Raw genomic sequence first — 112,934 nt, 5'->3', positions numbered from 1 at the left:
GCAAGTCCGCCACCGCACGCACCGCGTACGAGACGACACGGCGCGGCGGCACGCTCGTCATCGTCGGCGCGGGCGCCATGGACGACAACCTCCAGCTGAACATGTTCGAGCTGTTCTTCGACGAGAAGAAGATCCTGCCGTCCATGTACGGCGGCGGCGACGTCCTCCAGTCGTACGAGCGGGCCATCGCGCTGTGGCGCGCGGGCCGGATCGACCTGGAGAGCCTCATCACCCACCGGGTGCCGCTCTCCGAGATCAACGAAGCGCTTGACCAGATGCGTACGGGCGTCGCGCTGCGTACGTGCATCGAGATCTGAGAGGACTTCGATCCCTGATGGCACAGCCATTGCCACGGCCACTGGACGGGTTGGCCGCGATCGTGACAGGAGCGGGCCGCGGTCTGGGGCGTGCGGAAGCCCTGGAACTCGCCCGGCTCGGCGCGAGCGTCGTCGTCAACGACTTCGGCCGGCCGGGCCGCGACGGCTCGGGCGAGGCGTCGGCGACGCCCGCCGAGGAGGTCGTGGCCGAGATCCGGGCGGCGGGCGGGCAGGCGGTCGCGCACCTGGGTGACGTCGCGGACCACGAACAGGCGCGCGGTCTCGTCCAGTTGGCGATCGACACGTACGGCAAGCTCGACGTCCTGGTGAACAACGCGGGGATCCTGCGCGACCGGATGATCTTCTCGATGAGCGAGAGCGAGTGGGACTCGGTCATCCACGTCCACCTCAAGGGCCACTTCAACACGTCGCACTTCGCGGCCGTGCACTGGCGCGAGCGGTCCAAGGCGGCGGGCGGTCCGGTCTACGGCCGGATCGTCAACACCTCGTCCGAGGCGTTCCTCGCGGGCTCGGCGGGCCAGCCGAACTACGCGGCGGCCAAGGGCGGCATCGTCGGCCTGACGACGTCGAGCGCGCTGGCCCTCGGCAAGTACGGCGTGACGGCCAACGTCATCTGCCCCCGGGCGCGGACCCGGATGACGGAGGACGTCTTCGCGGGCTACCAGGAGCCGGGCGCGGGCGAGCTGGACGCGCTCGCCCCCGAGCATGTGGCGCCGCTGGTCGGCTACCTGGCGTCACCCGCGGCGGCCGGGGTCAACGGCCAGCTCCTCGTGGTCCACGGCGGCATGGTGGCCGTGGTCGAACGTCCCAAGGTGGCGGCGAAGTTCGACACCGCGAAGGACGTCTTCACGTACGAGGAACTGGACGAGGCCCTGACGCCCTATTACGCGGGGCGGCCGGACGGGGAGACGTTCGCCGCGTCCGAGGTGCTCGGCCTGAAGCGGGGCTGAACCACGCCGGAAACGGCACACGCCGGGCGGGCCGGAAACATCCGGCCCGCCCGGCGTGTGCGCGAGATCCCGGTGGAGCCGGGGCCTACTTCTCGCCCTGGCGGCGGTGCCGCCCCCGCGGCGCCGCGCCCCCGTCGTGTTCGGCCACAGGCCCCCGGTGCTTGCCCGCACCGGAAGTGCCCGCCGCCTCCCGCGGCTCGGGATTCCGCTCGGATTCCGTACTGATCTCGGTCCTCATCAACACACTCACCCCGTAAACCGGTAAAGAAGATCGTTCGTACAGCCGGGCGAGTCTAACCAACGCTCGCGCGCCCGCCGAGGGGTGCCTGCTGCAACGGAACGGGCCGTGCGGCGACCGGTGCGGGCGCCGCCGCCGGAGCCAGCGGTTCCACCTCCGCGACCCCGCACGCGACCGCCTCCGTCACATACGGCAGACGCAGCCCGCCCTCCCGCGTCCACCACCCCGCACCGGCCAACCACCCCTCCGGGGCCGCGAGTTGATGCAGCCGGCGCTCGGCGGGCCGCCACAGGCCCAGCCAGGTCCCGGCCGCCCCGTCGATCCGCAGCGCCACCGCGCAGCTCTCCGGCGTCAGCGTCTGGCCGGGCTGGACGGCGAACGGCGTCACCGCGAGGTCGGGCAGCCGCAGGCACTCGGGGAAGCGCACCGGGCGCGTCCCGCCGAGGACCCCCCAGCCGAGCCTGTCGTGGCCCGGCGCGTCCGAGCGGATCAGGAGCAGCCCGCTGTCGGCGTCCGCGAGCAGCAGCCGGTCGTCGCTGTCGTCGGCGATCTGGAGGAGGGGGGACACCTCACCGCCCCGCCCCAGGTCGACCGCCACCGCCTTGACCCTGCCGTCAAGCTCCCGGTCCAGGGCCAGCATCCGGGCCTCGCCGTCCAGCCATACCCCGCCGGAACAGCGGCCGGGGATCTCCGCGACGTGCTCGGGGCCGAAGGCGCCGCCCGCCACCAGCCACAGGGCGGTCGACGCGGCGCCGACCGCGAGGGCGTACGCGTGGTGGCCGACCGGGGACGGCGGCAGCAGCGTCAGCCGGGATCCTGCGCACTCCACGGCGCCGAGCGGCACCTCACCGGTCCCCGGGCCCGTCGGGTACAGGAGCGTGAAGGCGTGCCGGCCGTCGACGACGCGGTGGATCAGGACCCGTCCGTCGGCCATCGGGAGCACTTCGGTGCCGGGCTCCTCGGGCTGGTCGCCGGGCAGCGGCACCGCGTACGGCTCGGGGGAGTCGAGGGTCCAGCGCTCGGGGAACCAGGAGTCGCCCTTGAGGGCGAGACGGGCGGCGTACGCGCCGTCGGCGGTTATCACCGGGGGTGGCGCGGGCGTCGGGGGAGACGTCGGCGCGGTCATGGGCTCGGGCTCAAGCGTGGGCGCTGTCATGGGGGAACCTCCGGGCCCCGAAGCTAGTTTTCGTACGCACTGCCGTGGCACCCGTGGCCACCCGCTTCACACAGAAGGGTGGCGATGTACCGATTCGCCTGAGGGGGCGGGGGTGGGTGTGCTGGGCGGGAAGGGCGCGCTTAGGGTAAGGCGAACCTAAGTGGTTCCCCGGCGGTCCGGACGAGCGGTGCATCGACTCGGGCGGCAGACCGGGCAGCGCACCCCCTGGAGTCCCGATGTCCCCGTCCGTACGGCCCGCACGACCCATGAGCCCCCGCCGCCACCGTGCCACCGCCGCCCTCGCGCTCGCCGTGGCCGGCGCGCTCTCCCTCGCGGCCTGCGGGTCCGGTGACGACGCGGCCAAGGACGACGGCAGCGGCAGCAAGGCCGTGGCCCAGGGCGGCGACGACTTCGCGAAGGCCGCAGAGCAGACCGCGAAGATGGGCACGACGGCGAAGCCGGGCGAGTTCCCGCGCACCCTCACCCACGCCCGCGGCAAGACCGAGCTGAAGGCGCAGCCCAAGCGGGTCGTGGTTCTGGACGTCGGCGAGCTCGACAACGTCGTCTCGCTCGGCGTCAAGCCCGTCGGCTACGCCCCCACCGAGGGCGACGACGGCATCCCCGGCTACCTCAAGAAGGACGCGGGCAACCCCAAGGACGTGGGCACGATCAACGCCCTCAACCTGGAGGCCATCGCGAACCTCAAGCCCGACCTGATCCTCGGCAGCGAGCTGCGCGCCGCCAAGCTCTACCCGCAGCTCTCCAAGATCGCCCCGACGGTCTTCTCCATCCGCCCCGGCTTCACGTGGAAGGAGAACTACCTCCTGAACGCGGCGGCGCTCGACAAGACCGCCCTGGCGAAGGAGGAGCTCGCCGCGTACGAGAAGAAGGCGAAGGCCCTCGGCCGGGAGATCGCTGCATCCGACGGCGGCAAGAAGCCCACGATCACGATGCTCCGCTACATGCCGGACCGCGTACGCCTGTACGCGAAGGCGTCCTTCATCGGCACGATCCTGGACGACACCGGCCTGCCCCGCCCCAAGAACCAGCAGGTCAACGACCTCGCCACGGAGATCAGCACCGAGAAGATCGACGAGGCCGACGCCGACTGGATCTTCACCGGCGTCTACGGCGACGCGAAGAAGACGGGCCGCTCCGAGGCCGAGAAGAACCCCCTGTGGAAGAAGCTCGACGCGGTCAAGGCCGGCCGGGCCGAGGACGTCCCGGACGAGACCTGGTACCTGGGCCTCGGCGTGACGGCGGCCGACGAGGTCCTCGGCGACCTCAAGGGCTTCCTCGTCAAGTAGCACGCGGCGAGTGCCCGGCCGGTGCGGGGCGGGTGCGCGGCCGACGGGCGGCGGGTGTGCGGCCGGTGCGTGATGGGCGTGCGGTCGGGCAGGTGCGGCCCCGCGCACTGCCGGTGGCAGTGCGTAAGCCATGGCCGGCGGGGCACGGAGGGCAGGTAGCCTTTCCTCTGTGCCCCGTCTGTCTGAAGTCATCGCCGCCCTCGACGCCCTGTGGCCCGCCGAACTGGCCGAGAGCTGGGATGCGGTCGGCACCGTCTGCGGCGACCCCGAAGCGGAGATCTCCCGGGTCCTCTTCGCCGTCGACCCCGTCCAGGACATCGTCGACGAAGCCGTGAAACTGGGGGCCCAGCTCCTGGTCACGCACCACCCGCTCTACCTGCGCGGCACGACGACGGTCTCGGCCGGCACCTTCAAGGGCCGCGTCGTCCACGACCTCATCAAGAACGACGTGGCGCTGCACGTAGCGCACACGAACGCGGACCGCGCCGACCCCGGCGTCTCGGACGCCCTCGCGGGCGCCCTCGACCTGCGGGTCGTCCGCCCCCTCGTACCGGACCCCGCCGACAAGGACGGCCACCGCGGCCTCGGCCGGATCTGCGAGCTCGACCACCCCCTGACGCTCGCCGAGCTGGCCGCCCGCGCGGCCGAGCGGCTACCCGCCACCGCGCAGGGCATCCGGGTCGCGGGCGACCCCGAGCAGCTCATCCGCACCCTCGCGGTCAGCGGCGGATCGGGCGACGGCCTCTTCGACGACGTCCGCGCGGCGGGCGTGGACGCCTTCCTCACCGCGGACCTGCGCCACCACCCGGTCTCGGAGGCCCGCGCCCGGACCCCCCTCGCGCTGCTCGACGCCGCGCACTGGGCCACCGAGTGGCCGTGGTGCGAACTGGCCGCCGCACAGCTCGATCAGATCTCCGACCGTCACGGATGGGGACTGCGCGTCCACGTCTCCAAGACGGTCACCGACCCCTGGACCGCCCACGCGGCCTCGAATACCCACACCACAGGAGCCCCCAACTGAACGCCGCGCCCGCCGACCAGATCCGACTCCTCGACGTCCAGGCACTCGACGTACGCCTCCAGCAGCTGGCGCACCGGAAGAAGTCCCTGCCCGAGCACGCCGAGATCGAGTCGCTGAACAAGGACATCGCGCAGCTGCGCGACCTGCTCGTCGCCTCGACGACCGAGGAGAGCGACTGCGCCCGCGAGCAGACCAAGGCGGAGCAGGACGTCGACCAGGTGCGCCAGCGCGCCAACCGCGACCAGCAGCGCCTCGACTCCGGCGCCGTGACCTCCCCCAAGGACCTGGAGAACCTCCAGCGCGAGATCGCCTCGCTCGCCAAGCGCCAGGGTGACCTGGAGGACGTCGTCCTTGAGGTCATGGAGCGCCGCGAGTCCGCCCAGGAGCGCGTCGCCGAGCTGACGGAACGTGTCTCCTCAGTCCAGGCGAAGATCGACGACGCGACGGCCCGCCGTGACGCGGCCTTCGAGGAGATCGACGGCGAGTCCGCCACGGTCACCAAGGAGCGCGAGGTCGTGGCCGGTTCGGTCCCGGCCGACCTGCTCAAGCTGTACGACAAGCTCCGCGTGCAGCAGGGCGGCGTCGGCGCGGCCAAGCTCTACCAGCGCCGCTGCGAGGGCTGCCGCCTGGAGCTGAACATCACCGAGGTGAACGAAGTGAAGGCCGCGTCCCCGGACACGGTCCTGCGGTGCGAGAACTGCCGCCGGATCCTGGTCCGCACCTCCGAGTCGGGTCTGTAGGGGACTGACTGTGGCGGTGCGGGAGTTCATCGTCGAGGCCGACGGCGGGTCGCGGGGCAACCCGGGACCCGCGGGCTACGGCGCGGTCGTCATCGACGCGGCCACCGGGGAGACCCTGCGGGAAGCCGCGGAGTACATCGGCGTCGCGACGAACAATGTCGCCGAGTACAAGGGTCTCGTGGCCGGCCTGAAGGCTGCGTACGAGCTCGACCCGGCCGCCTCGGTCCATGTCCGGATGGACTCCAAGCTCGTCGTCGAGCAGATGTCGGGCCGCTGGAAGATCAAGCACCCGGACATGAAGCCGCTCGCCGCCGAGGCCGCGCGGGTCTTCCCCGCATCCCAGGTGACGTACGAGTGGATCCCGCGCGAGAAGAACAAGCACGCGGACCGGCTCGCCAACGAGGCGATGGACGCGGGCAAGCAGGGCAAGCGGTGGGAGGCGTCGGACTCGACGGCGGAACTGGACGCGCGAGCCGCACGCTCGGCCGCCGCGGAGCCGTCCGGTCCGCCGGGTGACGCGGCCGCCGGCGCGGCGAGGGCGCGGGCGGCGCTGGCGGGGACGGATGCGGGTGCGGGGCTGACGGGGACGGATGCGCGGGCTGCGGGGAACGTGGCGGCTGCGGCTTCGGCTTCGGCCCCGGCGGTCACTGCGGCTCCCGTGGCCACGGCGGGCACTGTTGCCCCTGCGGCTTCCGCCCTCGTGCAGGGGCAGGCTGTTGTCCCTACGGTCGGCTGGGCGGCGCCCGCTGACCTGGGCGCGCCCGCGACCTTCGTGCTGCTGCGGCACGGGGAGACCCCGCTGACGCCCCAGAAGCGGTTCTCGGGCAGCGGCGGGACCGACCCGTCCCTCTCCGAGGTGGGGCGGGAGCAGGCCGAGCGCGCGGCGGCGGCGTTCGCCGCGCGGGGCACGATCCAGGCGATCGTCTCCTCGCCCCTGAAGCGCTGCCAGGAGACCGCGCAGGCGGTGGCGGCCCGCCTCGGCCTCGACGTCCGCGTCGACGAGGGGCTGCGCGAGACGGACTTCGGGGCATGGGAGGGCCTCACCTTCGGCGAGGTGCGGTCGCGCCGCCCCGAGGAGCTGAACGCATGGCTGGCCTCGCCCGAGGTGGCGTCGCCCGGAGGGGAGTCCTTCGCCTCGGTGGCTCAGCGGGTGTCGGCGGCCCGAGACCGCCTGACAGCGGAGTACGCGGGCCGCACGGTACTCCTGGTCACCCACGTCACCCCGATCAAGACCCTGGTCCGCCTGGCCCTGGGCGCACCTCCGGAGTCCCTGTTCCGCATGGAACTCTCGGCGGCGTCGGTATCGGCGGTGGCGTACTACGCCGACGGCAACGCCTCGGTCCGCCTACTGAACGACACGTCGCACCTGCGGTAGGGCTGGGGGGCCGCCTGGGCGACGTCGTTTTCCCTGCGGGCGAGTGGGGGCCGACCGCGCAGTTCCCCGCGCCCCTGCGGGGCGCGGCGGTGGTGTACGGGGGTCGGGCCCCGTAGGGGCGCGGGGAACGGCGCGCTCAGCGACGACGTACGCGCGGTGGTGTACGGGGGTCGGGCCCCGTAGGGGCGCGGGGAACGGCGCGCTGAGCCACGACGTACGCGCGGTGGTGTACGGGGGTCGGGCCCCGTAGGGGCGCGGGGAACGGCGCGCTGAGCCACGACGTACGCGCGGTGGTGTACGAGGGTCGGCCCCGTAGGGGCGCGAGGAACGGCGCGCTCAGCCATGAGGGACGCGCAGAAGAGTGCCGACCTCAGCCCCCGAAGGGGCGCGGGGAACTGCGCGACCAGCCCCCACACACCCGCACCCGCACCCGCACCCGCACCCGCACCCGCATCCGAAGCCGCACAGCCCCCCAAGGCCAGGGCCCAAGGCCTAGCGAAGAGCCGCCGCCTCGCGGGCCAACGCCTCGACCCGCCCCCAGTCCTTCGCCGCCACGGCCCCCGCAGGCAGCATCCAAGTCCCGCCCACACACCCCACGTTCTTCAGCGCGAGATACGACGGCGCCGAGCCCAGCCCGATCCCGCCCGTGGGGCAGAAACGGGCCTGCGGCAGCGGCCCGCCGAGCGACTTGAGATAGGCGGTGCCACCGGCGGCCTCCGCCGGGAAGAACTTCATCTCGCGCACCCCCCGCTCCAGCAGCGCCACAACCTCGGACGTCGTGGAGACCCCCGGCAGGAACGGCACCCCGGACGCCTTCATGGCGGCCAGCAGCGTGTCGGTCCACCCCGGGCTCACCAGGAAACGGGCCCCCGCGTCCACGGACTCCGCGACGCCCTGGGGCGAGATCACCGTGCCCGCGCCGACCACCGCACCCGGCACCTCCGCCGCGATCGCCCGGATCGCGTCGAGCGCGACCGGCGTCCGCAGCGTCACCTCGATCGCGGGCAGCCCGCCCGCGACCAGCGCCCGCGCCAGCGGTACGGCGTCGGCGAGGTCCTCCACGACGACGACGGGAACGACGGGGGCGAGATCGAGCACGGAGGGGGAAGTCATGGGTGCATCCTGCCTCGCCCCAAGCAGCATGCGCAAAGGGCGTTGCGTATGATGCAACGAACCCTCCCGCACCTCAGTGAATCCCGCGCCGCTCAGTGGATTTCGCGCACCTCAGTGAAACTCCCGCACCTCAGTGGAACTCCCACACCTCAGTGAATCTCGCGCACCACGACATCGAGCGCCCAAGCCTTGCCCGCCTTCGCGGGAGCCTGCGCCTCGACCACGTGGCCGAGGTCCCGCAGGGCCTCCACCAGTTCGGCCGGGTCCTTCGGCTGCGTGCCGGTCTCCAGGAGGGAGCGGACGATGCGGCCCTTGGTGGCCTTGTTGAAGTGCGAGACGACGGAACGCTTCTCGACGCCGTCGACCAGCTGCGCGTGCAGCACCCGCACGGTCGCCGTACGGTCCGCGACCTCACCCTTCGGCTTCCACGCGGCCGTGTACGCGGATGACCGCAGGTCCAGCACGAGACCGTCGCCCGCGGCTTCGGGCATCGCGGCGGCCATCGGCGCACGCCAGTACGCGCCCAGCGCACCGAGCCCCGGCAGCTTCACGCCCATCGAGCAGCGGTACGAGGGGATGCGGTCGGTGACGCGGACGGCGCCCCACAGCCCGGAGAAGACCAGGAGCGAACGGGCCGCGCGGCGCTTGGCGGCGGCGTCCAGCGTGGCGAGGCCGAGGGCGTCGTACAGGACGCCGGTGTAGATCTCGCCTGCGGGGCGCGCACCCGCCGTACGCAGCTCGGCGTTCTTGGCGACCTCGCCGCGCAGGCCCTCGCTCAGGCCGAGCACTTCACGCGCCTTCTCCTCGTCCGCCACGCAGAGCTCGACCAGCTCGTCGAGCACGGCCTGCCGCGCGTCCGCGAGCGCCGGCAGGGAGAGCGACTCCGGCTTCAGGGGGGTGCCACGGCCGGAGGACGCCTTGCCTTCGGAGGGCGGCAACAGGACGAGCATGGATCTCCTTCAGGTTCTACGGGGAGGGGATGCGGCCCCGCGGCCAGCGTAATCGCCCCCAAGCCCCACCCAACGCATGCCGCCCCAAAGCCAAGCTCCCCCCAGGACCCCCTGACCCGCACCCGCACCCGCACCCCCCGCACGACACCCCCCGAACCGACCGTCCCCCACGACCCCACCCGAGCCACGCCCCGCGCCACCCTGCCCCGCGCCACCCGGCCCCGAGCCGTGTCCCGCGCCGCCCCGAGCTGCCCGACCCCTGGACCCAGCCACCGCGCTGCTCCGCGTTCGAGCCCGCCACCGTGCCGCCCTGTCTGCAAGTCGCGCCCCCATGCCGGCCCTGCCCCGAACCACCCGGCCGTCGCGCCCTGCCGCCTCTGACCTGTTGCTCCCACAGCGCCGCCCCGTACTCCAGCCGCAACCGCAGCCGCACCTGTCCCGCCCCGAGCGCACCGCCTCACCTGCCCCCCGGGGATCGCACCGCCGTGCCACCTCGCCACCGAGCCACCCCCAGCCACCCCCCGCGACCCCCGAGGCCTCCCCGCCCCCGAGCCGCACACCTGCGCCGCTCCCGCCCCTCAACCCGGCCACCGTGCCGCCCAGCCCCCCGCCGCCTACGCTCGACCCATGCCCCGTCGCCATCTCCGTGTGACCGGCGCAGCCGAAGCCCCGTTGCGGGGGGCGCTGCGTGAGCTGCGTACGACCTTGGATGTTCCCGAGGGCTTTGCCGGGGACGTGCTCGCCGAGGCGGAACGCGCCGTCGTCGCGCCCCGGCTGCCCGCGTACGACGCGACCGACGTCCCCCTCTTCACCATCGATCCGCCCACCTCCGTCGACCTCGACCAGGCCATGCACCTGTCCCGGCGCGACGCCGGCGGCTACCGGGTGCGGTACGCCATCGCCGACGTCGCCGCGTACGTCACGCCGGGCGGCCCCCTCGACTCCGAGGCGCACCGGCGCGTCACCACCCTCTACTTCCCCGACGAGAAAGTGCCGCTGCACCCCACCGCGCTCAGCGAGGGCGCCGCCAGCCTGCTGCCGGGCCAGGACTGCCCGGCGGTCCTGTGGACCATCGACCTCGACGGTGAGGGCCGCGCCGTCTCCACCGACGTGCGCCGCGCCCTCGTCCGCAGCCGCGCGAAACTCGACTACGACGGCGTACAGCGGTCCATCGACGACGGCACCGCCGAGGAGCCCCTCGCCCTGCTCGCCGACATCGGCCGGCTGCGCGAGCAGCTGGAGATCGAGCGGGGCGGCATCTCCCTCAACGTGCCCGAACAGGAGATCGTCGAGCGCGACGGCACGTACGCACTCGACTTCCGCGCCCCCCTCCCCGCCGACGGCTGGAACGCCCAGATCTCCCTGCTCACCGGCATGGCCGCCGCCGAGCTGATGATCCGGTCGGGCGCGGGCATCCTGCGTACCCTGCCCACCGCTCCCGACGGCGCCGTCGGCAGACTCCGCCGTACCGCGAAGGCCCTGAAGGTCGACTGGCCCCACCACGTTCCGTACGCCGAGCTGGTCCGTTCCCTCGACCCGCGCCAACCGCACCACGCCGCGTTCCTCCAGGAGTGCACGACGCTCCTGCGGGGCGCGGGCTACACCGCCTTCAGCGGCGGCGAGGTCCCCGACCTCACCACGCACGCGGCCGTCGCCGCCCCCTACGCCCACTGCACCGCCCCGCTGCGCCGCCTCGTCGACCGGTACGCCTCCGAGCTGTGCGTGGCCGCGGCCGCCGGGGACGAGCCCCCCGAGTGGGTGCTCGCCGCGCTGCCCGAGCTGCCCAAGGAGATGGCGGAGGGGACGCGGCGCGCCAACACCGTGGAGCGCGAGTGCGTGGACCTCGTGGAGGCCGCGCTGCTCAAGGACCGGGTGGGCGAACTGTTCGACGCGGTGGTGGTGGACGTCCAGGAGCGGGAACCGGCTGTCGGCACCGTCCAGTTGACCGACCCCGCGATCGTCGCCCGCATCGAGGGTGGCACGGGCGCGCTTCCCCTGGGCGAGCGGCTACGGGTCCGCCTCACCCAGGCCGACCCGGGGACGGCGAAGGTGCGGTTCGCGCCTGCGTGAGGGTGCGCGTCAGTGGGAGGGGCCGGGCTAGGTGGTGGGGGGCCGCGCCTACGTGAGGGGCGGCGCGGGCGCCTGCCCCGGGGTAGCGGGCCCTCGGGTGCCGCGCCCCGGGGCGACAGGCCCCAAGGCCCCGACCCCCGGAACCACGGCCCCCGGAGCCACAGCCGTCGGAACCACGGCCCCCGGAGCCACGGCCGTCGGAGCCACGGCCGCCGAGAGCACCTTCCGGACGGCGGCCAAAAGCTTCGCCGGCTCGTCCGAATGCAGCCGTACCGTCGTCACCTCCCGGCGCCCGCCGAGAAAGCCGACCGCCGTGACGGGCTCCGTCAGCTCCAGCGTGAGGGACGTCTGCGAGGCGACCGGGATGTCGAGCACCCCGTCCGCGGCCTCGTGCGTGAACCGCCGCTCACCGCTCGCGGAAGCGATCAGGCCCAGCGGTATCCGCAGGTCGCGGTGGGCGCCGTGGCGCACGCGCAGTGCGTCGGCGGACAGCACGTGCGGCCGGGTCACGGAGGCCGCGTGCACGCCGAGCATCAGGACGACGCCGTAGACGTCGATGAAGAGAGTGATGGCGTGGAGCGTGGGAAAGTTCCGCAGCAGCACGGCGAGCCCGACGGTCTCCACGACGCAGACGAACACGAAGCCGTACAGCATCGCGGCCTGATCGCGGGCGTGCCCGAAGGCTAGATCCCCCTCCCGCACCCCGTGCCGCCGCCGCGTCACCCACAAGGCCAGGCTGGTCAGCGCCCGCACCTCGTGCGCGACGATCCGCCGCACCGGCTCCGGCACGACCTCGGTGACCGCCGCACGCCCACCCCGCCGGTACACGAGCGTGAGCAACACGCCCTCGGTCACGAGCAGCGCCAGAGCGACGGCCTCCACGCCGATCAGTACGTTCACGGGAAGCGGGACCCCGCCCAGCAGGCAGGTCAGAAGGACGGCTTCCAGCGGCAGGAGCACCCAGGCGAGCCCCCGCACCAGCCCAGTCACGCGCCCCGCTCCCCGCCCCGCCCCCAGCCTCCTCACCGCGCACCCCGCTCGATCAGCAGCCGCATCGCACGCTGCACGGCCGCCACCTGCGCGGGCGCGAACTCCGAGAAGAAGGCCTCCAGGAACCGGTCATCGCCCGAGCCGACTCCCTCGGCCACGGCCCGTACGCCCTGCGTGCCCAGCTCCTCCAGGAGGGAATCGGGCAGCGCCCCGGCGAGCGCCCGCGCGGCCTCGTCCACGGCTGCCTCCGTACGGGGGTCGGCGAGGTCGGCGAGATCGGCGTACGCGAGGGCGTCGAGCAGCGCGTACACCTCGTGCGCGCGCTCCACCGCCCCCGGAGTGGTCAGCGCCGGACGCAGCGCGGCGAGCAGCTTGTCCCGGTCCTCCGGGCGCGCGGTGGTGTCGATCAGCGCGAGCAGCTCCCGGTCCTTCACGGCCATCGGCGACTCGGGCCCCTCGCGGCCGGGGGTGGAACGGGCCACTTCGGCGAAGAACTCGCCCAGTTCGGGGGAGACCGGCCCCTCGGCGGACAGGACCCCGCGCCTCGCGTCGTCCAGGAGGACCCGCAGCCGCTCCCGCCGCTCCCGGATCGCGGCCTCCTGCCGGGCGAGATCCGCGTCCAGCTCACCGAGCACCTCGGCGAGCTCGCGCCCCGCGTCGTCCGCGAGGACGTCCCGCACCTCGGCGAGCCCGAGTCCCAGCTCGGTGAGCCGCCGGATCCGCGCGAGCGCGACGGCGTGCCGCAGCCCGTACTCGCGGTACCCGTTGGCCCGCCGCTCCGGCTCGGGCAGCAGCCCGAGGTGGTGATAGTGCCTGATCGCCCGCGTGGTGACCCCGACGACCCCGGCGAGCTCACCGATCCGCATCCCGCCCTGCCCGCTCGTTCCGTTCATGAGGCCAGTAGAAACGTTGACGCTGCGACAAGGTCAAGCCCAACCGCCACGCACCCCACCGACGAGCCGAAGCCCGCCGCACGCGCCCCTTCGGCAAGGCGGTGCCCCTCCCCGGGCCGTTCGGCTTCGAGCTGGAGACGGCCGAGTTCGGCTGACCTCGGAAGGGTCCGTACGCCGCATGCGTTGCACCCCCCGAGAGGCGACGACGGGGGAGCGGCATGAGCGCGGGAACGGTGCACGGCGGCGGCAGCGGGGGCGGCATCCCCGGCAGCGGTGGCAGCGGGGGAAGCACCTGCACTGGCGGTGGCGGTACCGGTGGCAGCGGTGGTAGCGGGGGAAGCACCGGCATCGGCGGTGGCCGCAGCGTTCGTGGGCGCGGGGAGCACGCCATGTGGACCCGCGCCTCCCTGGGCCCGGGCGGCAGCGCACCCCTCGACCTCCTCACCGCCCGTTTCGACCGGCACCGCTACGCCCCGCACTACCACGAGGAATTCACCGTCGGCGTCTGCGTAGGCGGCTCCGAGGTCATCGACTACCGGGGCGGGCGGCTGGACGTGGGCCCGGGGTCCATCGTCGTGCTCGCCGCCGGCGAAGTGCACACCGGCGGCCCGGGCCACCAGGGCGGCTACGCCTACCGGGCGATGTACCCCGCACCGCACCTCCTCGCCGAGGGCACCCTGACCGCACCGAACTTCCGCGACCCGGTCCTGGACGACCCCGAGCTCGCCGCGGCCCTGCGCGCCGCCCACACCGAGCTCAGCGGCCACCCCGACTCACTGGAGACCGACCCGCTGGAGGCCGAGTCACGCCTCCCCTGGCTGCTCACCGCCCTCGCCCGCAGACACGGCTCCGCCCGCCCCCTGTGCGACACGGTCCCCGGCGCCGACCGCATCGCCCGCGCCGTGCGCGACCGGCTCGCCGACGAGCTCCTCGCCCCGCCCTCCCTCGCCGAACTTGCGGCACCCCTAGGCCTCTCCCGCTACCAACTCCTGCGCGCCTTCCGTACGTCGACGGGGATGCCGCCGTACGCCTGGCTCGCCCAGCACCGCGTGACCCGGGCCCGCGCGCTCCTGGACGGAGGGCTGCGGCCCGCGGAGGCGGCGTCCCTAGTGGGCTTCGCCGACCAGGCGCACCTGACCCGGTGGTTCCGCCGCATCCTCGGGGTGACCCCGGCGGCGTACCGGCGAGCCGCGTTCGACCGGCCCTCGTACCGCAACGGCGTTCAAGACGGCGGGCGCTGACCGGCCGGAAACTGCCCGCATGACTGCACGCGGCTGGTTCCTCTTCTCCGTGATGGGCGTCCTCTGGGGCATCCCGTATCTGATGATCAAAGTGGCGGTCGAAGACCTCTCGCCGTCGATGGTGGTCTTCACCCGCTGTGCGCTCGGCGCCGCGCTGCTGCTGCCGTTCGCCCTGCGGCAAGGAGGCCTCACCCGCGTCCTGCGCGAACACTGGAAGGCGATGCTGGCCTTCGCCTGCATCGAGATCCTGGGCCCCTGGTGGACCCTGACGGACGCCGAGCGCCACCTCTCCAGCTCCACGGCGGGCCTGCTGATCGCCGCCGTGCCGATCATCGGCGCCCTGCTGGCGCGCTTCTTCGGCGACACGGAGCGGCTGGGCGCGCGCCGCCTCGCGGGTCTGGGCCTCGGCCTCGGGGGAGTGGCGGTCCTGACAGTCCCGCACCTCACCGGCGGTGACGCCTGGTCCCTCACGGAGGTCCTGCTCACCGCGCTCGGCTACGCGATCGCCCCCCTGATCGTGGCCCGCCACCTGAAGTCGGTGCCCACGCTCCAGCTGATCGCGCCCTGCCTGACGCTGGCGGCCGCGGTGTACGCCGTCCCGGCGGCGATGACCTGGCCCTCCGCCGTCCCGGACGCCCCGACGCTGGCCTCCCTGGCGGGCCTGGGCGTCATCTGCACGGCCCTGGCGTTCGTCGTCTTCCTGGAACTCATCCGCGAGGCGGGCCCGACGCGAGCGGTGGTCTTCACCTACGTGAACCCGGCGGTGGCGGTGGCGGCGGGCGTGGCGTTCCTCTCCGAACCCTTCACGGCGGGCATCGCGGCCTCCTTCGCCCTGATCCTGGCGGGCTCGTTCCTGGCGACGGGGCCGTCCGCGGGCCGGGGAGCGGGGTCGAGGCGGGTAGCATGGTCGGCACGGCAGACGAGCCGGGCGGACGGCCGCGTGAAGCTCCCCTCACCAGGGGCTCTTCCCGAGGAACGTCCGGGCTCCACAGGGCAAGGTGGTGGCTAACGGCCACCCGGGGTGACCCGCGGGACAGTGCCACAGAAAACAGACCGCCGGAGGCTTCGGCCCCCGGTAAGGGTGAAACGGTGGTGTAAGAGACCACCAGCGCCTGAGGTGACTCAGGCGGCTAGGTAAACCCCACCTGGAGCAAGGTCAAAAGGAAGCGCCGCTTTGCGAAAGGCGGCGGTTCTGCGCGGACGTTCGAGGGCTGCCCGCCCGAGTCCGCGGGTAGACCGCACGAGGTCCGCAGCAATGCGGACCCTAGATGGATGGCCGTCTCCCCGGCCGCCGCAAGGCGCCCGGGCGACAGAACCCGGCGTACAGCCCGACTCGTCTGCCGCTTTTCTCTCCGGGGTTCGTGGCCGGGGTTCGTGGCTCCCCCGTGGTGGCTTCCGCCGGGGTGTTCAGAACACCGACAGGCCCGTCAGGGTGGTGAAGCGGTCCAGGGCTGCTACTCCCGATACCGAGTTGCCGCGTTCGTCCAGGCCCGGGCTCCAGACGCAGAGCGTGCAGTGGCCGGGGACCACGGCGATGATGCCGCCGCCCACTCCGCTCTTGCCGGGCAGGCCCACCCGGTAGGCGAATTCGCCCGCCGCGTCGTACGTGCCGCAGGTCAGCATGATCGCGTTGACCTGCTTGGCCTGGCTGCGGCTGAGCAGGCGGGTGCCGTCCGCGCGGATGCCGTGGCGGGCCAGGAAGCCGGTGGCCAGGGCCAGGTCGGCGCAGGACGCCTCTACGGAGCACTGGCGGAAGTACTGGTTCAGGAGCACCGGCACGGGGTTGGCGATGTTTCCGTACGACGCCATGAAGTGGCCGAGCGCCGCGTTGCGGTCCCCGAACGCGGACTCGGAGGCGGCGACGCTCTCGTTGATCTTCAGCCCGTCGTTGCCGCTCTCCGCGCGCAGGAGTTCGAGGAGCGTGGCCGCCGCGTCCCCCGTCTGGGTCTGGAGGCGGTCGGTGACCACGAGCGCGCCCGCGTTGATGAAGGGATTGCGCGGAATCCCGCTCTCGTACTCCAGCTGCACGAGCGAGTTGAAGGGGTTGCCGGAGGGCTCGCGGCCCACGTGGCTCCACAGGGCGTCGCCCTCGCGCGCCAGGTCGAGCGCGAGCGTGAACACCTTGGTGATGGACTGGGCGGAGAACGGCTGCCGCCAGTCGCCCACCCCGTATACCGTGCCGTCCGGCTCCGCCACGGCCATGCCGAAGCGGCGCGGGTCGCAGGCGGCGAGCGCCGGGATGTAGTCGGCGGGCTTGCCGCGCCCCGGCGTCTTCTCGATCTCCGCCGCGATGCGGTCGAGGACCGGCTGATAGGTCTGGGGCGAGGTCATGATCGCCATTTTGCCCTGGTCGGGGCGGTGCGGCCGAAATTGGCCGTAGCATGTCAAGGATTTCCGAGTGTCTCTTGTGACCTCTAGGGGCTCGTGCCTCAATGAGCGCGGTACGAGACGCTGACTGTGCGTCAGGTTGTTGGAGCGTCAGAGCGCTCAGAGCGTTCAGTCGGCCAGTCGGCCAGTTGGTACGTCTCGTCCCTCCCCCTCGGTAATCCCCCCACTTGAAGGCAGGCCCCCCATGAGGCATGGCATTCGTGCAGTCGGTAGGCAAAGCAGATTCGGTGCGGCCAAGTTCGGCGTGGCCAGGTTCGGGGCCGGGTCGGCGCTCGGGGTCGGGCTCGTCGCCGTCGGGGCGATGGTGCTCGCGCCCGCCGCTACCGCCGTCACCCCGGACACCGCGACCATCTCGTTCGACTGCGGGTCGTACGGCTCGGGCTCGGCCACGCTCAAGGCCACCCAGGACGGCACCGCCGCCACCATCAGCGTCTCCACCTCGGCGATCTCCGCCCCCATCGACATCGCCGCCAACTCCGTCGACTCGACCCTCACCCTCACCAAGAACGGCACGGACACCGCCACCTTCACCGGCAGCTCCAACCCCGCCATCCCCGCCGGCGGCGAGGTGTCCACCGGGCCGCTCGACGGGACCGTCGCCACCGGCGACAGCCTGGAGGGCAAGTCCCTGACCGTCGTGGTCCTCGGGATCAGCGTGACCTGCAACGCCACGTCGGCGCAGGCGCCCGGGCCCTTCGTCTTCTGAGGCCGGCTGCCCTCGTTCTGATCTCTTCTGATTTCGGCGGCTCGTGCGGTCTTCTCCGCGGGGCGGCGGCGCTCAAGCCCGGGCGTCGCCGCCCCGCTCGTCCGTCTCCGCCTCCGGCGCCCCCGTCGCCAGCGGGCGCCAGTACTGGTCCTTGCCCTCGTCCCGTACGACAAATCCCAGACCCTGAAGCGTCTCGGCGAGGTCCCTGACGTCCTCCTTGGCCTCGCTCTTCAGCGCCACCTTCCGTGCCGCGAGGACCGCCTGCGGCTCGGCGGGCAGGCCCGGAGCCCCGGGGATCCAGCGCCGGAACAGGGCCGCGTGCGGGTCGGCGTCCCGCCACGGGTAGCCGTGCGAGCGGAACGCCCGCGCCACTGCCGGTGCCCCCGCCTTCCGCTCGCCCCGCGCGAACTGACGTGACGTCTCGTCAAGGACCACCAGATCCTTGCCGTCCAGGAACACCGCGGAGACGCGGGCGCGTTCGATGGTCCGCGTGTGGGCGTGCTGCTCGATCTCCAGCTCCCGGTCGGACAGCCTCAGCTTCGGGGTCTCCTCCATGTCCGTGACCGCGAGCAGGGGCCCGGCCACCAGACCGACGCCCACCGCGACCGCCGTCTGCCACGGCTCGTCCAGCGTGCCGACGAACGTGACGCCGTCCCGCCAGGGCAGCACCGGCAGATCGCTCAGCCACCGGGCCAGGGGCGGCAGGGCGAGCCCGAGCACGAGGCCGAGGACCGGCATGCCGATGAGGATGGTCAGCAGGTCGCCGCGCGGGTAACCGAGGACCGTCGTCCGGTCCTTGCCGAGCGGGACGGGGCCGAAGTGCTCTTCGCTGGTCATGTCCTCGACGCTAGGCGGGCGGGTGCCCGCGGGGGAGCGGCCGAAAGTCGATGAGCCGCAGACTTCGGTCGGTATCGCCGCCCCGTCCGTCCGCCCGTTCCGTCTCGGTGTCGCGGTATCGCCGCCCCGTCCGCCTCGTCCGCCTCGTCCGCCTCGTCCGCCTCGTCCGCCTCGTCCTCCCCGTCCGTCCCGCCCGTCCCGTCCGTCTCGGTGTCGCGAGCGTTGGTGTCGCGAGCGCGAGCGCGTGCGGTACGTGTCGGTCGTGCGGCCGGCTCCTCGCCGTACGCGCCGGATCGCCCGTAAATACGTTGCCGCCGCCCCGACCCCCTCCTACCGTGCCGATCATGCTGCCCCCCGTGGACACCGACGAGCAATGGGATGTCGTCGTCCCCGACGAGGCCGTCATGCGGCCCGGCGTCGAGGAACTCTGCCGCAGGCTCGGCCTCGCCGGAGCGCCGCTCGACCGGTTCACGGAGGGGACACAGCCCGTCTACGCCGTCGGGGACGACCTCGTGCTCAAGCTCTTCCCCGGCGCCGCTGCCGACGACGGCCTCGTCGAGGAGCGGGTGTTGAGCCATCTTCAGGGGCGGCTGCCCGTCCCCACACCGCGGGTGCACGCGTCCGGGGCGTACGAGAACGGCTGGCGGTACGTGCTGATGTCCCGCCTGCCCGGCGACGACCTCGCCGCCGCCTGGCCCCGCATCCCGCACGCCGACCGGGAGCGTCTGGTCACCGAGGCGGGGGAGGCGCTCGCCGCGCTGCACGCCCTGGACCCCGGGCCCCTCACCGATGTGCTCGGGCCCGGCGACTGGGGAGCCTTCCTCGACCGGCAGCGCGCCGTGGCCGTCCGGCGCCAGCGGAAGTGCGGGCTGCCGGAGAGCTGGGTGGAGCAGATCCCCGGTTTCCTGGACGCGGTGCCGCTACGGGCCGACGCGCCTCCCGCCCTCCTGCACACCGAGTTCATGCGGCAGCATCTGCTGGTCAGCCCCATGGGCGGCGACATGAGCCCCGTAGACACCGCAGGCCTCGTAGACCCCGCAGGACACTCAGACCCCACAAGCCCCACAGGGCACTCAGGCCCCGACGCTCCCGCCCGCCCCCTCGGCGGGCGGCCTCACCTCACCGGGCTCTTCGACTTCGAGCCCGCCATGATCGGGGACCCGGCGTACGACTTCGTCGGCGTCGGCCTCTTCGTCACGCGCGCGGAACCAGGGCTCCTGGGCCGCTTCATGCGGGCCTACGGCCGTGTCTTCGAGCCGCGGGAACTCCTCGCCCACACCCTGCTCCACGTCTACAGCAATCTGCCCTGGTACCTGCGGGAGCTGCCCGCCCCGCCGGAACCGACGCTCGACGCGCTGGCCGAGGCGTGGTTCGACGGGTCTCAGGCCACCGGCATCAAGGTCAGATAGGCGATCCCGAGCGCCTGGCGGTAGCCCCGCAGCCAACTGGAGCGCTGGCGGTCGACCTTCTCCCGGGTCTCGGCTGCCAGCGGGTGGCCGGGGTGGGCGGCCAGCCATTCCTCCACGTCCGCGCGGTAGCCGGACTCGAACTCCTCCCACTCCTCCGCGCTCGCCGTCTCCACCCACACCGGACGGAAGCCCGCGGCGATCGCCGCGTCCACGAGGTCGCCCAGGTAGAGGTGCTCGCCGACGTGGGCATCGGGCCACATCCCGGAGAGTTCGTCGGCGGTGGGCGTGCGCTGCCAGAAACCCTCGCCCAGGACGACGCGGCCACCGGGGTTGACCAGGCCGCGCAGTGCGCGCAGGGCCGCCTCGGTGTGGCCGGGCGGCTCGGTGGAGCTGAGCGCGTGGCTCGCGCCCAGACACAGCACGAGGTCGGCGGGCCCGCGGGTGGTGTCCGTCGCCGACTCCTCGACGAAGGAGACCCGCTCGGCCAGGCCGCGCTCCTCGGCGGCGGCCCGGCCCCTGGCCAGGTCATCGGCCGAGAGGTCGACGCCCACGCCGGTGGCGCCCGGAGCGGCTTCGAGGACGCGCAGCAGCAACTCGCCCCAGCCACAGCCGAGATCGAGCACCGAGCCGGCGGCGGCCCCGGGCGCGGTGCGCTCGACGATACGGGCGGCCCTCGCCTCGGAGAGCGGGCCGTGGAAGGTGAGGCGGGTGAGACGGGGCGGCAGGTTCTGGGCGGTGGCGGTCTCCTGGGTGGAGGCCTCGGGCTGGGGTGCGGAGGGGGTGTCGGTCATGGGCGCGGACGCTATCCGCTCAACTCCTCTCCGATCCAACGACTTTCGCCGCGATGCGCCGCGCGACCTCGTCCGGCGGCGTGTCCGTCGTGTCGATCACCTCGCCCGCCCGCCGCAGCCAGGGCAGCGCCTCCTGGTAGGGGACGACGTGGGCCAGGCGCCAGGGGACGAAGGCCGGGGTGTCGGCCTCGATGCGCCGGGTCAGGGTCCCGGAGTCGGTGTGCAGCACGAAATGGTGGACGGGGACGTCCAGTTGGCCCAGCCCTTCGTGCAGCTCCCGCCAGTACTCCTCCACGAGCACCGTCTGCGGCACGACCAGCGTCCCGCCCTTGTACGCGAGCAGCTGCCGCGCCGTCTCGACGACCAGGGCCCGCCACGGCGGCCAGTGCTGGAAGTCGGCCTCCTCCTGGAGCGGGCCGAGGACGTGGTGCAGCATGTACCCGACCTCTTCGGCGTCGAAGAGCCGGGCGTCGGGCAGCAGCCGGACCAGTCCCTCGGCCGTGGTGGTCTTGCCCGCGCCGAAGCTGCCGTTGAGCCACACAATCATGGTGGCCAGGCAACCACGTACGCCGTGAGAGGACCGTCAGGTCCCGTCCCGCCCTGCCCTTTTAAGTGTCCGATTCACGTGCCGATTCACGTGCCGATTCACGTGCCGATTCACGTGCCGATTCACGTGTCCGATTCACGCGTCCGACGTGCTCTCCTGCTCCCGTACGTTCTTCGTCCGCGAGCCCACCGTCACGAGCACGCCCAGTGCCGTGCCCGCGAGGGCGGCGGGCACCATCCAGTTGCGGTTGAAGGTGTGGCCGAGCGAGGAGTCCAGGGAGTAGGCGCCGGGGCCGGTGACGGCGAGGGCGGCGGAGACCAGGCCGAGGAACGCCGGGTACTCGTAGCCGCCGCCCTGGCTGAAGAAGCCGTTGGGGGCGTGGACCGCGGTCGCCCCGGCCATGGCGCCCGCCGCCGCGGAGCCGGCCGCCGGGGTCGCGAGGCCCAGGGCGAGCAGCGTGCCGCCGCCGGCCTCCGCGAGCCCGGCGATGACGGCGTTCGCCTTGCCGGGCTTGTAGCCGATGGACTCCATGAAGGCGCCCGTGCCCTCGATGCCGTGCCCGCCGAACCAGCCGAAGAGCTTCTGGGCGCCGTGCGCGGCGAGGACGCCGCCGGTGCCGACGCGGAGCAGCAGAAGGCCGAGGTCGCGTCGGTCGAAGCAGGAACGGGTCATGGCGCTGTCTCCTGAGGTGGGAGGTGGGAGGTGGGAGGTGCGAGGCTGGAGGTGCGAGGTGGAGGCGACGCTGGTGCGTGCCTGTGCTCGTCCCTCCACCGTCCGTCAGAGCCGGGCCCCGCACCCCGCTCAATCGGCCGTACGGGTGACCGCGTCCGGTGGCGCGGCCGGGCGGCCGGTGTGACCGTGGGCGCATGAGCATTCAGGTAAACCGGCTCTCCGACCCGACGGTCAGGGCCTTCGTCACCGCCGTGAACTCGCACGACCAGAGTGCCTTCGAGGCCCTGCTCGCCCCCGGCGCGACCATGTCCGACGACGGCACCGACCGGGACATCGCCGAGTGGACGGAGCGCGAGGTCTTCTCCTCGAACGGCCACATGGACGTGGAGAACGAGTCGGACGGCGGACGCGCGCTGCTCGTCTCGTACCGCAACGACACGTGGGGCGAGATGCGGACCAAGTGGCGGTTCACCGTCGAAGGCGGGAAGGTCTCCCGCTTCGAGACGGGCCAGGCCTGAATCCCCGCATCGGGCTACCGGCTTACCGACAGGTTCACGTTCACGTTCACGTTCACATCCACGTCCACGTCCATGTCCACGTCCACGTGCACATCCACGTCCGCGCCCTTGCCTTCGTCCGCGCTTCAACTCCTAGCGTGCACAGGCATGGAGACGACACGCAGGACATGGGGACGCGGCGGCATCGAGGTCAGCGCGCTCGGGCTCGGCTGCTGGGCGATCGGTGGCGAGTGGTCGGGGCCGGGCGGTGAGCCGTACGGCTGGGGCGCGGTCGACGACGAGGAGTCGGTGCGGGCGATCCGGCGGGCCGTCGACCTGGGCGTGACCTTCTTCGACACCGCGGACAACTACGGGACCGGGCACAGCGAACGGATCCTCGCGCGCGCCCTCGGCGCGCGGCGGGACGACGTCGTGATCGCCACGAAGTGGGGCAACCTCTTCGACGAGGAGACGCGGACCGCGCTCGGAAGGGCGGACGACTCGGCCGCGTATGCGCGCCGCGCCCTGACCGCTTCCCTGAAGCGGCTCGGTACGGATCACGTCGACCTCTACCAACTGCACATCGGGGACGCGGACTTGGTGCGGGCCGCCGAACTCCGTGACGTGTGCGAGGAGTTCGTACGCGAGGGGCTGATCAGGGCGTACGGCTGGAGCACGGACGACCCGGCCCGTGCTGCGCTGTTCGCCGGGGGTCCGCACTGTGCGGCGATCCAGCACCGCTGCAACGTGCTTCAGGACGCCCCGGAGATGCTGGCGCTGTGCGCGGAGTCGGGGCTCGTGAGCGTGCTGCGGAGTCCGCTGGCGATGGGGTTGCTGACCGGGAAGTTCGGCGGCGGGCGCGTGCCGACGGCCGGAGACATCCGCAGCGCGCCGCCCGCGTGGCTGCCGGGCTTCGGTACGGGCGGGGGAGCGGATCCCGCGTGGCTGGGCCGGGTCGAGGCGGTGCGGTCGGTGCTGACCGGCGGTGGGCGGACCCTGAGCCAGGGGGCTCTCGCATGGCTCTGGGCGCGCAGCCCGCAGGCCGTGCCCGTGCCGGGATTCCGGACGGTCGCGCAGGTCGAGGAGAACGTGGGGGCGCTGCGGTACGGGCCCCTGACCGCAGGGGAGTTGACCGAGGTCGACCGGATCCTGGGCAGGTGAAAGGAGCCCTCAGGTGAAGGGAGCCCTCAGGGGAGCGGAGCCCCCTCACCCCTCGACCAAAGTCTGTGAGTCTTCATCTGTGAGTCTGAGTCTTCATAGGGCCCCCGGGGGCGCAACGCCTTGCAGGGCAACCGCTCCGCGGTCCCGGTTCTGCCCGCCGCTCCCCTGCGCGGGTCCCCACCGGCCGCCACGGAGCAGCTGCCCTGCCCCCTCATCCCCTTCACAGTGGCTTGTGAGCCGTCAGCCGTCAGCCGTCAGCCGCTCACCGTCGGCCGCCGACCGATCAGCCGTCAGTGGCAGCTCTTGTACCCGGGGTTGCTGTTCGTCCAGGAGCAGGAGTCCTTGAGCGAGCCGCTCGGCTTGATGAGGCGGGCCTTGTCGCTGGTGTTGTTCCAGACGTACGAGCCGCGGCCCCAGTAGCGGACGCCGGACGCGTTGGTGCCCTTGCCCGTGCGGACCTTCACGGTCTTGCCGGCGCCGATCTTGTAGCTGCCGAAGGTGTACGTGTAGCCGGTGTTGTCCTTCAGCTGGTAGCCCTTGAGCTGGACCGCCGAGCCGGAGTTGTTGTGGATGTTCACCCACTCCGCGTTCAGCGACGAGTTCGAGCGGGTGTCGCTGCCCGGGCTGTCGAACTGGATGTATCCGAGGTGCAGTCCGCCTTGGTGCGCGGCAGCGGCAGCCGTCGCGGGGGACGCGGCGAGCAGCGGGGCCGCGAGGGCGGCTGCGGCGAGGACGGCCGGGGCGGCGGAACGTATGCGCAAGGTGTGCTCCGAGTGTGCTCTGAATGTGGAGTTCTCGTGGAGGGCTCGCTGAGCATACGGGGTGTGATGCGCGTAATTGAGGCGGGACTTCCTATTCCGTTTGTGAAGATATGGGCCGACCGTGAGGACGGGGTCACGGTCGGCCACGGCACGGCCAGCTCATGGGCATTCGACGGCGCCGCCCGCCTGTGCCCGCGACCAACCCCGCCCGCCCCCGGCTAACCCCGCCCGACGAACGGCATGTTCGTCGCCAGGACCGTCGCGAACTGCACGTTCGCCTCCAGCGGCAGCTCCGCCATGTGGCGCACGGTCCGCGCCACGTCGGACACGTCCATCACCGGCTCCGGGACCAACTCCCCGTTGGCCTGGAGGATTCCGGCCTGCATCTGCTCGGTCATGTCCGTCGCCGCGTTGCCGACGTCGATCTGGCCGCAGGCGATCCGGTAGGGGCGGCCGTCCAGGGAGAGGGACTTCGTCAGGCCGGTCATCGCGTGCTTCGTCGCCGTGTACGCGATGGAGTGCGGGCGCGGCACGTGCGCGGAGATCGAGCCGTTGTTGATGATCCGGCCGCCCTGCGGGTCCTGCTCCTTCATCTGCCGGAAGGCCGCCTGCGCGCACAGGAACGCGCCGTTCAGGTTCGTGTCGACGACGTGCCGCCACGCGTCGTACTCCAGTTCGTCGACCGGCACGCCGCCGGGGCCGAACGTGCCCGCGTTGTTGAAGAGGAGGTCGAGGCGGCCGAAGCGGTCGCGCACCGCGTCGAAGAGCGCGGCCACGTCCTCGGGACGCGTGACGTCGGTGCGCACGCACAGCGCGTCCGTCCGCGCCGGGGCGTTGGGTTCGCCCGCTCCCTCGGCGTGCGGGACGGGCCGTACGGCCGCGCCCTCCGACACGCCCGCGGCGATCGCCGCCGTCTCCTCCAGGGTCTCCTTGCGGCGCCCGGCGAGCGCCACGGACCATCCGGCCCGCAGCAGTTCCACCGCCACGGACCGGCCGATCCCGGAGCCCGCGCCGGTCACCACGGCGGTCCTCGTCCGTCCTGCCGACTGTCCAGTTAGCTCTGCGTTCATGGCCCCGCAGCGTACGGGAGGCCCGTCCACGCGGACATCATCGTCCCGCCATGCGGGTGTTGTGTACGCGACAGTCGCGCGTCGTCCCCCACCACTTGCATGCCCGTGACACCAATCGTCAGGGGAGGGCCACATGACACCCGCAGGCCAGCAGGACACCGCAGAGCTCCGCGCCGCCGCACGCCACCTGGGCCGCCGCCGCTTCCTCACCGTCACCGGCGCCGCCGCCACGCTCGCCTTCGCCACCAACCTGCCCACGGCGGGCGCGGCGAGCGCCGCCGAGCTGGACGCGCGGAAGATCGCCGACGACCCGTTCACGCTCGGCGTGGCCTCCGGCGACCCGCGGCCCGGCTCCGTCCTGCTCTGGACCCGCCTCGCCCCGTCCCCGTACGAGCCGGGCAACGGTCTGCCCGCCGAGCGCGTCACCGTCCAGTGGGAGCTCGCCCACGACGAGCGCTTCCGCCGGGTGGTCAGACGCGGCTCCGTGACCGCCCACCCCGAGTTCAACCACACCGTCCACGTCGAGGTGGGCCAGCTCGGCGTCGGCCGGACCTACTACTTCCGCTTCAAGGCGGGCCGGTGGACGAGCGAGACGGGCCGCACCCGCACCGCCCCCGCCATCGGCAGCAAGGTCAGCTCCCTGACGCTCGCCGCGGTCTCCTGCCAGGCGTACCACGACGGCTACTTCACCGCGTACAAACACCTGGCCCAGGACGACGTCGACGTGGTCTTCCACCTCGGCGACTACCTCTACGAGTACGCCGTGAACGCGGTCGGCGGGGCCCGGAACTACACCGACCGCACGCTGCCCGCCCTCTACAACCGCGAGACGCAGACCCTGGAGGACTACCGCCTGCGGTACGCCCTCTACAAGTCCGACCCGGACCTGCGCGCCGCGCACGCCGCGCACCCCTTCGTCGTCACCTGGGACGACCACGAGGCCGAGAACAACTACGCGGGCGACCTGGACGAGAACGGCAACCCGCCCGCCGAGTTCCTGGTGCGCCGCGCCGCCGCCTACCGCGCGTACTGGGAGAACATGCCGCTGCGCGGCCCGCAGCGGCCCCAGGGCCCCGACCTCCAGCTCTACCGCCGTCTCCAGTGGGGCAGGCTCGCGCAGTTCGACATCCTGGACACCCGGCAGTACCGCTCCGACCAGGCCTACGGCGACGGCTCCCACGTCCCGGGCCCGGAGTCCACCGACCCCAAGCGCACCCTCACCGGGGCCACGCAGGAGCGCTGGCTCATCGACGGCTGGCGGCGGTCGCGGGCCCTGTGGAACGTCGTGCCCCAGCAGGTCACCTTCTCCCAGCGCAAGCTGGACCTGAACGCGGTGGCGAAGGTCAGCATGGACGCCTGGGACGGCTACAGCGCCTCGCGCGACCGTGTCCTGGCGGGCGCGAAGTCGGCCGGGCTCGACAACCTGATGGTGCTCACGGGCGACGTCCACGTCGGGTACGCCTTCGACATCAAGGAGGACTTCGACGACCAGACGTCCAGGACGGTCGGCACGGAGATCGTCGCCACGTCCATAGCGAGCGGCAAGGACGGCGCCGAGAAGCCCGCGAACTGGGAGACCTACACCAAGGCCAACCCGCACCTGAAGTTCTACAACGGGCGGCGCGGATACGTGACCGTGGACCTCGGCCAGGAGTCCGCGCGCGCCGACTTCAAGACCGTCTCGGCGGTGACGAAGCCGGGGGCGCCGATCACCACGGCGGCGTCCTTCGTGACGGAGGCGGGTGACCCGGGCCTGAAGCCCGCGTAGCCCGGCCGGTCCACGGGGGTGCGCTCACTCGCCCGGGTAGCGCACCCCGATCCGCTCGCGCACCGCGTCCAGGGTCCGCATGACCGCGAGGGTGCCGTCGAGCGGGACGAGGGGGGACTCCGTGTCGCCCGCGCGCAGGCGGTGCATGACCTCGGCGGCCTCGTGCTTGAGGCTGTCGCGGGGGCCGTGCTCGGGGACGGCGGCGAACTCCTCGGGGTCGCGGCCGTCGCGGTGCAGCACGAAGCGCTCCGGGAAGAAGAAGCCGTTCGGGAGGTCGATGCGGCCCTCCGAACCGGTGACGGAGGCGGTGACGGGGGTGCCCGCGTTGATGGAGCAGTGCAACACGGCGTGAGCACCGCTCTCGTACGAGAGCAGCATGCCCGTCTGGAGATCGACGCCCTCGTCCGAGAGCGCCGCACTCGCCGTCACCCCCGACGGCTCCCCGAGCAGCAGGTGCGCGAACGACACCGGATACACCCCGAGGTCGAGCAGCGAGCCACCGCCCTGCGCCGGATCCCTGAGGCGGTGCGCGGGCGGGAAGGGACCCGCGAGCCCGAAGTCCGCCTGCACGGTCCGCACCTCACCGATCGCCCCGTCGTCGACCAGCGCCTTCATCCGCCGGATCAGCGGGTTGCAGTACATCCACATGGCCTCCATCAGGAAGAGGCCGCGCCGCCGGGCCAGCGTCACCAGCTCCTGCGCCTCGCGCGCGTTCAGCGTGAACGCCTTCTCGCAGAGCACCGCGCGGCCGGCCTCCAGGCAGAGCCCCGCCGCCGTCCGGTGCGAGGCGTGCGGCGTCGCCACGTACACCACGTCGACGCCCTTGTCCTCGGCGAGCGCGCTCCACTCCCCGTACGCGCGCGGTATCCCGAACCGCTCGGCGAACGCCTGCGCCGACGCGTCGGACCGGGACGCCACCGCGACCACCTCGGCGTCCGGCATGTCGAGGAGGTTCGCCGTGAACGATGCGGCGATCCCGCCCGTGGCGAGGATGCCCCAGCGCACGGGCTCACGGTTGTCTTCCACCACAGGGGCCCCTGTCCGTACCGCGGAGTAGCTCGGAAATGGTCTCAACCAGCACAGCTGAGCTGAGAGCATAGGTAATCGCACGCCTAATCGGGAGGGAATCCGCATGCCGGAGCACGGCAGCCGCACGACGAGTGGGTCAGACCACCCCCTCATACGGCAGTCCCGGACGGGGGAGAAGGGCACGGCGCCGGCGACCCCGGCCGCCGGCACCCTCGCCGCCCGGCGCCGCACCGGCATCCTCGTCACCCTCGTGCTCGGCGGGCTCACCGCGGTGCCGCCGCTCTCCATGGACATGTACCTGCCGGCGCTCCCGGAGGTCACCCGCTCGCTGCACACGTCCGCCGCGACCGCGCAGCTGACCCTCACCGCCTGCCTCACCGGCATGGCGCTCGGCCAGCTCGTCGTCGGGCCGATGAGCGACAAGTGGGGGCGGCGCAGACCGCTGCTCGTGGGCCTCCTGGTCTACATCCTCGCCACCGCGATCTGCGCGTTCGCGCCCACCGCCGAACTCCTCATCGCCTTCCGCCTGTTGCAGGGCCTCGCGGGCGCCGCGGGCATCGTCATCGCCCGCGCCGTCGTCCGCGACCTCTACGACGGCGTGGAGATGGCCCGCTTCTTCTCCACCCTCATGCTGATCTCCGGGGTCGCCCCGGTCGTCGCGCCCCTCATCGGCGGCCAGGTCCTGCGCTTCACCGACTGGCACGGCATCTTCGCCGTGCTCACCGTCGTCGGCATCGCCCTGACCGTCCTCGTGTGGCGGTGCCTGCCCGAGACGCTCGCCCCCGAGAACCGGCACGGCGGCGGCACCGTCGAGGCGCTGCGCACCATGAAGACGCTGCTCGCCGACCGCGTCTTCACCGGGTACATGATCGCGGGCGGCTTCGCGTTCGCCGCCCTCTTCGCCTACATCTCCGCCTCGCCGTTCGTGATCCAGGAGATCTACGGCGCTTCCCCGCAGACCTTCAGCCTGCTCTTCGGCGTGAACTCCGTCGGCCTGATCGTCGTCGGCCAGATCAACGGCAAGATCCTCGTCGGCCGCGTCAGCCTCGACAAGGCGCTCGCCGTCGGCCTTGCGGTCATCGTCCTCGCCGCCACCGCGCTGCTCCTCATGACCTCGGGGGTCTTCGGACACGCCGGGCTGTTCCCCGTCGCCGCCGGGCTCTTCGTCCTGATGTCGGCGATGGGCCTCGCGATGCCCAACACGAACGCCCTCGCCCTGATGCGCACCCCGCACGCCGCCGGTTCCGCGTCGGCGCTGCTCGGCACCTCCTCGTTCCTCGTCGGCGCGATCGCGTCCCCGCTGGTCGGCATCGCGGGCGAGGCGACGGCGGTGCCGATGGCCGTGGTGCAGCTCGTCTGCGCTCTTGCGGCCATAGGCTGCTTCTTGGGACTGTGCCGCCCCTGGCAGCACTCGGCCAGACCGAACCGGGAGGGGACGGACCTCTGACCGCGCCACGCCTGCTGCGCGCCGGGACGCCGGACCGCGCGGGGCTCGACACGGACGAGATGGACCACCTCGTACGCGAGGTGCGCGCACTGACGCGCGGCGAGCGGCCCTGGTGCTCGGGCGCCGTCGTGCTCGCCGGACGCGGACCGGTGATCGCCGTCGAGGAGGCGGTGGGCCGCGCGGTGCGCTACGCGGCGTACGACCCGCAGAAGGACGCCGGGGTCGAACTGCCGCCCGCCGAGCAGGTCCTGACCCGCACGGGCACGCCCTTCGACCTGGCCTCGCTCACCAAGCTGTTCACCACGGTCGCCGCCATGCAGCAGCTGGAGCGCGGCACGCTCGGCATCGACGCGCTGGTCTGCGCGTACGTCCCGGAGTTCACGGCGGCCGCCGAGCACGGCATCACCGTGCGCCAGCTGCTCACGCACACCTCGGGGCTGCGGCCCGAACTCCCCTTGTACGACTGCCCGGACGACGCCGCGCGGCTGGCGGCCCTGCGGGCCGAGGCACCGTCCGCTCCGCCGGGCGACCACCTCTACTCCGACCTGAACATGCTGCTCCTCCAGCACGTCCTGGAGCGCCTCACCGGGCGCCCGCTCGACGTGCTCGTGCGGGAGGGCATCACCCGGCCGCTCGGCATGGCCGCCACCGGCTTCGGACCGCGCCCCGACGCCGCCGCCACCGAGGACCAGCGCAGACCCTGGGCGAAGGCCGACCGGGGCATGCTGCGGGGCGAGGTGCACGACGAGAACGCCTGGGCGCTGGGCGGGGTCGCGGGCCACGCCGGGCTCTTCTCCACCGCGCGCGACCTCGCGGTCTTCTGCCGCGCCCTGCTGTGCGGCGGCTCGTACGGCACGGCGCGGATCCTCGGTCCGGACTTCGTGGAGCTGATGCTGACGCCGCCGGGGTTCGGCTTCGGGCTCGACCAGGAGTGGTTCATGGGGGAGCTCGCGGGGCGGGGGGCGGCGGGCCACACGGGGTTCACCGGGACGTCCCTGGTCATCGACCCCGCCACGGACACGTTCCTGATCCTCCTGGCGAACACGGTCCACCCGAGGCGCGGGGCCGCCGACAGCGGGCCCCGGGCACGGGCGGCGACCCGTCTGGCCCGCGCGGCCCGCTAGCGCGGGGCGGGAGCCCGCGGGACCGGGGCCCACGGGACCGGAGTCCGGCGGGATCTCACCCTCCCCGCGCCCCCGTAGAATCACGGGGTGAACGCCCCGCTCTTTCCGGCAGCCCCGGCCGAGACCCTGCGCAGTGCCCTCGCCGGGCTGCTCGACGGGCTTGAGCCCAAGCAGGCCGCGCAGGCCGTCGACCGGCTGATCGCCACCTACCGGGGGCTCACCCCGACCGACGCGCCGATCCTGCGGGACCGCGCCGACGTCGCCGCGTACGCCGCCTACCGCATGCCCGCGACCTTCGAGGCCGTGCGTTCCGCGCTCGGGGCGCTCGCGGACGCCGCCCCCGCCGGCTGGGTGCCCGGCAGCCACGTCGACGTCGGCGGCGGCACCGGTGCCGCGACCTGGGCGGTGAGCGCGACCTGGGACGGCGAGCGGCCCGTCACGGTGCTCGACTGGGCCGAGCCCGCCCTCGCCCTGGGCCGTGAACTGGCCGCATCGAACCCGTGGTTGAAGACCGTGCGGTGGCAGCGCTCTCGGATCGGAGCGGCGCTCAGCATCGAGAGCACCGATCTCGTGACGGTGTCGTACGTCCTCAAGGAGCTGACGGAGGACGACCGGCGCTCGGTCGTGGACGCCGCGGCCGGGGCCGCGCAGGCGGTCGTCGTCGTCGAGCCCGGCACCCCCGACGGCTACGCCCGCGTCATCGAGGCCCGCGACCGGCTGATCGCCGCCGGCTTCCGCGTCGCCGCGCCCTGCCCGCACAGCGCCGCCTGCCCCATTGCGCCCGGTGAGGACTGGTGCCACTTCTCCGCCCGCGTCAGCCGCTCCTCCCTGCACCGGAAGATCAAGGGCGGCTCCCTGGCGTACGAGGACGAGAAGTTCAGTTACGTCGCGGCGGTCCGCTTCGACGCCGGTCCTGCGCCGCGGCGGGTCGTGCGCAAGCCGCAGATCCGCAAGGGCCAGGTCCTGCTCGACCTGTGCGCGGCGGACGAGGCACTGCACCGCGAGACGGTGACCAAGCGCCACGGGCCGCTGTACCGCGCGGCCCGGGACGCTCAGTGGGGCGACGCCTGGCCGCCCCACGAAGGCGACGCAGAGGCGTAGTCCCACGCGGGCGACGCAGAGGCGCGGCCCCACGACGGCGACGCCCTAGAGGCGCAGCTCCTGCGTGCAGCACTTCACGCTGCCGCCGCCCTTGAGCAGTTCGCTCAAGTCCATCACGACGGGTTCGTAGCCACGCTCCCGCAGGGGTGCGAACAGGCCGACGGCGGCCTGCGGGAGCACCACGTGCAGACCGTCCGAGACCGCGTTGAGCCCGAGGGCCACCGCGTCCGGCTCCTCGGCGATGAGCGCGTCGGGGAAGAGGCGCCGCAGGACCGCCTGGCTGCCCGGCGAGAACGCGGGCGGGTAGTACATGACGTCGTCCGTCGCGTCGTCCAGCACGGCGAGCGCCGTGTCCAGGTGGTAGTAGCGGGGGTCGACGAGATCGAGCCCGAGCACCGGGCGGCCGAAGAACTCCTGCGCCTCCCCGTGCGACAGGGGGCTGGCCCGGAAGCCGCGCCCGGCGAGGACGTAGGAGGAGGTGACGGCGAAGTCGCCCTCGCCCTCGTTGATGTGCGTCGGTTCGTGGAGGTCGGTGAAGCCGTGCTCCCGGAACCACTCCAGGTGGGCGACGGCCTCGGGGCCGCGCTCGGGATGGGCGAACCGCGCGCCCAGCACGCGGCCCCCGATGACGGTCGCGCCGTTCGCGGCGAAGACCATGTCCGGCAGGCCCGGACGCGGGGTGAGCTCCTCGACGGTGTGGCCGAGCGAGCGGTAGCGGTCGCGCAGGTCCTCCCACTGGGCGACGGCCAGCGGGACGTCGACCGGTTTGGAGGGGTCCATCCAGGGGTTGATGGAGTACGTGACCTTGAAGTGTGCGGGTGAGCACATCAGATAGCGCCGGGGTGTGGCGCGACGAGGATTTCGACTCAACGAGGGCTCCTCACGTACCGCGATGGTCGGTTGCTGCCCATAGTGGGGCAGGTGCTGCCCATGGTGCGGTCTGAGGAGCCCTCGCGCTGTGATCTGAACGGGTGGTTCATCGAGTGGTCCACCCGGGGCGGCGGCCGGTCAAGGCACCGGCCACCTCCGCGCCTCACGACGTGCCGTGCGCCGAGCGGCCTTCCCGCAGCTTGCGCAGCAGCTCGCGCTTCTGCGCCTGCGGGCTGAGCCCGCCGCCGATCTGGCCGCCGCGGTCCTGGCCGCGCAGCGCCTTGCGGGAGAGGTGGGTGCGCGTACCGCCCACGCCCAGCATGTTTCCTGCTCCGCCTCGCGTCATCTGCGTACCTCCGGATCGAGAACCTCTGGCGAGACGCCGCGTCTCGCTCTGCTGAATACTCTGAACGAGACGTCTCGTCTTGTCAAGTGCTTCCGAGACGGAACGTCTCGGCTCGTTCGCTGCTACATTCGACGGCATGGCCACCAAATCCGCTCCTGACTCCAAGCGCCGCAGCGAACGCTCGCGCCGCGCGATCTACGACGCCGCCCTCGACCTGGTCTCCGAGGTCGGGTACGGCAAGCTCACGATCGAGGCGATCGCCGCCCGCGCGGGCGTGGGCAAGCAGACGATCTACCGCTGGTGGCCCTCGAAGGGGGCCGTCCTGCTCGACGCCTTCCTGGACCTCGGCGAACAGGCCCACCAGGAGGCGAGCGACAACGCGGGCCACGACCTGACCCCGACCGAGATCCCCGACTCCGGAGACCTGGAGGCGGACCTCAAGCTCGTCATGCGCGCGACCGTCGACGAGTTCAAGAACCCCAAGTACGACGCCCCTTGGCGGGCGCTCGCCGCCGAGGGCATGCTCAACTCGGAGCTCGGCGCCGAGTACGTGGAGAAGCTCCTCGAGCCCGGCCTCCAGATGTACGTGCGGCGCATCGAGATCGCCCAGGAGGCCGGCCAGGTCGCGCCCGACGTCGACCCCCGCATCGCCCTGGAACTGTGGACGGGACCGCTCGCCCAGCGCTGGCTCCAGCGCACCGGCACCCTCTCGCACGAGTACGCCGACAAGCTCGTCGAATACGCCCTCTACGGCATCACGCCCCGCTGATCACGCGGAGTTGACCGGCCACCACCGGCCGGCGGCGCCCACGCTCTTCGCCTCCTTCGTGCCCTCGGCGCCCTTCACCGGGGTCCGCGCCAGCAGCCCCGGCGCATCCGTGATCACGCCGTTGCAGCCGAGGCGCAGGGCCCGGTCGCGCTGGCGCGGTGTGGTCACCGTGTGCGCCCACACCCGGGGGACCCCCGAGTTCACCGCGCGCACGAGATCCACGTCCCGCGCCTTGTGGTCCACGTCCAGGACGTCCACGAACCCGGCCCACAGCTCGGGCCGGTCCGTGCGCATCTGCGCCCTGGAGCGCCACAGCTGCGCCAGCAGGCCCATCGCGTGGGCGCGTGCGGCCACGGCGGGCTCGTTCGAGTTCACGAACACCGAGCGCGTCAGACCGCGGGCGCGGATCAGCGAACCGAGCGTCCGTAGGCCGCGCGGGTCCTTCGCCTCCAGCATCAGGACGATCCGGCCGCCGAAGCGGTCGAGGATCTCGGCGACCGTCGGCGGCCGCTCGGGGCGCCAGCTGCCGGGCAGACCGGCGCCCGGCCGCAGGCGCACCTGCCGCCACTGGCTCAGGGTGAGCGAACTCACCGGGCCCTTGGACGTCGTCGTACGGTCCAGGGTCGCGTCGTGCATCGCCACGAGCGTGCCGTCGCGCAGCATCCGCGTGTCCACGTCGATGACCTGGGCCGTGCCGCGCTTGTACGCCGCCACCAGGCCCGACATGCTGTTCTCCGGGACCTCCAGGGCGCCGCCGCGGTGCGCGGTGTACGTGATGCGGGGGAGTGCCTCCACCGTCAGCGGGCCGCCGCCGCCCCATTCGAGCGGGGTGAGCGGTCCGGTAGGCGCGGTGACGGACAGTGTGGTGAGGCTCATGAGCCCCGAGAGTCCGGTGAGCACAGTCCTGGTGACCATGGCGAACACGGTAGGGGGGTAAATCCCCTGTTAGTACGCAATGACGCGCGATGTCACCCTGCGCCGTGCATCACCCCAGCTACCCCGGATGTGGGCTCTGGCCCCCCGAGGAGCAGGATGGTGCGACCATGGGAGATGCTTCTCGGCACACATGCGAGGTGAGGGGATTGATGGGCGCGGAGTTCGGCCGCCGGTCCGGCGGGCAGAGCAGGATTTCCCAGTGGCTTCGCCGACGTCCCCGACCGGAGGACACGGCAGGTGTGGAGGCGGACCGCGAGGCCCTGCTCGTCGCCGCCGCGGCGGCGGGTCTGCCGCTCTCACCGGCCGCGCACCCCTCCGCGTACCGATGTTCGTGCGACCGCATCGGCTGTCCCACCCCCGCCCGGCACCCCATCTCCTTCGCCTGGCAGACGCAGTCCACCACCGAGCGCGGGCAGATCGAGCGCTGGGCCAGGCACCAGCCGCAGGCCAACTTCATCACCGCGACCGGCATGGTCCACGACGTCCTGGACGTGCCGCTGGCCGCCGGGCGCGAGGCGCTCGCCAGGCTCCTCGCGGACGGCATCGAGGTGGGCCCGGTCGCCGAGTCCGAGGGCGCCATGGACGAGGGGCGGATGCTCTTCTTCACGCTCACCCGCGGCACCCCCGAGGACGAGGACGAGTGGTGGCCCTGCGAGCTGGACTGCCACCCCGAGACCACGAACGAACACCCCGGCTTCCGCTGGCACTGCCGCGGTTCGTACGTCCTCGTGCCGCCCGCCCGGCTCCCCGGTGACCTGGCGGTCCACTGGATCCGCGGCCCCGAGCACGCGCTGCCGGACCCGCTGACCCTCCTGGAGACGCTCACCGACGAGTGCGCCCGCGTCGCGGGCGAGCCCCAGCAGGACGTCGCCGCCTGGCCGCTGCGGGGCTGACCGCCCGGGCTCACTCGCCCTTCGCGCCCGTCAGCCCCTGGATGCGGCTCAGGACCGTCACCTTGCCCGAACCCGTCGGGTCGACGACGACCTGGTTGGAGATGCGCTCCAGCATCACCGACTGCCTGACCTCGCCCTTCAGGAGGGGCTTCACGTCGGGTTCGACGGTGAGGTTCACGCCCTTCGCGGCCGTCTGCTTCTCGTAGTGGTGCGTCGAGAAGAAGACCATCGCGCCGCCGTCCTTCGTGCGCAGGCCCACCGGAGCGAACGTACCGTCGTTGCGCGGCTCGTCGATGTACTGCACGGCGATGCCCCGCCGCTTGGTGTTCCTGTCGCGGAACGCCTTCCACGTCGAGGTGTGGTCGCCCGGCGCGAACGTGTCGCCGCCCGACTTCAGATACGACGTGTACTGCTTGCCGAGGTTCTTCGGCGCCACCGCGAGATCCGGGGCCCCCGCCTCGACCGGCACGGCCCAGCCGTCCTTGTCCTTCTTCAGCTCGGGCACCTTCGAGGGCGCCACCAGATTCAGATAGGACGCCTCCCACAGCTGGTCGGCACTGCCCTTCGTGAAGACCAGGACCCAGCGCAGGTCGCCCCTGCGGTTGGCCTTGGTGTCCGCGACGAACCACCGGGGCCAGCCGGCCTTCTTGGGGATGGAGAACGTGGCGTCCGTCAGCTCAAGAGGCTGGTGCTTGGGGTTGCCGCCGGGATTCTGCGCGCCCCGCGACTTCAGGCCCGCCTGGTTGATGGCGCTCAGCGGGCCCGTGACCCGGGCCGCGTCCAGGGCCGGGTCGTACGCCTTCTCGGCCTTGTTGTACGCGGTGAGGAAATCCTCCAGCGCGCGGCCGGCCTCAGCCTTCGTCGCCGCCGGGACGACTTCCCGCTCCCCGTGCACCGTCACGCACCCGCTCGCCGTCACCGTCAGGACGGTCACCGTCGACGCCACCATCGCGTACCGGACCGGCCGTCGCGACCGTGTGCCCCGTATCGGAGTGCGCTGCCTTGGAAGCCTGCTCATGCGTTGCGTTCACCTTCCCCTTCCCGGGCCCGAACCCTACCGGGGCGAAGAAGAACGCGAGCGTCGGGATCAGGTACAGCAGCCACACCGTGACCTGGACGACCGTCGGGTCCGGCTGGAAGTTGAAGACGCCCTTCAGGAGCGTGCCGTACCAGCTGTCGGGCGGGATCGTCGCGCTGATGTCGAACGCCTTGTTCTGGAGGCCGCCGAGGAACTCCGCCTCCTGCAAGTCGTGCACGCCGTACGCGAGGACGCCCGCCGCCACGACCACCAGCATGGCGCCGGTCCAGGTGAAGAACTTGGCCAGGTTGATGCGGACCGTGCCCTTGTAGAACAGCCAGCCCAGCGCGATCGCGGTGAGCAGCCCCAGGAGCACGCCGATCAGCGGACCCGGCGTCCCGTCGTTCGAGGCCCGCACCGACGCCCACACGAACAGCGCGGTCTCCAGGCCCTCCCGGCCCACGGCGAGGAACGCCGTGGCGACCAGGGCGCCCGTGCCCATCTGGAGCGCCGTGTCCAGCCTGCCGTGCAGCTCCGCCTTGAGGTGGCGGGCCGTACGCCGCATCCAGAAGACCATCCACGTCACCAGCGCGACGGCGACGATCGACAGGGAACCGCCCAGCGCCTCCTGGGCCTTGAACGTCAGCTCCTGCGAACCGAAGGTGAGCGCGCAGCCGAAGCCGAGCGCCAGAGCCACCGCCACGCCGATGCCGATCCAGATGGGCCGCAGGGCGTCGCGCCGCTCCGTCTTCACCAGGTAGGCGATGAGGATGCAGACGACCAGACTGGCCTCAAGACCCTCGCGCAGGCCGATCAGGTAGTTACCGAACATGTCGTCAGATCCCCTCAGCTGAACAGTGCCCGGCCCCACCAGTCGTCCTTGTCGCGGACGCCCGGCGGGATCGCGAAGACCGCGGAGCCCACGTGCTGGATGTACTCGTTGAGTGCGTCGGAACGCGACAGGCTGCGCTGCACCGGAATGAAGCCCGTACGGACGTCGCGCTGGTAGGCGAGGAAGAAGAGCCCCGCGTCCAGGCGGCCCAGACCGTCGGTGCCGTCCGTGAAGGAGTAGCCGCGGCGCAGGATCGTCGCCCCGTCGTTGGTGTCCGGATGCGCGAGCCGGACGTGCGAGTCCGGTTTCATCGCCTTCAGGAACGGCGCGTCGTGCTCCTTGGCCTTGCCGACCGGAGCGCCCTCGCCCTTGTCGCGCCCGAAGATGTCCTCCTGCTCGCCGAGCGGGGTCCGGTCCCAGGTCTCGACGTTCATGCGGATGCGGCGCGCGACGAGATACGAGCCGCCGGCCATCCAGCCCGGCCCGTCCTTCTCGCCCACCCACACGTGCCGTGCGAGCGCGGAGTCGTCGTCGCCCGAGACGTTGCGCGTGCCGTCCTTGAACCCGAAGAGGTTGCGGGGCGTCTGCGCGCCCGGCGTCGTCGACGAGGTCTTGCCGAAGCCGAGCTGCGACCAGCGCACCGCGACCTTGCCGAAGCCGATGCGGGCGAGGTTGCGGATGGCGTGCACGGCGACCTGCGGGTCGTCCGCGCAGGCCTGCACGCACAGGTCGCCGCCGCCGCGGGACGCGTCGAGGTTGTCGCCGGGGAACTTGGGCAGGTCGACGAGGGCCTCGGGACGGCTGTCCGCCAGGCCGAACTTGTCGAAGAGGCTCGGCCCGAAGCCGATCGTGAGCGTCAGCCGGGAGGGCTTGAGGCCCAGCGCCTCGCCGGTGTCGTCCGGCGGGGCCTCGGCGAGCCCGCCGAAGGCGCCCTCGCCGACCTCGTGGCCCGCGGTCATCCGCGCCGCGGCCTGCGTCCAGTCCTTCAGGAGCCGCACGAACTGCTCGCGGTCGTCCGTCTTCACGTCGAACGCGGCGAAGTGCAGCCGGTCCTGTACGGGGGTCGCGATGCCCGCCTGGTGCCTGCCGAGAAAGGCGACCGCGCCGCCCGCCGACGCGGCGGGCACGGCCTCGTCCCCGGACCGGGTCACCGCGACGGCGCCCCCGGTGACGGCGGCGCCGAGCGCGAGCCCCGCGCCGCCCCAGCCGAGCAGGGAACGCCGGGAAGGGGAACCGGCGCCGGCGCCGCGGCCAGGCGTGTCCGCCGCACCCGCAGCCGCCGTTCCGTCCGGCGCGGACGCGCCGCCGGTGTCGTGCGTGGTCTCGGTCATCGTTCCGGTCCCCCCTGCCGCTACTTGGCCGTCACGACGGCGGCGGCCAGCTTCGACAGCGGCTCCGCCAGCGCGTTGACGCCGTCCGACAGTTCCTTGGTGTCGGCCTTGCCGAGCTTGTCGTACGACGTGAAGGTGTACGAGTCCTTGCCGCCGCCCGTGCGGTACTCGCCGAGCAGCTTGTCCAGGGCCGCGAACTGCTGGTCGAGCTCCTTGGTGAGCGCCGGGTCGTTCTCCGACGCGACGGCCTTGAGCAGGCCGTACGCCTTCTCCGCGCCCTCGACGTTGGCCTTGAAGTCGACGAGGTCGGTGTGCGAGTAGCGCTCCTCCTCGCCGGTGACCTTGCCGGTGGCGACCTCGTCCAGGAGCTCCTTGGCGCCGTTGGCCATGGAGGTCGGGGTGATCTCGGCCTTGCCGACGCGGTTCTGCCAGTCCTTGAGGTCCTTGTCGAGCAGCGTGGCGAGCTCCTTCTCGCGCTCGCCGATCTTCTTGTCCTTCCACAGGGCCCGCTCCAGACGGTGCCAGCCCGTCCAGTCCTTCTCCAGGTCCTGGCCCTCCTCCAGACCGTCCTCGCGGACGTCGACCTTCGGGTCGATGTCACCGAAGGACTCGGCCACCGGCTCGGTGCGCTCCCAGCCGATGCGGGAGTTGGCGTACGCCTTCTTGGCGGCGTCGATGTCGCCCTCGCGGACGGCGTCGGTGAAGAGCTTCACCTTGGGCAGCGTCGCGTCGGCCTGCTCCTGGGCGTAGGCGCGGTAGTCGGCGACGGCCTTGTCCAGGCGCGGGTCGCGCTTGACGGCCTTGCCGCCGCTGACGGTGACCTTCTGGCGGATGCCGTCGCCCTTCATGCCGGGCTTGCAGGCGATCTGGTACGAGCCGGCCTTCACCTCGGCGGTGAGCTTCTGCTTCGTGCCGGGGCCGATGTTCTCGCGCTCGCTGACGATGCGGTCGTCGGGGAAGAGGAGGTAGACCTCGGTGACCTTGGAACCCTTGTTTTCGATGGCGAGTTCGACGTGCCCGGCGCTGAGCTTGGTCTCGGAGACGTCGCACTTGTCGTCGGTGGCGGTCACCTCGACGGTGTTGCCGCCGCCCTTGGCGTCGCTCTTCTCGGTGCAGCCCGTGACGGCGGTGAGCGCGGCCGCTGCGGCGATGGCAGTGGCGACGGGGAGGCGGACGGGGCGCATAAGGGCTCCAAGACGGTTCACGGAGGGTTCCGACATGCCGGTGAGGCGGACCTAACTTAACTGAGCCTTACCTGTCCGATACCCACCCGTTCCGTGATTCACCTCTCACCCCGCGGCGCCTGCTCACAGGGTCATCACGGCAGGGTGAAGGGGGTCTCATGGAGCGGTAAAGCGGGGGTCAAGAACCCCGGATCGGCGCCACCACCGGGGCCCCCGTCCGCGGATGCGCGAAGACCTCCACGGGCTGCCGGTACACCTCGCTCAGGAGCTCTCCCGTGAACACGGCCGCCGGAGCCCCCAGCGCGGCGACGGCCCCGGCCCGCAGCACCGCCGCCCGGTCCGCGTAGGCCGCCGCGAGCCCCAGGTCGTGCAGCACCACCACGACCGCGTCACCGGCCGCGGCCCGCTCCCGGCAGATACGGAGGACCAGCTCCTGGTGGCGCAGATCGAGCGCGGCGGTCGGCTCGTCCAGGAGCAGCAGCGCGGTCCGCTGGGCGAGCACCCGGGCCAGCGCGACCCGCGCCCGCTCGCCCCCGCTCAGCGCGGAGAAGGGGCGCGCGGCGAACCCGTCCACCTCGGTCGCGGCCATCGCCTCGCGCACCGCCCGGTCGTCCTCGTCGTCCCGAGCCGTCCCCGCCCAGGGCGCACGCCCCATCCGTACGACGTCCTCGACGGTGAACGGAAAGGAGAGCGCGGCGGCCTGCGGCAGCACGGCCCGCCGCAGGGCCAGTTCCCGCGCGGGCCACTCGGCGACGGGCCGCCCGCAGACGCGCACGGTTCCCCGGTCGGCCGGCAGGTCGGCGGCCAGCGCGGCGAGCAGCGTCGACTTCCCCGCTCCGTTGGGCCCGACCAGGGCGAGCACCTCGCCCGCGCGGGCGGTGAGGGACACCCCGGCGAGCACCTCGCGCCCGCCGAGCCGCACCACGAGGTCCGACGCCTCGGCGAGCGGGTCGCCGGGAGCGGACGCCCCCGGCAGCGCGCGCCCGCGGCCGGACGGGAAAAGCCGCTCGGCGATCCGCGTGATCATGCCCAACCCCCTTGCTTGCGACGGGTCCTGCGCAGCAGCCAGAAGAAGAACGGACTGCCGAAGAGCGCGGTGAGCACGCCCAGCGGAAGCTCCGCGGGGGCCGCCACCGTCCGGGCCGCGAGATCCGCGCCGACCAGGACGACCGCGCCGCCGAGCGCACTGCCCGGCACGAGGAAGCGGTGGCCGGGCCCCGCCGCCATCCGCAGCAGATGCGGCACGAGCAGACCGACGAACGTGATGATCCCGGCGACGGCCACGGCGGCCGCGGTCAGCAGCGCCACCACCAGGACCAGGACGAGCCGCAGCCGTTCGACGTCGACCCCGAGGTGCCGGGCGGACCGCTCGCCGAGCGCGAGCAGGTCCAGCTTGCGCGCGTACAGCGGCGCCACGGCCAGTCCGGCCAGGGCGCACGGCAGGACGGCGAGCACCTTCGGCCAGGTCGCCTGGGCGAGCGAGCCGAGCTGCCAGAACGTGATCTGGGTGACCTGCGCGTTGTCCGCGAAGAAGATGCACAGGCCGATCAGCGCTCCCGCGAACGCGTTCACGGCGATGCCGGTGAGGATCAGCGTGACGACCTCCGTGCGCCCGCCGTTGCGCGAGAGGGCGTACACCAGAAGGACGGTGGCGAGCCCGGCGACGAACGCGCAGACCGTCACGGTCCAGTTGCCGAGGAAGCTGAGGCCGAGCGCGATCGACGCCACCGCGCCGACGGCCGCGCCCGCCGAGATCCCGATGACGCCGGGCTCGGCGAGCGGATTGCCGAACACGCCCTGCATGAGCGCCCCGGCGCAGCCGAGCGAGCCGCCGACGAGCAGCGCGAGCGTCACGCGCGGCAGCCGCACGTTCCACAGGACGCTCTCGCCGACCCGGTCCAGCGCGCTCCCGCCGAGTCCGGTCCGGTGCCCCACGGACCCGAGGACGTCGCCCAGCGGGATGTCGTAGGCGCCGATGCCGGCGGAGAGGAGGCAGAGCAGGACGAGGGCCGCGGTGAGCCCGGCGGTCAGCGAGGCGGTGGCGCCGCGCCGGCGGCGACGCGGGACCCGCGGCTCTCCGGCGGTGGCCGTGGCGTCCGCCGCTTTGGTCAGGACGGTCACTTCGCGCCCCCGTACAACTGCTCCACCAGGGACTTCAGGACCTGGTCCGTGCGCGGCCCGTAGTTGAGGAGCACGCCGTCGTCGATGGAGACGATGCGGCGGTCGAGTCCGGCCGGGGTCTCGGCGACGCCCGGGACCTTGAGCAGTCCGTCCACGCCGTCGACCGACGCGAGCCCCTTGGACATGACGAGGATCGCGTCCGGAGCCGCCTTGGCGAGCGCCTCGCTGGTGATCGCCGTGAAGTCCTTCTCCAGGCCCGACGCCTTGCCCGCGTCGACCGCGCCCGCGGCCTCCAGGAGCGAACTCGCGCCGGACTCGCGGCCGCCGAGCAGATAGACGGACGCGGAGCCGCGCAGATAGAGGAAGGCCACGCGGGGCTTCTCGGTGCGCGCCGACGCCGGAATGCCCTTCCGCACCTTGTCGATCCGCTTCTGCGTACGGGACTTGAGCGCGTCGCCCGACTTCTCCACCCCCAGCGTCCTGGCCACCGCGTCGATCCGGGGGCCCACGTCGTCCAGGCCCTTCGCCGGGTCGAACACGACCAGCGGGATGCCCGCGTCACGGATCTGGCCGATGGCTTCGGCGGGCCCCGTCGTGGTGTCGGCGAGCACGACCGTCGGCTTCAGGGAGAGGACGCTCTCCGCGGAGACGTCGTGCGCACGTGTCACCACCGGCAGTTTCTCCGCCTCTTCGAAGGTGGCGGTGATGTCGCGGGCCACGACGTTCTCGCCGAGGCCCAGCGTGAAGACGATCTCGTTCAGGCTGCCGGTGAGCGGCACGATGCGGCTCGTGTCCTCGACGGTGACCTTCTTGCCGTCGGCGGAGGTCACGGTGGCGGGGAGCACCGGATCGGGACGGGTCTCCAGCGGCTCGACCCGGTCGGGCGCAGAGGCCGCGGCCTTCGCCTTCGGGGACGTCGTGCCACCGCCGTCCGACGACGGGCCGCAGCCCGTGAGGGCCAGGGCGAGAACGGCGGTCCACGCGCCGGCGATACGGAATGAGCGCGGCCTACGCACCGAAGTCCACCGTCCTGTCGTGTGGGTGAGGGTTCCAGTCGGAGTGATCGTAGTTTAGGTTAGCCTTACCTTATTGACCACACCCGGAGGGGTCCCATGTCGTCGTCCAGACAGGCGCGAGCCACCGCCCGTGCCGGAGCCGTGGCGGTGCTCACCGCACTCGTCGGAGCCCTGCTCCCCACGGCCGCCGCGCACGCCGAGGACCGCACGGTCCAGGGCGGACGGCTCGACTGGGGCATCAAATCCTCCTTCCAGAGCTACGTCACCGGGCCCATCGCGCAGGGGAGTTCCACCCTCCAGGGCGGCGCCGCCACGGTCGGCGGCAGCCAGTTCCGCTTCCACTCGGCGAAGGGTTCGTACGACCCGGACAGCGGGGCCTTCAGCGCCGGGTTCTCCGGGGGAGTGCACTTCCTGGGGCACAAGAAGGGCAGCTCGTACGAGCTCGACCTCACCATCAGCCGCCCCACGGTCAAGATCTCCGGCGGCTCGGGCACCCTCTACGCCGACATGCTCAGCAAGGAGAAGGGCACGGGCAAGGTCACGTCCAGCGCCCAGGTGCCGCTGGCGACCCTCGGCATGGCGGGCATCGACATGAAGGGCGGCTCGGGGCCGATCGCCCTCAGCAACCTCCCGGCGACGCTCACTTCGCAGGGCGCGAAGGCCTTCGCCGGGTACTACATGGCGGGCACCGAGCTGGACCGCGTGAGCCTGTCCACCGACCTCACTGCGGGGTCCGGCACCGGCGGCGCGTCGAAGAAGCCCTCGCCCGAGCCCTCGAAGAGCGCGGAGTCCGGCAAGAAGGCCAAGACCGGCCGGATCGAGGACGCCGCCGTCGACTGGGGCGTGCGCCGCACCTTCCGGGAGTACGTGACCGGCTCCATCGCCCGGGGCGAGTGGACACTCCGCGCCGGGGCCCAGGACGGGGGCGCGCTCTTCCGCTTCCCGCGGGGCAAGGGCACGTACGACGAGAAGAAGCAGCGCCTCGACGCGGACTTCGCGGGCACGGTCCGCTTCACCGGCGAGCACGGCCTCGACCTCGCCCTGAGCGAGGTCGCCGTCCGGGTGAAGGACGGCAAGGGCACGCTCTTCGCGGACGTCGACAGCAAGGGCTCGGGCGGCGCGGGATCAGGCGCCAAGGCCTCGGGCAAGAAGGGCGGCGAGGGCGTCACGCTCAAGAAGGCCCCGCTGGTCACCTTCCCGGCCAAGGACCTGAAGCCCGCCGACGGGCTCGTCTCCCTCACCGAAGTGCCCTGCGAGCTCACCGCCGACGGCGCCAAGGCGTTCGGCGGGATGTACAAGGCGGGCTCCGCCATGGACCCGCTCTCCCTCGCCGTCGCCCTCGACGCCGACGCGAAGCTGCCCGCGCTGCCGGACCTCGGCTCCTCCGCGAGCCCGGCACCGCAGGCGAAGAAGGCCGGACCGAAGGCGTCGGACTCGCCGACGACGCAGAACGCCGCCGACGCCTCCGACTCCTCGTCGCCCGCCGTGCCGATCGGCATCGGAGCGGGCGTGGCGGTCCTGCTCGCCGCGGCGGTCACGTTCGGCGTCGTGCGCAAGAAGCGCGCGGCGACGGACGCCACCGGCCCGGACTCCTGACCACCACCGCACCACCCCCCTTTCTCTTCACCTCTCTTCACCGTCACCTCTCTCCAAGGAGAAGACCGCCCATGGCCGCCACCCGCCGTCCCCTGACCCTCGCGGCAGCCGTCGCGACCGCCGTCGCACTCGGCGCGACCGCCCTGACCCTTCCGGCGCTCGCCGCCGACGGAGCCGCCGCGGCGGCTCCGAAGCTGGAGCTCAAGGACGGCACGCTCGACTGGGGCTTCAAGGAGTCCTTCCGCAAGTACGTCACCGGTGCCGCCGTCGGCAAGATCGAGGCCACGGACGGCGCCCAGCAGGCCGCCGGCAACGGGGTGTTCACCTTCACCGGCGGCACGGGGACCTACGACACCGGGACGCACGCCACGGACACCGCCTTCAAGGGCGGCGTCCGCTTCTCCTCCACGGCCCACCGTTTCGACATCAAGCTCTCCGACGTCAGGCTCCGCACCGAGGGCACGGGCGGCGCCATCAAGGCCGACGTCAGCCTCAACGGCGCCGTGCAGAACGACATAGACCTCGCCGAGCTCGACCTGACCGGCATCAGGCCCGGCCAGGGCGAGGGCGGCGCGATGACCTTCAAGGACATCCCGGCGACGCTGACGGCGGACGGCGCCAAGGCCTTCAACGGCATGTACAAGGAGGGCGACCAGCTCGACCCGGCCACGCTCTCGGTGAAGGCGGGCGGCGCCCCGACCGAGAAGCCGACACAGACGCCCGAGCCGACGGACAAGCCCACCGCGACGCCCAAGCCCACCCAGACCCCCAAGCCCACGGCCGAGCCCACCGCGACGCCGACGCCGACCGCCACGTCCGGCACCGAGAAGCCCGCGGGCGAGGTCCACGACGGCTCGCTCACCTGGGGCGTGAAGGAGAGCTTCCGCCGCTACATCGAGTCCGGCGGCGGCGCCACGCTCTCCGGCGGCGCCGAGAAGAACGACAGCGGCTACGACTTCCCGTACGCCGACGGCGACGTGGACAGCGAGGCGAAGAAGCTGAACGCGTCCTTCGGTGGCGCCGTCCGCTTCGCGTACAAGGCGCACGGCATCGACATGAAGTTCAGCGACATCAAGGTGGCGGCGGACGGCGCCAAGGGCACGCTGACCGTGGACGTCACCACGCCCCAGGGCACCAACAACGACGTGAGGTTCGCGACGCTCGACCTCTCCAAGGCGTCGTACGCGGCGAAGGACGACGTCGTCGTGCTCGACAAGGTGCCCGCGGCGTTCACCGCGGCCGGCGCCGAGCAGTTCGAGAGCGAGGACGCGCCGTCCAGCTACAAGGAGGGCGACGCGATCGACCCCGTGACGGTGGCGCTCTCGGTCGCCGAGGGCGCGAAGCTGCCGGACGGCGGCTCGACGGGCGGCTCGACCGGCTCCGGCACCACCGGTGGCGGTTCGGCCGCGCTCGGCGGCGGCACGGTGGGTGGCGGCACGGGGGGCTCGCTGGCCTCCACCGGCTCGTCGGTGCCGACGGGTGCGCTGCTCGGGACCGCGGGGGCGATCGTCGTCGCGGGCGCGGGAGCGGTCTTCGTGGCCCGGCGCCGCACTTCCTGAGGATGCTTCAATGCCCGGGTGACGGAACCACTTGAGGGACTCGACGTCCTGCGGGTCTTCTGCGGGCCCGACGGCCGGCACGGCAACGAACTGGGTGTCGTGCGCGACGGGACCCGCGTCCCCGGGCGGGACGAGCGGCAGGAGATCGCCGCGAAGCTCGGCTTCAGCGAGACGGTGTTCGTCGATGACCCCGAACGCGGGGTCATCGACATCTACACGCCCACCCTGCGGCTGCCCTTCGCGGGACACCCCTGCGTCGGCACGTCCTGGCTGCTCGACGTCCCCGAACTGGTCACGCCCGCAGGGGTGGTGGAGGCCCGCCAGGACGGGGAGTTCAACTGGATCGCGGCACGCCCCGAGTGGGCGCCGGGGCGGACCCTGCGCGCTTACGCGACCCCCGCCGAGGTGGACGCGCTGGACGTGCCGCCGCCGGGGGAGTGGATCTACGCCTGGGCGTGGCAGGACGAGGCCGCGGGGCGGGTACGCGCGCGGGCCTTCCCCGGCCGTGACGACGGCATCCGGGAGGACGAGGCCACCGGGGCGGCGGCGCTGCTCCTGTCCGCCCGGCTGGGCCGGGCGCTCAACATCACGCAGGGGCGCGGCTCGCAGATCCTCACGGCGCCGGGGCCCGGTGGAGTGATCGAGGTGGGCGGACGCGTACGCCAGACGCCGGACGGGCTGCGTTCCTTCGGCTCGTCCGGCGTCTGAGGGCGGGGTCCCCCGCGGGGGCGGCGGCTCTTAGGCGGAGAGGGGGAACTCGTCCCCCAGCTCACGGAAGACGGCCGTGTTCAGGGCGAAGGCGCGCTTGCACTCGTCCACGATCCGCTGCCGCTCCAGCTCGTCCGGGACGACCTCGCCCAGGCCGTCGAGCAGCTCGCGGTAGCCCCGCTTGAACGCGGCGGGGTTCGAGATCCCCTCGAAGACGTAGAACCGGACGCCGTCGCCCTTGCGGGCGAACCCCCAGGTCTGCTCCGCCTTGCCGCGGATGATCTGGCCGCCGGAGAGGTCGCCGAGGTAACGGGTGTAGTGGTGGGCGACATAACCGCCGGGCCATTCGCGGGCGCACTCCGCGACCCGGGCGGCGTACGCCTTGGTCGCCGGCAGGGGGGTCGCCTCGGTCTGCCAGCCCGCGCCCCGCAGGTGCGCGAGGTCCCGCTCCAGCTCGGTGACGCGGAGCAGCTCGGGCCGTATGAACGGTCCGGCGACCGGGTCGTCCTTCAGTGCGGCGGCGCCGTCCTCCAGGGCGCGGTACACGAACCACAGCTGTTCGGTGTAGCGCGCGTACGCGTCGACGCCGAGCCGGCCGCCGAGGAGGTCGCCCATGAACGTCGAGGTCTCCGCCTCCGTGTGCTGTTCGTGCGACGCGGTGCGGATGACCGTGGAGAACGGATCCATGAGGGACCTCCGAAGCCGAGGAAAGCGGATAACGCGAAAAATCCCGACGAAAGGCGGGAACCAGTGCGACCGCTACCGATCATCCAAGTTAGGCTTACCTAAGTCAACTGGTTCCCGACGTCCTGTCGGTAAAAACGCTACCCGCTCCGGGCTCAGGGAAGCGTGAGAATCTCGGTTCCGCTGTCGGTGACCACGAGAGTGTGCTCGAACTGCGCGGTGCGCTTGCGGTCCTTGGTCACCACGGTCCAGCCGTCCTCCCACATGTCGTACTCGTGCGTCCCCAGGGTCAGCATCGGCTCGATCGTGAACGTCATGCCGGGCTTGATCGTGGTCGTGGCGTGCGGGCTGTCGTAGTGCGGGACGATCAGGCCGGAGTGGAAGGACGTGTTGATGCCGTGGCCGGTGAAGTCACGGACGACGCCGTAACCGAAGCGCTTGGCGTACGACTCGATGACGCGGCCGATGATGTTGATCTGGCGGCCGGGCTTGACCGCCTTGATGGCGCGGTCGAGGGACTCCCGGGTGCGCTCGACGAGCAGCCTGGACTCCTCGTCGACGTCCCCGACCAGGTACGTGGCGTTGTTGTCGCCGTGCACCCCGCCGATGTACGCGGTGACGTCGAGATTGACGATGTCGCCGTCGTTCAGGACGGTCGAGTCCGGGATGCCGTGGCAGATGACCTCGTTCACGGAGGTGCACAGCGACTTCTTGAAGCCGCGGTAGCCGAGCGTGGAGGGGTAGGCGCCGTGGTCGCACATGTACGCGTGGGCGACGCGGTCCAGCTCATCGGTGGTCACCCCCGGCGCGATGTGCTTGGCGGCCTCGGCCATCGCGCGCGCGGCGATACGGCCCGCGGTGCGCATCAGCTCGATGGTCTCGGGGGTCTGCACCTCGGGCCCCGTGTACGGGGTGGGCGCGGGTTTCCCCACGTACTCCGGGCGCCTGATGTGGCCCGGAACGGGGCGGATGGGGGAGAGCTCCCCTGGGACGAGCAGTGACTGGCCAGACATGCCAGCGAGTCTAACCAGGGGTGGTGGGGCAGCATGGCGGGAGAGAGAGGAGCAGACCATGCCGCTGTTCAAGAGACGGACCGTCGGAAAACCGGGCGAGTGGTACTACTGCCTGGAGCACAAGAAGGTCGAGGAGGGCCCCGACTGTCCGGGCAAGGACCGCTTCGGGCCCTACGGCTCCCGCGAGGAGGCCCAGCACGCGATGGAGACCGCCGCCGAGCGGAACCTCGAATGGGAGACGGACCCGAAGTGGCACGACAAGGACGACAGGGGCGGCGGGGCCTGAGGGCTTGAGCCGCGGGGGAGCTTGAGCCGGCGAGGAGCGTGCGCCGGCGAGGAGCGTGAGCCGCGGGCCGGCCGGGACTGTCGCCCTGTCCCGCTGTCCTGTCCCGCCGCCGGGTCTGCCGTCCTGTCCCGCCGCCGGGCCCGCCGGGGTCGGCCGGCCCCTCCCGGGGGCGGTTTCACCCGGCGGTGGAGACCTCCCGGCGGCGTGCGGCGTCCTCGTCCGTGCTCGCGTCGTACGACAGGAGCTTCGGCAGGACCGCCGTCAGGGCGGCGACCGAGGCCACGCAGGCCAGGCCGCCGGACCAGACGGCGGTGCGGGTGCCCGTCCAGCCGGCGGCGGCCCCCGCGCGGACCTGGCCCAGCTGCGGGCCCACGCTGTAGGACAGCACCTCGATGCCGGCCAGCCTGCCCCGCAGCTCGTCCGGGATCGTCTGGTTCCAGATGGTGGAGCGGCCGAGCCCGCTGAGCATGTCGCCCGCGCCCGCCAGGGCCAGGCACACCAGGACCAGCCAGACGTTCCCGAACCACCCCGCCGCCGTGATCGCGAGCCCCCACCCGGCCGCGCCGAACACGACAAGCAGCCCGTGCCGCCGCACCCGTGAGGTCCACCCGCTGGTCAGGCTCAGCAGCAGCGAGCCGACCGCCCCCGCCGCGTACATCAGGCCGAGCGACCACTCCGCGTCCAGCTCCTCCGCGAGGAACGGGAAGATCGTGTTCGGCAAGGCGAAGAACATCGCGACCATGTCGATCGCGTACGTGCCGAGCAGCACCGGCCGCGACCACGCGTACCGCGCGCCTTCCGCGAGGCCCCGCAGCGACGGCTTCTCCGCGTCGTGCGCGGGAGGCGCGGGCGCGATGCGGGTGCACAGGGCGACGGAGACGGCGAAGGAGACCACCGTCACCGCGTACGCGGGGGCGTGCCCGGCGTAAGCCACGACCAGGCCCGCCAGCGCGGGGGCCGCGATCGCGCCGACGTTCCAGCGCAGGGAGTTGAGCGCCACGGCGGCGGTGAGGTGGTCGTGCGGGACGATACGGGCCATCAGGGCTTCCAGCGCGGGGCGTTGCAGCCCCGCGAGCGCGGCGACTCCTGCCGCGACCACGTACAGCGGCCACAGCAGGGGCTCGGGCAGCAGCGCGTTCACCAGGAGGACGGCCGCCAGCAGACCGAGGCCCGCCTCGGTCAAAAGGATCACCTTGCGCCGGTCGACGGCGTCGGCGAGCGCTCCGCCGTACAGCCCGAAGACGACCAGCGGGACCAGCTCGACCGCGCCCATCGCGCCGACGGCGAGCGGGGAGTCGGTGAGGTCCTTGATCTGGAGCGGCAGGGCGACCAGGGCCATGAAGCTGCCGAAGGTGGTGACGAGCCCCTGCACCCACAGCAACCGGAAGTCACGGGTGGAACGCCAGGGGGAGAGATCGGGCAGCACGGAGGAGATGGACACGAAAGCCCATGCTCAGCGGGACAAGACCCTCAGGGCAACTGATTTCTCCCGGCGGGACGCCTGCCCCCACCGGGGGCAGGAGGTCACCACCGGGCCGGTGGTGGGGACGTCAGCTGGTCGGCCAGGCGGGAGAGGCGGTCACGGAGACGGCGGCGGCCCCGCGCCGCGGGCAGCGAGTTCTCCCCGGCCGCCGCGCTCACCAGGTGCTGCACCATGTCCAGGTCGAGCTCTGGCGACTCGGGCACGGCCAGCGCCTCGTGCGCCAGGGCCCCGAGATCCCCGTCCCCCGACCCGAGGGCCAGCACCGTGGCCCCCGCCGCACGCGCGTCGTGCACCCGCTCCAGCAGCTGCGCCCCCGGCGCCCCCGCGGGCGAGTCCGGCGCCACCACGAGCAGGGTCTCCCCGCGCCGCGCCGCCTCGATCCGGCCGAGCCCCGTCGACAGATGCGCGGGATCACCCTCCCGCACCCGGTGCCGTACGAGCGTGGGCGTCAGTTCGGGCGTCCCGGACCACGCCGCCTCGTCCACGAGATGCGCGGCCAGGTGCCACGGCTCGTACTCCTCTGTGCCCACGAGCAGCAGCCCGCCCCCGTGCGGCACCACGGAGGACCGCAGCGTCCCCGCGAAGCGGCGCGTCGCGCCCACCCACTCGGTTCCCGCGAGCACTTCGCGCAGCAGCGCGACCCGTACGGCGTCCATGCGGTCGCATCCTGCCTCAACCGGCGAGTCGTCAGGCGGAGTTCACCGGGATTTCGCCCGGGCTGGGGACAGGCCGGAGATGGCTGATGAGACAAGCGTTCCCTTCCGTGCCGGCCGCGAGGGCTACGCGAGCTTCCGGATCCCCGCCGTCGTCCGCTCCGCCGCCGGCACCCTGCTGGCCTTCTGCGAAGGAAGAGTCGGCTCGCAGGCCGACTTCGGCAACATCGACGTCGTACTGAAACGGTCCGCCGACGGCGGCCGCACCTGGGGGCCGCTCCAGGTCGCCGTCCAGAACGGCGCCAACCTCGCGGGCAACCCCGCCCCCGTCGTCCTCGACACCGGCCGCATCCTCCTCGTCCACGTCCGCAACGCCGCCGCAGCGACCGAGGACGCCATCCGGCGCGGCACGGTCTCCGCCGCGAACGGCCGGCGGATCTGGGTGCGGCACAGCGACGACGACGGGCTGACCTGGTCGACGGCCAGAGAGATCACCGGGCAGGTGAAGAAGGCGAACTGGCGGTGGTACGCCACCACGCCCGGCCACGCGATCCAGCTGACCGGCGGTCCCGCGAGCGGCCGGGTCGTCGTGCCCGCCAACCACTCCCTGCCCCCCACCGGCACGGACGACGGCACCGAGGGCAAGTACAACGGCGGCCACTGCCTGCTCAGCGACGACCGCGGCCAGACGTGGCGCATCGGCTACGTCGACGACAACACCGACGGCTACGTGAACGTGAACGAGACCACCGCGGCCGAACTCCCCGACGGGCGGATCTACTTCAACACCCGCAACGACTCGCCGTCCCCCGGCACCCGCGCCGACGCGTACTCCCGCGACGGCGGCCAGAAGCTGCTCAAGCCCTTCCGGCCGCAGGCCGGCCTCGTCGGACCGGTCGTCGAGTGCAGCGTCCTCCAGCTGCGCACGCCGGACGTCCTGCTCTTCTCCGGCCCCGCCGACCCCGGCTTCCGCGCCCTGATGACCGTGCGCCGCAGCCGCGACGGAGGTGTCACCTGGCAGGACGCGTACACCGTGGACGGGCTGCCCGCCGCGTACTCCGATCTCGTCCGCGTCGACGAGGCGACGGTCGGACTCCTCCACGAGACGGGGGACTTCGGCGCGTACGAGACGATCACCTTCCGGCGGATACCCGTGGAGGCCCTGGTCTGACGCGGACGGTGACCGGGCGGTGAGTAAGGTCGGCCGCATGACCTCTAACGACAGTGTGCAGAAGCCTCCGGCCAAGGATCCCTGGGAGCTGCCCGACGTCTCCGGGCTCGTCGTCGGCGTGCTCGGCGGCACCGGCGACCAGGGCCGGGGCCTCGCCTACCGCCTGGCCCGCGCCGGCCAGAAGGTGATCATCGGCTCGCGTGCGGCCGAGCGCGCGCGGGCCGCCGCCGACGAGCTGGGCCTCGGCGTCGAGGGCGCCGAGAACGCCGAGTGCGCGCGGCGCAGCGACATCGTGATCGTCGCCGTGCCGTGGGACGGGCACGGCAAGACCCTGGAGGCGCTGCGCGAGGAGCTGAGCGGCAAGCTCGTCGTCGACTGCGTGAACCCGCTCGGCTTCGACAAGAAGGGCGCCTACGCCCTGAAGCCCGAGGAGGGCAGCGCCGCCGAGCAGGCCGCCGCCCTGCTGCCGGACTCCCGGGTCACGGCGGCTTTCCACCACCTGTCGGCGGTGCTGCTCCAGGACGAGTCCGTCGAGGAGATCGACACCGACGTGATGGTCCTCGGCGAGGCCCGCGCCGACACGGACGTCGTCCAGGCGCTGGCCGCGCGGATCCCCGGGATGCGGGGCGTCTTCGCGGGACGCCTGCGCAACGCGCACCAGGTCGAGTCCCTGGTCGCCAACCTGATCTCCGTGAACCGGCGCTACAAGGCGCACGCGGGGCTTCGCGTGACCGACGTCTAGGACGTAGCGGGCATGGGGGACACTGGTGGCGGACACCGCCGCGCGCGGCGCCCGCCAGCCAGCGGACCTACCCCCGACAGGAGCCGACCCCCATGCCCCGCCTCGCTCTCTACGCCCTCACGGTCTGCGCCCTCGCCGTCGCGGCGGCCGTGGTCTCCTTCGTCCAGGGCTACTGGATCGGCGTCATCTGGGTGCTGCTCGCCGGGCTGTCCTCGAACATGGCGTGGTACTACCTGCGCCGCGCGAAGGCAGAGCGGAACACGGGCGCCCCTACGGGTTGAGCGTGCAGTACTGGCTGGGGTCGCCGTCCCAGAAGCGGTAGAAGTCCTGACCGCAGTAGGTCTCCAGGTCACCCACGCCGAGCCCCCGCAAGAGCGCGTCGACCGCGTCGAAGAAGGCGCCGTTCACCTCCGGGATCCACAGGATGCCGAAGACGGCGATCAGGCCGAAGGGCGCGAACGGCTCCACCTGGCGCCGGATCTTGTACGAGAGCCAGGGCTCAAGGACGCCGTAGCCGTCCAGGCCCGGGATGGGCAGCGAGTTCAGGATCGCGGCCGTCACCTGGAGCAGGGCCAGGAAGGCGAGCGCGAAGCGGAAGACGTCCGGGACGCCGGAGAGCGCGTCGAGCCAGAACGGCGCGGTGCAGACGACCGCGAAGAGCACGTTCGTGAGGGGGCCCGCCGCCGAGATCAGGCTGTGCTTCCACTTGCCGTGGATGCGGCCCCGCTCGATGAAGACCGCGCCACCGGGCAGACCGATCCCGCCCATGATCACGAAGAGCACCGGAAGCACGATGCTGAGCAGCGCGTGCGTGTACTTCAGCGGGTTCAGGGTGAGATAGCCCTTCGCGCCCACGGAGATGTCGCCGCTGTGCAGGGCGGTGCGGGCGTGCGCGTACTCGTGCAGGCAGAGCGAGACGATCCAGGCCGCCGTCACGAAGAGGAAGACCGCGAGCCCGGGATTGTCCGCGAATCCCGTCCATGCGGCCCAGCCGGAGACCGCGGTGACGGCGGCGATCCCGAGGAAGACGGGGCTGATCCGCCGGTCGCTGCTGCGGGTGGGAGCGGTGGTCATGGCGCGGGGCTCCTGGAGGTGGCGGGCCGGTTGTCGTACGGGACCGTACCCCGGCGTACGGCTAAAACGTCTCGCACTCGGCAGGGAGTTCCGGGGAGGGTGGGGGCATGGCGCTGGGGAACGTGACGGACGACGACCGGGAGAGGGAGGACCGGGGGGCATCGTTCTCGACGGGGCAGAAGACGGCGGGGGAGGCGGTGGCGCCGGACGCGGTGCGGTCCGGACACGGCATGCCCGGCGGTCCGCCCCGTCCCCCGGGCGAGGACGGCCGTGGCCCGGTCGGTGCTCCCCCGCGGGATCCGGCCCGGCCCAGCGCCCCGTGCAGCCGTCCGCCTACTCCGGAGACAATGGACCCCGTGCGCTATCGCATTCTCGGCACCACCCAGGCCTTTCACGCCGACGGCATCCCCATAGCCGTCGGCGGTTCACGGCTGCGCGCTCTCCTGACGGTCCTCGCCCTGCGCGTCCCGCGGGCCGTCCCGGCGGCCGTGCTCGTCGACGAGGTGTGGGGCGGGGACCCGCCGGCCGACGCGACCGGCGCGCTACAGGCCCTGGTGGGCCGGCTGCGGCGGGCCGTCGGCGCCGACGCGATCGCCTCGCAGGACGGCGGCTACCGGCTGTGCGCCGCCCCGGACGACGTCGACCTGCACCGCTTCGACCGCCTCGCGGCCGAGGGCGCCGACGCCCTCGGGGACGGCGACGCGGCCAAGGCCGCGGCCGTCCTGGACGACGCGCTGGCCCTCTGGCAGGGCCCCGCGCTCGCCGACCTGCCGGACCGCACGGCCGACGCGGCCCGCTGGGAGTCCCGCCGCCTGGAGGCCCGCCGCGCCCGGCTCGCCGCGGCGCTCGCCCTCGGGCGGGCCGAGCAGATCCTGCCCGAACTCGCCGCCCTGTGCGACGCCCACCCCCTGGACGAGCCGCTCCAGGCCCTGCGGCTGCGGGCCCTGCGCGACGCGGGCCGCCCGGCGCAGGCCCTCGCCGCGTACGACGAGGTGCGCACCCTCATCGCCGAGCGCATCGGAGCCGATCCGGGGCCCGAACTCCGTGCCCTGTACGAGGAGTTGCTGCGGGCGGACACCACGCCACCGGCGGCTCCCGCCCGGACCCGGCCGCCCCGGAGACCGCAGGGCAACCTGCGGGCCAGGCTCACCTCCTTCGTCGGCCGCGAGGACGACATCGAGGCCATCCGCGGCGACCTCGCGCGGGCCCGCCTCGTCACGCTCCTTGGGCCCGGCGGCGCCGGGAAGACACGGCTCTCGCAGGAGGCCGCGGAGGCCCATGCCGAGGGCGTGCCCGACGGCGTGTGGCTGGCCGAACTCGCGCCGGTCGAGGACCCGGACGCGGTGCCGGAAGCGGTCCTGACCGCGCTCGGCGCCCGCGAGACGGTGCTGCGCGGCGCGGGCGCCGAAGAGCTGCGCGCGGTGTCGGAGCGGCACGGCGACGACCCGGTGCTCCGCCTCACCGAGCACTGCGCGCCCCGCCGCATGCTCCTGATCCTCGACAACTGCGAGCACGTCATCGACGCCGCGGCCCACCTCGCCGACCGGCTCCTCGCCCACTGCCCCGGCCTCACCGTCCTGGCCACCAGCCGTGAACCCCTGGGCGTACCGGGCGAGTTGCTGCACCCCGTGGAACCGCTGCCGGAGCCGATCGCGCTGCGCCTGCTCGCGGACCGCGGCGCCGCGGCCCGCCCCGGCTTCCGCGTCGCGGACGACCCGGCGGCGGCAGCCGAGATCTGCCGGCGCCTCGACGGCCTGCCGCTCGCCATCGAACTGGCCGCGGCCCGGCTGCGCATGCTCACCCCCCGGCAGATCGCCGACCGCCTCGACGACCGCTTCCGCCTCCTGACGAACGGCGCCCGCACGGTCCTGCCCCGCCAGCAGACCCTGCGCGCGGTCGTCGACTGGTCCTGGGACCTCCTGGACACCGCCGAGCGCACCGTCCTGCGCCGCCTCGCCGTCTTCGCGGGCGGCTGCGACCTGGCCGCGGCCGAGGAGGTGTGCGGGGCCACGGCCGAGTCCGCCGGGACCGGTGACCCGGCGGGACCGCGGCCCCCTGACGCCGCCGACGTCGCCGGCGTCCTCGGGTCCCTGGTCGACAAGTCCCTCGTCGTCGCCGCCCCTTCGCCGCAGGGCGTCATGCGCTACCGGCTCCTCGAAACCGTGGGCGAGTACGCGGGGGAGCGGCTCGACGACGCGGGGGACCGTGAGGCCGCCGAGCGGGCCCACCTCGGCTACTTCCGCGAGCTGGCCCGGCTGACCGAGCCGCGCCTGCGGGGCGGCGGCCAGCGGGAGGCCGTCGAACGCCTGGAGGTCGAGTACGAGAACCTGCGCACCGCCCTGCGGCACGCCGTCGCCGCCAAGGAGGAGCAGGAGGCGCTCTGCCTGGTCCTCTCCCTGTCCTGGTACTGGACCATCCGCGATCTGCGCGTCGAGATCCGCAACTGGTCCCGTGACGTCGTCGCCCTGGGCCCCGACCCCTTCGCGCGTCCCGTGACCCCGGTGGAACCCCTCTACGAACGCTGCACGGACAACCCGCCGCCCATGCGCCCCGAAGTGCTCCAGGAGGCCCGGCGCGGCGTCCACCTCATCCAGCTCTCCTGCATGGACATGAACCTGGAGGCCTGGCACACACCGGAGTCCGTCGAGAAACTCGCGGGCATCAGGGAGGCGTACCGACCGGGCCTGCCGCAGACCTGCTGGTCGCCGGGGAGCCTGTGGTTCTTCGCGGTGCTGCTCGACGGCGACATCGACCAGCTGCACCACATCATCGACGCGACGATCGCCACCTGCCGCGAGCGGGGGTACGACTGGGAGCTCGCCGCGTCCTTGCAGCAGCGCGCCAACATCCTCGCCAACCGCGCCGACCGGGCGGGCGACGCACGCCGTGACGCCGACGAATCCCTGGAGATCTTCACCCGGCTCGGCGATGTGTGGGGCATGGCCGAGGCGCTCTCCTCGCGCGGCGAGGCCCATGAGCGCCGTGGCCGGTACACCCTGGCCGCTGAGGACTTCGGCGCCGCCATCGAGCACGCGGAGCGGCTCGGCGCCCCCGCGCAGGCGAGCGTGCTCACGGCCCGGCTCGGGGCGGTGCTGGCCGAGGCGGGCGAACTGGCCAGGGGCGAGGAGCTGCTCTGGGCGGTCATGGAGCGGGACGGCGTGACCAGCAGCAACGGCGAGTCCATGCCCGCCGCCCGCTTCTTCCTCGTCGACCTACTCACCCGCACCGGCCGCACGGTCGAGGCGCGTGAACAACTCCGGCTGCTCCAGGAGGAGTTCAAGGCCGTCGATTTCGTCATCTTCGAGGGTTTCATGCTGGGGGCCCAGGCCTGGATCGACACCGTGGAGGGCCGGAACGCCGAGGCGCTCGCCACGGCGCGCGCCGCACTCGACAAGTCCCTGGATCCGCTCAGCAAGATGATGGCGCCGCAGATGACCTCCGTTCATCTCACCACCGCCGCCCGCGCCTTGGCCGCGCTCGACGGCGGCCGGTACGCCGCTGACGCGGCGCGGATGGTCGCGGCCGCCGACCGTGAGCTGCCGACCGGCCACTTCGCGCCCGCCGCGGAGCGCGAGATCCGCACGGCCGCCGTGGAGTCGGCGCGCGGGGCACTGGGTGACACCGCGTACGAGGCCGCGTACGCGGAAGGCGGCGGCCTCTCCGTGGAGGAGGCCGCCGCCCTCTGCGACCGGTACATCGGCTGACCGGCCCGTGCTCAGTTCTTGGTGCGGAACTTGTGGATGGCGATCGGTGCCATCGTCAGGGTGAGCACCGCCGACCAGGCGACCGTGACCCAGACGTCGTGCGCCACCGGGCCGCCCACCATGAGGCCGCGCGCGGAGTCCGCGAGCGCGGACAGCGGGTTGTAGTCGGTGAAGCCCTGGAGCCAGCCCGGCATCGACTGCGTCGGCGCGAAGATCGACGAACCGAACTGCAACGGCATCAGGACCAGGAAGCCCATCGCCTGCACGGACTGGGCGCTCTTCATCGTCACGCCGAGGACCAGGAAGATCCACATGATCGACGTGCCGAACAGCGCGGAGAGACCCACGGCGGCGAACAGGCCGCCCCAGTTCGTGATGTCGAAGCCGACGAGGACTCCGACGATCATCATGATCGTCGTCGCGATGAGCAGCCGCATCAGCTCCACCACGATCTTGGCGAAGAGCACCGAGCCCTGGCCGATCGGCAGGGTGCGGAAACGGTCCATGATGCCGTTCTGGAAGTCCTGGTTGAAGCCGGTGCCGACGGCCATGGCGATGTTCATGCTCATCATCGCCATCATGCCGGGGACCACGTACTGCACGTACTGGTCCTGACCGCCGCCCAGGGCCTGGCCGATGGAGCCGCCGAAGACGTACACGAACAGGAGCGTGAAGACGATCGGCATCAGGACCGCGTCGAACATCGACTCCGGGTCCTGGCGGATCCACAGGAGGTTGCGGCGGACCAGGGCGCCGGTGTGGCGCACGTGGTCGCGCAGACCGATGCGGGCGTCGGCCTCTCCGGTGTGGAGGGGCTGCGTGAGAGTGGCGCTGCTCATACGGCGACCTCCTCGAGTTCGGGGCGGGCGTCCTGCGGGGCGCTGGCCTTGTGACCGGTGATGGAGAGGAACACCTCGTCCAGGCTGGGCAGTTCGGTGCTGATCGAGGCGACCGTGATGCCGCGCGCGGTGACCGCGCCGACCACGGCGGTGAGCTGCTCGTCGCTGAGGATCGGCACCAGGACCGTGCCGGACTCGGCGTCCACCGTGGAGGTGGCGAGGCCGGTCAGGCCCATCTCGTCGAGCGCTGCGGCCAGCGGGCGCAGCTCCAGCGGATCGGCCGGGCGGATGCGCAGGGTGCGGCCGCCGACCTTCGCCTTGAGCTCGTCGATGCCGCCGTTGGCGATGACCTTGCCGCGGTCGATGACGGTCAGCTCGGAGGCCAGCTGCTCGGCCTCCTCCATGTACTGCGTGGTGAGCAGCACGGTGACGCCGTCGGTGACCATGCGCTTGACCTCGGCCCACACCTCGTTGCGGGTGCGGGGGTCGAGGCCGGTGGTCGGCTCGTCCAGGTAGAGCACGGAGGGGCTGCCGATCATCGACGCCGCGAGGTCGAGGCGGCGGCGCATGCCGCCGGAGTACGTCTTGGCGGGGCGGGCCGCCGCCTCGGTGAGCGAGAACCGCTCCAGGAGGGCGTCCGCCTTCGACCTGGCCTCCTTGCGGGAGAGGTCGAGGAGCCGGCCGATCATGTACAGGTTCTCGCGGCCGGAGAGCTTCTCGTCCACGGCCGCGTACTGCCCGGTGAGGCCTATGACCCGGCGGAGCTGGCGGGGCTGCTTCACGACGTCGTACCCGGCCACGAAGGCCGAGCCCGAGTCCGGGACGACGAGCGTGGAGAGGCAGCGGACGAGGGTGGTCTTGCCGGCGCCGTTCGGGCCGAGCACGCCGAGGACGGTGCCTTCGCGTACGTCGAGGTCCACGCCGTCCAGTGCTTTGGTCTCGCCGTAGTGCTTGACCAGTCCCCTCACGGTGACGGCGCTTCCGGCGCCGCCGGGGATGTCGTTGATTCGCGTCATGCCAGAAGAGTGACAGCACCCACCGACAAACCACCGACAGAGCACCGACAGCCGGTCCGCCCCGGGCCTCCCGCCCCCGGCCGCGGTCCGCGGCCGGGAAAGCGGACAGCCCGCCGATGGGGGAAGTCGACGGGCTGCCGGTGGTGCCGTGGTGGAATCGGGGGTCGGGACGGGAGCCGTCCGGCCGGGTCAGACGATCAGTGGACCGAGTGCTCGGCGGCCGGGAACGTCCCGCCCACCACGTCCTGCGCGAACGCCTTGGCCGCGCCGCTCATCACGCCCCGCAGATCCGCGTACTGCTTCACGAAGCGCGGCATCTTGCCGCCGGTGAGGCCCAGCATGTCCGTCCAGACCAGGACCTGCGCGTCGCAGGCCGCGCCCGCGCCGATCCCGACCGTCGGAATGTGCAGGGAGCGGGTGACCTCGGCCGCCAGCTCCGCGGGCACCAGTTCGAGGACCACCGCGAACGCGCCCGCGTCCTGTGCGGCCTTCGCGTCGCTCAGGAGGCGGTGGGCCGCCTCGTCGCCGCGCCCCTGGACGCGGTAGCCCATGGTGTTCACGGACTGCGGCGTGAGCCCGAGGTGGGACATGACGGGGATGCCGGAGGAGACGATCAGCTCGGTCTGGGGGAGCGAGCGCTCGCCGCCCTCCAGCTTCACCGCGCCGACCCCGGCCTCCTTCACCAGGCGCGTCGCCGAGCGAAGGGCCTGGACCGGGCCTTCCTGGTACGACCCGAAGGGCAGGTCACCGACGATCAGGGCACGCGACGTGCCCCGTACGACGGCGGCCGACAGCATGGTCATCTCGTCGAGGGTGACGGGGACGGTCGTCTCGTACCCGAGGTGGCAGTTGCCCGCCGAGTCGCCGACCAGCATCACGGGGATGCCGGCCTCGTCGAACACGGAGGCGGTCATCGCGTCGTACGCGGTGAGCATGGGCCACTTCTCGCCCCGCTCCTTGGCGGCGGTGATGTCCCGGACGGTGATGCGGCGAGTGCTCTTGCCGCCGTACAGCGCCTTGCTGCTGTCGGCGGGCCGGCTCGCGGCGGGACCCGCAGGCTGGTTCTGGGCAGCCGAAAGTTGCGTCATCGCAACGGCTCCTTCTCTCATCTCGAGGCGCCCTGACGGCGTCCCCGGATCACCTCCATGGTGGCATCGCGTGCCGCCCGTCGGCTAGTGGACCCTTCGGTAAAGTCTTTACAATACGAGACGGTCTCGTATCGAAATGGGCCTAGGCTGGGAGCCATGACTACTCCCGCCGTCACCACCCCACGCATACCGGAAGCCGTACACCGGCGCCGGTGGGCGATCCTCGGCGTCCTGATGCTGAGCCTGCTGATCGTGGTGCTCGACAACTCGATCCTGAACGTCGCCATCAAGACGATCTCGACCCCGGAGCCCACGGGCCTGGGCGCCACCCAGGGCGACCTGGAGTGGGCCATCAACTCCTACACCCTGGTCTTCGCCGGACTCCTGTTCACCGCGGGCCTGCTCGGCGACCGGCTCGGCCGCAAGCGGATGCTGCTGGTGGGCCTGGCCGTCTTCGGCGTCGGCTCCGCGCTCGCCGCCGAATCCGGCTCGCCCGTGCAACTCATCCTGTTCCGCGCGGTGATGGGCCTCGGCGCCGCCTTCGTGATGCCCGCCACCCTCGCCGTCCTGATGAACGTCTTCGAGCGCGACGAGCAGCCCAAGGCCATCGGCATCTGGGCCGGCGGCGTCGGCCTCGCCATCGCGATCGGACCCATCACCGGCGGCGTGCTCCTCGACCACTTCTGGTGGGGCTCGGTCTTCCTGGTGAACGTGCCGATCGTGATCGTCGCCATCGGCCTGATGATCTGGCTCGTGCCCGAGTCCCGTGACCCGAAGCCGGGCCGGATCGACCTGGCGGGCGTCGGCCTGTCCGTCGTCGGCCTCGTCCTGCTCGTCTACGGCATCATCAAGGGCGGCCAGCTCGCCGACTTCACCGACCCCGCCGTCCTCGGGACCATCGCCCTGGGCATCGCCGTCCTCGTCGGCTTCGTGTTCCACGAGAAGCGCAGCGACCATCCCTCCATCGACATCGCGTACTTCAAGAATCGCGTCTTCTCGGCGGCGATCAGCTCCCTCGCGCTCGTCTTCTTCGCGCTGATGGGCGTCACGTTCTTCGCGGTCTTCTACACGCAGAGCGTCCGCGGCTACTCGCCGCTCCAGACCGGTCTCCTGATGCTGCCGCTCGCCGCGGCCCAGCTCATCTTCGCGCCGCGCGCCCGCCTGGTCGTCGACCGCTTCGGCGTACGGGCCGTCTGCGGGGGCGGACTGCTGCTCCTGGCCGCGATGCTCGCCGCGTTCACGATCCTGGAGGCCGACACGCCCATCTGGATCCTGGAGGTCATGTTCTTCCTGATGGGCACCGGCATGGCGCACATCATGACTCCGGCCAGCGTCGTCATCATGCAGGCGCTGCCCCGCGAGAAGGCCGGCTCCGCCTCCGCCCTGAGCAACACCTTCCGGCAGGTCGGCGGCGCCCTGGGCATCGCGGTGCTCGGCTCGGTGCTCTCCGCGGCCTACCGCAGCGGCGTCGAGGACAAGCTGACCCTGCTGCCCGCCGACGTGCGGCACACCGCGGGCGAGTCCATCGAGGCCACCCTCGGCGTCGCCGCCAAGCTCGGCCCGCGCGGCGAGCCCCTGGTGACCGCGGCCCACGACTCCTTCCTGCACGCGATGCACGTCACGGCCCTCTGCGGCGCGGGCGTCGCCCTGCTCGGCGTCGTGGTCGTCGCCCTGTTCCTGCCGGGCCGCACACCGCAGGAACCGCGGGCCCAGGAGCCGGAGGCCGACCCGGTGGGCGCCGGGCACTGACCCGCGCCCGGCGGACCCGGACCCGCGCTGTGGGCGGGCGCCGCCGGACGCCCGCGCCGGAGCAGGGAGAATCGCCGGGCAGAGCGTCGGACGACGAGAGACGGAGATGACGTGGGCCACATCGCCAAAGGCGTCCGGGGGCGCCCCCGCAGCGAGGCCGTGGAGCGGTCGATCGTCGAGGGCGTCCTGAAGCTGATCGAGGAGGGCGTGCCCCTGGCCGACCTCTCGATCGAGCGGATCGCCCGTACGGCAGGTGTCGGCAAGGCCACCATCTACCGTCGCTGGAGCGGCAAGGAGGAGCTCTTCGTCGACATCCTGCGCGGCATCGACGACCCGCCGCCCGAGCTCGCCGGGGAGTCGATGCGCGGCGACATCATCGTCCTCCTCGAACATCTGCGCAGACGCGGCGTGAACATGCGCTCCTCCGCGCTCCTGCACAACGTGTTCGCGCAGATGAAAAGCCTCCCCAAGCTGTGGGAGGCGTACCACGCGACCGTCATCGAACCCCAGCGCCACGTCATGCGCGGGGTGCTGCGCCGCGGCATGGAGAACGGCGAACTGCGCGCCGACGTCGACATCGCCCTGGCCAACGACCTCTTCGTCGGCCCGATGCTCGTCCGCACCGTGCTGCGCTCCGACGACCCGCTGGACGAGGGGCTCGCCGAGCACATCGTGGACACCGTGCTGGCGGGTTTGCGGCCCACGGGGTGAATGTGCGCGTTTCGTCACAGCGGCCCGTTGTGCGCACGGATGCGGAACCCGCCGCGCCGCCCCGCTCGTCCTCGTCCCGTACGGCCGTCACGAACGGCGGGGAGGACACCCGATCATCGCCTAGGGTTTCAGGGGCGAGGACGGTTGCACGGCACCAGTGAGGCGACGAGCGTATGGCGCAGGCGTATGTGACGGAGACGGGCAGCGGAGGTTCGGAACCCGGCCGCCAAGGGTCTCGGTTCCGGCGCCTGGCCGACGGATGGCGGGGCGACCGGGGCATCTGGCGGCGCGGGCTCGTCACCGCCGGGATCGCGGTGCTGCTCGCCCTGGTGATGCTCTTCCACGCACAGATCCCGAACGGCGTCGGCAACCTCGGCAGCCTCATCGAGACGTTCCTGCCTTGGCTCGGCCTCCTGATCCCGGTGCTCCTCGTCGTCGGCTTCGTGCGCAAGTCGGCCACCGCGCTGATCGCCGTGCTGCTGCCCTCGGTCATCTGGGTCAGCTCCTTCGGCGGCCTGATCAGCGACAAGTCCGGCACGGGCGGCGACCTGACGGTCGCCACGCACAACGTGAACGCGGACAACGCCGACCCCTCGGGCACCGCACGGGACGTCGCCGCCTCCGGTGCCGACGTCGTGGCCCTGGAGGAGCTCACGGCGGACGCCGTCCCGACGTACGAGAAGGCCCTCGCCGGGACGTACAAGTACCACTCCGTCCAGGGCACGGTCGGCCTGTGGAGCAAGTACCCCCTGAGCGGCACCAAGCCCGTCGACATCAAGCTGGGCTGGACGCGCGCGATGCGCACGACGGTCGCCAGCCCCAAGGGCGAGGTCGCCGTCTACGTCGCCCACCTGCCGTCGGTACGGGTCAAGCTGGACGCGGGCTTCACGGCCAACCAGCGTGACGCGAGCGCGGACGCGCTGGGCGAGGCGATCGCCGACGAGCCGATCTCCAAGGTCGTGCTGCTCGGCGACCTGAACGGCACCATGAACGACCGGGCCCTGAACGCGGTCACCTCGCAGATGCGGTCCACGCAGGGCGCGGCGGGCGACGGCTTCGGCTTCAGCTGGCCCGCGTCGTTCCCGATGGCGCGCATCGACCAGATCATGGTGAAGGGCGTCGAGCCGCTGTCGTCGTGGACCCTCCCGGAGACGGGCAGCGACCACCTGCCGATCGCGGCACGGGTCGAGCTGTAGCGCGTCCGCGCCGGTGGGGCCACCGTGGTCCCACCGGTGCTGGTGCTGGTGCTCGTGCTGGTGCGGGTGCGGGTGCGGGTGCCGGTGTCGACGCCGGCGCGGCCGCCGTTTCTTGGCGCACACCACATCCGTTCTTCACCTCAGGGCACCCTCCGCGGAATACAGAGCCTGAGACACTTTGTTCCGTACGTAAACTTACGGAACACCACCCCCTCATGCGCTCCCCCGGAAGGTTCTTCATGCCCCTGGCCCTGCTCGCCCTAGCCGTGGGCGCCTTCGGCATCGGCACGACCGAGTTCGTGATGATGGGCCTGCTGCCCAACGTCGCGGACGACCTGGACATATCCATCCCCACCGCGGGACACCTGGTCTCGGCGTACGCCCTCGGTGTCGTCATCGGCGCCCCGCTGCTGGCCGCCGTCACCGCGCGCATGCCGCGCCGCCGGGTCCTCATCGGCCTGATGGTGCTCTTCGTCGCGGGCAACGCCCTGTCGGCTGCCGCCCCCGACTACCACTGGCTGCTCGCCGCCCGCTTCCTGAGCGGCCTGCCGCACGGCGCGTTCTTCGGCGTCGGCGCGGTCGTCGCCACCGGCCTGGTGGCCCCCGAGCGCAAGGCGCGCTCCGTCTCGCTCATGTTCCTCGGCCTGACCGTCGCCAACATCGTGGGCGTGCCCGTCGCCACGGCGATGGGCCAGCAGCTCGGCTGGCGCGCGACCTTCCTCGCGGTCAGCGCGATCGGCCTCGCGGCGATCGCCGCGCTGGCGCTCCTCGTCCCCGCCGACCACGGCCACGGCGAGAGCGGCGGCCTGCGCGGGGAGCTGCGGGCGCTCGGCAGCGTTCCGGTGTGGCTCGCGCTCGGCACGACCGTGGCGGGCTTCGGGGCACTGTTCTCCGCGTACAGCTACGTGACGCCGATGCTCACCGACGCGGCGGGCTACTCCGAGTCCAGCGTCACGCTGCTGCTCGCCCTGTTCGGCGTCGGCGCGACCGCGGGCAACCTGCTCGGCGGCCGGCTCGCCGACCACTCCCTGCGGGGCACGCTCTTCGGCGGGCTCACGGCCCTCGTCGTGGTCCTCGCCCTGTTCCCGGTCCTGATGGGGGCGGCGTGGAGCGCGGCCCTCGCGGTGACGCTGCTCGGCATGGCCGCGTTCACGACGGGCTCGCCGCTTCAGCTGATGGTCATGGAGAAGGCGTCGGCGGCCCCGTCCCTGGCCTCCTCCGCCAACCAGGCCGCGTTCAACCTCGCCAACGCGGGCGGCGCGTGGGTCGGCGGCCTCGCGCTCGCCGCGGGCTTCGGCGTGACGTCACCGGCCGTGGTGGGCGCCGGGCTCGCGGTGCTCGGCCTCGGAGTGGCCGGGGTCGCGTACCTGGTGGACCTGCGGTCGCCCTCGGTCGGCAGCGAGCGGCTCGTGGCCTCGGGGGAGCCGGTGCGGGAGTCGTCCCACGCCGGGTGAATCGCGTCGGGCGGGCCGGGACCGAACCGCCGTGTGACCCCGGGCGGGCCGGGACGCTCCCGGCCTGCCCGGGGTCAGTCGGACTCATGGGTCTGATGGACCCAGGGGGTCAGACGGACTCCCGCCAGCGGTTCGTGATCGGCAGCCGCCGGTCCTTGCCGAACCCCTTCGCGGAGATCTTCGTGCCCGGCGGGTACTGCCGCCGCTTGTACTCGGCCGTGTCGACCATCCGCAGCGTCTTCACCACCAGCTCCCGGTCGTATCCGGCGGCCACGATCGTGTCCGCGCCCTGGTCCCGGTCGACGTACATCTCCAGGATCGCGTCGAGCACCGGATAGTCCGGCAGCGAGTCCGTGTCCACCTGGTCGGGGCGCAGCTCCGCGCTCGGCGGCTTGCTGATGGAGTTCTCCGGGATCGGCGGCGTCTGGCCGCGGTCGAGCGCCGCGCGGTTGCGCCACTCGGCGAGCCGGAAGATCACCGACTTGTAGACGTCCTTGATCGGCCCGTACGCCCCCACCGAGTCGCCGTAGAGCGTCGAATACCCCACCGCCAGCTCGGACTTGTTGCCCGGCGCGAGGACGATGTGGCCCTCCTGGTTGGAGATCGCCATCAGCATCGTGCCGCGCAGCCGCGACTGGAGGTTCTCCTCGGCCAGCCCGGTCAGACCGAGCGACCCCATGTACGCGTCGAACATCGGGGCGATCGGCACGGTACGGAAGTTCAGCCCCGTACGCCGGGCCAGCTCCTCGGCGTCGCTGATGGAGTGGTCCGAGGAGTAACGCGAGGGCATCGCCACGCCGTACACGTTCCGCGCGCCGAGCGCGTCGCAGGCGATCGCGGCGGTGAGGGCGGAGTCGATGCCCCCGGAGAGCCCGATCAGGACGCTGCTGAATCCGTTCTTCGCGGCGTACGCGCGCAGCCCGACGACCAGGGCCGAGTACACCTCCTCGTCGTCGTCCAGCCGCTCGGCGTATCCGCCGGTCAGCTCGGGCTCGTACGCGGCCAGGGGCTCGGCGGAGACGGTGACGTGCTCGATGCGCAGCCCGTCGTCCACGACGCCCGAGGGCGGCTCCACGGCGGCGGCCGGCAGATCGAGGTCGAGGACCATGCAGCCCTCGGAGAACTGCGGGGCGCGCGCGATGACGTCGCCGTCCCGGTCCACGACGATCGAGTCACCGTCGAAGACCAGCTCGTCCTGGCCGCCGATCATCGCGAGGTAGGCGGTGGTGCAGCCGGCTTCCTGGGCGCGCTTGCGCACCAGGTCGAGCCGCTGGTCGTCCTTGTTCCGCTCGTACGGCGACGCGTTGACGGAGAGCAGGAGGCCCGCCCCCGCCGTGCGGGTCGCGGGGACGCGGCCGCCGTCCTGCCAGAGGTCCTCGCAGATGGCGAGCGCGACGTCGACACCGCGCACCCGCACGACCGGCAGGGTCTCGCCCGGCACGAAGTACCGGAACTCGTCGAACACGCCGTAGTTCGGCAGGTGGTGCTTGGAGTACTTCAGGACGACCTCGCCGCGGTGCAGCACGGCCCCCGCGTTGCGCGGCGCTCCCGGCGGCTGGCCGAAGATCGGCTTGGCCTCCTCGGAGCGGTCGAGATAGCCGACGACGACCGGCAGTTCGCCCAGGCCCTCGTCGTGCAGCCGCGTGGCCAGCGCGCGCAGCGCCGCCCGTGAGGCGTCGACGAAGGACGAGCGCAGGGCGAGGTCCTCCACGGGGTAGCCGGTCAGCGCCATTTCGGGGAACGCGGCGAGGTGCGCTCCCTGCTCGGCGGAGTGCCGGGTCCAGCGGACGATCGCCTCGGCGTTCCCGGCGAGATCGCCGACCGTCGAGTCGATCTGATTCAGGGCGAGGCGTAGTTGAGGCACGCGGGCAGTCTAATCGTCAGAGCGACGCGATGTCCTGCCGGACAGGTGTGGGGCGCCCCCCAGCGGAAGGCGCCCCACGGGGCGTCGGTCAGCGGCGGTAGCCGAGGACCGTCATCATGCCTGCCTCCGAGTGGTACACGTTGTGGCAGTGGATCATCCACAGGCCCGGGTTGTCGGCGTCGAAGTCCACCGTGAGCGTGCCGTTCGGCAGGATGACCGCGGTGTCCTTGCGGGGGCCGCCCGCCACGTTCGCCAGGGCGAAGGTGTGGCCGTGCAGATGGAGGGGGTGCCACATCGTCGTCGAGTTGGCGAAGACCAGACGGACTCGCTCGCCCGCGCGGACCGGGTGGCGCCGGTCGGGGGAGTAGGGCTTCTTGTCGAACGCCCAGTCGTACTTCGCCATCCCGCCGGTCAGCCGGATCCTGATCGTGCGGTCCGGCGCGCGGGACGGCAGAGCGACCGACGGGGCCGCCCGCAGCTTGTCCGCCGTCAGGAGGCGGCCCTTCAGCTCCTTGGGGCGGGCCGAGGGGGAGGGGGCCGCGCCACCGCCCGTGCGCAGGACCGCGAGCGCCGCCGCCTTCTTGCCCTCGGCCGCCGCGGTCAGCGGAAACGCGCCGTCCTTGGCGGTCACCAGGACGTCATAGCGCTCGCCCATGCCGAGCAGGAGCGCGTCCGTCTTCGCGTGCTCCACCGGGAAGCCGTCCGTGTGCGTCACGGTCATCTCGTGGCCGCCGAGCGCCACCCGGAAGGCCGTGTCGCCGCCCGCGTTGATGATGCGCAGGCGGATGCGGTCGCCGGGGCGGGCCTTGAAGGAGGAGGGGGCGTCCGGCGTACGACCGTTGATCAAGTAATGCGGGTAGGCGACGTCACCCGCGTCGCCGCCCAGCAGGTCGCTCTTGGCACCCATCATCATGCGGGACGGGCCGGAGGGGGACGGGTCGGAGGGGGACGGGTCGGAGGGGGATGGGTCGGAGGGGGACGGGGTGCCGGTGGAGGTGCCGTCGCCGCTCATGTCGTGGGCACCCATGTCATGGCCGCTCATGCCGTGGTCGCTCATGTCGCGGCCGCTCATGCCGTGGTCATTCATGCCGTGGCCGCCCATGCCCTTGCCCAGCTCCGCGAGCACGGCGTCCGGCGTCGAGCCGTCCACTCCGTCGACCCAGTCGTCCAGGACGACGACCCACTCCTTGTCGTACCGCAGAGGCTCCTTGGGGTCCTCGACGATCAGTGGTGCGTACAGACCGCGGTCCTGCTGGGTGCCCGAGTGGGGGTGGAACCAGTACGTCCCCGGGTGCGGCACCGCGAAGCGGTAGGTGAAGTCGGCGCCCGGCTTGATGCTCTGCTGGGTGAGGCCGGGGACGCCGTCCATGTCGTTGCGCAGGGCCAGGCCGTGCCAGTGCAGGGAGGTGGCCTGGGGGAGGTGGTTGGCGAGGGTCAGGGCGAGGGTGTCGCCCGCGGTGACGCGGACCTCCTGGCCGGGGAGCCGGTCGCCGTACGCCCAGGACCTGACCGTGCGGCCGCCGAGGTCGAGCTTGGCGGTCATGGCCATGAGCTTCACCTCACGGACCGAGCCGCCGCCGGCCCGCTTCTTCTCGGCTTCGGCGACTTCCTTGCCGCGCGGGTCGACATAGCCCTCGGGCTCGGAGGATCCGCCGCCGTGGCCGCCATGGCCGCCGGTGTGGCCGGAGCCGGATCCGGAGCCCGATCCGGAGCAGGCCGTCAGGATTCCCGAACCGGCGGCGACGGCCGTCGCGGCGCCGAGCAGGGCGCGGCGCGAGGGAGCGCGACGCGTGGGGGTGCGCAGGGATGGAGTGCGCAGGGGTTGAGCGCGCATGGCTGAGTACACCTCGTCGTGGTGGTGCGTGCAGAGGGACGCATCTGCTGCTTCTGGTACACCGCTCGACGCCCGGAGGTTCCCGCTCGGGACCTGCCGGTACGCGGGCAGCGCGAAGCAGCCGGTGCGTCGGCCTAAAGGCGCAGCACCGAGAGGCGGGTCAGGAGTATGCGGGGCGGCGGTGGATTGGGCCGCAGTCCGTCGAGCAGCCGGGTCAGCGGACGCATGGGGACGGCGGAGCCGCCGGGCCGCAGCAGGCCCGCTTTCAGGAGCAGGACGAGGGTGAGCGCGGAGAGGACCGCCAGACAGACGGACAGGGGGTCCATGCCACCCATGTCGTCCATCCCGGGGGCGGGGGTGGCCACGGTGGCTTCGGCTGCCAGGCGCGCCAGAGGCGCCAGGGGTGCCGACAGGGGCGGGGCGTCCGCGCTCATGGGGTGCGGGGGATTCGACGGGGGGCCCGTCGTGGAGTCGGCCGAGTGGCCTGCCGTGACGCTCGCCCAGTGATCCGCCGTGGAGCCGGTCGGATACCCCGCCGTAGTGCTCGCCGAGTGGGCCGTCGCTGAGCCGACCGAGGACGCTTGGCCCGTCGAACTCGTCGAACTCGTCGAACTCGTCGAAGCCGTCGAACCCGTCTGATGACCCGTCGGATGGCCCAGCGTATGCATCGTCACGATGCCGAAGAGCAGCGCGGCGAGCAGCAGGAGCTGCCTGCCGTTCGCCGATCTCCTCGTGGCCGCCATGGGCGGAACCTTACCCCCGGCGGGTATTCCAGCACATGCGGCCCCCCGGTACTCCGCTGATCATGAGCGCATGATGATTATGGGCAAAAGGGCACAAAGGGCCGCGCATGTCGCCGCCGCCGACTAGCACCGCGGTCCGTCCCGCCGTGCCGATCACACCGACCGAGCGCCACGCCACCCGTGCCGGCGCCGTCTCGGCCCTCCTGACGCTCGGTGCCGTCGCCTACAGCGCCTGGCTTCTCGAAGCCTTCCTCGGCACGGGCCTCTCGCCGCTGAGTTCGTACGTGAGCGAGCTCGCCGCCCGGGATCAGCCGTTCGGCACGCTCTTCCGTACGACCGACCTGATCGCGGGGCTGCTGGTCCTCGCGGGCGCGGTGGGCGCGCTGTTGTGGCTGCCGCGCCGGTGGAGCACGGTCGTGGGCTGGGCGGGGCTCGCCCTGTTCGGGGCGGCCACCGCGGTGGACTCCCGGCTTGCGATGAGCTGCGCGCCGACTGCCGACGCGGCCTGCGCGGCCAGGGAGCGGGCTGAGCTGCTGCCCGCGACGCACGCGGCGCACGTGGTGAGCAGCGGGGTCGCGATGACGGGGGCGCTGGTGGGCCTGGTCGCCCTGACGTTCGCGGCCCGGCGGCACGGGCTCCTGCCCTCCCTCGTGAAACCCACCGGGATCTTCCTCGTGCTCCTCGAACTGGCCGCCACCGTCTGGACCCTGGCGTCCATCGCCGCCTTCGACGCGGGGTACGGCACGTGGGCGCTGGGTCTGGGGCAGCGGCTCCAGGTCCTGCTGATCGCCCTCTGGCTGGGGTACCTGGCGCGGGCGGTGGTGCGGCGCGGGTGAGTTTCGTACGGATCGGGGGAGTGCCGCACCACGTACGGGTGACGGGGGAGGGGCCGGTGTGCGTGCTGAGCGCGGGGCTCGGGCTCGCGTGGTTCGACTGGGACGCGGTGGTGGAGCGCCTCGCCCCGACGCGGACCGTCGTCCGCTTCGACCGGCCGGGGGCGGGGCTGAGCGGGCCCGCGCGCGTGGCGCCCACGCTCGCGGGCGAGGCCGAGCGGATCGCCCTGCTCCTGGACGCGCTGGGCCTCTCCGGTCCCGCCACCGTGGTCGGACACTCCCTCGCGGGCTTCCACTGCGAGGCGTTCGCCCGCCTGTTCCCGGCGCGGACGGCGGGCCTGGTCCTGGTCGACTCCAGCGTCGAGGAGCGGCCGCGGGTGCGGGTTCCTCGCGGGGTGCGGGTGGGGGGTGCGCGGGTGTGCGGGGCGGTGCTCGGTGGGGTGGGGGTGCCGCGGGCGGTGGGGCCCGCGGTGCGGAGGGCGGTGGTGCGGGGTGGCTCGGCTTCGGGGGATGCGGTGCGGAGGGTCTACGGGGTGAGTCGGGTGTGGCGGGGGGCGCTGCTGGAGTACGTGACGTACGGCGACCTGGCGGTCGAACTGGCCGGCCTGCGGCGGGCGTCCCCCCTCCGGGGCGGGCTTCCCGTGACGGTGGTCGGTGCGTACGCGGGGGGTTCGGCGAGCTGGATCACCCGGCAGCGAAACCTCGCGACAGCGCTCGGCGCAACGTTCCTCGCGGCAATCCCCTCCGGCCACCTGACCATGCATGACGCCCCCCACCTACTGGCACAAGCAACCCTCACCCCAGGCCAACGGCCCCCGTAACTCCGCCGCTGCGCGGCGATCTTCCCCACCCACCCACCCGATCACCCCGCGGTATTCCCCCAGGACTCGACGCGGGGCAATCGGGCGGGTGGGCGGGAAGAGCTTGTTCGGCCAGGGCCTGATGCGGGGCAATCGGGCGGGTGGGTGGGAAAGGCTTGTTCGGCCGGGATCCGGTGCGGGGCAATCGGGCGGGTGGGTGGGAAAGGCTTGTTCGGCCAGGATCCGATGCGGGGCAATCGGGCAGCGGGAAGAGCTGGTCCGGCCAGGGCCCGGCGCGGGGCAATCCGAGCCAGAGGCGGGCCCGCCGCGCCACCGCGGCCCCCAGTGGCATAAGGGCCGCCCCTACCCCCGGCTCCCCCGGAGCCCCCGTACGCTCTCCCGGATCACGATGTGCGTGCCCAGGAGGTGCCGCTCCTGGCTTGCCCGAGCCCCCGCCGAGCCTGCCAGGGCGAGCCGTACCGCCGTGCGGCCCATCTCCTCCGCGGGGATGTGCACCGTCGTCAGCCCGGGGGTGACGTCCGCCGCCACGGGGTCGTCGTTGTAGCCGACCACCGAGATGTCCTCGGGGACCCGCAACCCGTACTCCCGCAGCGCGACCATCGTGGCCGCCGCCACCCTGTCGTCGCCCGCGAACACCGCCGTGAAGTCCGGCTTGCCGTCCGCCTTCTTGAGGAGGTCCATGATCGCCTCGTACCCGTGGTTCTGTCCGAACCCGATGCCGTGCAGGATCGCCTCCTCGCGCGGCACCCCGTGGTCGGCCAGCGCGCGCAGATAGCCCGCGACGCGGTCGTCGCCCGTGGTGTGGCCCGGTTGGTAGCCGATCAGGGCGATCTTGCGGTGCCCCGCCCCCAGCAGGTGGCTCGTGATCGCGTACGCGCCCGCCTCGTTGTCGTACTCGACGACCAGCGCGGGCACGTCCGGCGCCGGCGCCGGACGACCGCACAGGACCAGCCGGGAGCCCGCCGCCGCCAGCGCCTCCGCGTACCGCGCCATCCGCTCGCGGTACTCGTCGTCCTCGACGACCCCGCCCACCAGGACCACCGCCTCGGCGGCCTGCTCGCGCATCATCTGCACCAGCGCCAGCTCACGGGCCGGATCGCTGCCCGTCGACGCGACCAGGGTGAGCCGGTCCCGCTGGGCGGCCTCCATCTCCACGCCCTGTGCGACATGGGCGAAGAAGGAGCTCACCACGTCGAAGGTGAGGACCGCGATCGTCTTGCGGCCCGCTCCCGCCAGCGCGCGCGCATGCGCGTTGGCCACGTAGTCGAGATCCTTGACGGCCCGCAGCACCTTTGCCCGCGACGCCGTCGACGTCGGGTAGTTGCCCGCGAGAACGCGCGAGACGGTCGCGACCGAGACGCCCGCCCGCGCCGCCACATCGCGGATGGTGACCCGCTCACCCACTGTGTCTCCCTCAAGTAGCAGCATCCGGGGCGGCGTTGCCCCACGTGGCAGCCCGACCCGCGCTCCACGGCAGCCCGCCCCGGACCATCATCCCGCGCCCCCGCCGGATCAGTGCGCGGCTTCGTACTCCTTCGCGAACTCCTCGCGTGCCTTCTCGCCGCCCTGCGTCTGCCACTTCTTGTACACCGCGTCCCAGTCGGACAGATTCCTGCGGCCGGACACGATCGCCGTGACCCCGTCCTCGATGACCTGCTGCATGGAGGCGCCCTGCCGGTTGTACGTGTCCGACATCAGGCCCCAGTGATCGTCCCGGGCCAGGTTCGGCACGACCGCCTTCTCCCAGGTGTGCAGGCGCTTGGTCAGGTCGGGGTAGCCGGGGAAGTACAGCGGCTGCGGAGCGTCCATCAGGTAGGCGAAGGGGAGGTTCGTGCGGTTCTCCACCAGGCCGAGGGAGTTGGCGATCGGGTCGCCGTTCTTGTCGTACTCGAAGTGCGTGCCCTCGACGCCCGAGTGCATCAGCTCGTACTCCTTGGAGCCGAACGGCGACGCCAGCCAGTCCAGGACCCGCAGCATCAGCTTGACGCGGTCCTTGGAGGCCTTCTTGATGACGGTGTAGCCGAAACAGCCGCGGTTCTGCTGGTAGACGGGCGTCGCCCCGTCCACCACGTACGGCACGGCCGCGTCGAGCGTGAACTCGTCCTTGATGCCCTGCGCGTTGGAGATGACCGCGCCCCAGCCGTCCGTCATGGAGCGGACCGTGCCGTTGTAGAACTGCGTCTTGAGGTCGACCTGCGAGATCGAGGTGGCGTCGGAGTTGTACGAACCCGCCTTGCGCAACGACGCCATGTACTCCAGCGCGGCCTTGAACTCGTCGGTCCCGTACATGTCGGTGACCTTGCCGTTCTTGATCTGCCACTGGTTCGGCGCCCCGTGCCACATCGCGTGGTAGAGGTACCCGAAGTAGCCGACCGACGAGGCGCCGAGCGCGGACTTCTTGTTGCGCGACGCGTCCTGGGTCATCGTCCGGAAGCCGGCCGCGGACATGCCCGGCTTGTAGCCCGCCTTGTCGAAGGCGTCCCGGTTGATGAACATCGCGCCCTGCACCTTGGCGCGCTCGACCGGCAGGCCGTAGATGCGGCCGGCGACGCGGCCCATGCCCTCCCACGCGTACGTGGGGATGTTGGCGAGGTTCGGGTAGTCGTTCACCGCGTCGCCGGACAGGTGCTCGGACAGGTCGGCGCACCGCGACTTCACGAACTGCGCCTCGCGCGGCAGGACGTAACCGCCGCCGAAGTTGATCATGTCGGGCAGGTCGTCGCCCGACATCAGCGTGGACATCTTGGAGCGGAAGTCCGCGTCCGGCACGACCGAGAACTCGACCTCGACACCGAGGGCCTCGTTCATCGCCTGCCAGTACTTGTTCGATCCGACCGGCTTCGGCGGGGTGCCGTAGGTGATGGTCATGACCTTGATCTTCTGCTTGCCGGTGCCCGGCTTCTCGGCCGTCGCGGCGACCAGCTTCTCCGGGTACTTCGTGAAGCCGGGCTGCACGCCTTCGGCGCTGGGCGCGAGGTCGGGCTTCGGGCCCTTGGCGGGCGTGTACGTCGGCCAGGGGGCCGCCTTCTTGTTGGCGTTGCTGACCGAACCGCCGCCGCTCCCGTCCGTGGAGCAGGCGGTGAGCAGGGAGGGAGCCGCGACCGCGGCCCCACCGACGGCTATGGAGCGCAGCAGCGTACGGCGCGACATCGAGGAACCGGACACAGTGTCAACCTTTCGGGCATACAGAAGATAGGGAAGAGATGGGAGATCGGGGCGGAAGGGGGCGGCTCAGCTCTTGATGGCGCCCGTGAGCACGCCCTTGGTGAAGTACTTCTGGAGGAAGGGGTAGACGATCAGGATCGGCACGGTGGCGATCACCAGGACGGCCATCTGCATCGTCTGCGGGGCCGAGACGTTCGCCGCGTCGCTCAGGCCGGTGTCGGCGATCTGCGAGCCGCCCATGACGTACGTACGGAGCACCTGCTGGAGCGGCCAGTGGTCGGACTCCAGGTAGATCGAGGCATGGAACCAGGCGTTCCAGTAGCTCACCGCGTAGAAGAGGCCGACCACCGCGAGGGCCGCCTTCGAGAGCGGCAGCACGACCCGCCACAGGATCTGCCAGTCGTTCGCGCCGTCGAGCCGCGCCGCCTCGTACAACTCCTCGGGCACGCCCTGGAAGAAGCCGCGCAGGACGACCAGATTGAAGACGTTGATGAGGACGGGGACGATCAGGGCGCTGTAGCTCTCCAGCATTCCCATCCCCTTGACGAGGAGGAACGCGGGGATCATGCCGGGCGGGAAGAGGAACGTGAACAGGATGACCAGGAGGATCGGCTTGCCGCCGTAGACCTTGGGGCGGCTCAGCGCGTACGCCAGGAACGTGGTGCACGCCAGCGAGGCCAGCGTGCCGATGATCGTGACGGCGGCGCTCACGCCGAGCGCCTTGGTGACGATGCCGCCCGCGAAGACCTGCTCGTAGGCGCGCAGGGTCGGGTGCGTCGGCCACAGGACCCAGCCGCCGTTGTCGATGACCTCGCGGTTGGAGGCGAACGACGTCGAGACGATGACCAGGAACGGCACGAAGACCATGGCCAGGATGGTGACGATCGCCAGGGCCTTGGCCACCTGGGTGACCGGCTTCGGCTTCTCCATCCAGGAGGGGCGTGCGGGGCGTGTGGGGCCAGTCGCTCGCTTGGAATTCGTGGGGCGCCTCGTGCGTCCGGGGCTTCCTGGGCGCTCGGGGCCTTCTGCGCGGGCCGGCCGCGACGGCTGCCCGGAGCGTGTCGCGGTGGTTTTCGTGCTCACTTGTAGACCCCCTGCTCGCCGAGGCGATGGGCGACCTTGTTGGCCGCGAAGACGAGAATCGCGCCGACCACGCCCTTGAACAGGCCCGCCGCCGCGGCGTATCCGGTGTCGCCGCCGACGATGCCCTGCCAGAAGACGAAGGTGTCGAGCACCTCACCGGCCTCGGGGCCCACCGACTGCCGTTGCAGCAGCATCTGCTCGAAGCCGACGGAGAGGATGTCGCCGAGCCGCATGATCAGGAGCAGGATGACGACCGGCCGGATCGAGGGCAGCGTCACGTGCCAGAAGCGCCGCCAGGGGCCCGCCCCGTCGATGGCGGCGGCCTCGTACTGCTGCTCGTCCACCTGCATCAGCGCGGCGAGGAAGATGATCGTGCCCCAGCCGGCGTCCTTCCAGACGACCTGCGCGACGACGAGCGCCGGGTACGCGTCCGGGTTGCCGATGATGTCGACGGAGTGCAGACCCGCCTGGCCGAGCACGGAGTTGAGCAGGCCGGTGTCGGCGAGCACCTGCTGGAACAGGGCGACGACGATGACCCACGACAGGAAGTGCGGCAGGTAGACCACCGACTGCACGAAGCGCCGCGTCAGGTCCGAGGTCAGGCTGTGCAGGAGCAGGGCGAGACCGAGCGGGACCGGGAAGAAGAAGACCAGCTGGAGCACGGCGAGGAAGAGCGTGTTCCAGGTCGCGTGCCAGAAGTCCGGGTCGCCGAACATCCGGTCGAAGTTCTCGAAGCCGACCCAGGGGCTGGCCCAGAGGCCGTCGAAGGGGACGTACTCCTTGAAGGCGACGGCGTTCCCGATGAACGCGCCGTAGTGGAACACCAGGAAGTACGCGACTCCCGGGGCCATGAGCAGCAGCAGGACTCGCGAGGAGCGAAACCGTTTCCCTCGCTCATCACGCTTGAGTTTGTTGCCATTTGGCCGATTACTGCGCTCGCCGGGCGGCTTCACCGCCTCGGATTCCGTCCGGTCCTTCGTCACCGCTGGCACGGCAGCCCCTCCGTCGTCGGAACAAGGTGACCGGAATCTAAAGCGGTTACTACCGCCGGTCAACCCCCTTGGCCTCGCGATCTCTTGACCGCTGTCCTGACTTCGGCCTAGCCTCCAGGCGCTGTGGGGTAACCGGTTACTACGAGGGATGGTCACGCGTGGCAGACCAGGCAGAGTTGAAGGGGGCACCCGGCGGTGCGCCGAGCGGGCTGCTGAGCGGGGGGCCGGTCGGTCCGTCGGCGCTGAGTGGTGAGCCGGCCGGTCGTCGGCCGGGGAATCGGCCGGTCGCCGCGCTCGCCATGAGCGAGGAGGTCGCGGAACGGGTGTTCGCCCCCGCCCTCCGCGAACGGCTCGCCCGCAGCGTGGAGTTGGTGCCCGAGCTGCTCGCCGGACCGCTCACCGGCGCCGAGGCGCGGGCGGCTCTCGCCGGTACGGAGATCCTGGTCACCGGCTGGAACTGCCCGCCCCTCACGGCGGAGGTCCTGGCCCACGCCCCGCGGCTCCGCGTCCTCGTGCATGCCGCCGGGTCGGTGAAACCCGTGGTGACGGACGCGCTGTGGGACCGGGGCGTGGTGGTCTCGTCGGCGGCCGACGCCAACGCGGCCCCCGTCGTGGCCTACACGCTCTCCGCGATCACCTTCGCGGCAAAGGGCGCGCTGTCGGCCGCGGCGGGGTATGCCGCCGGGTGGCCGCCGTTCACCGAGCGGACGGGCGCCGACGCCCGCACCATCGGCATCATCGGCGCCTCCCGCATCGGCCGCGGGGTCATCGCCGGGCTGCGCGCGTCCGACGCGGGCTGGCGCGTACTGCTCACCGACCCGTACGTGACGGGGGAGGAGGCCGCGGGGCTCGGGGTTGAGCTGGTCGACCTGCCGGAACTGTGCCGCCGCAGTTCGATCGTCAGCGTCCACGCGCCCCAACTCCCCGAGACGCGGGGCATGATGAGCGCGGAGATGCTCGGGCTGATCCCCGACGGGGGCACCGTGATCAACACGGCGCGCGGCTCACTGGTCGACACGGAGGCGCTTGCCCGGGAGTGCGGGGCGGGGCGCCTGGACGCGTTCCTGGACGTGACGGATCCGGAGCCGCTGCCGGCCGGGCATCCGCTGCTCGTGCTGCCGAACGTGCTGGTCACCCCGCATGTGGCGGGGGCGCAGGGGAGTGAGGTGCGACGGCTGGGGGAGTTCGCGGTGGGGGAGGTGGAGCGGGTTCTGGCGGGGGCGCCTCTGCGGGGGCGGCTCCACCGGGCGGACCTGCCCCGGCTGGCCTAGCCCACCCGGGGCAGGCCCCGGCCCCGAAGCCGGGCCCCGCCCCGCCCCGCCCCGCTCCCGGGGGCGCCGAGCCCCTGGGAGCGGATCCCGCCCCCGGCAGCGCCGGGCCCCTGGAGGCGAACCCCGCTCCCGGCAGCTCCGGGCCCCTGGAGGCGATCCCGCCCCCGGCAGCTCCGCGTACCGCTCATCACCGGCTCCGCCGAGTTCGTCCTCAAACGCCGGACGGGCTGATAGCCCCCGGCGCCGGACGGGCTGATAACCCCCACCGGCGGACGGGCTGATAACCCCCACCGGACGGGCCGTTGTTTCCACGGGGCGGGCCGGCGGCTCCACCGGACAGGATGGTGGCCCCGCGGGAACCCCTCAGGGCTTGGCCCCCCGTGCAGCCAGCATGTCCGCCATCAGTTTGATCTCTGACTCCTGGGACTCCACCATCCCCCTCGCGAGCCGTACCTCCGCGCCCACCTCGCAGCGGTCCACGCAGCCCTCGGCCATGTGGACGCCGCCCTTGTGGTGCTTCGTCATCAGCTGGAGGTAGCGGACCTCGGCCGCCCGGCCGTTCAGCCTGCCCAGGGCCTTGAGTTCCGTGTTCGTCGCCATGCCGGGCATCAGGGCGCCGTCCTCGCCCGGCGGCATGTCCCCCATCCCCATCCACTCCATCGGAGCCTGCTCGGGCACCTTCGGCAGCTCCCACAGGTCGAGCCAGCCAAGCAGCATGCCCCGTTGGTTCGCCTGGGTCTGGGCGATGTCGTACGCGAGGCGGCGGATCTCCTCGTCCTTCGTGCGGTCACGCACGATGTACGACATCTCCACGGCCTGCTGGTGATGCGTGGCCATGTCCCGCGCGAACCCCGCGTCCGCCGAGTCCGTGGCGGGCGAGGACGTGCCGGAGGAGCCGTCCCCGGAGGCGACGGCGACCGTGATTCCGCCGCCCGCCACGGCCACCGCCGCGACGGCCCCCACGATCCAGCAGGTGCGCCGCCTCACTGGGCCTTGCCACCCGTGCACGCGGCCCCCGGCTCAGGGGTCTGCTTGCCCTGGACGTAGGTGGAGAAGAAGGAGTCGACCTTCGGGTCGGAGGCGCCGGTCACCGTGCGCTGGTGGGCCCAGGCCGACAGCATGATCGGGTCCTTCTGGTCCTTGACCGGGCTCATCAGCGAGTACGGCGTCTGCTTCACCTTCGCCTCCAGCTTCTTCAGGTCCGCTGGCTTCGCCTTGTCGTTGTACGTCACCCAGACGGCGCCGTGCTCCAGGGAGTGCACGGCGTTGCGCTCGGGAAGCTCGTCCTTGTAGACGTCGCCGTTGCAGTTCATCCAGGCCTGGTCGTGGTCGCCGCCCACCGGCGGGGTCATCGCGTACGTGACGTCCTTGGTGACGTGCGTACGGCCCAGCTTCTTCGCGTCCCAGACCTTCTCGCCGTCCGCGGTCGTCTTGAACGTCGGCGCGGACTTCCCGTCCGCCGCCGTGTCGGAGTCGTCGGCCTTCTGGAAGAGGACGACACCGCCCACGACGAGCCCGGCGACCACCACCGCGCTCAGGGTGATCGTGATGATGCGCCCGCGCCGGTCGCGGGCGCGCTCCTCACGGCGCATCTGCTCTATCCGGGCCTTGCGGGATGCGTTGCTCGTGTTCTTGGCGGAACCCATGATGTGTCCTTCGGCGATGCGGCGATACGACGGAAAGGGCGGGACGCGCGTGACGGAACAGGGTGGAGCGGTTCGCTGATCGTAATGGGCGGGCCCGGCGGTCTGTAGGGGCAGTCCGGGCCGCCCGCTGTTACGGCCGCGCCGATCAGCAGGCACTATGGGCACAGGGCGGCACATGACCCGCAACGCGCCGGAAACGGTGTGGTGGGATGCTCATGTGCCCCGATGTGTCCTCCAGCGCGAACACAGCGCCGACACGGCTCGAACAGAGCACGGACGCAGGCGGCCTGACCAGCAATGATGGGTGGAAGTGGAAGATGGACAAGCAGCAGGAATTCGTGCTCCGGACACTCGAGGAGCGCGACATCCGGTTCGTTCGCCTGTGGTTCACGGATGTCCTCGGTTTCCTGAAATCGGTCGCGGTGGCTCCCGCCGAGCTGGAGCAGGCTTTCGACGAGGGCATCGGCTTCGACGGCTCGGCCATCGAAGGATTCGCCCGGGTGTACGAGTCGGACATGATCGCCAAGCCGGACCCGTCGACGTTCCAGGTGCTGCCCTGGCGTGCGGAGGCCCCCGGCACCGCCCGCATGTTCTGCGACATCCTCATGCCCGACGGCTCCCCGTCCTTCGCCGACCCGCGTTATGTCCTGAAGCGCGCGCTGGCGAAGACCTCCGACCTCGGGTTCACCTTCTACACCCACCCCGAGATCGAGTTCTTCCTCCTGAAGGACAAGCCGCTGGACGGCTCGCGGCCCACCCCCGCCGACAACTCCGGCTATTTCGACCACACCCCGCAGAACGTGGGCATGGACTTCCGCCGCCAGGCCATCACGATGCTGGAATCCATGGGCATCTCGGTGGAGTTCAGCCACCACGAGGGCGCCCCCGGCCAGCAGGAGATCGACCTCCGGTACGCGGACGCGCTCTCCACGGCCGACAACATCATGACGTTCCGTCTGGTCATGAAGCAGGTCGCGCTGGAGCAGGGGGTCAACGCGACCTTCATGCCGAAGCCCTTCTCCGAGCACCCGGGTTCGGGCATGCACACGCACCTCTCCCTCTTCGAGGGCGACCGCAACGCCTTCTACGAGTCGGGCTCCGAGTACCAGCTCTCCAAGGTGGGCCGCTCCTTCATCGCGGGCCTCCTCAAGCACGCCGCCGAGATCTCCGCGGTCACCAACCAGTGGGTGAACTCCTACAAGCGCATCTGGGGCGGCTCCGAGCGCACGGCGGGCGCGGGCGGCGAAGCGCCCTCGTACATCTGCTGGGGCCACAACAACCGCTCGGCGCTCATCCGCGTCCCGATGTACAAGCCCGGCAAGACCGGCTCGGCACGGGTCGAGGTCCGCTCGATCGACTCGGGCGCGAACCCGTACCTGACGTACGCGGTCCTGCTGGCCGCCGGCCTCAAGGGCATCGAGGAGGGCTACGAACTCCCGCCCGGCGCCGACGACGACGTCTGGGCCCTGAGCGACGCCGAACGCCGCGCGATGGGCATCGAGCCGCTCCCGCAGAACCTGGGCGAGGCGATCGCCCTGATGGAACGCTCGGAACTGGTCGCGGAGACCCTCGGCGAGCACGTGTACGACTTCTTCCTGCGCAACAAGAAGCAGGAGTGGGAGGAATACCGGAGCGAGGTCACCGCCTTCGAGCTCCGCAAGAACCTTCCGGTGCTGTAGGGGTATCCGTAAGGGAATCCCCTGGGGCTGGGGTATTGCTCGGGTATTCGCGCGGAGCCGGACGGGGTCCGTGATGATCTGCACGGATGAAACAATGGTCTGCGCGGATGAATGCGGCGTGACGCTTCTTCTCTCCCGGTGCTTCTGCTGGCGAAATGGCCTCCAGCAGGTCTTCACCACCTCAAGCACACGGGAGTAGGAAATGATCCGGAAGGTTCTGGCCGGCGCGGCCCTCGCGTCCGCCGCCGCCGCGGCGACCGTCGGCACCGCTGGTGTCGCTTCGGCCACCGAGGGCGGTCCGCAGGCCGAGGGCTCGACCAGCGCGCACGAGACGAACCAGGCGGCGCGTGCCGCCTACGGTGAGACCACGAGCGGCACCGGCACCTCCGAGTTCGCCACCGACAACGGCGACGTCGCCATCGCCGGCGACCCGGGCGGCATCGCCAACAGCTACGGCGCCCCGTTCGTCAACGTCGACCTGCGCTGCGCCGTCCCCGCGGCCCAGGGCGTGGGCGGCAACGTCCTCGGCGGTCCCGTGGCGGCCTGCGACACGGCCCCGGTCGACCAGTTCGACGCTCCGGAGCGCATCGTCTGACACCGGCTTTCGGTTTCCTTGGCCTGCGCGCCCCTCGACCGCGTACGTTCTCCGCGCGGTCGAGGGGCGCGGTGGGTTTCAGGGGGATTCCGGGGCTAATTTCCCTCCGGCTTCCTTCTCCGGGACCTTCTCCGGGTTCCTTCTCCGGGCCCTTCTTCGGGTCCCTCTCTGCTTCCCCTCTCCGCTTTTCTTTTTGCTCTTAGTGCGTGCCGCCGGCCAGTACCTGGTGCAGCGGTGTCGTGGCGCGCACGCGGTACTCCTGAATGGCCCAGCCATTGCCGTCCGGGTCCTTGAAGTACATGAACGTGCCGCCGTCCTGCGGTGCGTGGGCCACCGGCTCCGAGATCTCCAGGCCGCGGGCGGTCAGCTCGGCGTGCGCCGCCTTCGCGTCGGCCACGCACAGCTGGAGGCCCTGGTAGGAACCGGGGGCCGGGGTGGGGCCGTCCATCGTGTCCCAGAGGGTGTCGGCGAGGGCGATCGAACAGCCGGACCCGGGCGGGGTCAGCTGGACGATGCGCATGCCGGGCATGACCTCCTGGTCGATGTCCACGTGGAAGCCGAGCTTGTCGCGGTAGAACTCCTTGGCCCGGTCGACGTCACTGACGGGGAGCGGGATCACCTCGAGTGTGTAGTCCATGGGCCGAGTACACCAGGATGCGGGGGCCCTGTCAGCGCTCCGCCACGCTCCTTGTCACCCCTCCCGAAAGTGGACCCACAACCTCCTGTCGGCGGCTCCGGAACCTGTCGCCACGCAAGCCCTCACCCAAGTCCCGAGTCCCCGGCCCCCACGCAAGCCCTCACCCCAGTCCCCAGTCCCCAGTCCCCACGCAAGCCCTCACCCGAAGCGCCAGCGCGTCTGGCTGAACGGTTCGCCCTTGCCGAAGCCGAACGCGGTGCGGGGCGCCACCTCGAAGACGTACGCATGGCCCGGTCCGTGGTGGAAGCAGCCGTCCCGCACCTCGTAGTGCCAGAAGCTGCCGTACTTCTCCTCCCACGCCGCCGCCAGGCGCCGCAGCCTGTCCTCGTCGGTGACGCGGACCGCCGCGCCCTCGACGACCAGGTCGTAGCCCTTGTCCCAGAGCGCGATGCCCGTGGTCAGCACGGTCTCGGGGTTGGCCGCCAGGTTGCGGGCCTTGCGCTCCTCGGGGCCCGTGCAGAAGTGCAGCGCCCCCTCCAGCCAGACCGCGGGGAGCGGGGTCACGTGAGGGCGCCCGTCGGGACGTACGGTCGAGATCCAGAAGAGGTCGGCCGCCTTCAGCTGCCGTGCGGCTTCGGGCCACGGGACCGCCGTCGCCCCCGGACTGCTGTACCGGGCATCCAATTCCGTGCGGGGTTCCCTGCTCGGCATGATCCGCCTCCTGACATCGGCACCGACGCTCTCGACCAAGTACGGACTCCGCGCGCGGGCAGAACTCATCGGTGAGGCCGTAGGCTCGGGCCAGGGATGATCGAACGGAGGCGCGGGGATGACGGTGCCGCAAGGGCGCAGAAGCAGTACGTTCACGCGGCTGCTGCGGCATGGTTTCACCGATCCGTCCACGGCCGAGCGGCTCCTCGGCGCCCCCGAGCTGTCCGCGGTCCGCACGGACCCGGTGCTCCTGGACGCCCTCGGCGCCGCCGCCGACCCGGACCTCGCGCTCCTGGGCCTGGTCCGCCTGGTCGAGGGGCAGCCCGACGACACCAGCCGCCAGGAGCTGCTCGACACCCTGGTCAGCGCCAAGCCGCTGCGGGACCGGCTGCTCGGCGTGCTCGGCGCCTCCGAGGCGCTCGCCGACCACCTGGCCAGGCACCCCAGCGACTGGCAGGCCCTGGTCACGTACGAACTGGCCGACCTGCACCCCGGTGTCGAGGAGTTCGAGCGTGGTCTCGCCGACGCCACCGATCCGGTCTCGCTGCGCGTCTCCTACCGCCGCTGCCTGCTGGCCATAGCGGCCCGTGACGTCTGCGGCACGACGGACCTGCCCGAGGCGGCCGCCGAGCTCGCGGACCTGGCGACGGCGACGCTGCGCGCCGCGCTCGCCATGGCCGAGCAGGCCGCCCCCGACGACGCGGCGCAGTGCAGGCTCGCCGTCATCGCGATGGGCAAGTGCGGTGGCCACGAGCTGAACTACGTGTCGGACGTCGACGTCATCTTCGTCGGCGAGCCCGCGGACGGCGTCGACGCCGCCGACGAGGGCAAGGCGCTCCAGGCCGCCACCCGGCTCGCCTCGCACATGATGCGGATCTGCTCGGAGACCACGGTCGAGGGCACCATCTGGCCGGTCGACGCCAACCTCCGCCCCGAAGGGCGCAACGGCCCCCTGGTGCGCACTCTCAGCAGCCACCTCGCCTACTACCAGCGCTGGGCCAAGACCTGGGAGTTCCAGGCGCTGCTCAAGGCCCGCCCGGTGGCCGGGGACCTCGCCCTGGGGGAGGAGTACGTCACCACCCTCGCGCCCCTGGTCTGGCACGCCGCCGAGCGCGACAACTTCGTGCCCGACGTGCAGAAGATGCGCCGCCGGGTGGTGGAGAACATCCCGGCGGGCGAGGTCGACCGCGAGCTGAAGCTGGGGCCCGGCGGGCTGCGGGACGTCGAATTCGCCGTACAGCTCCTCCAGTTGGTGCACGGCCGCGGTGACACCTCGATCCGCAGCGGATCGACCCTGGTGGCCCTGGAGGCGCTCGCGGCCGGCGGCTACGTGGGCCGCGTGGACGCCGTCCAGCTCGACGACGCCTACCGCTTCCTGCGCTCCCTGGAGCACCGCATCCAGCTCTTCAAGCTGCGGCGCACCCACCTGATCCCCGAGGACGACGCCGACCTGCGGCGCATCGGCCGCTCCCTGGGCATGCGCACGGAGCCGATCACCGAGCTGAACCGCGCGTGGAAGCGGCACACCTCGGTCGTGCGCCGCCTGCACGAGAAGCTCTTCTACCGCCCGCTCCTGGACGCCGTGGCCCAACTCGCTCCCGTGGAGACCCGGTTGAGCACGGAGGCGGCCCGCGAACGCCTGGTGGCCCTCGGCTACCACGACCCGGCGGCGGCCCTGCGCCACCTGGAGGCCCTGGCCTCGGGCGTCACCCGCAAGGCGGCGATCCAGCGCACCCTGCTGCCCGTGCTCCTCGGCTGGTTCGCGGACTCCGCGGACCCGGACGCCGGTCTCCTGAACTTCCGCAAGGTCTCCGACGCCCTCGGCAAGACCCCCTGGTACCTGCGGCTCCTGCGCGACGAGGGCGCGGCGGCCGAGAACCTGGCCCGCGTCCTGTCCGCCGGGCGCCTCGCCCCCGACCTCCTCCTGCGCGCCCCCGAAGCGGTGGCCCTGCTCGGCGACCGGCGCGGCCTCGAACCGCGCGACCACGCCCACCTGGAGCAGGAGGTCCTGGCCGCGGTGGGCCGCGCGGACGGCGCCGAGCAGGCGGTGACGGCGGCGCGCGGCGTCCGCCGCCGCGAGCTGTTCCGCACCACGGCGGCGGACATCATCGGCTCGTACGGCACCGAGGAGAGCCCCGCGGAGGCCGATCCCGGCGTCCTCCTCGACCGGGTGGGCGACGCGGTCTCCGACCTCACGGCGGCCACGATCGCGGGAACGCTGCGCGCGGTGGTCCGCGAGGGCTGGGGCGACACGCTGCCGGTGCGGTTCGCGGTGATCGGCATGGGCCGCTTCGGCGGCCACGAACTGGGGTACGGCTCGGACGCCGACGTCCTGTTCGTCCACGAGCCGCGCGAGGGCGTCAGCGACCACGAGGCGGCGAAGGCGGCCTCCCAGGTGGTCTCCGAGATGCGCAGGCTCCTCCAGCTCCCCAGCTCCGACCCGCCGTTGCTCATCGACGCGGATCTGCGCCCGGAGGGCAAGAGCGGCCCCCTGGTGCGCACCCTCGCCTCGTACGAGGCCTACTACCGCCGCTGGTCCCTGGTCTGGGAGTCCCAGGCGCTCCTGAGGGCCGAACCGGTGGCGGGCGACGCCGAGTTGGGCGCCGCCTTCATCGAACTCGTCGATCCGCTGCGCTACCCGGCCGAGGGCCTCGGTGACGACGCCGTCCGCGAGATCCGCCGCCTGAAGGCCCGCATGGAGGCCGAGCGCATGCCGCGCGGCGCCGACCCCACCCTGCACACCAAGCTGGGCCGCGGCGGACTCTCGGACGTCGAATGGACCGTCCAGCTCATGCAGTTGACCCACGGCTGGGTCGAACCGGGCCTGCGCACGACCCGCACCCGGCAGGCACTCGCCGCGGCCCGCGCGGCCGAGCTGATCCCCACCGAGGACGCGGCGATCCTGGACGAGGCGTGGGTCCTTGCCGCACGGGTGCGCAACGCGGTGATGCTGGTGCGCGGCCGGGCGGGCGACACGTTCCCCTCCGACGGCCGTGAACTCGCCGCCGTGGGGCGGTACTTGGGCTACGACCCCGGCCACGTGGGGGACATGCTCGACGACTACCGGCGGACCACGCGCAGGGCGCGGGCCGTGATGGAGGAGCGCTTCTACGGGGCGTAGGGCCCCGGGCGCGTCCCGCGGCGGCTACAGCAAGGACCGCGCGTGCGCCAGGAACCCCGCGAGCGCCAGCTCGAAGGCGCGGTCAGCCCGCCCCCGGGGCGCCGCGTCCAGGGCCCGGGCCAGCGCGGGCGTCGACGTCTCGTCCGGCAGCTCCCACATGGCTTCGGGCGCCGCCAGGTCGAGCGCCGAGCCGAGCACCAGGTTCTCCAGGGCGATGATGACCGGCATCACGTCGGCGAGGGCGAACCCGGCGTCCATCAGGAGCGTCACCGCGCACTCGTACTGCTCAAGGACCCGCGGCGCGCGCACCGGTGAGGTCATGAGGAGCGGGATGACCCGGGGGTGGGCCGCGAAGGCGGCCCGGTAGGAGCGGGCCCAGGCGGACAGGGACGCGTCCCAGGGGCGCCCCGGGGTCAGGGTGCTGGTGTCGATCGCCTCGCTCACCCGCTCGCGCAGCAGCTCCACGATGCCGTCGCGGCCGTCCACGTGGTGGTAGACCGACCCGGTCTGGGCGCCGAGGCGCTTGGCGATCTGCGGGACGCTGAAGTCGCCCTTCTCGTCGACGAGGGCGAGCGCGGTCGTCGTGATGCGGTCCCTGTCGAGCAGCGGGGTGCGCGGCCGTCCCATGGTTCCTGGTCCCCGATCCGGTACGCGCGGGCTTCCCGCCCGCGTGGAGTCGCCTGCGGCGAAGGCTCCGGTCGGGTCCCCGGCGAGGTCTTCCCGAAAGCCTGACGAGAGGCTACATTGCCGAAACCGAAAGCCTTTAGGTTTTGCGGGCCCGGCGGCCTACTCCCCACCGCCCCGGCCCCGGACCCCCTGCCCCCGCCCGCCGCAGAAGGGCTTGCCCGCACATGTCCGTCACCTCCCCCGAGCCCGCGCCCGCCGTGGGCGAAGCCGCCCGGCCCACGCTCCGCGCCGGATCGCTCGGCACCGCCGACATCGCCTTCTTCGTCGTCTCCGCCGCCGCCCCGCTCACCGTCATGGCGGGCGTCGCCCCCATCGCCGTCTCGCTGGGCGGCATCGGCGCCCCCGTCGGCTACCTGCTCGCCGGAATCACCCTCGCCGTGTTCGCCGTCGGGTTCACCGCCATGAGCCGGCACGTCCGCAGCGGCGGCGCCTTCTACGCGTACATCACCCGCGGCCTCGGCCGCCCCGCAGGGATCGCCGCCGCCCTGCTCGCCATGCTCGGCTACAACGGCATGGAGATAGGCGTCTACGGGCTGCTCGGCACCGCCACGCAGGACACCGCCCACGCCCTGTTCGGCGCGGACGTCCCCTGGCTCCCGGTGTCCCTCGCCGGGCTCCTCCTCATCTGGTACGCCGGATACCGCTCGATCGACTTCGGCGCGAAACTGCTCGGCGTGCTCCTCGTCGCCGAGACCGGCATCCTGGTGCTCCTCGCGGGCGGTGTGCTCCTCAGACAAGGCGGCGCCGGCGGGCTGAGCCTGGACGGCTTCGCCCCGGCGCACGTCCTCGTCCCCGGCACGGCAGCCGTCCTCGCCTTTGCCTTCGCGGCCTTCACCGGCTTCGAGTCGACCGTCATCTACCGGCGCGAGGCGCGGGACCCGGACCGGACGGTGCCGCGCGCGACCTACATCGCGGTGGCGTTCCTCGGGCTCTTCTACGCCTTCGTCGTCTGGACGGTGATCCAGGCCTTCGGCGACGAGGAGGTGGTGAAGGCCGCCGGAGCGGACCCGGCGGGTCTCTTCTTCTCGGCCATCACCACCTATGTGGGCGGCTGGGCCGCCGACCTGATGCACGTCCTGATCGTGACGAGCGTCCTGGCGTCCCTGCTGGCCTTCCACAACGCGATCAACCGGTACGGGCTCGCCCTCGCGGAGGAGGGGGTGCTGCCGAAGGCCCTCGGGCGGGTGCACGGGCGGCACCGGTCGCCGTACCTGGCGGGGGCGGCGCAGACCGTCCTCGGGGCGGTGGTGGTCGTCGCCTTCGCGGCGGCGGGCGCGGACCCCTACGCGCAGCTGCTGCTGTGGGTCAACACCCCGGGGATGATCGGCCTGCTGGCGCTCCAGCTGCTCGCCGCGATCGCGGTCCCCTGCTACTTCCGTCGCATACGCCACCAGGAGGGTGTGCTGCGGACGGTGGTCGCGCCGGTGGCGGCCACGGTGCTGCTGAGCGTGGCGCTGGTCCTCGTCGCCACGCACATCGACCTCTTCACGGGCGCGAGCCCCTTCGTCAACACCGTCCTGGTGGGCGTCGCCCCCGCCGTGTTCGTCGTGGGGCTCGGCCTCGCGCTCCGGCTGCGCCACCGCCGCCCGAAGGTGTACGAGGGCTTCGCCGCGGAGCCGGACGAACCGAACTGACCCGCCCCTCGACCACCGTCATCACCCCACCCCGAACGGAGTCACCCGTGCCCACCGCCGACCTCGTCCTCACCGGCGCCCACATCCGCACCCTGGACCCCGGCCATCCCCGCGCCACCGCCCTCGCCGTCCGCGACGGACACATCGCGGCGGTCGGCGACGAGGCGGACGTACGCGACTGGGAGGGCCCCCGCACCGAGACCGTGCACCTCGCCGGAGCCACCCTCACCCCCGGCCTCGTCGACTCCCACAGCCACCCCGTCTGGGGCCTGGAGATGGCCACCGGGCTCGACCTCTCCGCCGTGGCCGACCTCGACCAGCTCCGGGCCGCGCTGCGCACGGCAACCCGCGTCGAGGGGTGGGTCGTCGCCTGGGGGCTCGACCACAACGCCTTCGGCGGCCGGCCCGTCCACCGCGCGCTCATCGAGGACGTACTCGACGGAGCCCCCGCCTTCCTCCGCCTCTACGACGGGCACTCCGCCCTGGCCAGCGGCGCCGCCCTCCGTGCGGCGGGCGTGGCAGGGCCCCGTACCTTCGCCCAGCGCGCCACCGTCGTCTGCGACGACGAAGGGCTGCCCACCGGCCATCTCATCGAGCACGCCGCCATGGACCTCCTCACCCCCGTCCTGCCCCGCCCCTCCCGCGCCGAGCGCCGCACCCGCCTGGTCGCGCTGCTCTCCGCGATGGCGGCCACCGGCCTCACCGGCGCCCACGTCATGGACCTCGGCGGCGACGACGTACCCGGACTGCTCGCCGGGGTCGAGAGCGAGACGCACCTTCCCCTCCGCCTGCGGCTCGCCCCTTGGTGCATGCCGGGCGTCGACAAGGAGGGCATGGCCGAGCTCATCGCCCTCCAGTCGCGCGCGGGCAGGCACTGGCGCGTCGGCGGCGCCAAGTTCTTCATGGACGGCACCGTCGAGGGCGGCACCGCCTGGCTGGAGCACGCGGACTGCCACGGCCAGGGCACCGACGCCTTCTGGCCGGACCCGCGGGCCTACGCGGACGCCGTGCGGCAGCTGCACGCGGCCGGGGTGCGGACGGCGACCCACGCCATCGGGGACGCCGCCGTACGGCACGTGCTGGACACCGTGGCGTCCCTGGGCCCCACGGGCCGCCTCGCCCACCGGATCGAGCACATCGAGACCGTCCCGGACGGCACGGTCCCGCGCTTCGCGGAGCTCGGCGTCATCGCCTCCATGCAGCCGCCGCACACGGCGTACACCCGCGCCGACCACACCGACGAGTGGTCCAGGCGGCTGGGGGACGAGCGGGCGGCGCGGGCCTGGCGCATGCGGGATCTGCGGGACGCGGGGGCCGTGGTGGCCCTCGGCTCGGACTGGCCCATCGCGCACCACGACGCCCGCGAGGTCCTGGCCACCGCGCGGGCCCCCCGCGGGGCGGCATCGGCGGCGGCCGGCCTGACCGGACTCATGGCCCTGGAGGGGTGCACCGCGCACGCGGCGGTCGCGGCCGGGGAAGCGGACCTCGCGGGGCGGATCGCCCCCGGATACCGGGCGGATCTGACGGCCTTCGGACTCGACCCCGTGGAGGCGCCCGCCGACGAGGTGGCGCAGGCTCCGATCCGCCTGACCGTGTCCGGGGGCCAGATCACCCACCGCGCCCCGTGACAGCCCGGGGGACAGGGGAGGGCGGGGCGCTGCTCAGGCCTTGAACCGGGCCTTGATCCTGGCCGCCGCCGAGACCAGCGGAGTCCGCTCTTGCGCCGGCGCCACCTCACGCGGCAGCCGGTGCGGCAGCGTCCCGTACCACGCCCAGGCCACCGCGACGCCGAACGCGAGGCAGAGCAGGCCGCCCACCGCGTCCAGCCAGAAGTGGTTGGCGGTGGCCACGATCACGATCAGGGTCGCCGTGGGGTAGAGCAGGCCGAGCACCTTCACCCACGGCACCGAGGCCAGGGCGAAGATCGTCAGGCCGCACCACAGGGACCAGCCGATGTGCATCGACGGCATGGCCGCGTACTGGTTCGACATGTGCTTGAGGTCGCCGGAGGCCATGGAGCCCCAGGTCTGGTGGACCAGGACCGTGTCGATGAAGTCGTGGCCGTTCATCAGGCGCGGCGGCGCGAGGGGGTAGAGGTAGTAGCCGAGGAGGGCCACCGCCGTCGTCGCGAAGAGGACCGTGCGGATGGCCGCGTACCGGCCGGGGTGGCTGCGGAACAGCCAGACGAGGACACCGAGCGTCACCACGAAGTGCAGCGTCGCGTAGTAGTAGTTCATGCCGACGATGAGCCATGTCACCGAGTCCACGGCGTGGTTGACGCTCTGCTCCACGGCGATCCCGAGGTGCTGCTCCGCCCGCCAGATCCAGTCGGCGTTGCGCAGGGCCTGGGCCTTCTGCTCCGGCACCGCGTTGCGGACCAGGGAGTACGTCCAGTAACTGACCGCGATGAGCAGGATCTCGAACCAGAGCCGGGGGCGCCGGGGCGTGCGCAGACGGCGCACGAAGGAGCGCCCATTGCGGTCTTCCGGCTCGCCCGCGATGGGTGATGTGGTGGGCCGCTGCTGGCCTTCCAGTGTCGTCACAGTCATCTCACCCATAGGCACAGAGTCTGCCAGATACCGACCCTCCGACCGATCATCCCAAGGTCTGGTTCAGGCCGCATTCTCTACGCCCTACGGACGAGTGCGTCCCCGAGGGGACGAAGCGGTTGAACCTCGAACGACCAGTTCCGGCATGAACACGAATTCACTGTGCGGGGCGGGCGTACCACCGATCTCCTCCAGGAGTGTACGCACCGCCGCCTGCCCCATGGACGGTACGGGCTTGCGCACCGTCGTCAGGGGCGGATCGGTGAAAGCGATCAGGGGAGAATCGTCGAACCCGACCACCGAGACGTCGTCGGGGACCTCGAAGCCGCGCTGCCGTGCCGTCCGTATCGCCCCCAGGGCCATCATGTCGCTCGCGCACACGACGGCCGTGCAGCCCCGGTCGAGCAGCGCGGACGCCGCGGCCTGCCCGCCCTCCAGCGTGTACAGCGAGTGCTGGACCAGCTCCGACTCGATCTCCTCGGGGGTCAGCGCCAGCTGGTCCCGCACCGTGCGTACGAAGCCCTCGATCTTCCGCTGGACCGGCACGAACCGCTTGGGGCCGAGGGCCAGTCCGATCCGGGTGTGCCCCAGGGAGACGAGGTGGGTGACCGCGAGGCGCATCGCCGCGCGGTCGTCCGGCGAGATGAAGGGTGCCTGCACCTTGGGGGAGAACCCGTCCACCAGGACGAACGGCACACCCTGCGCGCGCAGCTGCTCGTAGCGCTGCATGTCGGCGGAGGTGTCCGCGTGCAGGCCCGAGACGAAGATGATGCCGCAGACCCCGCGGTCCACGAGCATCTCCGTCAGCTCGTCCTCGGTGGAGCCGCCCGGCGTCTGCGTGGCGAGGACCGGTGTGTACCCCTGCCGGGTCAGGGCCTGCCCGATGACCTGGGCGAGCGCCGGGAATATCGGGTTCTCCAGCTCCGGGGTGATCAGCCCGACCAGGCCCGCGCTGCGCCGCCGCAGCCGCACCGGACGCTCGTACCCGAGCACGTCGAGCGCGGCAAGCACGGACTGACGGGTGGCCCCGGCGACGCCCGGCTTGCCGTTGAGCACCCGGCTGACCGTCGCCTCGCTGACCCCCGCCTGCGCTGCGATGTCGGCCAGTCGCGCGGTCACAGGATTGGACTGTACCGGTCACATCTCAGGCTGCCCACCAGACCGTTGAATCCGCGGGCACGGTCGCCGCCCCGCCGTCCGACGTCACCTCGGCGCTCGCCAGGAGCAGGGTGCCGGGCACGGGAAGCGTCACCGGAGCGGCGGTGAGGTTCACCGTGCAGACCACCGAACCGCCCGGCGCCGTACGGCGGAAGGACAGCACGCCCTCGGGGGCGTCGAGCCACTCCACGTCGCGGCCCGCCCCCAGCGCCGGGTGCGCACGGCGCGCCGCGAGCGCGGCGCGGTAGAACTCCAGGGTCGATGCGGGGTCGCCCTCCTGGGCCTCGACCGAGAGGTCCTTCCAGGCCGCGGGCTGCGGCAGCCAGCTGGGGCCGCCCTCGACCGGCCCGAAGCCGAACGGCGCCCGCTCCCCGGACCACGGCAGCGGCACCCGGCAGCCGTCCCGCGTGCCGTCCTGCCCCGTGCTGCGGAAGAACGCCGGGTCCTGGCGCACCTCGTCCGGCAGTTCGGTCACCTCGGGCAGGCCGAGCTCCTCGCCCTGGTAGACGTAGGCCGAGCCGGGCAGCGCCAGCATCAGCAGCGTGGCCGCCTTCGCCCGGCGCAGACCGCGGGCCGCGTCGCCGTCGGCGAAGCGGGTGGTGTGGCGCACGACGTCGTGATTGGAGAGCACCCAGGTGGCGGGCGCCCCGACGGCGTTCATCGCGTCGAGGGAGCGGTCGACGACGGCACGCAGCGCCGCCGCGTCCCAACCCGTGGTCAGGTACTCGAAGTTGAAGGCCTGGTGCAGCTCGCCCGCGCGCAGGTACCGCGCGCTGCGCTCGACCGTGGGCGTCCAGGCCTCGGCGACGGCGATCCGTTCGCCCTCGTACTCGTCGAGGATCCGCCGCCAGTCGCGGTAGATCTCGTGCACCCCGTCCTGGTCGAAGTAGGGGACGGCCTGCTTGCCGAGCAGCTTCACCTGCTCCTCGTGGCCGATGTCGGGCAGGCCCGCCGCCTTGACCAGGCCGTGCGCCACGTCGATGCGGAAGCCGTCGACGCCGAGGTCGAGCCAGTAGCGCAGGATCGAGCGGAACTCGTCGTGCACCGCCGGGTGCTCCCAGTTGAAGTCCGGCTGCTCGGGCGCGAAGAGGTGGAGGTACCACGCACCGTCCGCCACCCGCGTCCAGGCGGGCCCGCCGAACACGGACTCCCAGTCGTTGGGCGGCAGTTGACCGTCCTCGCCCTTCCCGGCCCGGAAGTGGAAGCGTTCGCGCGCCGGTGAACCGCTGCCCTCGCGCAGCGCCCGCTTGAACCACTCGTGCTGGTCCGAGCAGTGGTTGGGCACCACGTCGACGATCACCCGCAGCCCGAGCGCGTGCGCCTCCCGTACGAGGTCGTCGGCGTCCGGCAGGGAGCCGAACACGGGGTCCACCGCGCGGTAGTCGGCCACGTCGTACCCGGCGTCGGCCTGCGGCGACGCGTAGAAGGGCGAGAGCCAGACGGCGTCCACGCCGAGCCGCCGCAGGTGGGGCAGGCGGGCCGTGGCGCCCGGCAGATCGCCCATGCCGTCGCCGTTGCCGTCGGCGAAGCTGCGGGGATACACCTGGTAGATGACGGCGTCGCGCCACCACTCGCGGGGCGCGGAGCCGTCGTCCGGTGCGTCTGCGGGCAGGGCGGAGGTGACGTGCTGGGTCATGAAGTCCCTCAGGAGTACGGGGGCGGGCGGCACTCCGTTGAACGCCCCGCGGAAGGCGAAGGTCACGACGGTGTCCCCCTCACCAGTGGTGTTCCCCTTCCCCCGGGAGAACGAAGCCGGAAATTCTACGGGCAGGCGACCGCACGGTGCGGCGGGTTCGGTGACCACCACCGATCCGGGTTTCAGTGGCGCCGTCTGCTCCCGAGGACCCCTGCGGCGCGCTAACTTGAGGGGGCAGGCACGAGTCGGCCTGCCCCGTTCCGCGCCGAGGGGCTGCCCGCGTGAGCGTCAAGGGCAAGGCAGTGAGCACAGCCAGCACGGTCCTGGTGGTCGACGACGTGCCGGCCAGCAGGTACGCGCTGAGCGCCGTCCTGCGCAGGGACGGCCACCGGGTCCTGCTCGCCGCGAGCGCGAGCGAGGCCCTCATCGAACTCGACGTGCGGATGCGCGCGGGTGACCTGCCGGACGTGGCGCTGGTCGACGTCGGCCTGCCCGACATGAGCGGCTACGAACTCTGCCGCCGCATCAAGCAGCTGCCGCCCATCGCCGCCCTGCCCGTCGTCCACTTCTCGGCGGCGGCCAGGCCGCCCGCCGACCGGTGCCGCGGCCTGGACGCGGGCGGCGAGTCCTATCTGACGGTGCCCGCCGAGCCCGAGGAGATCCAGGCGGTCGTCCGGGCCGCGGCGCGGGGCGCCCGCACCCGCAGCGACGCCCAGCTGCGGGCCGGGCGGCTCACGCTGCTCGCCGGGACGATCCTGGCCGTGCAGACCGCGCGCTGCCTCGGCGAGCTGGCGGAAGCGGCGGCCACCGGCACGGAACGCCTGACCGAGTGCCCCGCCACGGTGTTCGTGCTCGGCGGGGACGGCGAGATCCACCGGGGGCTCTCCCGGCGCAGAGCCGCCGCTCCGCTGCCGGACCCCGGTGCCCATGAGGCCGTGGCCCGGCTGATGCGGCGTGTCATGGCGGGGCGTACGGGCGTGCGCCACACGGTTGTGCCCGCCCCGCTCTGGCCCGCCGGGTTCTTCCGCTCGGTGGGGGGAGCGGGCACGTGGGGCGACGGGACGCCGGAGGAGGCCGACCTCGTCCTGGCCCGCCTCCGCGAGGGGCGCACGCTCGTGTGCCTCGCCACGCCCGCGTACCGGGAGGGCGCCCCGGACGAGACGGGGCACCTGGTCGAGCGGCTCGCCCACGCCACCGCGCTGGCCGCCGAACCCCTGGTGATGTACGAGGAGGAGCGCCACGTCGCGCTGACCCTGCAACGCAGCTTCCTGCCCTCGAAGCTGCCGGAGCTGCCCGGCACCGATGTCGTCGTCCGCTATGAACCCGCCTCGCGCCAGACGGAGATCGGCGGGGACTTCTACGCCGCGCTCCCGACGCCCGGCGGGGTCCTGACCGGCATCGGCGACGTCGTCGGGCACTCCCTGGACGCGGCCACCGTGATGGTCGAGATCCGGCACGCGCTGCGCGCGTACTGCGTGGAGGACCCCGACCCCGGCACGCTCGCCCGGCGCCTGGACCGGATGCTCCAGCACTACCACCCGGGCGTGACGGCCACGATGTGCCTGAGCCTGGTCGATCCGGCCACCGGCCTCACCCGCATCGCGAACGCGGGCCACATCCCGCCGCTCGTGGTCCGCGACGAGGGCACGGCCTCGTACGTCGACGTGTGCGGACCGCTCCTCGGTCTGGGGCTCGAACGGCCGCGGCCGAGCGAGATGACCCTGGAGCGGACCGAGCGGCTGCTGATGGTCACGGACGGGCTCATCGAGACGCGGGGCATGGACCTCGCGGTGTCGATGGAGCAGCTGCGGATCGCGGCGGCGGGCGCGCCGCGCGGGGTCGCCGAGCTGTGCGACACGCTCCTCGCCTGCTTCGGGCACGAACGCGAGGACGACATCGCGCTCCTCGCGCTCCGCCGGACGAACTGACCCCGCGCGCGCACGACTCCCGCGCGGCACACCGCCAAAAACCGTCGCACAAAACCGTCGCAGACACCTGTACCCACACGCCTACCCGTCAGTACATTGACGCCATGTCTAATACGCAGAGCCGGGAGCCGCGGCCCGTCGCCTCCGAGCACATACCGCTCAAGGCGCGCAAAGTCTCCTTCTCCTGGGAGGACACCCCACTGCACTGGGTGCCGGGCGACCCCTTCGCCACGCACACCATCAACGTGCTGCACCTGCTGCTCCCGGCAGGCGAACGCTGGTTCGTCCACGTGTACAAGCAGGTCCTGCCGTACATCCGCGACGACCGGCTCCGCGAGGACGTGATCGGGTTCATCGGCCAGGAGGCCATGCACGCCCAGGCCCACGACGAGGTCCTGCCGCACCTCAAGGAGCAGGGCCTCGACCCCACGCCCTACACCGCCCAGGTCGACTGGCTCTTCGAGAAGATGCTCGGCGACCGGACGCTGCCGCCCGGCAAGGCCCGCACGTGGTGGCTGATGGAACGCGTCGCGATGATCGCGGCCATCGAGCACTACACCGCCTTCCTGGGCAACTGGGTCCTGAACGCCGACGAGCTGGACCGCAGGGGAGCCGACCCGACCATGCTGGACCTGCTGCGCTGGCACGGCGCGGAGGAGGTCGAGCACCGCTCCGTCGCCTTCGAGCTGTTCATGCACGTCGACGGCAGCTACCGCCGCCGCGCCCGCACCTGGGCCACGGCCTTCACCGCCCTGGTCTTCCTCTGGCAGCGCGGCGCGCGCTTCTTCATGGAGAACGACCCGACGCTCGTCGGCGGCAAGGCCTCCTTCAAGGACTTCTACCGGGGCGGCAAGCAGGGCACGCTGCCCACGACGCCGGACATGATCCGCTCCATCCCCCGCTATCTGAGCCGCGCCTACCACCCCTCCCACGAGGGCAGCACCGCCCAGGCCGTCGCCTATCTCGCCTCGTCCCCCGCGGCCACCGCGGCCGAGGCCGCGACGGCCACGACGGCCACGACGTCCGAGGGAGCGCGCTGACATGCCCCGCATCCGCACCGTCCTGTTCGTCACGGGCGCCGCCGTGCTCGCCAAGCGGGCCATGCGGCGCCGCATCGACGCCTCCCCGCTGTGGCCGCTGCCCGCCCTGGAGGAGCCGGTCTCCGGCCGGCCGCGCTCCCGTGCGCTGCGCCTCCTGGTCACCCGGCACGAGACGATCGCCGACGGAGTCGTGCTGCTGCGCCTTGCGGGCGACCGGTTGCCCGCCTGGAAGCCGGGCGCCCATCTCGACCTGGTGCTCCCCTCGGGCCTCGTCCGCCAGTACTCGCTGTGCGGGGACCCCGACGACACCTCCTCGTACACCGTCGCCACCCGCCTCATCGACGCGGAGCTGGGCGGCCGCGGCGGTTCGCGCGAGGTGCACGAGCAGCTGCACGAGGGCACGGAGGTCGAGGTGCGCGGCCCGCGCAACCGCTTCCCGCTGGCCGACGCCGAGGCCTACGTCTTCGTGGCGGGCGGCATCGGCATCACCCCGATCCTCCCCATGCTGCGCGAGGTCGAGGCCGCGGGCCGCCCGTGGCGGCTGCTGTACGGGGGCCGCACCCGGGCCTCGATGCCGTTCCTGGAGGAGCTGCGGAAACTGGCCGGGGCGGCGGAGGACCGGCTCACGGTCGTCGCCGACGACGAGGGCGGCCGCCCGGACCTCGCCGCCTTCCTCGCCGGCCCCGGACCCTCGGCCGCGGTGCACGTCTGCGGACCCGAGGGCCTGATGGAGGCCGTGGCGGCGGCCCTGCCACAAGGCGCCGAGCTGCACCTGGAGCGCTTCACGCCGCACACCTCCACGGAGGGCAACGGCACCTTCGAGGTCGAGCTGCGCCGCAGCGGGCGCACGGTCACCGTGGCCGCCGACACCACCGTCCTGTCCGCGGTGCGCGCGGAGCTGCCCGACACCGCGTACTCCTGCGAACAAGGATTCTGCGGGACCTGCCAACAGCGCGTCCTGGAAGGAGAGATCGACCACCGGGACGAGCTGCTCACGGACGCCGAGCGCACCGACTCGATGCTCATCTGTGTGTCGAGGGCGAGCGGCGACCGGATCGTCCTGGACATGTGACCCGTGTGACTCATGTGAACAGTTGGTGCGCACCGCCCCCTTGGACGGCCGGATCTGCTCGGTAAGGTGTTCGCATGACTACCGGGGTGCGCCGCAGAATGGGCGTCGAGGAGCGACGGCAGCAGCTGATCGGGGTCGCGCTCGACCTGTTCAGCCACCGCTCGCCCGACGACGTGTCCATCGACGAGATAGCGGCGGCCGCGGGCATCTCGCGCCCGCTGGTCTACCACTACTTCCCGGGCAAACTCAGCCTGTACGAGGCGGCGTTGCAGCGGGCCGCCGACGATCTCGCCGACCGCTTCGTGGAGCCGAAGGAAGGCCCGCTCGGGGCCCGGCTGCTGCGCGTGATGGGCCGCTTCCTGGACTTCGTGGACGGCCACGGCCCCGGCTTCTCCGCGCTGATGCGCGGCGGCCCGGCCGTCGGCTCGTCCACCACCAACGCGATGATCGACTCGGTGCGGCAGGCGGCGTACGTCCAGATCCTCGCGCACCTGGGCGTCACGGACCCGTCCGCCAGGCTCGAACTCGTGATCCGCTCCTGGATCTCCCTCGCCGAGTCCACGGCACTCATCTGGCTCGACGGCCGCCGCATCCCGCGCGCCGAGCTGGAGCTGCAACTGGTGCACGACTTCGCCGCGCTCCTGGCCGTGAGCGCCGCGTACGACGAGGAGATGGCCGCGATCCTGCGCCGCGTGCTGGCCGAGGAGCCGCCGGACGGGCCCTTCGCCGAGCTGATCACCCGGCTGATCGGCCTCGTGCCGCAGGAGCAGGAGTGACCCACCGGCTGGCCGACGAGAGGGACATCCCCACCCTCGTGGCCCTCTACGACGGCGCCGCGCACTGGATGCGCGCCCGGGGGATCGACCAGTGGAAGCCGGGCGAGAAGGGCGCGGAGCACTTCCGCGGGCGGATCGCCTCGGACGAGGTATGGCTCGCCTACGACGGCGAGATGCTCGCGGGCGCCTACGAGGTCTGGTGGGCCGACGAGCCCGCCTGGGGCGAACAGCCGCCCGTCGCGGGCTATGTGCACCGGCTGATGACTCGGCGCGGCGCCCCGGCGGGCACGGGCCGCGCGATGCTGGCCCGCGCCGAACGGCGGATCGCCGGGGCGGGCCGGGAGCGCTGCCGCCTGGACTGCGTGTCGACCAACTGCCGCCTGCGGGAGTACTACGAGGCGGCGGGGTACGAGGTCGTGGGGGAGCTGCCGGGGAAGGTGGCGGCGGACGGGAGCACGTACGGCGTGCTGCTCCTGGAGAAGGATCTGCGCGGCCAGGTCCCGTCCGACGCCTGACGCCTCACCGCAGGGTCGACACCTTCGTGCCGTCCGCGAGCCGCCCTGTGAGTCCGGCGCGGGCGCCCCGCTCCAGGGGCGCGGCCACGGTGTTGCCGGGGGTCTGGGGGCGGCCGGCCGTCTTGACCGACACGACGTCCCTGCTGCCGCCGCCGAGCAGGTACCAGTTCCCGCCGCGCGACTTCCACCGCACTCCCGCGAGCACCGTCGGCTTCCGCGCCCCGCACGCCGCGGAGTCCTCCGCCTTCGCCGCCACCGCGGCCGAGCCCGCCGCCTGGAACTGCGCGAGCGCCCGGCCGCCGTCGCCCCGCCAGGTGTCGGCCCTGGTGCAGAGCCAGGCCGCGGAGCCGTTCGCCTCGGGCAGCGCCTGGCGCGCGTACTGCCAGGAGTTCACCGAGCGCACGCCGTTCGAGCGCGCGTCGGTGAGCGAGCAGGCGGTGGACGACCAGTTCGCGGCCGTGGCCTCGCGCGGGGCCTGCGGGCGGCCCGCGGTGAGATGCGCGGGGACGAGTTCGCCGAGGTCGGTGGAGAGCCGGTTCACGCCCGTGTCGTCCCGCAGCTGGAGGGCGTTCCAGGAGGTGCACGAGCGGGCCTGCGCCGGGCTGGAGAAGGGCTGCGTGACACCCTCGCCGTCCCGCTCCAGGGCCTGCGCGCCGCCGTCCGGCTTCAGCAGATCGCGTACGGCGACTGCGCCCACCCAGGGCGCGGTCAGGTACCGGACGTTGCCGTCCACGCGGTTCACCACGACGGCGCCCGCCTCGGCGCTCGTCGCGCCGTCCACCCGCGCGAAGTCGAGCGCGGCCCCGCTGGTGCCGTCCTTGGGCTCGGCGTACCGCACGATGCGCAGTCCGTCGTACAGGAGCACGACTCTGGCCGCGTCGACCTCACCGGCGAAGAGCAGGTGCGCAGGTCCGGGCGGGGCGCCGGCCGCCGTGCCGGGCGTGGCCGAGACCTGCACGGACTCGCCGGGGCGCGCCCACACGGCCAGGGCACGCCGCAGCAGGGCGTCGTCGTCGACGAGCGCACCCCTGGCGGGCCACACGGAGAAGTCCGCGCGGGCGGAGCGCTTCCACGTGGTGGCCGCGACCTTCGTCAACTGCCCCGGGTCCAGGGCGGCCTGGCCCGCGGGGTTCTGCGCGTACGCGGGCGCGGCGGCGCCGTCGGGGCCCCAGCCGTCGCCCGGCAGGCCGAGCAGCGCCCCGCAGACCAGGGCGGCGGCGAGCGCGACGCCCGCGGCCTTCATGTGCTGCCTGCGGCGCATCAGATCGGTGGGCCGCGCCTGGAGCGAGCAAGGGTCGAACTCCGGGGACCTCAGCAGTTCGTAGGCCGCGTCCACCCCGTCGGCCTGCGCGAGCGCCCCCGCGGGGTCGTCGACCCCGGCGGCGGCGAGCACCTTGCGGACGTCGGCGTCGGGGAGGCGCTCCAGTCCCTTCAGGACGTACGCGGCCCGGGCGGGGCCGGAGAGCGCCGAGAGCCGCTGGTCCAGGGCCAGTTCGTCGGCGCCTCCCGACCGGGGGAAGAGCCGCAGCCCCCAGACCTGCGGGAGCAGCGGCGGCAGCTGCGCGCGCTTGGGCCAGGCCATGCGCCGCAGCGGGAGCCCCGCGTCCAGCGCCGTGCACACGACGCGCAGCCGTACGTAGGCGTACCCGGGGTCGCCGTTGCGTCCGTCCCCCGACCGCTGCTCCGGGATGACCTCGGCATCACCCGACCTGCTGGTGCGGGGCAGCGCCCGCTGGGTCAGGGCGTGGGCGGTGAGCACCCGCCGGTTGCGCCCGAGGCTGGGCGGCAGCACCAGATAGGCGAGCCGCACCAGGCGGGGGTAGTGCTCGACGAGGGCGGCCTCGGCCTGCTCGACGTCGACGACACCGGAGAGATCCTGGGGCGGGGAGGGGGACTTCACATTCGACGACACGTTCAGCAAAACGAGCGAATCGTCGGATGGTCACCTCTCCGTGAGCGCTCGGGCGTAGTTGCCCATTGACCGCTGGTAGCGCGGCAGGTGGGCGGCGAGGGCCTCGAGGACCAGGGCGAGGCCTTCGCGTTCACGGCCGAGACTGGCGAGGCAGAGCGCGAGGGTGGCGCGCACGGCATCGGTCAACTCGTCCTCGGGGCGTTCGAGTTCGGCTTCCAGGAGGGTGACGCCTTCCTCCGCCCGGCCGATGTTCCGCAGGGAGCTGGCCAGTTGGATGGCGGTGCGGCGCCGGCGGTAGCCGTCGAGGCCCTTCTCCAGGGCCTCCCTGTACAGCGGTACGGCACGGTCCGAGTGGCCGGTGGAGTCGAAGGCGCAGGCCCGTTCGAAGGGGGCGACGGGGCTGCCCTCGGGCAACTCCTCGACCAGGGCGTCGATGATCTGCCGGAACTCGGCGCCCCGGTCGTCGTACTGCTCGACGTCGGCCCACGCGGCGGCCACGCGCTTCTCCCACGCAATATCCATGGCCATACTTTCGCACGCCGCCCCTCGGCCCCGCGGGGAGCGCTCAGCGGACCTCCCAGCCGCTGAACTCCACCGTTCCCCGGGACCCGTCACCTCCGTTCGTCGCGCTCATGAACAGCCCCGCGTCCTGCGCGCCCGCGGCCCCCGGCACCGTCACGCTCGCCACCTCGCGCCAACTGGCGCCGGCGTCGGTCGAGCAGGCGCCCGTCACCGCCGCGCCCGAGCGCGTGAGCCGCAGCAGCACCGGCGCCTTGATCCCCGTGATGCGCTTGTACGTGTCCAGGGTTCCGTCGCCCGTGGTGTCGTAGGACAGGACCACCCCGTTCGCGGGCGTGACCGCCAGGTCGAGGATGCCGGGGGAGCCCGGCACCTCCATGGCGTTCCGGACGATCAGGCCCGCCCTGGCCCAGGGGCCGGTGACCGCCTGGGCGTCGACCCGGACCGTCACCGAGACGCCGTCGCGCAGCGCCCCCTCCCGGTACAGCGCGCCGAACTCCGTCGTCCCCTTCCACAGGTCCGCACCGGCCCCGTCGATCGCGTACCGGCCGTCCAGTTCACCGAAGACCGCCGCGTTGTTGGAGTAGCGGCGCCAGCCCGGCCCCACCGGGCCCGCCTCGAACAGCACCCCCTCGTGCACGGCCTCCACCCGCCGCTCGCCCGCGGGGCCGTACCGCACCGCGATCTCGTACGGAAGCGGCCGCAACGGCCGGTCGAGGGGCGTGTCCGGCGCACTCACCCGCCACGCCACCTTCCCCGTGCCCGCGGGCGCCACCCTCGGCAGCGACACCGGCCCGGAGGGCTCCGCGTCGACCCCGGTCAGCCGGAAGCCGACGCGGCCCGTGGCCCGCAGGCCGTTGACGTTGCGGAAGACCGCCTCGACCCGCGCGTGCCCGCCGGGCGGCAGCGACGGCGGATCGGCGACGACCTCCAGGGACCCCTGGTAGGGCGCCCGGGCCAGGACGTCCCGTACCCGTGCGGCGGTGCGGTACGGGTCGCCGACGCCCCGCAGGGGATAGTCCTTGCGCTCCCGGGTCCACGGCTCCTCCACGGCGAACCAGTCCACCGCCCGCGGATCGCGCCCCGCGGCCAGCGCGTCGGCCAGCTCGTCGAGCCACTTCTGCCAGCGGGGCACGTAGAAGTCGGCCATCAGGCCGTTCCACTCCCGGTTCCCGTACTCGTGCAGCTTTCCGCCCTCGGACGTCGCCCGGTCGCCCCACACGGTGATCAGGACCTTGGCGGTCCGCTCGAACTCCGCCCGCTCGGCCGGAGTCGTCCCCATCCGCCGCGCCGCCTCGACCCAAGGTCCCAGCAGGAACGCCTGGTTGGTCCCCGTCAGCTCGTCCGAGAGCCGCATCAGCCGCAGCCACAGCGTCGACAGCGCGCGGAAGGTGTCCGCGTCCTTGCGCCGGTACGCGCTGCGCAGCTGCGGCAGCAGCTGCCGGCTCCGGTGCGCGAGCGCCTGCCGGGCCACGTCCACCAGGTCGTACCGGTAGGCCGCACTGCCCCGCAGCGCTCCCCGTACGCCGAGCAGGCCCGTGAACGCCGCGTCGAACCGGCCGGGGTCGTAGGTCAGCGCACGCGGCGCGTACTCGGCGGCGCGGTTCGCCGCCAGGTCGGGGCGGGCCGCGAACAGCGAGTCGTGCGGGTCGCTGCGCTCGACGGCGGTGTGCCGGTAGGCGGTGTCGTGCAGCGCCCGCCAGGCCCGCAGCGCGCCGGCGTCCCGGCCGCCGTAGCGGAAGCCCGCGTACCCGGCGAACCAGGACTTCAGGTCCAGCTTCTCCTTCGACCAGGCCAGTTCGGAGAAGAGCTCGAAGGCGGCCGGGTCCCGGTCCGTGGCCTCCGGCATGAACGCCGTGCCCACCAGCGCGCTGCCGCGCTTGTCGCGCCAGGCGAAGAACTTGTCGTTCCAGATGTGGGCGCGGGCGCCGATCGTCGTGCGGCCCCCGAAGTTCGGGATGGTCCCGAACGCGTACGGCGTGCCGCCCCAGTCCTTCTCGCGGTCGGTGACGCTCGTGAACCGGTCGGAGACGCCGTCCACGATCAGCATCCGCCGCCGGTCGATCGCGTCGAGCAGCGCGGGCAGCGGGTTGGCCTCCCAGCCCAGGATCACCCAGGTCGCGCCGGGGCGGGCCGTGCGCAGCGCCGCCTCCACGCCGCGCGCCGCGTCCGGCACCGGGACGTCCCCCGCGGTGCCGCCCTCGTGCAGCAGGTCCATCTTGAAGTGGTCGGCGGCCCCGAAGAGCTGCTCCTGGTGCCGGTAGAAGGAAGCGGCGACCTTCGCGAAGGACGCCGTACGGGGATCGAGCCAGTCGGGGCGCTTGAACCCGTGCCAGGTGCCCTGCGGCACCACCCGCGCGTCCCCGCCGTTGCGGGCCACGAAGCCGTCGGGGACGTGCCCGTAGTAGCCGGGGAGCACCGGCGCCATGCCCAGCGAGCGCAGCCGGTCCACGATCTTGCGCCCCAGCGCGGCCCGGTCCGCGATGACGGCGGGCGAGAGCGGGCCGCCGTACCCCGACAGGTTCTGGAGCAGCCACCACGCCTGGTGCGAGGGCGCGGGCAGCCAGGCGCGGGCCTCCGCGTCGCTGTGGCCGAAGTCCTTGAGCACCCGGTGGTAGACGGCCTCGGCCCCCGCGATCACCAGGACCTCGTTGCAGCCGTGCAGGGCCAGGATGTCGATCATCCGCTCCCAGTACGCCCAGTCGGCGTACGGCGCGGTGTACCCGTCGTTCGTGTCGTTCAGGGCGAACCGGTGGGGGAGCGCGGTGGACCGCTCCAGCGGGCGCGCGGGGGCGGGCAGCCGTCGCGGCAGGTCCAACTGGTCGCCGTTCCACGTGACATGGGCCCCGCACTCGTACTTCAGATACCAGTGGACCCCGGTGAGCAGCACGGCCGGTGTCGTGCCGGACACCTCGATGCGCCCCGTGGTGCCCGCAACCCGGAAGCGGTCCGTGCCGCGTGCGGCGGGGACGAGTCTGAGACGGAACTGTTCCGCGTGATGCGGCAGGAGTCTGTTGAGTGCTGAGCGCGCGGAATCCGTATCCAGGGCGGAGGCGGGGCCCTGGACGGGCCCCTCGGCGGCGTGGGACGGAACAGCCACCCCGCCGACGGCGACACCGAGGCCGATGGCCCCGGCGGTGCCGAGCACGGAGCGTCGGGACGGATCGGTCATGTGTACCCCCTGGGTCGGATGGTGCGGCGCACGGTATCCGTGGCGCGTCCGGCGCTCAACGGTGCATACGGAGATGGCGAGTTCACCTCGCCCGGAGAGGCTGGTGGGACGATGAAGGCAGCGCGAAAGCGGCTTGCGGGCGCGAGCAGGGGCATGCGAAGGCGCATGCGGACGGGCATGGGTGTGGGACTGCTGGTCGTGTTGGCGGCATGCGGCTCCGACGGCGACGACGCGCCGCCTGACACGGCGAGCGGCAGCCTGGAGCAGCTGGCGGCCAAGGCGCGATGCGAGCCCGACATCCAGACGGACGCGGCCGAACTGCGGCAGGCCACCTGTGACAAAGGTGCCCGCCGCTACGTCCTAGTAACCTTTACAAATGCCCGTGGCCAGGCCGAATGGTTCGACGAGGCCACCGATTACGGCGGCACGTACCTCGTCGGCAAGAAGTGGATCGCGGTCGGCGAGGAGAAGACGGTCATGCGGCTGCGCGGCCTGCTCGGGGGGACCGTGGAGAAGTCCTCGCACCACTCGGGGAGTAGCGGTGGTGGGGATCACGAGGACGGAGGCCCGGGGCATTCGGGCCACTCCGGTCACCACACGAGCTGACCGCGCAGCGGTAGGGGGGTGGTCAGCCTGCGCGCCGGCTCAGCCGGCGCGGCTCATTTGCAGCGCTGACCACTGTTGATGCACTTGGCCATGCGCTTCATCAGCCTCTCGTCGAAGACGTTGATGAAGTCGCCGTGGTCGGTGATCGGCTTGTGCAGCTGCTCGGGGAACGAGTCGACGGCGAATCCGGGGCCCGGCGGCACGTCGTACACGATCCGCTGCACCAGCTGCGGAATGGCCTTGAACCCCTGCGGGCAGGCGCCGCTGGCGGCGTCGGCGAAGGCCACGTGCGTCCGGTGGTTGGCGCTGTCGGTGTTCTGGCCGTCCCAGCAGCTCTGGAAGTTGAACGTCCGGACGACCTGGCTGCCCTCGGGGCAGATCGGGTACTTGTCCTTGAGCTGGCGGTTCTCGAAGCCGGTGCAGCTCCAGGAGGCGTTGGCGTTCGCGTCGCCGTTGGTCAGCGACTTCGCGTCACCGGTGATGATGCGCAGGAAGCGCGGCATCGCGACGACCTTGCTCGTCGGGTTCCCGGCGAACTTCAGCGTGACCGAGGTCGGGGTCTGGATCTGGCCGACGTTCTGGTCCTTGCCGCCGCCGTCCGCGTCGGCGTCGTTCTCGTCCTCTCCGTTCTGGAGCCTCAGGACCGGCCAGTAGTACGTGGACTTGTCGCCCTGGTTCCGGCAGGTGGTGTCGCCGTTCGCAAGATCGTCGTCACTGGAGAAAGCGTCCGTGGCCTGATTGCCGATGTAATCGTGCATGTGGTGAGCGCCATTGCTCACGCCGGGCGCCGCGATCACGTTGTCCGGGTTGAACTTTCCGTTCTCGTTCGTGCCGCATTTCGTGGTGAAGGTGCCGCGCGAGGCGCCGCGCTGTTTGCCGGGGCGGTTGACGTTGGGCTGGACGGATTCGATGTCGACGAAATCGCCGGCCTCGGGTCCGTTGCCGTTCTGCTGGTCCGGCGGCTGCTCGGCGCCGTCGCCGGGCGGCTGCTGCTGGTCGTCCCCGTCACCGGGGGGCTGTTCGCCGCCGTCCTGCGGGGGCTGCTGTTCGCCGTCCCCCTGCTGCGGGGGCTGCTGCCCCGCCGCGTCGTCGGCCCGCATGGTGCACGGCGCCATGCCGCCGATCCCCCGGGGCGGCTGTCCGCCGGCCCGGTCGATCGACGAGCCGATGCCTTCGATGGTCGGCCGCCGCTTCTCCTCCAGCGGCTTCAGCACGGCCCGCGCCTGCTCGGTGTTCCGCGCGTCGGCGAACTTCTCGTACGCGGCGGTGATCTGGGTGTCCAGCTCCGCGAGCCGTCGGTCCACGTCCTCGCGGGCGCCGTCCGGCACGTCCGAGAGCCGGGTGCCCACGTCCGGGCAGCTGATGGTGGCCATCCCCACCCCCGGGCCGCCGCCCTGCTCACCGGCGCGGGTGGTGGCGGACGGCGCGTCGGGGCCTTCCCCGGCGTTCGCGTACACATTCACCGCGACCATTCCGCCGCCGCCCAGGATGAGAGCCGCCGAGGCGGCGATCGCGCGCCCGGCGAGTTTTGATCGTTTCCGTGATGTGCGTCGTGGTGTGCGTCCCATGGGACTACGTACGCAACAGGAGTCGGCTCCGTTCAATCACGCGCGGAATTCCCCGGCAATCTCCCCGCCGCTCTCCGGTGATCCGCTCAGCGCCCTTGATCCAGATAGGCGAGTACGGCGAGAACGCGCCGGTTGTCGTCGTCCGAGACCGAAAGGTCCAGTTTCCCGAAGATATTGGACGTGTGTTTGGCGATCGCCCGTTCCGTCACCACGAGTTCCGCCGCGATCGCCGCGTTCGACCGTCCCTGCGCCATCAGTTCGAGCACCTCGCGCTCGCGCGGCGTCAGCTTGCCGAGCGGACGGTCCGCCGACCGGCGGGACAGCAGCTGCTGGATCACCTGCGGGTCCATCGCGGTGCCACCGGCCGCGACCCGGCGTACGGCGTCGATGAACTGCTCGGCGTCGAAGACCCGGTCCTTCAGGAGGTAGCCGACCCCGCCGGTCCCGTCGGCAAGCAGCTCGCGCGCGTACAGCTGCTCCACGTGCTGGGAGAGCACGAGCACAGGAAGACCCGGCCGCGCCCGCCGCGCGGCGAGCGCGCACTGGAGTCCCTCGTCCGTGTGGGACGGCGGGAGCCGGACGTCGACGACGGCGACGTCCGGCTGCAACTCGGCAAGGGCCTTGGTGAGTTCGGGCCCGGTCTCGACCGCGGCGGCGATCTCGAAGTCGAACGCCTCCAGCATCCGGACCAGGCCGTCACGCAACAGGAAGAGATCTTCGGCTAGGACAACTCGCAAGGAATCTCCATGGTCACCATGGTCGGGCCGCCCGCGGGACTGCTGACGGCGAGTACGCCGTCGAATGTACCGAGTCGGCGTTCGATCCCGCTCAGCCCGGAGCCCGCCCCGACGGACGCGCCGCCCTTGCCGTCGTCGGTGACCGCGATCCGCAGCATGCCCTCCGTGTGGTGGATGTCCACCCAGACGCGGTCCGCCCCCGCGTGCTTGATCGTGTTGGTCAGGGCCTCGCTCACCGCGAAGTACGCCGCCGACTCCACCGGTTCGTCGGCCCGGCCCGGCAGCTCCACGTCCACCTCGGTCTCCACCGGCAGCCGCAGCGCCAGGGCCTTCACCGCGTCCCCGAGGCCGCGCTCGGCGAGCACCGGCGGATGGATGCCGCGGACCAGGTCGCGCAGCTCGGTCAGCGCCTCACCGGAGTTCTGCCGCGCCCTGGCGATCATCTCCTTGGCCTTGGCCGGGTTCTTCTCGATCATCGCCTCGATGGTGCCGAGGTCCATGCCCATCGCGACCAGGCGGGCCTGTGCCCCGTCGTGCAGGTCCCGCTCGATGCGCCGCAGCTCGGCCGCGGAGGAGTCCACGGCGTCGTGCCGGGTCTCGGTCAGCCGGTCGACGCGCTGGGCCAGCTCACGCTCCCGCATGGAGGTGGTGGGCGCGAGCAGCGTACGGGCGAGCAGGAAGTGGCCGCGCACGATGGAGGGGTTGACGAAGAGAGCGGTGACGCCGAGCGCGGTGCCGAGCAGGGCCGCCATGTTGGCACTGGCCTGCGAGGTCACGTGGATGAAGCCGAACCACTCGCCGCCGCCCGCGTCGTAGATCGGCTCCCAGACGCCGAGGGCGAGGACGTAGCCGTACAGCATGTAGAGCGGCAGCGCGGGCGCGAAGACCACCGAGACGCAGCCCGCGGTCATGTCGACGAGCAGCCACTGGAGGTCCCGCCAGGTCGCCGGGTCCTTCAGCATCAGCGAGGTGCGCTCCACCTGCCCGGTGACGCCCGAGCGCAGGTCGGCGGGGAAGGGCCGGTAGGGCACCGGGATGCGCACGTTCGACCACTCGCCGGCCTGGACGCGGCGCAGGGTGGCCCACTTGCGGACGGCGGTCAGCACCAGCGGCGTCGTGAAGACGCCGACGCCGAGCAGGATGAAGGCGATCGAGAGGACCGACAGCACGAAGAGCGTGATCGAACCGGCGAGCGTCGCGACCGCGAGATAGAGCCCTCTGGCTCCCGCGACCACGCATTCACGGACCCTCGTCATCGTCTGATCCCCATCTCTTCCAGAACTCCGCCTGTGGCACCCACACATTCTCGCCGCCGGGGACGGCGCGGGTCATTGGGTCCGGCACCCGAGCCGGGGGTGTACCTGGCGACACCCTCTGACCTCGCCCTCTGCTTCGGAAGGTGGGGGCTTCGGCGGCTGGGTGGGCGGCCCCCGGATTTCTAGCGTTGTCCCCGTCATCAACCGGCTTATCCGATTCTTACTTCTGGGGGCGAAAACGCCATGAGGCCAAACCTCGCGGCACGACTCGGGGTGTGGAGCGCACACCACCGCAAGACGGCCATTCTCGGCTGGCTGCTCTTCGTCGTGCTGGCCACGACCATCGGCGGGGCCTCGGGCATGGTCACCGCGTCCGACGACGAGATGGGGGTCGGCGACTCGGGCCGGGCCGCGGCGATCCTGAAGGACGCGGGCGTCGAAGAGCCCGCCGGTGAGCTCGTCATGGTCAGCTCCAAGGAGGCGGGCGGCTGGCGCGGCGCGGCCAGCGACCTCTCCCGGGCGCTGACCGCGACCGGCGAGACGCGGAAGATGCAGGAGCCGCTGCCCTCCGCCGACGGCAAGGACGCGCTGCTCCGCTTCCAGATGAAGGGTGCGTCCGACGACGCGGCCGACCGCGTCCAGCCGGTGCTCGACGCCGTGCAGAAGGCCGGGGACGCGGGCGCACGGGACGGTGTCTCCGTCTACCAGTTCGGTGACGCGAGCTCCGAGAAGCACCTCGGCGACCTGCTCGCCGACGACCTCACCCGGGCCGAGTTCACCGCCGTACCGCTGGCGCTCGGCATCCTCCTGGTCGCCTTCGGCGCCGTGGTCGCGGCGCTCCTCCCGGTCGGGCTCGCCCTGACCGCGTGCGTGGCGGCCTTCGGCCTGCTCTCCCTCGCCAGCCACCAGCTGCACCTCTTCGAGACGACGTACTCGGTGATGTTCCTGATGGGCCTGGCGGTCGGCGTCGACTACTGCCTGTTCTACCTGCGCCGCGAGCGGGACGAGCGGGCGGCGGGACACGACGCCGAGACCGCGCTGCGCATCGCGGCGGCCACCAGCGGGCGGGCCGTCCTCGTCTCCGGTCTGACGGTGATGGTCGCGATGGCGGGCATGTTCCTGTCCGGTCTGCTGCTCTTCGAGGGCTTCGCCGTCGCCACGATCCTGGTGGTGTGCGTGGCGATGCTGGGTTCGGTGACCGTGCTTCCCGCGCTGCTCTCCGCGCTCGGCGACCGGATCAACGCCGGCCGCATCCCGTTCCTGAACCGCAAGGGCACGAAGGGCGCGCACGCCAGTGGCGGCATCGCGGGCAAGCTGCTGCGGCCCGTGCTCGCCAAGCCGGCGTTCTTCGCCGTCGCCTCGGCGGTCCTGCTCCTCGCGCTGGCGGCGCCCGCGCTCGGGATGAAGACCGAACAGCTCGGCCTGGAGAAGCAGTTCGGCTCGGACGCCCCGCTGTCGGTGTCGTTCCGCGAGATCACCCGGGAGTTCCCCGGCGGCCCCGCACCGGCCCAGGTGGTCGTCAAGGCCGACGACATCGGCTCGCGGCAGGTACGGGACGCGCTGGCCCAGGTCGTACGGGAGGCCGGCAAGGGCGCCGAGCTCACCGTCCACCAGGACGCGGGCGTGGCCGAGATCGACGTACCGCTGCCCGGTGACGGCAGCGACGCCGCGTCCAAGGAGGCGCTCGGCGAGCTCCGGGACGACGTGGTCCCCGCGGCCTTCGACGGCCTGGAGGCGCAGGCGTACGTCGGTGGCGACCTCGCCGACTCCGAGGACTTCGGCGACCAGCTCAGCAGGGGCATCCTGCCGGTGTTCGCCTTCATCGCGGCGGTGACGTTCCTGCTGATGCTCTTCAGCTTCCGCTCGGTGGTGATCGCCGTGACGTCCATCGGCCTGAACCTGCTGTCGGTGGGCGCCGCCTACGGGGTGATGACCGCAGTCTTCCAGCACGGCTGGGGCGCGGAGCTGATCGGCTCGGAGCAGGTGGGGGCGATCGAGAACTGGATGCCGCTGTTCGTCCTCGTGGTGCTCTTCGGCCTGTCGATGGACTACCACGTGTTCGTGGTCTCGCGGATCAGCGAGGCGCGGAGCCGGGGCCTGGACAACCGCTCGGCGATCCGCGAGGGCATCACGCGGACCGCGGGCGCGGTGACGGGCGCGGCCGTGATCATGGTGGCCGTCTTCGCGGTCTTCGGCACGCTGTCCATGCAGGACATGCAGCAGATGGGCGTGGGCCTTGGCGTGGCGGTCCTGCTGGACGCGACGGTCGTCCGGATGGTGCTGCTGCCGTCCCTGATGACGCTGCTGGGGGAGCGCAACTGGCGCACTCCGCGCGGCCTTGCGTGGCTGCCGAAGATCTCCCACGGCGAGGACCCGGCCCCGGCTCCTTCCGCACCCCGGCCGGTGCCGTCGGCCACGGTGTAGGGACGCCACGGACACACGGCGGGCCGCGGGCCGGCGAGAGCCGGTCCCGCGGCTTTCCGCCCGCCCCCGTTCACCGACCCAGCGCCTTCGCTTCCTTCTCCGGGGAGAGGCCGACGGCCGGGCGGTCGGGCCGCTGGGGAGCCTGGCCGCCGATCGACCGCAGCCAGGCCCACGTGTCGGCGACCGTCTCCGCCACCGGCCGTGCCCGCAGCCCCGCTGCCGCCGCCTTGTGGGTCGAGGTGCGGTGCATGCTGTCGTGCATTTCCCCCGGCGGCGCCCACACAGGGAGCTGCGTCCACGGCTCGATGCCGTGCTCGGCGATCACCGAGGGATCGGTCCAGCGCAGCTCCACGTCCTCGGCGCCGGCCACGGCCACGCACGCCTCCAGGAACTCCTCCGTCGTGGTGTGCGCGAGGGGCGAGACGACGTTGTACGGGCCGTGCAGCCCCGCGGACGCTGCGTCCAGGACCCACTCCGCGAGGTCCCGCGCGTCGATGTACTGGAGGTCCAACTCCCGCGGCCCCGGGGCCAGTACGGGCCCGCCCAGCGCGACGCGGTTCAGCCACCACGGCAGCCGCCCGATGTTCTCGTACGGGCCGAGGATCAGCCCCGCGCGGGCCAGCACCGACCGCTCGGCCCCGAACTCCGCGACGACCGCCAGCTCCCCGCCCCGCTTGTCCTCGGCGTACGCCACCTGGTCCGCGTCGGGATCGCCCCCGACGAGAGCGTGGTCCTCGTCGGAACCCGCCGCTATCGGCCACTGGTACACGGAAACGCTCGACACGTACACGTACCGCCCCGCCCGCCCCGCGAGCAGCCGCGCCGCCTCGCGCACCGCACGCGGCGCCCCCGACCAGGTGTCGACGACGACGTCCCAGGCACTGTCGGATGCGGCGAGCGCGTCGAGGCCGCCCTCCGCCGTACGGTCGCCGAGCAGCGACTCCACCCCGGCGGGCGCCTCGTGGCTCCCGCGATGGAAGACCGTCACCTCCCAGCCGCGCGCCAGCGCGGCCTCGGT

98 protein-coding genes, 1 other RNA gene and 1 pseudogene (2 of these 100 only partly in view) are annotated in these 112,934 nt (G+C 72.3%); 47 read left to right on the top strand and 53 right to left on the bottom strand.

The features are described from left to right. On the top strand, nucleotides 1–317 hold the final stretch of the coding sequence (locus QBL25_RS14350; protein ID WP_409057427.1) for a Zn-dependent alcohol dehydrogenase. The gene continues 760 nt to the left of window position 1, outside the view; 317 of the gene's 1,077 nt are visible here — the last part of the coding sequence; its start codon lies off the left edge, out of view; it ends in the stop codon at nucleotides 315–317. Between the two features lie 17 nt (nucleotides 318–334). After that, a complete protein-coding gene (locus QBL25_RS14345) occupies nucleotides 335–1,288 on the top strand; it encodes a 3-oxoacyl-ACP reductase (RefSeq protein ID WP_409057426.1) in 954 nt (317 codons plus the stop codon). A gap of 293 nt (nucleotides 1,289–1,581) precedes the next feature. Here QBL25_RS14345 and QBL25_RS14340 read toward each other — a convergent pair whose 3' ends face one another. Beyond that, on the bottom strand, nucleotides 1,582–2,682 hold the full coding sequence (locus QBL25_RS14340) for a hypothetical protein (protein ID WP_409057425.1): 1,101 nt from the start codon (nucleotides 2,680–2,682) through the stop codon (nucleotides 1,582–1,584). Between the two features lie 266 nt (nucleotides 2,683–2,948). On the opposite strand from QBL25_RS14340, the gene QBL25_RS14335 reads away from it, so the two are divergent. The 4 genes from QBL25_RS14335 (at nucleotide 2,949) to QBL25_RS14320 (ending at nucleotide 7,125) form a co-directional block, all read left to right on the top strand. Next, nucleotides 2,949–3,989: an ABC transporter substrate-binding protein gene (locus tag QBL25_RS14335; RefSeq protein ID WP_409062647.1), complete on the top strand. Its 1,041-nt coding sequence runs from the start codon at nucleotides 2,949–2,951 to the stop codon at nucleotides 3,987–3,989. A 169-nt stretch (nucleotides 3,990–4,158) separates the two neighbouring features. Then, nucleotides 4,159–5,010 (top strand): Nif3-like dinuclear metal center hexameric protein, encoded by an 852-nt coding sequence (locus QBL25_RS14330; RefSeq protein WP_409057424.1) that lies wholly within the window; start codon nucleotides 4,159–4,161, stop codon nucleotides 5,008–5,010. Continuing rightward, on the top strand, nucleotides 5,007–5,750 hold the full coding sequence (locus QBL25_RS14325; RefSeq protein ID WP_409062646.1) for a zinc ribbon domain-containing protein: 744 nt from the start codon (nucleotides 5,007–5,009) through the stop codon (nucleotides 5,748–5,750). Before QBL25_RS14330 ends, QBL25_RS14325 begins: the two co-directional genes overlap by 4 nt. A 16-nt stretch (nucleotides 5,751–5,766) precedes the next feature. Then, nucleotides 5,767–7,125 carry a bifunctional RNase H/acid phosphatase gene (locus tag QBL25_RS14320; RefSeq protein ID WP_409062645.1) on the top strand — a complete coding sequence of 453 codons (1,359 nt, stop codon included), beginning with the start codon at nucleotides 5,767–5,769 and terminating at the stop codon, nucleotides 7,123–7,125. Nucleotides 7,126–7,617: 492 nt separating this feature from the next. Here the strand turns inward: QBL25_RS14320 and eda are convergent, their stop codons facing one another. Both eda and yaaA read right to left on the bottom strand, forming a co-directional pair. Beyond that, nucleotides 7,618–8,238 (bottom strand): bifunctional 4-hydroxy-2-oxoglutarate aldolase/2-dehydro-3-deoxy-phosphogluconate aldolase, encoded by a 621-nt coding sequence (eda, locus tag QBL25_RS14315; protein WP_409057423.1) that lies wholly within the window; start codon nucleotides 8,236–8,238, stop codon nucleotides 7,618–7,620. Between the two features lie 149 nt (nucleotides 8,239–8,387). Beyond that, nucleotides 8,388–9,188, bottom strand: a complete 801-nt coding sequence (gene yaaA, locus QBL25_RS14310; protein ID WP_409057422.1) for a peroxide stress protein YaaA — start codon at nucleotides 9,186–9,188, stop codon at nucleotides 8,388–8,390. Nucleotides 9,189–9,815: 627 nt separating this feature from the next. Here yaaA and QBL25_RS14305 point away from each other — a divergent pair. Continuing rightward, on the top strand, nucleotides 9,816–11,258 hold the full coding sequence (locus QBL25_RS14305; protein WP_409057421.1) for an RNB domain-containing ribonuclease: 1,443 nt from the start codon (nucleotides 9,816–9,818) through the stop codon (nucleotides 11,256–11,258). 48 nt (nucleotides 11,259–11,306) lie between these two features. Here QBL25_RS14305 and QBL25_RS14300 read toward each other — a convergent pair whose 3' ends face one another. Both QBL25_RS14300 and QBL25_RS14295 read right to left on the bottom strand, forming a co-directional pair. Next, nucleotides 11,307–12,248: a hypothetical protein gene (locus QBL25_RS14300; protein ID WP_409057420.1), complete on the bottom strand. Its 942-nt coding sequence runs from the start codon at nucleotides 12,246–12,248 to the stop codon at nucleotides 11,307–11,309. A 32-nt stretch (nucleotides 12,249–12,280) separates the two neighbouring features. Beyond that, nucleotides 12,281–13,114: a MerR family transcriptional regulator gene (locus QBL25_RS14295; protein ID WP_409062644.1), complete on the bottom strand. Its 834-nt coding sequence runs from the start codon at nucleotides 13,112–13,114 to the stop codon at nucleotides 12,281–12,283. Between the two features lie 416 nt (nucleotides 13,115–13,530). Between QBL25_RS14295 and QBL25_RS14290 the strand changes: the two genes are divergently transcribed. The 3 genes and pseudogenes from QBL25_RS14290 to rnpB all read left to right on the top strand — a co-directional run bounded on the left by QBL25_RS14290 (nucleotide 13,531) and on the right by rnpB (nucleotide 15,722). After that, nucleotides 13,531–14,382, top strand: coding sequence for an AraC family transcriptional regulator (locus QBL25_RS14290; RefSeq protein WP_409057419.1), 852 nt, complete (start codon nucleotides 13,531–13,533; stop codon nucleotides 14,380–14,382). A 19-nt stretch (nucleotides 14,383–14,401) separates the two neighbouring features. Next, a pseudogene (locus tag QBL25_RS14285) lies at nucleotides 14,402–15,181 on the top strand (DMT family transporter); the annotation flags it as partial. A 121-nt stretch (nucleotides 15,182–15,302) separates the two neighbouring features. Then, nucleotides 15,303–15,722, top strand: an RNA gene (rnpB, locus tag QBL25_RS14280) — RNase P RNA component class A. A gap of 67 nt (nucleotides 15,723–15,789) precedes the next feature. Here the strand turns inward: rnpB and QBL25_RS14275 are convergent. Further along, entirely contained in the window at nucleotides 15,790–16,722 is a 933-nt protein-coding gene (locus QBL25_RS14275; protein WP_409057418.1) for a glutaminase, read from the bottom strand. A 349-nt stretch (nucleotides 16,723–17,071) separates the two neighbouring features. Between QBL25_RS14275 and QBL25_RS14270 the strand changes: the two genes are divergently transcribed. Further along, a complete protein-coding gene (locus tag QBL25_RS14270) occupies nucleotides 17,072–17,476 on the top strand; it encodes a hypothetical protein (RefSeq protein ID WP_409062643.1) in 405 nt (134 codons plus the stop codon). Between the two features lie 72 nt (nucleotides 17,477–17,548). Here QBL25_RS14270 and QBL25_RS14265 read toward each other — a convergent pair whose 3' ends face one another. Next, nucleotides 17,549–18,313, bottom strand: coding sequence for a hypothetical protein (locus QBL25_RS14265; protein ID WP_409057417.1), 765 nt, complete (start codon nucleotides 18,311–18,313; stop codon nucleotides 17,549–17,551). 344 nt (nucleotides 18,314–18,657) lie between these two features. Between QBL25_RS14265 and QBL25_RS14260 the strand changes: the two genes are divergently transcribed. Then, the gene (locus tag QBL25_RS14260; protein WP_409057416.1) at nucleotides 18,658–19,722 is read left to right on the top strand and encodes a phosphotransferase family protein; all 1,065 of its coding nucleotides are present in this window, start codon (nucleotides 18,658–18,660) and stop codon (nucleotides 19,720–19,722) included. Here the strand turns inward: QBL25_RS14260 and QBL25_RS14255 are convergent. From QBL25_RS14255 to QBL25_RS14245, 3 genes are all read right to left on the bottom strand, one after another. Beyond that, nucleotides 19,695–20,513: an SAM-dependent methyltransferase gene (locus QBL25_RS14255; protein ID WP_409057415.1), complete on the bottom strand. Its 819-nt coding sequence runs from the start codon at nucleotides 20,511–20,513 to the stop codon at nucleotides 19,695–19,697. The two genes, QBL25_RS14260 and QBL25_RS14255, sit on opposite strands and share 28 nt — an antisense overlap. Before the next feature lie 19 nt (nucleotides 20,514–20,532). Beyond that, nucleotides 20,533–21,060 (bottom strand): AAA family ATPase, encoded by a 528-nt coding sequence (locus tag QBL25_RS14250; protein ID WP_409057414.1) that lies wholly within the window; start codon nucleotides 21,058–21,060, stop codon nucleotides 20,533–20,535. Nucleotides 21,061–21,195: 135 nt separating this feature from the next. Then, nucleotides 21,196–21,732, bottom strand: coding sequence for a DoxX family protein (locus QBL25_RS14245; protein ID WP_409057413.1), 537 nt, complete (start codon nucleotides 21,730–21,732; stop codon nucleotides 21,196–21,198). 194 nt (nucleotides 21,733–21,926) lie between these two features. Here QBL25_RS14245 and QBL25_RS14240 point away from each other — a divergent pair, with 194 nt between their 5' ends. After that, nucleotides 21,927–22,250, top strand: coding sequence for a nuclear transport factor 2 family protein (locus QBL25_RS14240; protein ID WP_409057412.1), 324 nt, complete (start codon nucleotides 21,927–21,929; stop codon nucleotides 22,248–22,250). A gap of 147 nt (nucleotides 22,251–22,397) precedes the next feature. Next, a complete protein-coding gene (locus QBL25_RS14235; protein ID WP_409057411.1) occupies nucleotides 22,398–23,390 on the top strand; it encodes an aldo/keto reductase in 993 nt (330 codons plus the stop codon). Between the two features lie 290 nt (nucleotides 23,391–23,680). On the opposite strand, the gene QBL25_RS14230 is transcribed toward QBL25_RS14235, so the two are convergent. Further along, nucleotides 23,681–24,151: a lamin tail domain-containing protein gene (locus QBL25_RS14230; RefSeq protein WP_409057410.1), complete on the bottom strand. Its 471-nt coding sequence runs from the start codon at nucleotides 24,149–24,151 to the stop codon at nucleotides 23,681–23,683. Between the two features lie 218 nt (nucleotides 24,152–24,369). Then, nucleotides 24,370–25,221: an SDR family oxidoreductase gene (locus tag QBL25_RS14225; RefSeq protein WP_409057409.1), complete on the bottom strand. Its 852-nt coding sequence runs from the start codon at nucleotides 25,219–25,221 to the stop codon at nucleotides 24,370–24,372. Nucleotides 25,222–25,354: 133 nt separating this feature from the next. Between QBL25_RS14225 and QBL25_RS14220 the strand changes: the two genes are divergently transcribed. Beyond that, nucleotides 25,355–26,989: an alkaline phosphatase D family protein gene (locus QBL25_RS14220; protein ID WP_409057408.1), complete on the top strand. Its 1,635-nt coding sequence runs from the start codon at nucleotides 25,355–25,357 to the stop codon at nucleotides 26,987–26,989. A 24-nt stretch (nucleotides 26,990–27,013) separates the two neighbouring features. Here the strand turns inward: QBL25_RS14220 and QBL25_RS14215 are convergent, their stop codons facing one another. Next, on the bottom strand, nucleotides 27,014–27,994 hold the full coding sequence (locus QBL25_RS14215; protein ID WP_409062642.1) for a Gfo/Idh/MocA family protein: 981 nt from the start codon (nucleotides 27,992–27,994) through the stop codon (nucleotides 27,014–27,016). Between the two features lie 127 nt (nucleotides 27,995–28,121). Here QBL25_RS14215 and QBL25_RS14210 point away from each other — a divergent pair, with 127 nt between their 5' ends. From QBL25_RS14210 to QBL25_RS14200, 3 genes are all read left to right on the top strand, one after another. Beyond that, the gene (locus QBL25_RS14210; RefSeq protein WP_409057407.1) at nucleotides 28,122–29,465 is read left to right on the top strand and encodes a Bcr/CflA family multidrug efflux MFS transporter; all 1,344 of its coding nucleotides are present in this window, start codon (nucleotides 28,122–28,124) and stop codon (nucleotides 29,463–29,465) included. Next, nucleotides 29,420–30,589 carry a serine hydrolase domain-containing protein gene (locus tag QBL25_RS14205; RefSeq protein WP_409062641.1) on the top strand — a complete coding sequence of 390 codons (1,170 nt, stop codon included), beginning with the start codon at nucleotides 29,420–29,422 and terminating at the stop codon, nucleotides 30,587–30,589. Before QBL25_RS14210 ends, QBL25_RS14205 begins: the two co-directional genes overlap by 46 nt. Nucleotides 30,590–30,676: 87 nt before the next feature. Then, nucleotides 30,677–31,690 (top strand): small ribosomal subunit Rsm22 family protein, encoded by a 1,014-nt coding sequence (locus tag QBL25_RS14200; protein ID WP_409057406.1) that lies wholly within the window; start codon nucleotides 30,677–30,679, stop codon nucleotides 31,688–31,690. Nucleotides 31,691–31,735: 45 nt separating this feature from the next. Here the strand turns inward: QBL25_RS14200 and ddaH are convergent, their stop codons facing one another. Both ddaH and QBL25_RS14190 read right to left on the bottom strand, forming a co-directional pair. Further along, nucleotides 31,736–32,560, bottom strand: coding sequence for a dimethylargininase (gene ddaH / locus QBL25_RS14195; RefSeq protein WP_409057405.1), 825 nt, complete (start codon nucleotides 32,558–32,560; stop codon nucleotides 31,736–31,738). A 163-nt stretch (nucleotides 32,561–32,723) separates the two neighbouring features. Further along, on the bottom strand, nucleotides 32,724–32,906 hold the full coding sequence (locus QBL25_RS14190; RefSeq protein ID WP_409057404.1) for a DUF6243 family protein: 183 nt from the start codon (nucleotides 32,904–32,906) through the stop codon (nucleotides 32,724–32,726). Nucleotides 32,907–33,042: 136 nt separating this feature from the next. Here QBL25_RS14190 and QBL25_RS14185 point away from each other — a divergent pair, with 136 nt between their 5' ends. Further along, nucleotides 33,043–33,675, top strand: coding sequence for a TetR/AcrR family transcriptional regulator (locus QBL25_RS14185; RefSeq protein WP_409057403.1), 633 nt, complete (start codon nucleotides 33,043–33,045; stop codon nucleotides 33,673–33,675). Here QBL25_RS14185 and QBL25_RS14180 read toward each other — a convergent pair whose 3' ends face one another. Next, nucleotides 33,676–34,590 (bottom strand): glycerophosphodiester phosphodiesterase, encoded by a 915-nt coding sequence (locus QBL25_RS14180; protein ID WP_409057402.1) that lies wholly within the window; start codon nucleotides 34,588–34,590, stop codon nucleotides 33,676–33,678. Between the two features lie 170 nt (nucleotides 34,591–34,760). On the opposite strand from QBL25_RS14180, the gene QBL25_RS14175 reads away from it, so the two are divergent. Continuing rightward, complete coding sequence (locus tag QBL25_RS14175; RefSeq protein ID WP_409057401.1) at nucleotides 34,761–35,504, top strand: bifunctional DNA primase/polymerase; 744 nt, start codon at nucleotides 34,761–34,763, stop codon at nucleotides 35,502–35,504. 10 nt (nucleotides 35,505–35,514) lie between these two features. Here the strand turns inward: QBL25_RS14175 and QBL25_RS14170 are convergent, their stop codons facing one another. The 7 genes from QBL25_RS14170 to QBL25_RS14140 form a co-directional block, all read right to left on the bottom strand. Beyond that, the gene (locus QBL25_RS14170; RefSeq protein ID WP_409062640.1) at nucleotides 35,515–36,453 is read right to left on the bottom strand and encodes a hypothetical protein; all 939 of its coding nucleotides are present in this window, start codon (nucleotides 36,451–36,453) and stop codon (nucleotides 35,515–35,517) included. Next, entirely contained in the window at nucleotides 36,356–37,354 is a 999-nt protein-coding gene (gene efeU, locus QBL25_RS14165; RefSeq protein ID WP_409057400.1) for an iron uptake transporter permease EfeU, read from the bottom strand. Before efeU ends, QBL25_RS14170 begins: the two co-directional genes overlap by 98 nt. A 14-nt stretch (nucleotides 37,355–37,368) precedes the next feature. Next, nucleotides 37,369–38,685, bottom strand: coding sequence for an iron uptake transporter deferrochelatase/peroxidase subunit (efeB, locus tag QBL25_RS14160; RefSeq protein ID WP_409057399.1), 1,317 nt, complete (start codon nucleotides 38,683–38,685; stop codon nucleotides 37,369–37,371). 20 nt (nucleotides 38,686–38,705) lie between these two features. Continuing rightward, nucleotides 38,706–39,869 carry an iron uptake system protein EfeO gene (efeO, locus tag QBL25_RS14155; RefSeq protein WP_409057398.1) on the bottom strand — a complete coding sequence of 388 codons (1,164 nt, stop codon included), beginning with the start codon at nucleotides 39,867–39,869 and terminating at the stop codon, nucleotides 38,706–38,708. Nucleotides 39,870–40,047: 178 nt separating this feature from the next. Beyond that, nucleotides 40,048–40,896 (bottom strand): heme ABC transporter ATP-binding protein, encoded by an 849-nt coding sequence (locus QBL25_RS14150; RefSeq protein ID WP_409057397.1) that lies wholly within the window; start codon nucleotides 40,894–40,896, stop codon nucleotides 40,048–40,050. Further along, the gene (locus QBL25_RS14145; protein ID WP_409057396.1) at nucleotides 40,893–41,990 is read right to left on the bottom strand and encodes a FecCD family ABC transporter permease; all 1,098 of its coding nucleotides are present in this window, start codon (nucleotides 41,988–41,990) and stop codon (nucleotides 40,893–40,895) included. Before QBL25_RS14145 ends, QBL25_RS14150 begins: the two co-directional genes overlap by 4 nt. Beyond that, nucleotides 41,987–43,006: a hemin ABC transporter substrate-binding protein gene (locus QBL25_RS14140; RefSeq protein ID WP_409057395.1), complete on the bottom strand. Its 1,020-nt coding sequence runs from the start codon at nucleotides 43,004–43,006 to the stop codon at nucleotides 41,987–41,989. The genes QBL25_RS14145 and QBL25_RS14140 overlap by 4 nt, the downstream gene beginning before the upstream one ends. A gap of 96 nt (nucleotides 43,007–43,102) precedes the next feature. Between QBL25_RS14140 and QBL25_RS14135 the strand changes: the two genes are divergently transcribed. The 3 genes from QBL25_RS14135 (at nucleotide 43,103) to QBL25_RS14125 (ending at nucleotide 46,869) form a co-directional block, all read left to right on the top strand. Beyond that, complete coding sequence (locus tag QBL25_RS14135) at nucleotides 43,103–44,602, top strand: HtaA domain-containing protein (protein WP_409057394.1); 1,500 nt, start codon at nucleotides 43,103–43,105, stop codon at nucleotides 44,600–44,602. Nucleotides 44,603–44,673: 71 nt separating this feature from the next. After that, a complete protein-coding gene (locus QBL25_RS14130) occupies nucleotides 44,674–46,161 on the top strand; it encodes an HtaA domain-containing protein (protein ID WP_409057393.1) in 1,488 nt (495 codons plus the stop codon). 18 nt (nucleotides 46,162–46,179) lie between these two features. Beyond that, nucleotides 46,180–46,869, top strand: coding sequence for a PhzF family phenazine biosynthesis protein (locus QBL25_RS14125; protein ID WP_409057392.1), 690 nt, complete (start codon nucleotides 46,180–46,182; stop codon nucleotides 46,867–46,869). Nucleotides 46,870–46,899: 30 nt separating this feature from the next. Here the strand turns inward: QBL25_RS14125 and QBL25_RS14120 are convergent, their stop codons facing one another. Both QBL25_RS14120 and map read right to left on the bottom strand, forming a co-directional pair. After that, the gene (locus tag QBL25_RS14120) at nucleotides 46,900–47,556 is read right to left on the bottom strand and encodes a heme oxygenase (biliverdin-producing) (RefSeq protein ID WP_409057391.1); all 657 of its coding nucleotides are present in this window, start codon (nucleotides 47,554–47,556) and stop codon (nucleotides 46,900–46,902) included. Nucleotides 47,557–47,708: 152 nt separating this feature from the next. Further along, on the bottom strand, nucleotides 47,709–48,566 hold the full coding sequence (gene map / locus QBL25_RS14115; protein WP_409057390.1) for a type I methionyl aminopeptidase: 858 nt from the start codon (nucleotides 48,564–48,566) through the stop codon (nucleotides 47,709–47,711). A gap of 58 nt (nucleotides 48,567–48,624) precedes the next feature. Between map and QBL25_RS14110 the strand changes: the two genes are divergently transcribed. After that, nucleotides 48,625–48,852 (top strand): hypothetical protein, encoded by a 228-nt coding sequence (locus QBL25_RS14110; RefSeq protein WP_409057389.1) that lies wholly within the window; start codon nucleotides 48,625–48,627, stop codon nucleotides 48,850–48,852. A 175-nt stretch (nucleotides 48,853–49,027) separates the two neighbouring features. On the opposite strand, the gene QBL25_RS14105 is transcribed toward QBL25_RS14110, so the two are convergent. Beyond that, on the bottom strand, nucleotides 49,028–50,293 hold the full coding sequence (locus QBL25_RS14105; protein ID WP_409057388.1) for an MFS transporter: 1,266 nt from the start codon (nucleotides 50,291–50,293) through the stop codon (nucleotides 49,028–49,030). 83 nt (nucleotides 50,294–50,376) lie between these two features. Beyond that, nucleotides 50,377–50,991, bottom strand: coding sequence for a hypothetical protein (locus QBL25_RS14100; RefSeq protein WP_409057387.1), 615 nt, complete (start codon nucleotides 50,989–50,991; stop codon nucleotides 50,377–50,379). Between the two features lie 79 nt (nucleotides 50,992–51,070). Here QBL25_RS14100 and QBL25_RS14095 point away from each other — a divergent pair, with 79 nt between their 5' ends. The 3 genes from QBL25_RS14095 (at nucleotide 51,071) to QBL25_RS14085 (ending at nucleotide 53,182) form a co-directional block, all read left to right on the top strand. After that, on the top strand, nucleotides 51,071–52,159 hold the full coding sequence (locus QBL25_RS14095) for an exo-alpha-sialidase (protein ID WP_409057386.1): 1,089 nt from the start codon (nucleotides 51,071–51,073) through the stop codon (nucleotides 52,157–52,159). 37 nt (nucleotides 52,160–52,196) lie between these two features. Continuing rightward, nucleotides 52,197–52,901 carry an NADPH-dependent F420 reductase gene (npdG, locus tag QBL25_RS14090; protein WP_409057385.1) on the top strand — a complete coding sequence of 235 codons (705 nt, stop codon included), beginning with the start codon at nucleotides 52,197–52,199 and terminating at the stop codon, nucleotides 52,899–52,901. Nucleotides 52,902–52,993: 92 nt separating this feature from the next. After that, entirely contained in the window at nucleotides 52,994–53,182 is a 189-nt protein-coding gene (locus tag QBL25_RS14085; protein WP_409057384.1) for a hypothetical protein, read from the top strand. On the opposite strand, the gene QBL25_RS14080 is transcribed toward QBL25_RS14085, so the two are convergent. Then, nucleotides 53,172–53,975: a site-2 protease family protein gene (locus QBL25_RS14080; protein WP_409057383.1), complete on the bottom strand. Its 804-nt coding sequence runs from the start codon at nucleotides 53,973–53,975 to the stop codon at nucleotides 53,172–53,174. The two genes, QBL25_RS14085 and QBL25_RS14080, sit on opposite strands and share 11 nt — an antisense overlap. Nucleotides 53,976–54,322: 347 nt before the next feature. Here QBL25_RS14080 and QBL25_RS14075 point away from each other — a divergent pair, with 347 nt between their 5' ends. Beyond that, entirely contained in the window at nucleotides 54,323–57,679 is a 3,357-nt protein-coding gene (locus QBL25_RS14075) for a BTAD domain-containing putative transcriptional regulator (RefSeq protein ID WP_409057382.1), read from the top strand. Nucleotides 57,680–57,690: 11 nt separating this feature from the next. Here the strand turns inward: QBL25_RS14075 and QBL25_RS14070 are convergent, their stop codons facing one another. The 3 genes from QBL25_RS14070 to panB form a co-directional block, all read right to left on the bottom strand. After that, nucleotides 57,691–58,518, bottom strand: a complete 828-nt coding sequence (locus QBL25_RS14070; protein WP_409057381.1) for an ABC transporter permease — start codon at nucleotides 58,516–58,518, stop codon at nucleotides 57,691–57,693. Further along, on the bottom strand, nucleotides 58,515–59,534 hold the full coding sequence (locus QBL25_RS14065; protein ID WP_409057380.1) for an ATP-binding cassette domain-containing protein: 1,020 nt from the start codon (nucleotides 59,532–59,534) through the stop codon (nucleotides 58,515–58,517). The genes QBL25_RS14070 and QBL25_RS14065 overlap by 4 nt, the downstream gene beginning before the upstream one ends. 197 nt (nucleotides 59,535–59,731) lie before the next feature. After that, nucleotides 59,732–60,622, bottom strand: a complete 891-nt coding sequence (gene panB, locus QBL25_RS14060) for a 3-methyl-2-oxobutanoate hydroxymethyltransferase (protein ID WP_409057379.1) — start codon at nucleotides 60,620–60,622, stop codon at nucleotides 59,732–59,734. Nucleotides 60,623–60,778: 156 nt separating this feature from the next. Between panB and QBL25_RS14055 the strand changes: the two genes are divergently transcribed. From QBL25_RS14055 to QBL25_RS14040, 4 genes are all read left to right on the top strand, one after another. After that, nucleotides 60,779–62,371: an MFS transporter gene (locus QBL25_RS14055; RefSeq protein WP_409057378.1), complete on the top strand. Its 1,593-nt coding sequence runs from the start codon at nucleotides 60,779–60,781 to the stop codon at nucleotides 62,369–62,371. 111 nt (nucleotides 62,372–62,482) lie between these two features. After that, nucleotides 62,483–63,082, top strand: coding sequence for a TetR/AcrR family transcriptional regulator (locus QBL25_RS14050; RefSeq protein ID WP_409057377.1), 600 nt, complete (start codon nucleotides 62,483–62,485; stop codon nucleotides 63,080–63,082). A 173-nt stretch (nucleotides 63,083–63,255) separates the two neighbouring features. Next, entirely contained in the window at nucleotides 63,256–64,278 is a 1,023-nt protein-coding gene (locus QBL25_RS14045; protein WP_409057376.1) for an endonuclease/exonuclease/phosphatase family protein, read from the top strand. A 239-nt stretch (nucleotides 64,279–64,517) separates the two neighbouring features. Next, the gene (locus tag QBL25_RS14040) at nucleotides 64,518–65,732 is read left to right on the top strand and encodes an MFS transporter (RefSeq protein WP_409057375.1); all 1,215 of its coding nucleotides are present in this window, start codon (nucleotides 64,518–64,520) and stop codon (nucleotides 65,730–65,732) included. Between the two features lie 109 nt (nucleotides 65,733–65,841). Here QBL25_RS14040 and QBL25_RS14035 read toward each other — a convergent pair whose 3' ends face one another. The 3 genes from QBL25_RS14035 to QBL25_RS14025 form a co-directional block, all read right to left on the bottom strand. Next, complete coding sequence (locus QBL25_RS14035; protein ID WP_409057374.1) at nucleotides 65,842–67,596, bottom strand: NAD+ synthase; 1,755 nt, start codon at nucleotides 67,594–67,596, stop codon at nucleotides 65,842–65,844. Nucleotides 67,597–67,684: 88 nt separating this feature from the next. Continuing rightward, complete coding sequence (locus QBL25_RS14030; protein WP_409057373.1) at nucleotides 67,685–69,430, bottom strand: multicopper oxidase family protein; 1,746 nt, start codon at nucleotides 69,428–69,430, stop codon at nucleotides 67,685–67,687. 134 nt (nucleotides 69,431–69,564) lie between these two features. Continuing rightward, nucleotides 69,565–70,173 (bottom strand): hypothetical protein, encoded by a 609-nt coding sequence (locus QBL25_RS14025; RefSeq protein WP_409057372.1) that lies wholly within the window; start codon nucleotides 70,171–70,173, stop codon nucleotides 69,565–69,567. Nucleotides 70,174–70,325: 152 nt separating this feature from the next. On the opposite strand from QBL25_RS14025, the gene QBL25_RS14020 reads away from it, so the two are divergent. Continuing rightward, entirely contained in the window at nucleotides 70,326–71,009 is a 684-nt protein-coding gene (locus QBL25_RS14020; protein WP_409062639.1) for a DUF998 domain-containing protein, read from the top strand. After that, entirely contained in the window at nucleotides 71,006–71,827 is an 822-nt protein-coding gene (locus QBL25_RS14015) for an alpha/beta fold hydrolase (protein ID WP_409057371.1), read from the top strand. Before QBL25_RS14020 ends, QBL25_RS14015 begins: the two co-directional genes overlap by 4 nt. Before the next feature lie 342 nt (nucleotides 71,828–72,169). On the opposite strand, the gene QBL25_RS14010 is transcribed toward QBL25_RS14015, so the two are convergent. The 4 genes from QBL25_RS14010 to QBL25_RS13995 form a co-directional block, all read right to left on the bottom strand. Next, on the bottom strand, nucleotides 72,170–73,231 hold the full coding sequence (locus tag QBL25_RS14010; RefSeq protein ID WP_409057370.1) for a LacI family DNA-binding transcriptional regulator: 1,062 nt from the start codon (nucleotides 73,229–73,231) through the stop codon (nucleotides 72,170–72,172). Nucleotides 73,232–73,339: 108 nt separating this feature from the next. Continuing rightward, entirely contained in the window at nucleotides 73,340–74,977 is a 1,638-nt protein-coding gene (locus QBL25_RS14005; protein ID WP_409057369.1) for a sugar ABC transporter substrate-binding protein, read from the bottom strand. Nucleotides 74,978–75,058: 81 nt separating this feature from the next. Continuing rightward, nucleotides 75,059–75,922, bottom strand: coding sequence for a carbohydrate ABC transporter permease (locus QBL25_RS14000; RefSeq protein WP_409057368.1), 864 nt, complete (start codon nucleotides 75,920–75,922; stop codon nucleotides 75,059–75,061). A 149-nt stretch (nucleotides 75,923–76,071) separates the two neighbouring features. Then, a complete protein-coding gene (locus QBL25_RS13995; RefSeq protein WP_383329639.1) occupies nucleotides 76,072–76,926 on the bottom strand; it encodes an ABC transporter permease in 855 nt (284 codons plus the stop codon). Between the two features lie 440 nt (nucleotides 76,927–77,366). On the opposite strand from QBL25_RS13995, the gene QBL25_RS13990 reads away from it, so the two are divergent. Next, nucleotides 77,367–78,338, top strand: a complete 972-nt coding sequence (locus QBL25_RS13990) for a hydroxyacid dehydrogenase (protein WP_409062638.1) — start codon at nucleotides 77,367–77,369, stop codon at nucleotides 78,336–78,338. Between the two features lie 363 nt (nucleotides 78,339–78,701). Here the strand turns inward: QBL25_RS13990 and QBL25_RS13985 are convergent, their stop codons facing one another. Together QBL25_RS13985 and QBL25_RS13980 are read right to left on the bottom strand one after the other, a co-directional pair. Next, a complete protein-coding gene (locus QBL25_RS13985; RefSeq protein ID WP_409057367.1) occupies nucleotides 78,702–79,325 on the bottom strand; it encodes a DUF305 domain-containing protein in 624 nt (207 codons plus the stop codon). Beyond that, complete coding sequence (locus tag QBL25_RS13980) at nucleotides 79,322–79,984, bottom strand: DUF3105 domain-containing protein (protein ID WP_409057366.1); 663 nt, start codon at nucleotides 79,982–79,984, stop codon at nucleotides 79,322–79,324. Before QBL25_RS13980 ends, QBL25_RS13985 begins: the two co-directional genes overlap by 4 nt. Nucleotides 79,985–80,301: 317 nt before the next feature. Between QBL25_RS13980 and QBL25_RS13975 the strand changes: the two genes are divergently transcribed. Beyond that, nucleotides 80,302–81,663, top strand: coding sequence for a glutamine synthetase family protein (locus QBL25_RS13975; protein ID WP_160504710.1), 1,362 nt, complete (start codon nucleotides 80,302–80,304; stop codon nucleotides 81,661–81,663). A 202-nt stretch (nucleotides 81,664–81,865) separates the two neighbouring features. Beyond that, nucleotides 81,866–82,258: a hypothetical protein gene (locus tag QBL25_RS13970; protein ID WP_409057365.1), complete on the top strand. Its 393-nt coding sequence runs from the start codon at nucleotides 81,866–81,868 to the stop codon at nucleotides 82,256–82,258. 199 nt (nucleotides 82,259–82,457) lie between these two features. Here QBL25_RS13970 and QBL25_RS13965 read toward each other — a convergent pair whose 3' ends face one another. Together QBL25_RS13965 and QBL25_RS13960 are read right to left on the bottom strand one after the other, a co-directional pair. Beyond that, nucleotides 82,458–82,895 (bottom strand): VOC family protein, encoded by a 438-nt coding sequence (locus tag QBL25_RS13965; protein ID WP_409057364.1) that lies wholly within the window; start codon nucleotides 82,893–82,895, stop codon nucleotides 82,458–82,460. Nucleotides 82,896–83,093: 198 nt separating this feature from the next. Further along, nucleotides 83,094–83,606, bottom strand: a complete 513-nt coding sequence (locus tag QBL25_RS13960; protein ID WP_409057363.1) for a pyridoxamine 5'-phosphate oxidase family protein — start codon at nucleotides 83,604–83,606, stop codon at nucleotides 83,094–83,096. A gap of 118 nt (nucleotides 83,607–83,724) precedes the next feature. On the opposite strand from QBL25_RS13960, the gene QBL25_RS13955 reads away from it, so the two are divergent. After that, complete coding sequence (locus tag QBL25_RS13955; RefSeq protein WP_409057362.1) at nucleotides 83,725–86,727, top strand: bifunctional [glutamine synthetase] adenylyltransferase/[glutamine synthetase]-adenylyl-L-tyrosine phosphorylase; 3,003 nt, start codon at nucleotides 83,725–83,727, stop codon at nucleotides 86,725–86,727. Nucleotides 86,728–86,751: 24 nt separating this feature from the next. Here the strand turns inward: QBL25_RS13955 and QBL25_RS13950 are convergent, their stop codons facing one another. Next, on the bottom strand, nucleotides 86,752–87,354 hold the full coding sequence (locus QBL25_RS13950) for a TetR/AcrR family transcriptional regulator (RefSeq protein WP_409057361.1): 603 nt from the start codon (nucleotides 87,352–87,354) through the stop codon (nucleotides 86,752–86,754). A 224-nt stretch (nucleotides 87,355–87,578) separates the two neighbouring features. On the opposite strand from QBL25_RS13950, the gene QBL25_RS13945 reads away from it, so the two are divergent. Together QBL25_RS13945 and QBL25_RS13940 are read left to right on the top strand one after the other, a co-directional pair. Beyond that, the gene (locus tag QBL25_RS13945) at nucleotides 87,579–89,048 is read left to right on the top strand and encodes an APC family permease (RefSeq protein ID WP_409057360.1); all 1,470 of its coding nucleotides are present in this window, start codon (nucleotides 87,579–87,581) and stop codon (nucleotides 89,046–89,048) included. A 47-nt stretch (nucleotides 89,049–89,095) separates the two neighbouring features. After that, the gene (locus QBL25_RS13940) at nucleotides 89,096–90,676 is read left to right on the top strand and encodes an amidohydrolase (RefSeq protein WP_409057359.1); all 1,581 of its coding nucleotides are present in this window, start codon (nucleotides 89,096–89,098) and stop codon (nucleotides 90,674–90,676) included. Nucleotides 90,677–90,709: 33 nt separating this feature from the next. Here QBL25_RS13940 and QBL25_RS13935 read toward each other — a convergent pair whose 3' ends face one another. From QBL25_RS13935 to QBL25_RS13925, 3 genes are all read right to left on the bottom strand, one after another. Continuing rightward, nucleotides 90,710–91,606 (bottom strand): phosphatase PAP2 family protein, encoded by an 897-nt coding sequence (locus QBL25_RS13935; RefSeq protein ID WP_409057358.1) that lies wholly within the window; start codon nucleotides 91,604–91,606, stop codon nucleotides 90,710–90,712. A 75-nt stretch (nucleotides 91,607–91,681) separates the two neighbouring features. After that, nucleotides 91,682–92,716 (bottom strand): LacI family DNA-binding transcriptional regulator, encoded by a 1,035-nt coding sequence (locus tag QBL25_RS13930; RefSeq protein WP_409057357.1) that lies wholly within the window; start codon nucleotides 92,714–92,716, stop codon nucleotides 91,682–91,684. 25 nt (nucleotides 92,717–92,741) lie between these two features. After that, nucleotides 92,742–94,391 (bottom strand): glycoside hydrolase family 13 protein, encoded by a 1,650-nt coding sequence (locus QBL25_RS13925; protein ID WP_409062637.1) that lies wholly within the window; start codon nucleotides 94,389–94,391, stop codon nucleotides 92,742–92,744. A 302-nt stretch (nucleotides 94,392–94,693) separates the two neighbouring features. Here QBL25_RS13925 and QBL25_RS13920 point away from each other — a divergent pair, with 302 nt between their 5' ends. From QBL25_RS13920 to QBL25_RS13900, 5 genes are all read left to right on the top strand, one after another. Then, a complete protein-coding gene (locus QBL25_RS13920) occupies nucleotides 94,694–96,319 on the top strand; it encodes a SpoIIE family protein phosphatase (RefSeq protein WP_409057356.1) in 1,626 nt (541 codons plus the stop codon). Nucleotides 96,320–96,423: 104 nt separating this feature from the next. Beyond that, nucleotides 96,424–97,359 (top strand): metal-dependent hydrolase, encoded by a 936-nt coding sequence (locus QBL25_RS13915; protein WP_409057355.1) that lies wholly within the window; start codon nucleotides 96,424–96,426, stop codon nucleotides 97,357–97,359. Nucleotide 97,360: 1 nt separating this feature from the next. Further along, nucleotides 97,361–98,431 (top strand): PDR/VanB family oxidoreductase, encoded by a 1,071-nt coding sequence (locus tag QBL25_RS13910; protein WP_409057354.1) that lies wholly within the window; start codon nucleotides 97,361–97,363, stop codon nucleotides 98,429–98,431. Nucleotides 98,432–98,505: 74 nt separating this feature from the next. Continuing rightward, a complete protein-coding gene (locus QBL25_RS13905; protein WP_409057353.1) occupies nucleotides 98,506–99,207 on the top strand; it encodes a TetR/AcrR family transcriptional regulator in 702 nt (233 codons plus the stop codon). Beyond that, on the top strand, nucleotides 99,204–99,722 hold the full coding sequence (locus QBL25_RS13900; protein WP_409057352.1) for a GNAT family N-acetyltransferase: 519 nt from the start codon (nucleotides 99,204–99,206) through the stop codon (nucleotides 99,720–99,722). Before QBL25_RS13905 ends, QBL25_RS13900 begins: the two co-directional genes overlap by 4 nt. A gap of 4 nt (nucleotides 99,723–99,726) precedes the next feature. On the opposite strand, the gene QBL25_RS13895 is transcribed toward QBL25_RS13900, so the two are convergent. The 3 genes from QBL25_RS13895 to QBL25_RS13885 are packed head-to-tail and all read right to left on the bottom strand — an operon-like array spanning nucleotide 99,727 to nucleotide 105,325. Further along, nucleotides 99,727–101,643 carry a hypothetical protein gene (locus QBL25_RS13895; protein ID WP_409057351.1) on the bottom strand — a complete coding sequence of 639 codons (1,917 nt, stop codon included), beginning with the start codon at nucleotides 101,641–101,643 and terminating at the stop codon, nucleotides 99,727–99,729. Between the two features lie 21 nt (nucleotides 101,644–101,664). Next, the gene (locus QBL25_RS13890) at nucleotides 101,665–102,156 is read right to left on the bottom strand and encodes a tetratricopeptide repeat protein (protein WP_409057350.1); all 492 of its coding nucleotides are present in this window, start codon (nucleotides 102,154–102,156) and stop codon (nucleotides 101,665–101,667) included. 43 nt (nucleotides 102,157–102,199) lie between these two features. After that, complete coding sequence (locus QBL25_RS13885) at nucleotides 102,200–105,325, bottom strand: alpha-N-acetylglucosaminidase (RefSeq protein ID WP_409057349.1); 3,126 nt, start codon at nucleotides 105,323–105,325, stop codon at nucleotides 102,200–102,202. Nucleotides 105,326–105,502: 177 nt separating this feature from the next. Here QBL25_RS13885 and QBL25_RS13880 point away from each other — a divergent pair, with 177 nt between their 5' ends. After that, nucleotides 105,503–105,931 carry a hypothetical protein gene (locus QBL25_RS13880; protein WP_409057348.1) on the top strand — a complete coding sequence of 143 codons (429 nt, stop codon included), beginning with the start codon at nucleotides 105,503–105,505 and terminating at the stop codon, nucleotides 105,929–105,931. A gap of 53 nt (nucleotides 105,932–105,984) precedes the next feature. Here QBL25_RS13880 and QBL25_RS13875 read toward each other — a convergent pair whose 3' ends face one another. The 3 genes from QBL25_RS13875 to QBL25_RS13865 form a co-directional block, all read right to left on the bottom strand. Then, nucleotides 105,985–107,499 carry a DUF1996 domain-containing protein gene (locus tag QBL25_RS13875; RefSeq protein ID WP_409057347.1) on the bottom strand — a complete coding sequence of 505 codons (1,515 nt, stop codon included), beginning with the start codon at nucleotides 107,497–107,499 and terminating at the stop codon, nucleotides 105,985–105,987. Between the two features lie 86 nt (nucleotides 107,500–107,585). Continuing rightward, complete coding sequence (locus tag QBL25_RS13870) at nucleotides 107,586–108,236, bottom strand: LuxR C-terminal-related transcriptional regulator (protein WP_409057346.1); 651 nt, start codon at nucleotides 108,234–108,236, stop codon at nucleotides 107,586–107,588. After that, nucleotides 108,221–109,492: a sensor histidine kinase gene (locus QBL25_RS13865; RefSeq protein WP_409057345.1), complete on the bottom strand. Its 1,272-nt coding sequence runs from the start codon at nucleotides 109,490–109,492 to the stop codon at nucleotides 108,221–108,223. Before QBL25_RS13865 ends, QBL25_RS13870 begins: the two co-directional genes overlap by 16 nt. A gap of 243 nt (nucleotides 109,493–109,735) precedes the next feature. On the opposite strand from QBL25_RS13865, the gene QBL25_RS13860 reads away from it, so the two are divergent. Beyond that, nucleotides 109,736–111,916, top strand: coding sequence for an MMPL family transporter (locus QBL25_RS13860; RefSeq protein WP_409057344.1), 2,181 nt, complete (start codon nucleotides 109,736–109,738; stop codon nucleotides 111,914–111,916). A gap of 70 nt (nucleotides 111,917–111,986) precedes the next feature. Here QBL25_RS13860 and QBL25_RS13855 read toward each other — a convergent pair whose 3' ends face one another. Beyond that, on the bottom strand, nucleotides 111,987–112,934 hold the 3' portion of the coding sequence (locus tag QBL25_RS13855) for an NAD-dependent epimerase/dehydratase family protein (RefSeq protein ID WP_409057343.1). The gene runs 48 nt beyond the window's last position; 948 of the gene's 996 nt are visible here — the last part of the coding sequence; its start codon lies beyond the right edge, outside the window; the stop codon is at nucleotides 111,987–111,989.

The sequence above is a fragment of the Streptomyces sp. SYP-A7185 genome, from assembly GCF_046103685.1.
In the GTDB taxonomy this organism is placed as follows: domain Bacteria; phylum Actinomycetota; class Actinomycetes; order Streptomycetales; family Streptomycetaceae; genus Streptomyces.
The sequence above is the reverse complement of the archived record's forward strand: the minus strand, read 5'-3'. Positions and strand labels throughout refer to the sequence as shown.

Excerpts from the sequence above, each read along its gene's own strand:
- QBL25_RS14345 (WP_409057426.1), top strand. The coding sequence starts at position 335 with ATGGCACAGCCATTGCCACGGCCACTGGACGGGTTGGCCGCGATCGTG.
- QBL25_RS14340 (WP_409057425.1), bottom strand. The coding sequence starts at position 2,682 with ATGACAGCGCCCACGCTTGAGCCCGAGCCCATGACCGCGCCGACGTCT.
- QBL25_RS14335 (WP_409062647.1), top strand. The coding sequence starts at position 2,949 with ATGAGCCCCCGCCGCCACCGTGCCACCGCCGCCCTCGCGCTCGCCGTG.
- eda (WP_409057423.1), bottom strand. The coding sequence starts at position 8,238 with ATGACTTCCCCCTCCGTGCTCGATCTCGCCCCCGTCGTTCCCGTCGTC.
- yaaA (WP_409057422.1), bottom strand. The coding sequence starts at position 9,188 with ATGCTCGTCCTGTTGCCGCCCTCCGAAGGCAAGGCGTCCTCCGGCCGT.
- QBL25_RS14305 (WP_409057421.1), top strand. The coding sequence starts at position 9,816 with ATGCCCCGTCGCCATCTCCGTGTGACCGGCGCAGCCGAAGCCCCGTTG.
- QBL25_RS14295 (WP_409062644.1), bottom strand. The coding sequence starts at position 13,114 with ATGCGGATCGGTGAGCTCGCCGGGGTCGTCGGGGTCACCACGCGGGCG.
- QBL25_RS14290 (WP_409057419.1), top strand. The coding sequence starts at position 13,531 with ATGTGGACCCGCGCCTCCCTGGGCCCGGGCGGCAGCGCACCCCTCGAC.
- QBL25_RS14275 (WP_409057418.1), bottom strand. The coding sequence starts at position 16,722 with ATGGCGATCATGACCTCGCCCCAGACCTATCAGCCGGTCCTCGACCGC.
- QBL25_RS14270 (WP_409062643.1), top strand. The coding sequence starts at position 17,072 with ATGGTGCTCGCGCCCGCCGCTACCGCCGTCACCCCGGACACCGCGACC.
- QBL25_RS14265 (WP_409057417.1), bottom strand. The coding sequence starts at position 18,313 with ATGACCAGCGAAGAGCACTTCGGCCCCGTCCCGCTCGGCAAGGACCGG.
- QBL25_RS14260 (WP_409057416.1), top strand. The coding sequence starts at position 18,658 with ATGCTGCCCCCCGTGGACACCGACGAGCAATGGGATGTCGTCGTCCCC.
- QBL25_RS14255 (WP_409057415.1), bottom strand. The coding sequence starts at position 20,513 with ATGACCGACACCCCCTCCGCACCCCAGCCCGAGGCCTCCACCCAGGAG.
- QBL25_RS14250 (WP_409057414.1), bottom strand. The coding sequence starts at position 21,060 with ATGATTGTGTGGCTCAACGGCAGCTTCGGCGCGGGCAAGACCACCACG.
- QBL25_RS14245 (WP_409057413.1), bottom strand. The coding sequence starts at position 21,732 with ATGACCCGTTCCTGCTTCGACCGACGCGACCTCGGCCTTCTGCTGCTC.
- QBL25_RS14240 (WP_409057412.1), top strand. The coding sequence starts at position 21,927 with ATGAGCATTCAGGTAAACCGGCTCTCCGACCCGACGGTCAGGGCCTTC.
- QBL25_RS14235 (WP_409057411.1), top strand. The coding sequence starts at position 22,398 with ATGGAGACGACACGCAGGACATGGGGACGCGGCGGCATCGAGGTCAGC.
- QBL25_RS14225 (WP_409057409.1), bottom strand. The coding sequence starts at position 25,221 with ATGAACGCAGAGCTAACTGGACAGTCGGCAGGACGGACGAGGACCGCC.
- QBL25_RS14220 (WP_409057408.1), top strand. The coding sequence starts at position 25,355 with ATGACACCCGCAGGCCAGCAGGACACCGCAGAGCTCCGCGCCGCCGCA.
- QBL25_RS14210 (WP_409057407.1), top strand. The coding sequence starts at position 28,122 with ATGCCGGAGCACGGCAGCCGCACGACGAGTGGGTCAGACCACCCCCTC.
- QBL25_RS14190 (WP_409057404.1), bottom strand. The coding sequence starts at position 32,906 with ATGACGCGAGGCGGAGCAGGAAACATGCTGGGCGTGGGCGGTACGCGC.
- QBL25_RS14185 (WP_409057403.1), top strand. The coding sequence starts at position 33,043 with ATGGCCACCAAATCCGCTCCTGACTCCAAGCGCCGCAGCGAACGCTCG.
- QBL25_RS14180 (WP_409057402.1), bottom strand. The coding sequence starts at position 34,590 with ATGGTCACCAGGACTGTGCTCACCGGACTCTCGGGGCTCATGAGCCTC.
- QBL25_RS14175 (WP_409057401.1), top strand. The coding sequence starts at position 34,761 with ATGGGCGCGGAGTTCGGCCGCCGGTCCGGCGGGCAGAGCAGGATTTCC.
- QBL25_RS14170 (WP_409062640.1), bottom strand. The coding sequence starts at position 36,453 with ATGGTGGCGTCGACGGTGACCGTCCTGACGGTGACGGCGAGCGGGTGC.
- efeU (WP_409057400.1), bottom strand. The coding sequence starts at position 37,354 with ATGTTCGGTAACTACCTGATCGGCCTGCGCGAGGGTCTTGAGGCCAGT.
- efeB (WP_409057399.1), bottom strand. The coding sequence starts at position 38,685 with ATGACCGAGACCACGCACGACACCGGCGGCGCGTCCGCGCCGGACGGA.
- efeO (WP_409057398.1), bottom strand. The coding sequence starts at position 39,869 with ATGCGCCCCGTCCGCCTCCCCGTCGCCACTGCCATCGCCGCAGCGGCC.
- QBL25_RS14150 (WP_409057397.1), bottom strand. The coding sequence starts at position 40,896 with ATGATCACGCGGATCGCCGAGCGGCTTTTCCCGTCCGGCCGCGGGCGC.
- QBL25_RS14135 (WP_409057394.1), top strand. The coding sequence starts at position 43,103 with ATGTCGTCGTCCAGACAGGCGCGAGCCACCGCCCGTGCCGGAGCCGTG.
- QBL25_RS14130 (WP_409057393.1), top strand. The coding sequence starts at position 44,674 with ATGGCCGCCACCCGCCGTCCCCTGACCCTCGCGGCAGCCGTCGCGACC.
- QBL25_RS14120 (WP_409057391.1), bottom strand. The coding sequence starts at position 47,556 with ATGGATCCGTTCTCCACGGTCATCCGCACCGCGTCGCACGAACAGCAC.
- map (WP_409057390.1), bottom strand. The coding sequence starts at position 48,566 with ATGTCTGGCCAGTCACTGCTCGTCCCAGGGGAGCTCTCCCCCATCCGC.
- QBL25_RS14110 (WP_409057389.1), top strand. The coding sequence starts at position 48,625 with ATGCCGCTGTTCAAGAGACGGACCGTCGGAAAACCGGGCGAGTGGTAC.
- QBL25_RS14100 (WP_409057387.1), bottom strand. The coding sequence starts at position 50,991 with ATGGACGCCGTACGGGTCGCGCTGCTGCGCGAAGTGCTCGCGGGAACC.
- QBL25_RS14095 (WP_409057386.1), top strand. The coding sequence starts at position 51,071 with ATGGCTGATGAGACAAGCGTTCCCTTCCGTGCCGGCCGCGAGGGCTAC.
- npdG (WP_409057385.1), top strand. The coding sequence starts at position 52,197 with ATGACCTCTAACGACAGTGTGCAGAAGCCTCCGGCCAAGGATCCCTGG.
- QBL25_RS14085 (WP_409057384.1), top strand. The coding sequence starts at position 52,994 with ATGCCCCGCCTCGCTCTCTACGCCCTCACGGTCTGCGCCCTCGCCGTC.
- QBL25_RS14080 (WP_409057383.1), bottom strand. The coding sequence starts at position 53,975 with ATGACCACCGCTCCCACCCGCAGCAGCGACCGGCGGATCAGCCCCGTC.
- QBL25_RS14075 (WP_409057382.1), top strand. The coding sequence starts at position 54,323 with ATGGACCCCGTGCGCTATCGCATTCTCGGCACCACCCAGGCCTTTCAC.
- QBL25_RS14070 (WP_409057381.1), bottom strand. The coding sequence starts at position 58,518 with ATGAGCAGCGCCACTCTCACGCAGCCCCTCCACACCGGAGAGGCCGAC.
- QBL25_RS14065 (WP_409057380.1), bottom strand. The coding sequence starts at position 59,534 with ATGACGCGAATCAACGACATCCCCGGCGGCGCCGGAAGCGCCGTCACC.
- panB (WP_409057379.1), bottom strand. The coding sequence starts at position 60,622 with ATGACGCAACTTTCGGCTGCCCAGAACCAGCCTGCGGGTCCCGCCGCG.
- QBL25_RS14055 (WP_409057378.1), top strand. The coding sequence starts at position 60,779 with ATGACTACTCCCGCCGTCACCACCCCACGCATACCGGAAGCCGTACAC.
- QBL25_RS14045 (WP_409057376.1), top strand. The coding sequence starts at position 63,256 with ATGGCGCAGGCGTATGTGACGGAGACGGGCAGCGGAGGTTCGGAACCC.
- QBL25_RS14040 (WP_409057375.1), top strand. The coding sequence starts at position 64,518 with ATGCCCCTGGCCCTGCTCGCCCTAGCCGTGGGCGCCTTCGGCATCGGC.
- QBL25_RS14030 (WP_409057373.1), bottom strand. The coding sequence starts at position 69,430 with ATGCGCGCTCAACCCCTGCGCACTCCATCCCTGCGCACCCCCACGCGT.
- QBL25_RS14025 (WP_409057372.1), bottom strand. The coding sequence starts at position 70,173 with ATGGCGGCCACGAGGAGATCGGCGAACGGCAGGCAGCTCCTGCTGCTC.
- QBL25_RS14005 (WP_409057369.1), bottom strand. The coding sequence starts at position 74,977 with ATGTCGCGCCGTACGCTGCTGCGCTCCATAGCCGTCGGTGGGGCCGCG.
- QBL25_RS14000 (WP_409057368.1), bottom strand. The coding sequence starts at position 75,922 with ATGGAGAAGCCGAAGCCGGTCACCCAGGTGGCCAAGGCCCTGGCGATC.
- QBL25_RS13995 (WP_383329639.1), bottom strand. The coding sequence starts at position 76,926 with ATGGCCCCGGGAGTCGCGTACTTCCTGGTGTTCCACTACGGCGCGTTC.
- QBL25_RS13990 (WP_409062638.1), top strand. The coding sequence starts at position 77,367 with ATGAGCGAGGAGGTCGCGGAACGGGTGTTCGCCCCCGCCCTCCGCGAA.
- QBL25_RS13980 (WP_409057366.1), bottom strand. The coding sequence starts at position 79,984 with ATGGGTTCCGCCAAGAACACGAGCAACGCATCCCGCAAGGCCCGGATA.
- QBL25_RS13975 (WP_160504710.1), top strand. The coding sequence starts at position 80,302 with ATGGACAAGCAGCAGGAATTCGTGCTCCGGACACTCGAGGAGCGCGAC.
- QBL25_RS13970 (WP_409057365.1), top strand. The coding sequence starts at position 81,866 with ATGATCCGGAAGGTTCTGGCCGGCGCGGCCCTCGCGTCCGCCGCCGCC.
- QBL25_RS13965 (WP_409057364.1), bottom strand. The coding sequence starts at position 82,895 with ATGGACTACACACTCGAGGTGATCCCGCTCCCCGTCAGTGACGTCGAC.
- QBL25_RS13960 (WP_409057363.1), bottom strand. The coding sequence starts at position 83,606 with ATGCCGAGCAGGGAACCCCGCACGGAATTGGATGCCCGGTACAGCAGT.
- QBL25_RS13955 (WP_409057362.1), top strand. The coding sequence starts at position 83,725 with ATGACGGTGCCGCAAGGGCGCAGAAGCAGTACGTTCACGCGGCTGCTG.
- QBL25_RS13950 (WP_409057361.1), bottom strand. The coding sequence starts at position 87,354 with ATGGGACGGCCGCGCACCCCGCTGCTCGACAGGGACCGCATCACGACG.
- QBL25_RS13945 (WP_409057360.1), top strand. The coding sequence starts at position 87,579 with ATGTCCGTCACCTCCCCCGAGCCCGCGCCCGCCGTGGGCGAAGCCGCC.
- QBL25_RS13935 (WP_409057358.1), bottom strand. The coding sequence starts at position 91,606 with ATGGGTGAGATGACTGTGACGACACTGGAAGGCCAGCAGCGGCCCACC.
- QBL25_RS13925 (WP_409062637.1), bottom strand. The coding sequence starts at position 94,391 with ATGACCCAGCACGTCACCTCCGCCCTGCCCGCAGACGCACCGGACGAC.
- QBL25_RS13915 (WP_409057355.1), top strand. The coding sequence starts at position 96,424 with ATGTCTAATACGCAGAGCCGGGAGCCGCGGCCCGTCGCCTCCGAGCAC.
- QBL25_RS13910 (WP_409057354.1), top strand. The coding sequence starts at position 97,361 with ATGCCCCGCATCCGCACCGTCCTGTTCGTCACGGGCGCCGCCGTGCTC.
- QBL25_RS13905 (WP_409057353.1), top strand. The coding sequence starts at position 98,506 with ATGACTACCGGGGTGCGCCGCAGAATGGGCGTCGAGGAGCGACGGCAG.
- QBL25_RS13890 (WP_409057350.1), bottom strand. The coding sequence starts at position 102,156 with ATGGATATTGCGTGGGAGAAGCGCGTGGCCGCCGCGTGGGCCGACGTC.
- QBL25_RS13885 (WP_409057349.1), bottom strand. The coding sequence starts at position 105,325 with ATGACCGATCCGTCCCGACGCTCCGTGCTCGGCACCGCCGGGGCCATC.
- QBL25_RS13880 (WP_409057348.1), top strand. The coding sequence starts at position 105,503 with ATGGGTGTGGGACTGCTGGTCGTGTTGGCGGCATGCGGCTCCGACGGC.
- QBL25_RS13875 (WP_409057347.1), bottom strand. The coding sequence starts at position 107,499 with ATGGGACGCACACCACGACGCACATCACGGAAACGATCAAAACTCGCC.
- QBL25_RS13865 (WP_409057345.1), bottom strand. The coding sequence starts at position 109,492 with ATGACGAGGGTCCGTGAATGCGTGGTCGCGGGAGCCAGAGGGCTCTAT.
- QBL25_RS13860 (WP_409057344.1), top strand. The coding sequence starts at position 109,736 with ATGAGGCCAAACCTCGCGGCACGACTCGGGGTGTGGAGCGCACACCAC.